Source organism: Flavobacterium aciduliphilum (assembly GCF_003268855.1).
Classification (GTDB): domain Bacteria; phylum Bacteroidota; class Bacteroidia; order Flavobacteriales; family Flavobacteriaceae; genus Flavobacterium; species Flavobacterium aciduliphilum.
Map to the genome: position 1 here is coordinate 57,672 of NZ_QLSZ01000008.1, position 88,622 is coordinate 146,293.

Annotated in this window: 76 protein-coding genes (1 of these 76 only partly in view); 38 read left to right on the plus strand and 38 right to left on the minus strand. The window is 35.0% G+C overall.

Annotated elements, in window-relative coordinates:
• The 8 genes from CLV55_RS09315 to CLV55_RS09350 all read left to right on the plus strand — a co-directional run.
• A protein-coding gene (locus CLV55_RS09315; RefSeq protein WP_112113524.1) for an AAA family ATPase crosses the window boundary here: on the plus strand, positions 1–653 show its 3' portion. The gene continues 352 nt to the left of window position 1, outside the view; 653 of the gene's 1,005 nt are visible here — the last part of the coding sequence; its start codon lies beyond the left edge, outside the window; the stop codon is at positions 651–653.
• Positions 654–731: 78 nt separating this feature from the next.
• Positions 732–1,601, plus strand: coding sequence for a DUF58 domain-containing protein (locus CLV55_RS09320; RefSeq protein ID WP_112113525.1), 870 nt, complete (start codon positions 732–734; stop codon positions 1,599–1,601).
• A 171-nt stretch (positions 1,602–1,772) separates the two neighbouring features.
• Positions 1,773–3,401, plus strand: a complete 1,629-nt coding sequence (locus CLV55_RS09325) for a hypothetical protein (protein WP_112113593.1) — start codon at positions 1,773–1,775, stop codon at positions 3,399–3,401.
• The gene (locus CLV55_RS09330; protein WP_112113526.1) at positions 3,401–4,405 is read left to right on the plus strand and encodes a vWA domain-containing protein; all 1,005 of its coding nucleotides are present in this window, start codon (positions 3,401–3,403) and stop codon (positions 4,403–4,405) included. Before CLV55_RS09325 ends, CLV55_RS09330 begins: the two co-directional genes overlap by 1 nt.
• Positions 4,406–4,459: 54 nt before the next feature.
• Complete coding sequence (locus tag CLV55_RS09335) at positions 4,460–5,509, plus strand: VWA domain-containing protein (protein WP_112113527.1); 1,050 nt, start codon at positions 4,460–4,462, stop codon at positions 5,507–5,509.
• Between the two features lie 33 nt (positions 5,510–5,542).
• Entirely contained in the window at positions 5,543–6,292 is a 750-nt protein-coding gene (locus tag CLV55_RS09340) for a tetratricopeptide repeat protein (RefSeq protein WP_112113528.1), read from the plus strand.
• Positions 6,293–6,322: 30 nt separating this feature from the next.
• On the plus strand, positions 6,323–8,080 hold the full coding sequence (locus tag CLV55_RS09345) for a BatD family protein (RefSeq protein ID WP_112113529.1): 1,758 nt from the start codon (positions 6,323–6,325) through the stop codon (positions 8,078–8,080).
• Between the two features lie 11 nt (positions 8,081–8,091).
• Positions 8,092–8,835, plus strand: a complete 744-nt coding sequence (locus CLV55_RS09350; RefSeq protein ID WP_112113530.1) for a tetratricopeptide repeat protein — start codon at positions 8,092–8,094, stop codon at positions 8,833–8,835.
• A gap of 186 nt (positions 8,836–9,021) precedes the next feature.
• On the opposite strand, the gene CLV55_RS09355 is transcribed toward CLV55_RS09350, so the two are convergent.
• Entirely contained in the window at positions 9,022–9,501 is a 480-nt protein-coding gene (locus CLV55_RS09355; protein WP_112113531.1) for a CvpA family protein, read from the minus strand.
• 147 nt (positions 9,502–9,648) lie between these two features.
• Here CLV55_RS09355 and CLV55_RS09360 point away from each other — a divergent pair, with 147 nt between their 5' ends.
• The 3 genes from CLV55_RS09360 to CLV55_RS09370 all read left to right on the plus strand — a co-directional run bounded on the left by CLV55_RS09360 (position 9,649) and on the right by CLV55_RS09370 (position 11,594).
• Entirely contained in the window at positions 9,649–10,005 is a 357-nt protein-coding gene (locus tag CLV55_RS09360) for a hypothetical protein (RefSeq protein ID WP_112113532.1), read from the plus strand.
• Between the two features lie 80 nt (positions 10,006–10,085).
• Complete coding sequence (gene pheS / locus CLV55_RS09365) at positions 10,086–11,105, plus strand: phenylalanine--tRNA ligase subunit alpha (RefSeq protein ID WP_112113533.1); 1,020 nt, start codon at positions 10,086–10,088, stop codon at positions 11,103–11,105.
• 81 nt (positions 11,106–11,186) lie between these two features.
• Entirely contained in the window at positions 11,187–11,594 is a 408-nt protein-coding gene (locus CLV55_RS09370; protein WP_112113534.1) for a hypothetical protein, read from the plus strand.
• Positions 11,595–11,785: 191 nt separating this feature from the next.
• On the opposite strand, the gene atpG is transcribed toward CLV55_RS09370, so the two are convergent.
• The 13 genes from atpG to CLV55_RS09435 all read right to left on the minus strand — a co-directional run bounded on the left by atpG (position 11,786) and on the right by CLV55_RS09435 (position 25,325).
• A complete protein-coding gene (gene atpG, locus CLV55_RS09375) occupies positions 11,786–12,643 on the minus strand; it encodes an ATP synthase F1 subunit gamma (protein WP_112113535.1) in 858 nt (285 codons plus the stop codon).
• 71 nt (positions 12,644–12,714) lie between these two features.
• A complete protein-coding gene (atpA, locus tag CLV55_RS09380) occupies positions 12,715–14,292 on the minus strand; it encodes a F0F1 ATP synthase subunit alpha (RefSeq protein WP_112113594.1) in 1,578 nt (525 codons plus the stop codon).
• A 75-nt stretch (positions 14,293–14,367) separates the two neighbouring features.
• Positions 14,368–14,895, minus strand: coding sequence for an ATP synthase F1 subunit delta (gene atpH / locus CLV55_RS09385; protein WP_112113536.1), 528 nt, complete (start codon positions 14,893–14,895; stop codon positions 14,368–14,370).
• Between the two features lie 4 nt (positions 14,896–14,899).
• Complete coding sequence (locus CLV55_RS09390; protein WP_112113537.1) at positions 14,900–15,400, minus strand: F0F1 ATP synthase subunit B; 501 nt, start codon at positions 15,398–15,400, stop codon at positions 14,900–14,902.
• Positions 15,401–15,479: 79 nt separating this feature from the next.
• On the minus strand, positions 15,480–15,671 hold the full coding sequence (gene atpE, locus CLV55_RS09395; RefSeq protein WP_112113538.1) for an ATP synthase F0 subunit C: 192 nt from the start codon (positions 15,669–15,671) through the stop codon (positions 15,480–15,482).
• 100 nt (positions 15,672–15,771) lie between these two features.
• A complete protein-coding gene (gene atpB / locus CLV55_RS09400; RefSeq protein ID WP_112113539.1) occupies positions 15,772–16,920 on the minus strand; it encodes a F0F1 ATP synthase subunit A in 1,149 nt (382 codons plus the stop codon).
• A gap of 114 nt (positions 16,921–17,034) precedes the next feature.
• The gene (locus tag CLV55_RS12795; RefSeq protein ID WP_146739557.1) at positions 17,035–17,430 is read right to left on the minus strand and encodes a hypothetical protein; all 396 of its coding nucleotides are present in this window, start codon (positions 17,428–17,430) and stop codon (positions 17,035–17,037) included.
• Positions 17,420–17,662 (minus strand): AtpZ/AtpI family protein, encoded by a 243-nt coding sequence (locus CLV55_RS09410; RefSeq protein WP_112113541.1) that lies wholly within the window; start codon positions 17,660–17,662, stop codon positions 17,420–17,422. Before CLV55_RS09410 ends, CLV55_RS12795 begins: the two co-directional genes overlap by 11 nt.
• Positions 17,646–18,032 carry a bactofilin family protein gene (locus CLV55_RS09415; protein WP_112113542.1) on the minus strand — a complete coding sequence of 129 codons (387 nt, stop codon included), beginning with the start codon at positions 18,030–18,032 and terminating at the stop codon, positions 17,646–17,648. Before CLV55_RS09415 ends, CLV55_RS09410 begins: the two co-directional genes overlap by 17 nt.
• Positions 18,033–18,035: 3 nt before the next feature.
• Entirely contained in the window at positions 18,036–20,810 is a 2,775-nt protein-coding gene (gene porW, locus CLV55_RS09420) for a type IX secretion system periplasmic lipoprotein PorW/SprE (protein ID WP_245902703.1), read from the minus strand.
• A gap of 154 nt (positions 20,811–20,964) precedes the next feature.
• Complete coding sequence (locus CLV55_RS09425) at positions 20,965–21,663, minus strand: ABC transporter ATP-binding protein (protein WP_112113543.1); 699 nt, start codon at positions 21,661–21,663, stop codon at positions 20,965–20,967.
• Positions 21,664–21,683: 20 nt separating this feature from the next.
• Entirely contained in the window at positions 21,684–23,141 is a 1,458-nt protein-coding gene (locus CLV55_RS09430) for a DUF5687 family protein (RefSeq protein WP_112113544.1), read from the minus strand.
• A 126-nt stretch (positions 23,142–23,267) separates the two neighbouring features.
• The gene (locus tag CLV55_RS09435) at positions 23,268–25,325 is read right to left on the minus strand and encodes a M13 family metallopeptidase (protein WP_112113545.1); all 2,058 of its coding nucleotides are present in this window, start codon (positions 25,323–25,325) and stop codon (positions 23,268–23,270) included.
• Between the two features lie 197 nt (positions 25,326–25,522).
• Between CLV55_RS09435 and CLV55_RS09440 the strand changes: the two genes are divergently transcribed.
• The 4 genes from CLV55_RS09440 (at position 25,523) to CLV55_RS09455 (ending at position 33,259) form a co-directional block, all read left to right on the plus strand.
• On the plus strand, positions 25,523–26,218 hold the full coding sequence (locus CLV55_RS09440; RefSeq protein ID WP_112113546.1) for an SCO family protein: 696 nt from the start codon (positions 25,523–25,525) through the stop codon (positions 26,216–26,218).
• A gap of 119 nt (positions 26,219–26,337) precedes the next feature.
• Positions 26,338–26,574, plus strand: coding sequence for a FeoA family protein (locus tag CLV55_RS09445; RefSeq protein WP_112113547.1), 237 nt, complete (start codon positions 26,338–26,340; stop codon positions 26,572–26,574).
• A complete protein-coding gene (feoB, locus tag CLV55_RS09450) occupies positions 26,574–28,679 on the plus strand; it encodes a ferrous iron transport protein B (RefSeq protein WP_112113548.1) in 2,106 nt (701 codons plus the stop codon). Before CLV55_RS09445 ends, feoB begins: the two co-directional genes overlap by 1 nt.
• Positions 28,680–28,996: 317 nt before the next feature.
• Positions 28,997–33,259, plus strand: a complete 4,263-nt coding sequence (locus CLV55_RS09455) for a DUF7619 domain-containing protein (protein ID WP_112113549.1) — start codon at positions 28,997–28,999, stop codon at positions 33,257–33,259.
• Between the two features lie 62 nt (positions 33,260–33,321).
• Here CLV55_RS09455 and CLV55_RS09460 read toward each other — a convergent pair whose 3' ends face one another.
• From CLV55_RS09460 to CLV55_RS09480, 5 genes are all read right to left on the minus strand, one after another.
• Positions 33,322–36,126, minus strand: a complete 2,805-nt coding sequence (locus CLV55_RS09460) for a GH92 family glycosyl hydrolase (protein ID WP_112113550.1) — start codon at positions 36,124–36,126, stop codon at positions 33,322–33,324.
• A gap of 109 nt (positions 36,127–36,235) precedes the next feature.
• Positions 36,236–36,997, minus strand: a complete 762-nt coding sequence (locus CLV55_RS09465) for a succinate dehydrogenase/fumarate reductase iron-sulfur subunit (protein ID WP_112113551.1) — start codon at positions 36,995–36,997, stop codon at positions 36,236–36,238.
• 7 nt (positions 36,998–37,004) lie between these two features.
• Positions 37,005–39,014: a fumarate reductase/succinate dehydrogenase flavoprotein subunit gene (locus tag CLV55_RS09470; RefSeq protein WP_112113552.1), complete on the minus strand. Its 2,010-nt coding sequence runs from the start codon at positions 39,012–39,014 to the stop codon at positions 37,005–37,007.
• Between the two features lie 39 nt (positions 39,015–39,053).
• Complete coding sequence (locus CLV55_RS09475) at positions 39,054–39,890, minus strand: succinate dehydrogenase cytochrome b subunit (protein ID WP_112113553.1); 837 nt, start codon at positions 39,888–39,890, stop codon at positions 39,054–39,056.
• A gap of 218 nt (positions 39,891–40,108) precedes the next feature.
• Positions 40,109–40,966 (minus strand): ChaN family lipoprotein, encoded by an 858-nt coding sequence (locus CLV55_RS09480; RefSeq protein ID WP_112113554.1) that lies wholly within the window; start codon positions 40,964–40,966, stop codon positions 40,109–40,111.
• 79 nt (positions 40,967–41,045) lie between these two features.
• Between CLV55_RS09480 and CLV55_RS09485 the strand changes: the two genes are divergently transcribed.
• Entirely contained in the window at positions 41,046–41,642 is a 597-nt protein-coding gene (locus tag CLV55_RS09485) for a Crp/Fnr family transcriptional regulator (RefSeq protein WP_245902704.1), read from the plus strand.
• A gap of 175 nt (positions 41,643–41,817) precedes the next feature.
• A complete protein-coding gene (locus CLV55_RS09490; RefSeq protein WP_112113555.1) occupies positions 41,818–43,110 on the plus strand; it encodes an aminopeptidase P family protein in 1,293 nt (430 codons plus the stop codon).
• 140 nt (positions 43,111–43,250) lie between these two features.
• Here CLV55_RS09490 and CLV55_RS09495 read toward each other — a convergent pair whose 3' ends face one another.
• Positions 43,251–43,643 (minus strand): DUF1398 domain-containing protein, encoded by a 393-nt coding sequence (locus tag CLV55_RS09495; RefSeq protein ID WP_112113597.1) that lies wholly within the window; start codon positions 43,641–43,643, stop codon positions 43,251–43,253.
• A gap of 138 nt (positions 43,644–43,781) precedes the next feature.
• Here CLV55_RS09495 and bioB point away from each other — a divergent pair, with 138 nt between their 5' ends.
• The 3 genes from bioB to CLV55_RS09510 all read left to right on the plus strand — a co-directional run bounded on the left by bioB (position 43,782) and on the right by CLV55_RS09510 (position 46,779).
• Positions 43,782–44,867, plus strand: coding sequence for a biotin synthase BioB (gene bioB, locus CLV55_RS09500; RefSeq protein ID WP_112113556.1), 1,086 nt, complete (start codon positions 43,782–43,784; stop codon positions 44,865–44,867).
• Positions 44,868–44,941: 74 nt separating this feature from the next.
• On the plus strand, positions 44,942–45,982 hold the full coding sequence (locus CLV55_RS09505) for an aldo/keto reductase (RefSeq protein ID WP_112113557.1): 1,041 nt from the start codon (positions 44,942–44,944) through the stop codon (positions 45,980–45,982).
• 2 nt (positions 45,983–45,984) lie between these two features.
• Complete coding sequence (locus tag CLV55_RS09510) at positions 45,985–46,779, plus strand: alpha/beta fold hydrolase (RefSeq protein ID WP_112113558.1); 795 nt, start codon at positions 45,985–45,987, stop codon at positions 46,777–46,779.
• On the opposite strand, the gene CLV55_RS09515 is transcribed toward CLV55_RS09510, so the two are convergent.
• The 5 genes from CLV55_RS09515 to CLV55_RS09535 form a co-directional block, all read right to left on the minus strand.
• Positions 46,776–49,532, minus strand: coding sequence for a PD-(D/E)XK nuclease family protein (locus tag CLV55_RS09515; RefSeq protein ID WP_112113559.1), 2,757 nt, complete (start codon positions 49,530–49,532; stop codon positions 46,776–46,778). The genes CLV55_RS09510 and CLV55_RS09515 overlap by 4 nt on opposite strands.
• 63 nt (positions 49,533–49,595) lie before the next feature.
• Entirely contained in the window at positions 49,596–51,011 is a 1,416-nt protein-coding gene (locus CLV55_RS09520; RefSeq protein ID WP_112113560.1) for an OmpA family protein, read from the minus strand.
• Positions 51,012–51,100: 89 nt separating this feature from the next.
• On the minus strand, positions 51,101–52,291 hold the full coding sequence (gene kbl / locus CLV55_RS09525; RefSeq protein ID WP_112113561.1) for a glycine C-acetyltransferase: 1,191 nt from the start codon (positions 52,289–52,291) through the stop codon (positions 51,101–51,103).
• A gap of 76 nt (positions 52,292–52,367) precedes the next feature.
• Positions 52,368–55,535 carry a UvrD-helicase domain-containing protein gene (locus CLV55_RS09530; RefSeq protein WP_112113562.1) on the minus strand — a complete coding sequence of 1,056 codons (3,168 nt, stop codon included), beginning with the start codon at positions 55,533–55,535 and terminating at the stop codon, positions 52,368–52,370.
• Positions 55,536–56,057 (minus strand): GNAT family N-acetyltransferase, encoded by a 522-nt coding sequence (locus CLV55_RS09535; protein WP_112113563.1) that lies wholly within the window; start codon positions 56,055–56,057, stop codon positions 55,536–55,538.
• 114 nt (positions 56,058–56,171) lie between these two features.
• Between CLV55_RS09535 and CLV55_RS09540 the strand changes: the two genes are divergently transcribed.
• Positions 56,172–56,777, plus strand: a complete 606-nt coding sequence (locus tag CLV55_RS09540; protein WP_112113564.1) for a superoxide dismutase — start codon at positions 56,172–56,174, stop codon at positions 56,775–56,777.
• 177 nt (positions 56,778–56,954) lie between these two features.
• Here CLV55_RS09540 and CLV55_RS09545 read toward each other — a convergent pair whose 3' ends face one another.
• From CLV55_RS09545 to CLV55_RS13040, 6 genes are all read right to left on the minus strand, one after another.
• Positions 56,955–58,853, minus strand: coding sequence for an amidophosphoribosyltransferase (locus tag CLV55_RS09545; protein ID WP_112113565.1), 1,899 nt, complete (start codon positions 58,851–58,853; stop codon positions 56,955–56,957).
• A gap of 91 nt (positions 58,854–58,944) precedes the next feature.
• The gene (locus tag CLV55_RS09550) at positions 58,945–59,868 is read right to left on the minus strand and encodes a PfkB family carbohydrate kinase (RefSeq protein ID WP_112113566.1); all 924 of its coding nucleotides are present in this window, start codon (positions 59,866–59,868) and stop codon (positions 58,945–58,947) included.
• Positions 59,869–60,045: 177 nt separating this feature from the next.
• A complete protein-coding gene (locus CLV55_RS09555; protein ID WP_112113567.1) occupies positions 60,046–61,815 on the minus strand; it encodes a T9SS type A sorting domain-containing protein in 1,770 nt (589 codons plus the stop codon).
• Positions 61,816–61,820: 5 nt separating this feature from the next.
• On the minus strand, positions 61,821–62,192 hold the full coding sequence (locus tag CLV55_RS09560; RefSeq protein ID WP_112113568.1) for a hypothetical protein: 372 nt from the start codon (positions 62,190–62,192) through the stop codon (positions 61,821–61,823).
• A gap of 5 nt (positions 62,193–62,197) precedes the next feature.
• Complete coding sequence (locus tag CLV55_RS09565) at positions 62,198–62,668, minus strand: DUF1036 domain-containing protein (protein WP_112113569.1); 471 nt, start codon at positions 62,666–62,668, stop codon at positions 62,198–62,200.
• Positions 62,668–63,417, minus strand: a complete 750-nt coding sequence (locus CLV55_RS13040) for a PKD domain-containing protein (protein ID WP_112113570.1) — start codon at positions 63,415–63,417, stop codon at positions 62,668–62,670. Before CLV55_RS13040 ends, CLV55_RS09565 begins: the two co-directional genes overlap by 1 nt.
• Positions 63,418–63,583: 166 nt before the next feature.
• Here CLV55_RS13040 and CLV55_RS09575 point away from each other — a divergent pair, with 166 nt between their 5' ends.
• Positions 63,584–63,907, plus strand: coding sequence for a hypothetical protein (locus CLV55_RS09575; protein WP_112113598.1), 324 nt, complete (start codon positions 63,584–63,586; stop codon positions 63,905–63,907).
• A gap of 139 nt (positions 63,908–64,046) precedes the next feature.
• Here the strand turns inward: CLV55_RS09575 and CLV55_RS09580 are convergent, their stop codons facing one another.
• The 5 genes from CLV55_RS09580 to purN form a co-directional block, all read right to left on the minus strand.
• Positions 64,047–65,204, minus strand: a complete 1,158-nt coding sequence (locus tag CLV55_RS09580; protein ID WP_112113571.1) for an ATP-binding protein — start codon at positions 65,202–65,204, stop codon at positions 64,047–64,049.
• A gap of 118 nt (positions 65,205–65,322) precedes the next feature.
• Positions 65,323–65,640 carry a hypothetical protein gene (locus CLV55_RS09585; RefSeq protein WP_146739558.1) on the minus strand — a complete coding sequence of 106 codons (318 nt, stop codon included), beginning with the start codon at positions 65,638–65,640 and terminating at the stop codon, positions 65,323–65,325.
• Between the two features lie 6 nt (positions 65,641–65,646).
• Complete coding sequence (locus CLV55_RS09590) at positions 65,647–65,865, minus strand: DUF2281 domain-containing protein (protein WP_112113573.1); 219 nt, start codon at positions 65,863–65,865, stop codon at positions 65,647–65,649.
• 47 nt (positions 65,866–65,912) lie between these two features.
• On the minus strand, positions 65,913–66,392 hold the full coding sequence (gene rnhA / locus CLV55_RS09595) for a ribonuclease HI (RefSeq protein ID WP_112113574.1): 480 nt from the start codon (positions 66,390–66,392) through the stop codon (positions 65,913–65,915).
• Positions 66,393–66,401: 9 nt separating this feature from the next.
• Positions 66,402–66,971, minus strand: coding sequence for a phosphoribosylglycinamide formyltransferase (purN, locus tag CLV55_RS09600; protein WP_112113599.1), 570 nt, complete (start codon positions 66,969–66,971; stop codon positions 66,402–66,404).
• A 166-nt stretch (positions 66,972–67,137) separates the two neighbouring features.
• On the opposite strand from purN, the gene CLV55_RS09605 reads away from it, so the two are divergent.
• From CLV55_RS09605 to CLV55_RS09640, 8 genes are all read left to right on the plus strand, one after another.
• A complete protein-coding gene (locus tag CLV55_RS09605; protein WP_007137004.1) occupies positions 67,138–67,374 on the plus strand; it encodes an acyl carrier protein in 237 nt (78 codons plus the stop codon).
• Between the two features lie 170 nt (positions 67,375–67,544).
• Positions 67,545–68,798, plus strand: coding sequence for a beta-ketoacyl-ACP synthase II (gene fabF, locus CLV55_RS09610; protein WP_112113575.1), 1,254 nt, complete (start codon positions 67,545–67,547; stop codon positions 68,796–68,798).
• Between the two features lie 8 nt (positions 68,799–68,806).
• Positions 68,807–69,550 (plus strand): ribonuclease III, encoded by a 744-nt coding sequence (rnc, locus tag CLV55_RS09615; protein ID WP_112113576.1) that lies wholly within the window; start codon positions 68,807–68,809, stop codon positions 69,548–69,550.
• A 113-nt stretch (positions 69,551–69,663) separates the two neighbouring features.
• Positions 69,664–70,152: an IPExxxVDY family protein gene (locus CLV55_RS09620; protein WP_112113577.1), complete on the plus strand. Its 489-nt coding sequence runs from the start codon at positions 69,664–69,666 to the stop codon at positions 70,150–70,152.
• 3 nt (positions 70,153–70,155) lie between these two features.
• Complete coding sequence (gene pyk / locus CLV55_RS09625) at positions 70,156–71,586, plus strand: pyruvate kinase (RefSeq protein ID WP_112113578.1); 1,431 nt, start codon at positions 70,156–70,158, stop codon at positions 71,584–71,586.
• Positions 71,587–71,666: 80 nt separating this feature from the next.
• Complete coding sequence (locus CLV55_RS09630) at positions 71,667–72,419, plus strand: Bax inhibitor-1/YccA family protein (RefSeq protein WP_112113579.1); 753 nt, start codon at positions 71,667–71,669, stop codon at positions 72,417–72,419.
• 241 nt (positions 72,420–72,660) lie between these two features.
• Complete coding sequence (locus CLV55_RS09635) at positions 72,661–73,671, plus strand: serine hydrolase (RefSeq protein WP_112113580.1); 1,011 nt, start codon at positions 72,661–72,663, stop codon at positions 73,669–73,671.
• A gap of 265 nt (positions 73,672–73,936) precedes the next feature.
• Positions 73,937–75,268 carry an ammonium transporter gene (locus tag CLV55_RS09640; protein WP_112113581.1) on the plus strand — a complete coding sequence of 444 codons (1,332 nt, stop codon included), beginning with the start codon at positions 73,937–73,939 and terminating at the stop codon, positions 75,266–75,268.
• Here the strand turns inward: CLV55_RS09640 and CLV55_RS09645 are convergent.
• Positions 75,263–76,282, minus strand: a complete 1,020-nt coding sequence (locus CLV55_RS09645) for a LacI family DNA-binding transcriptional regulator (RefSeq protein ID WP_112113582.1) — start codon at positions 76,280–76,282, stop codon at positions 75,263–75,265. The genes CLV55_RS09640 and CLV55_RS09645 overlap by 6 nt on opposite strands.
• A 159-nt stretch (positions 76,283–76,441) precedes the next feature.
• Between CLV55_RS09645 and CLV55_RS09650 the strand changes: the two genes are divergently transcribed.
• The 6 genes from CLV55_RS09650 to CLV55_RS09675 all read left to right on the plus strand — a co-directional run bounded on the left by CLV55_RS09650 (position 76,442) and on the right by CLV55_RS09675 (position 83,490).
• Positions 76,442–79,066: a TonB-dependent receptor domain-containing protein gene (locus tag CLV55_RS09650; protein ID WP_112113583.1), complete on the plus strand. Its 2,625-nt coding sequence runs from the start codon at positions 76,442–76,444 to the stop codon at positions 79,064–79,066.
• Between the two features lie 109 nt (positions 79,067–79,175).
• Positions 79,176–79,529: a glutaredoxin family protein gene (locus CLV55_RS09655; RefSeq protein ID WP_112113584.1), complete on the plus strand. Its 354-nt coding sequence runs from the start codon at positions 79,176–79,178 to the stop codon at positions 79,527–79,529.
• A 3-nt stretch (positions 79,530–79,532) separates the two neighbouring features.
• The gene (locus CLV55_RS09660; protein ID WP_112113585.1) at positions 79,533–80,840 is read left to right on the plus strand and encodes an MFS transporter; all 1,308 of its coding nucleotides are present in this window, start codon (positions 79,533–79,535) and stop codon (positions 80,838–80,840) included.
• Positions 80,833–82,008, plus strand: coding sequence for a glycoside hydrolase 100 family protein (locus CLV55_RS09665; protein WP_112113586.1), 1,176 nt, complete (start codon positions 80,833–80,835; stop codon positions 82,006–82,008). The genes CLV55_RS09660 and CLV55_RS09665 overlap by 8 nt, the downstream gene beginning before the upstream one ends.
• 1 nt (position 82,009) lies before the next feature.
• Positions 82,010–82,942, plus strand: coding sequence for a carbohydrate kinase family protein (locus tag CLV55_RS09670; RefSeq protein WP_112113587.1), 933 nt, complete (start codon positions 82,010–82,012; stop codon positions 82,940–82,942).
• A 56-nt stretch (positions 82,943–82,998) separates the two neighbouring features.
• Positions 82,999–83,490: a nuclear transport factor 2 family protein gene (locus CLV55_RS09675; protein WP_112113600.1), complete on the plus strand. Its 492-nt coding sequence runs from the start codon at positions 82,999–83,001 to the stop codon at positions 83,488–83,490.
• 17 nt (positions 83,491–83,507) lie between these two features.
• Here CLV55_RS09675 and CLV55_RS09680 read toward each other — a convergent pair whose 3' ends face one another.
• Positions 83,508–84,449 carry an NAD-dependent epimerase/dehydratase family protein gene (locus CLV55_RS09680; RefSeq protein ID WP_112113588.1) on the minus strand — a complete coding sequence of 314 codons (942 nt, stop codon included), beginning with the start codon at positions 84,447–84,449 and terminating at the stop codon, positions 83,508–83,510.
• Positions 84,450–84,607: 158 nt separating this feature from the next.
• Here CLV55_RS09680 and CLV55_RS09685 point away from each other — a divergent pair, with 158 nt between their 5' ends.
• Positions 84,608–85,186 (plus strand): hypothetical protein, encoded by a 579-nt coding sequence (locus tag CLV55_RS09685; RefSeq protein WP_112113589.1) that lies wholly within the window; start codon positions 84,608–84,610, stop codon positions 85,184–85,186.
• Between the two features lie 99 nt (positions 85,187–85,285).
• Positions 85,286–88,555, plus strand: coding sequence for a transcription-repair coupling factor (mfd, locus tag CLV55_RS09690; RefSeq protein WP_394338243.1), 3,270 nt, complete (start codon positions 85,286–85,288; stop codon positions 88,553–88,555).
• The last annotated feature ends 67 nt before the right edge of the window (positions 88,556–88,622 follow it).

Below are 88,622 nucleotides of genomic sequence, written 5' to 3' on the forward strand. Positions count from 1 at the left end.
TCGTTTTGGCAGATGAGATCAATCGTGCGCCTGCCAAAGTACAATCGGCTTTGCTGGAAGCGATGCAGGAAAAACAAGTTACTATTGGCGATACAACTTTTAAGTTAGAAAAACCGTTTTTGGTTTTGGCAACTCAGAATCCGATTGAACAAGAAGGAACCTATCCATTGCCCGAAGCTCAGGTGGATCGTTTTATGCTCAAAACGGTCATTGATTATCCTAAAATGGATGAAGAGCGTTTGGTGATTCGACAAAACTTAAAAGGAGGCTTTGAAAAAGTCAATGCTGTGGTTTCTGTAGATCAGATTTTGAGAGCTCAAGAAGCCGTGAGAAGTGTATACATGGATGAAAAAATTGAAAAATACATTCTCGACATCATCTTTGCGACTCGTTTCCCTGAAAAATATAATTTAGAAAGCCTAAAACCTTTAATCAGTTTTGGATCTTCACCACGTGGAAGCATCAATTTGGCTACCGCTGCCAAATGCTATGCCTTCATCAAACGAAGAGGGTATGTAATTCCTGAAGATGTTAGAGCGGTGGTTCACGATGTGTTGCGTCATAGAATTGGCGTGACGTATGAAGCGGAGGCAGAAAACATCACTTCGGTAGACATCATCAACAAAATTGTAAACGAAATCGAAGTGCCTTAAATCAGTTAGCCGTATTCAGTGTTTAGTATTCAGGAATTAACTGAACACTAAAAACTGAGTTCTGAACACTATCAATAGATGGAAACAAAAGACCTACTTAAAAAAGTTCGTAAAATAGAAATCAAAACCCGAAGATTGAGCGATCATATTTTCTCGGGGGAATATCATACGTCGTTTAAAGGACGCGGAATGACCTTTTCGGAAGTACGTCAATACCAATTTGGAGATGATATTCGTGCCATTGATTGGAATGTTACCGCACGCTATAACGAACCGTATGTAAAAGTTTTTGAAGAAGAACGCGAACTCACTATGATGTTAATGGTTGATGTTTCGGGTTCTGAACGTTTTGGTACCAAAAATCAGCTTAAAAGTGAAATGGTTACTGAAATTGCCGCAACTATGGCGTTTTCGGCTACCCAAAACAATGATAAAATTGGATTGATTTTGTTTTCAGATGAAATCGAATTGTATATTCCACCTAAAAAAGGGAAATCTCACGTGCTTCGAATCATTCGAGAATTAATTGAATTTCAACCGAAAAGTCGAAAAACGGATTTAACACAAGCCTTGAAATTTTTATCGGCTACACAAAAGAAAAAGGCCATTGTTTTTTTGATTTCCGATTTTATGGTTGCTGAGGATTATGAAAAAACATTGAAAATTGCAGGAAAAAAACACGATATCACAGGTATTCGGGTGTATGATATCCGAGAAGAGAAAATGCCAAACATCGGAATGGTCGAAATGGAAGATGCCGAGTCGGGCGAAATTTTAGTGGTGGATACGAGTTCAAAAAGTGTGCGCATGAATTACGAGAAAAACTATCAAGAAAAAGTGACTTATTTTAAGGATATTTTTTCAAAATGTGGTTCAGGTATCGTGAATACGCGTGTAGATGAAAGTTATGTAACCAAATTATTAGGTTATTTTAAATCGAGAGGATGATTTCAGATTTTAATTAAACCCATTACATAGTAGCGTTTTTAACTAAAATTAGTATCTAAATATTAACTTAAGAAAAACAAAAAAATAAAGAACAAAACATTTAAATCTGAAGATTGATAAAATTTCTAAATAAAAGGTATGCCTAATCGTTTATCTTCAATCAACAATCAAATGAATTTTAAATTATACATACTATTTCTATTCACAACAACGCTTTTTGCACAAAAAGTGAGCACGTCTATTGATCACCCTAAGAAAAAAATTGGCGCTGAATTTCAATTGACTCTTAAAACTAGTGTGCGAAAAAACGATAAAGTAATTTTTCCGAAAGCAAAAAATTTTGGTCCCTTGGAAGTTATAGAATCCTATCCTGTAGATTCTATCAAAACGAATGATCGTGTTGACCTTGTAAAAAAATACGGACTCACCCAGTTCGACTCGGGTACGTATGTTATTCCCAGAATGCTTGTGCTTATTAATGGAAAACCGGAGTATTCAGATAGTATAAAAGTAGAAGTCAACGATGTGAAAGTAGACACCTTGCGGCAAAAGATGTATGATATTAAAAACATCATTCCTGTTGCTACAGAAAGCCCTTGGGGATTCTATCTTTTACTTCTACTGGGAGCGCTTGGTCTTGGAGGATTAGGATATTGGTTGTATAAAAAATACATGCCTCAAAAACGTGAAGAGGAAACAATTACCTATAAAACCCCTATTGAAAAAGCGACTTCTTTATTGCAACAATTGGAGCGAAAAGAATTGATTCAACGTGGGGAGGTAAAATCATATTATTCTGAGTTGACCCAAATCGCGCGAAATTATATCGAAGAGGAAATTCAAATTCCTGCTATGGAAAGTACCACTTCCGAGCTTATTGTTGCTTTGCGCACTGTGGCAAGACAAAAGAAATTAAAATTAACGAATGAAACGTTAGAAAATTTAGAAAAAGTCTTGCAAAAAGCCGATTTGGTAAAATTTGCGAAAGAAAAGCCGTTAGATTTTGAAATTGAAGAGGATAAAAAACGCATTACAAGCACTATTGTAACCATACACAAAGCTTTGCCTGAAGAAGTAGAAGATACCGATGCTCTTGAGGCTTGGAATGCACAACAACAAGAAGCATTGAGATTGTTACAATTAAAAAAAGCGAAACAAAAAAAGCGTATAACCCAAATCCGTTTGGTTTTTGCCGTCCTTGTACTTGCTTTGTCCACTTTGGTATATGCTAAAGGCTTTGATTATGTTAAAGATGCTATTTTTGGAAACGAAGCGAAAGCGTTATTAGAAGGAGAATGGATTTTGAGTGATTATGGAAATCCTAGTATCACTATCGAAACTCCTGAAGTTCTACAAAGAATCGATGCCACAAAGAACGTTCCCAAAGAAACTTATGCCATTTTAAAAGAAATGCAGATGTTTGAATTTGGAGATTTAAATCATGCCTTATACATAGCGGTTTCTACTAAAAAATTCAAAGAAACAACCGACATTAATTTTGATACTGTTTTGGAAGGATTTACTAAAAATTGGGAACAAAAAGGGGCACAAAATATTTTATTCAAACAAGAAACGTACAACACGACTAAAGGCGTTAGTGGCGTTAAAGCTTTCGGAACGATGACGGTGCTTAATAAAGAAAACAATTCCAGTCAGAAGATGTATTATGAACTTCTTCTTTTTAAACAAGATGGCGGATTGCAACAAATTATGGTTGCTCATCGAGAAGGAGATGCTTTCGGGAAAAAGATATTGGAACGGGTAATCAATTCGGTAGAACTTAAAATTTCGCAACAATAATGGAGAACATAAGTTTTTTACATCCTGCTTTCTTTTGGTTGTTTGTGTTGATTCCTATAGCCGCTTTTTGGTTGTTTTGGAAAAAAGATACGCAAACTCCAAGTTTGAAAATAAGTAGTGTTGCCGGATTTAAAACCAAAAAAACACTTGCCTCGCAATTAAAACCTTATGTAGGCATTTTGCGTTTGATGGCGTTAAGTGCTTTAATTATTGCTTTGGCACGACCTAGAACGGTAGACATTAGCAATGAAACAAAAACCACAAAGGGCATCGATATTGTTATGGCAATTGACTTGTCAAGTAGTATGTTGGCGCGTGATTTAAAACCAAATCGGATGGAAGCTTTGAAAAAAGTAGCTATGAATTTTGTTGACGACCGACCCAATGATCGTATCGGAGTGGTCGTGTATGCGGGTGAAGCCTACACCAAAGCGCCTGTGACCAGTGATAAAGCTATTGTTAAACAAGCCCTTCAAGATATTCACTATGATGAAGTGCTTCAAGATGGCACAGGAATTGGAATGGGATTGACTACAGCAGTCAACCGATTGAAAGAAAGTAAAGCCAAAAGTAAAGTAATTATATTGCTTACAGACGGAGTGAACAATTCAGGTTTTATTGAGCCCGAAACAGCTTCAGAAATTGCTAAGGAATATGGAATAAAAGTCTATACCATTGGTTTAGGGTCCAACGGGATGGCTGAATTTCCCTATCAATATGCTCCCAATGGACGCGATTTTTTATACAAGTTAATGCCTGTTGAAATTGATGAAAAATTGATGAAAACCATAGCAGCAAATACTGGAGGGAAATACTATCGTGCCACAAGTAATACCAAATTAGAATCAATATATAAAGAAATTAATAAGCTCGAGACTACAGAAATTCAAGAGTTGAAATACTATGATTATGACGAAATGTATCGCCCTTTTGTGTGGCTTGCAGGATTTTTGTTGCTCCTAGAAGTGTTGTTAAAAAATACGATTTTTAAAAGTTTTATTTAAAAGAAAAAGAGACTAGATTTTAGACGTTTCTCTAAAAATCTAAATTCGAAAAATATGTACGAATTAGAAGAAAAAGGATATTTATATCTGCTGCTGATTATTCCAGTGCTGGTCTTGTTGTATGTTTATGTTTTTTATTGGAAACGTAAAAAGCAACAAGAGTTTGGTGATAGTTTATTACTTCAAAGTCTCAGCCCAGAAAAATCTACTTTCAAACCCATACTAAAAATGATTATGGTGTTGCTGGGTATGATTTTTCTTATCATCGGGTTAATTAATCCAAAAATGGGGATTAAGATGGAGAAAGTAAAACGACAAGGTATCGATATTGTGTTTGCTATTGACGTATCCAAAAGTATGTTGGCCGAAGATGTCGCTCCAAACCGTTTGGAGAAAAGTAAACAACTCGTTTCGCAGTTAATCAACCAATTAGGTGGAGATAAAATCGGAATTATTGCCTATTCTGGAAATGCATTTCCGGTATTACCCATGACATCAGATTATGCCGTGGCAAAAATGTTTTTACAAACCATGAATCCTGGAATGATTTCGTCCCAAGGAACGTCTATCGATCAGGCAATAGAATTGGCAGCCAATAACTTCTTTGACAAAAAAGACAAAACAAGCAAATTATTGGTGATCATTTCAGACGGAGAAGATCATTCCGACAATGCAGAAGCCGCCGCAGAAGAAAGTCAGAAAGTAGGATTGAAAATTGTAACCATAGGCGTAGGTACAGAAAAAGGAGGCCCTATTCCGCTTAAAAAGAATGGCGTGGTAGAACGTTATCAAAAAGATAAAGACGATCACGTGGTCATTACGCATAGAAATGCAAAAGTATTGGCTGCAATTGCCAAAACTACCAAGGGGGGATATGTTGATGGTAATTCAACCCGAACAGTCGTAGACTATGTAAAAAAAGTATTGCAATCTACTCAAAAATCAGATTTTGAAGGTACTATGATGGCCGATTTAAAATCGCAGTTTCAGTGGTTTATTGCTTTTGGGTTTATTGTGTTGTTTGTTGACGTATTTCTTTCAGAACGAAAAACAAAATGGGTTAGAAAACTAAATTTATTTAATGAAGAAAAAGAAGCCTCTTAATACGACAGTCGTTGTATTGAAATAAGAAATATTATGAAAAAAAGAATATTCTACTTGTTGATTTTGTGTTCTTGTGTGCTTCAAGCGCAACAAAAAGATAAATTTTTGCCTAAAGGTGACGAAGCATTTGGGGCGAAAAAATATGTAGAAGCGGAGGCAAATTATAGAATATCACAATCCAAATTTAAGAAAAAAGCGATTTCTTCTTACAATTTAGGAACCACAATTTACAAGCAAAACCAACCTTCCGAAGCGAAAGGACAGTTTTTAAAAGCCATTCATGATGCCAAAACCAAAGAAGAAAAACATCATGCCTACCATAATTTTGGAAATACCTTAATGAAGGAAAAAGAATATGCTAGTGCTGTACAAGCCTACAAAAATGCTTTACGCAACAATCCTAATGATGATGAAACACGATACAATTATGCATTAGCCAAAAAAATGTTGAAAGAAAATCCGCCGAAAAACAACGACAAGAACAAGGATAAAAATAAAGATAAGGATAAAAATAAAGACCAAAACAAAGATAAAGACAAGAATAAAGATCAAAATAAACAAGATACTAAAAACCAAAACAACCCAAATAACAAGAATCAAAACAACAAGAGCCAACCCAATTCAGGAAACAATCAGAGTCCACAGCCTAAACCGACGGGGGCATCAAAACAACGAATTGATAACTTGCTCGATGCTGTAAATAATGAAGAGAAAAAGGTTCAGCAAAAAGTGAATGCTCAAAAAGTACAAGCAAAACCACAAAAACCTGAAAAAGATTGGTAAGAATATTTAAGATTAAATTGAACGGATAACATGAAAAGAGTACTTTTATTTATTATTTTTTGTTTTTCAAGCACACTTCTAGCGCAAGTTAAGTTTGAAGCAGAGGTTAGTAAAAATACTTTGGGGCTCAATGAACGGGTTCGTATAGAATTCTCCATGAATGAAGATGGAGATAATTTTGTGCCTCCAAATTTTGAAGCTTGTGGTTTTCGTGTGGTTGGTGGACCAAGTCAATCCATAAGCCAATCATGGATTAATGGACGTAGTTCTTTTCAAAAATCGTATTCCTATATTTTACAGCCATTGCGTAAAGGAAGTTTGGTCATCAAACAAGCGGTTATCGAAATAAATGGGCAATTGTATAAAACTTTACCCATCCGTATCAATGTGACCAGTGCGGTCAATTTGCCGAACGATCCCAACGAACCTCCAACAGTCAGAGCCGACGACAATTTGTATTTAGTAGCCGATATTTCTAAGACAAATCCTTATGTAAACGAACCCATAACGGTGGTTTATAAATTGTATTTTAGTTACAATATTGGCATCAGCAACTGGAGGGAACTCAACAAACCCAAATACAATGATTTTTGGAGTCAGAACATTGATATCAAACAATTGGTTGCCGAGGAAGGGCTTTTTAAAGGAGAACGCTACCGTTATGTTGTGTTAAAAAAGGCGGTGCTATATCCACAGAAAGCAGGTAAATTAGAAATTGAACCCCTTACTATGGACATCGACTGTCAAGTTCCTAGAGGGAGACCAAACTTTTTTGGTCAAGTGCAAGTTGTAGACGACAGTAAGCGTGTTTCTGCGGGAAGTAAAGTGATTCAGGTCAAACCGCTTCCTGAGGCAGGAAAACCTGATAGTTTTACAGGAGCTGTGGGGAAATTTAATTTTAGAGTAACTCCGTCAAAAACTACCTTGAAATTTGGAGAATCATTAGATTTGGATGTGCGTGTTTCAGGTACTGGAAACTTAAAATTATTCAGTTTACCGAAACCCGAAACCCCCTCTAACTTGGAGGTTTACGACCCAGAGCATACGGAGAATGTTACTACTCCATTGACAGGCATGACGGGAATCATCGCTGATAAATACACGATAATTCCTCAAGCAAAAGGCAATTTTCCAATTAAACCTATAAAATTTACCTATTTTGATTTAGACACTCATTCTTATAAAACCTTGGTTTCGACAGAAATTATGCTCAATGTATTGGATGGTCCAGGGCTTTCAAATGTGAGTCCGGCACTAACTGAACATCATGAGCGAACGGTCAACAAAACGTTTGCTTTTATCAAACAAAAAGCAACATTAAAACCTATGGAAACCGAAGATTTCTTGGGTTCGGGTTGGTTTTACACTTTATTTATAACCCCTTTCTTAGCCATTCCAGCGTTAGTGTTCTTACGAAGAAGAAAAGAGGCTTCAGCATCAGATGTAGTGGGGAATAAGATTAAAAAAGCTAATGCTTTGGCAAGAAAACATTTGGCAGAAGCCAAAAAACATACGGCAAATAAAGAACTGTTTTATGTTGCCCTTGAAAAAGCGATGCACAATTTCTTGAAGGCAAAATTGAATATGGAAACCTCAGAAATGAATAAGGAAACCATCACGACCTTACTATTATCCAAAAATGCAGAAACCTTTGTGGTACAAGAATTTATTGAATTGACTGAAAGTTGTGAATTGGCAAGATATGCTCCTACCACCACATTCTTAATTGAAAAAGACTATGAAAAAGCCGTTCAGATATTGTCTAATCTAGAAAAGCAAATTTCTTAATCGTTAAAAAAATGAAAAACTATTTTTATATCCTTTTTTTGATGGTTCAGGTAGCTTTGGCCCAAGACGCCTTTAAAGAAGGAAACCAAAACTACCAAAACGAGCACTACCAAGAAGCGATTACCAATTATGAAAGTATTTTAGCTTCTGGAAAACAAGCGCCCGAAGTTTATTTTAATCTCGGAAATTGTTATTACAAATTACACAAAATAGCCCCTTCTATTTATAATTACGAAAAAGCTTTGGTGCTTCATCCTAATGATGCAGAGATCCAAACCAATCTCGATTTTGCGAGAAAAATGACGATTGATGACATTAAAATTGTTCCTAAAGTTGGGTTTGCCAAACTTTTAGAAGATATTACATCAACCTATCACTATGATGGGTGGGCTTGGATTGCTATCATTTTAGCTTTTGTTTTTCTCGGATTTTTTGCAGGGTATTATTATGCGAATGCAACACAAATCAAAAGAGTATTTTTTTCAGGAATGTTTGTGGTATTGTTTATGATTATTTGGAGTTTGTTTGCCGCACTTTATGAAAAAAATCGAATTGCTGAAGATCGTCCCGCTATTGTTTTTGCTGATGTTGCCCCAGTTCGTGGCGAGCCTAAAATATCAGCCCCCGAATCCATAATCCTTCATGAAGGAACAAAAGTATACGTTTTAGAACAGATTGCTAATTGGAAAAAAGTACAACTTACAGATGAATCTACAGGGTGGATTCAGGAAGATGCGATAAAAGAGTTGAAGTAGTTGTCAGTATTCCATTCTCAGTTATCCATAAAGCTTGTCATTCCGTAGGAATACTTATTTTGAAAGAACGCTTTTTTCTAATTTTAAGCTGTACTATTTTTTGATAAGCTTACATGAGGGTCAAGATAGTTTTTTATTATTCATAAGTTGATAATATCTTATAGGCTGAGTACTAAGAATTGATTACTAAACACTAGATTTCAAATCCTTAAACCAATTGGTTAATACCGGTAACATGACATCGGATGTTTTCATAACAGGTTTGTAGAAGATGGATTTTTCTTGAGTAGCTTTTGAAATCAATAAGTTATTAATATTGATTTTTTGAAATAAACTAAGAATGACTCCTAAGTACAAGGTGGTTTTTAAGACTGCAAAAAAAGCTCCCCCGAGTTTATTCAACCATCCTAGAAATAATTGGTTTGCAAATTTTGATAAGATTTTTGCTAAAAAATGAATCCCAATCATTACTAAAGCAAGGATCACGACAAAAGCAAAAACTTTTGCGGTTTTACTGGTTCCAAAAACAGAAGAACACTTTACTGCAATGAATATTCCAATAAAAAAAGAAACCATAGAAGCCAATTCGATGACAAGTCCATTTCGAAGACCACGAATGAGTCCAAAGACTAAAATAGCGCCTAAAACAATATCAATAAATCCCATAATAGTAAAAATAGTCAGCGGTAAAGATATGAGAAAATAGAAAAGGGAGCAAAGCAAATAGATAGTAAATGTGATATATTTGCAGTAGAATAGAAATTCATAGTAGAATAGGCTCTTTCGCTATGCTTTTTTCATTAAAAAGAAATCATGTCACGAGATATACAATTAAAAGAACGTTGGGAAAAAGTTGTCGAAATGCTATCTAATCAATTTTCTGAAGGAGATACACTCGATTTGGATGCCATTATTTATTTAATAGGAGTGCAAGAATTGGGTCAATTCAAACGTGTTTTTTCAAAAGACGAAAAAGTCAATTTGATGCACATTGCTATTTGCCGATTACTCGAACCTTATGGCTTTTATGAATTTGATTATTTCGATAAAGATGGATGGCCTCATTATCGTGTAAAAGAAGTGTTACCTTCCTTAAAAGCTGGGGAACAAGCTATATTGATGAAAGATGCCATCGTAAATTATTTTATAGAAAAAGAACTTATAGATTAATATAATTTTTATTGTAAGGGTAAGTCGAGACTTGCCCGTACAATAAAAATTCCTAAATTTGCGACTTCAAAGTACGACCGATGATAGACAAGATTAAACAACATATTGAGGAAGCTCAAGCATTCAATGAAAAAAACAAAGAAGCGTTAGAGCAATTTCGAATCAAATATTTAGGCAGTAAAGGCTTACTGAAAGAATTATTTGCTGAATTTAAAAATGTTCCAAACGAACAAAAAAAGGAGTTTGGACAGGTTATCAATACGTTAAAGTCGGTTGCTGAAGAAAAAGTTAAAACGATTCAAGAAGAGCTTGAAAATAAAGAAGAAGCTAAAGGGATTTATGGCGATCTCTCTCGACCAGGAGAACCCATTGTGTTGGGATCAAGACATCCTATTGCCTTGGTAAAAAACCAAATCATCGATATTTTCTCTACAATCGGATTTAATGTTTCCGAAGGCCCAGAAATTGAAGACGATTGGCATAATTTTACCGCATTAAACTTGCCAGAATACCACCCTGCCAGAGACATGCAGGATACATTTTTTATACAAACCAATCCCGATATTTTATTGCGTACACATACCTCTTCGGTGCAAGTGCGATATATGGAAAACAACAAACCTCCTATTCGAACCATTTCTCCTGGAAGAGTATTTAGAAACGAAGCCGTATCGGCACGCTCTCACTGTATTTTTCATCAAGTAGAAGGTTTGTATATTGATAAAGATGTGTCTTTTGCCGATTTAAAGCAGACCTTGTTGTACTTCACTAAGGAAATGTTTGGAAAATCCAAAATAAGATTGCGTCCAAGTTATTTCCCTTTCACAGAGCCAAGTGCCGAGATAGATATCTATTGGGGATTAAAAACCGAAACCGATTATAAAATCACCAAAGGAACTGGTTGGTTGGAAATTGGTGGTTGTGGAATGGTTGATCCCAATGTGTTGAAAAATTGTGGCATCAATCCCGATGAGTTTTCTGGATTTGCATTTGGAATGGGTATTGAGCGTATTGCAATGTTGTTGCACCAAATTGGAGACATCAGAATGTTTTTTGAAAACGATGTTCGATTCCTAGAGCAATTTAAATCAAGTATATAATTATTGTTGAAAGTCAAATATCATAAAGTCTTAAAGAAATTATGAGACTCTTAACTTTTGACTTTTAAACGTTTGACTAATATGAAAGCAGACATTACAATTCCAAAAGTAGAAAACGTTTTCCTAGCCGCCATTAAAGAATGGAACGATGACTTCATGGAAAAGGTTTGGAATGTATATCTAGTCAACGATTCCGATTTTGATTTGGAAAGCGTTATGGTTGTTTCAAAAGCGTTTGGGACTCTAGATGGCGAGATGAAAAAAACCTCCTTATTGCGTCATGCGTTTGTGAAAGTGCCCGCCGTTTCTGTGGTTAAAGTAGAAATGATCGAAAAAAGTGTTTTGGCCTTAAACAACGAATTTATGATTACTTATTTCATAGGAAATACCCTCTATGACAAAAAATTTACTTTTAGAAAAAATACCATCAACGAACGCGCCACAGAAGAAGTGCCAATTCTATTTGTGAATGGAGTGATTGTACGATGATGATTACGATTTTATTCAATTTAAAACCAAAGCACTTGCACTATTGCGAGTGTTTTTTTTGTGTTTGCATGCTTCATCATAACATAAGCTTTAAAAATTTTACTGTATATTTTTCATTCTGCTTGCTAATGGTTATAAAAAAATAGCGACCTCCTTGAGATCGCTACCTTAAATATATTTACGAATACGTATTATCCGTTTAAAGCTTCTGCACCACCAACAATTTCTAGAATTTCTCCAGTAATGGCAGCTTGACGCGCTTTATTATACGTTAATTTCAATTGATTTCTCAATTCTGTGGCGTTGTCCGTTGCTTTATGCATTGCAGTCATACGTGCGCCATGTTCAGAAGCATAAGAATCACGAATGGCTTTGTATAATTGTGTTTTTAAAGATTTTGGAATCAAGGTCAACACAATTTCTTCTTTTGAAGGTTCAAAAATATAATCTCCAGAAGAAGTACTTGAAGTCTGTACAGGAGCTAAAGGTAAAAATTGTTCTCTTTGTACAATTTGAGTTGCAGCATTTTTAAATTGATTGTACACCAATTCAATTTTGTCATAAGAACCAGAAACAAACAACTGAGTAAGCTCATCTGCAATTACTGCAGTATGTTCAAAAGTTAAATGATCAAAAATTTCGTTATGCTGTCCAAATTCGTTATATATTTTTCTTAAAGCATCACCGCCTTTTTTACCGATAGTATACACATCAACTTGTTTTCCTTCGTAACTATCAGCTATGGTTTTCACTTGTTTAATTACGTTCGAATTAAAAGCCCCACATAATCCTCTATTTGAAGTAATTGCAACGATAAGAACTTTCTTAACATCTCGTTGATTCGTATAACTTCCTCCTATCTCACCATCAAGTGTTGCGCTTAATCCTTGTAATAATTCAGTCAATTTTTCGGCATAAGGACGCATAGCTGTTATAGCATCTTGCGCTTTTTTTAACTTTGCTGCAGAAACCATTTTCATCGCCGATGTAATTTGCATCGTAGACTGAACGGATGTAATTCTATTACGGATTTCCTTTAAGTTTGCCATTTTTAATGAATAAAAAGTAATTAGTAAATAGTGAAAAGCTAATTCTATTCACTATTTACTAATTCACTGGTTTAATTGTATTTTGCTGAAATTTCTTTTGCTGCTTTTTCTAATACATCAGTAATTGTATCATCTAATTTACCCGCTTTCAAAGCGTTCAATGTATCTTTATGCTTGTTATTCATGTATTCGATAAAATCTTTCTCGAATTCTTTAATTTTAGAAACAGGAACGTTTCTTAATAAATTTTTAGAACCCACATAAATAATAGCTACTTGTTCTTCTACAGGATAAGGATCATTAACGGCTTGTTTTAATATTTCAACATTACGTTTTCCTTTTTCAATTACATTAAGCGTAACAGCATCTAGATCAGAACCAAATTTAGCAAAGGCTTCCAATTCACGGAATTGAGCTTGATCTAATTTTAAAGTTCCAGAAACTTTTTTCATGGATTTGATTTGAGCATTACCTCCCACACGAGATACAGAAATACCAACGTTAATTGCTGGACGTACTCCTGAATTAAACAAATCTCCATCCAAGAAAATTTGTCCATCTGTAATCGAAATTACGTTGGTAGGAATATAAGCAGAGACGTCACCAGCTTGGGTTTCGATAATAGGTAATGCGGTCAAAGAACCACCTCCTTTAACGATACCTTTCAAGTTTTCAGGCAAGTCGTTCATGTTTTTAGCGATATCATCGTCAGCTATCACTTTACAAGCTCTTTCTAACAAACGAGAGTGTAAGTAAAATACGTCTCCTGGATAAGCCTCACGTCCTGGTGGTCTTCTTAACAACAAAGATACCTCACGATATGCAACCGCTTGTTTAGATAAATCATCATAGATAATCAAAGCAGGACGACCTGAATCGCGGAAATATTCTCCGATTGCAGCCCCGGCCATAGGAGCATAAACTTGCATTGGAGCAGGGTCAGAAGCATTGGCAGCCACAATAACGGTATAAGCCATAGCTCCTTTTTCTTCCAATGTTTTTGCGATGGCAGCAACTGTAGACGCTTTTTGTCCTACTGCTACGTAAATACAAAATACAGGCTGACCAGCATCATAAAATTCTTTTTGATTTAAGATCGTATCAATACAAACAGTTGTTTTACCTGTTTGACGGTCACCAATAACCAACTCACGTTGTCCTCTTCCTACAGGAATCATCGCATCGATTGATTTGATTCCGGTTTGCAAAGGTTCTGTTACAGGTTGACGAAAGATTACACCTGGAGCTTTACGTTCCAAAGGCATGTCATATAATTGACCTCCAATGGGTCCTTTACCGTCAATAGGTTCTCCTAAAGTATTTACTACACGGCCAACGATTTGCTCACCCACTTTCAATGAAGCAATACGTTGAGTGCGTTTTACTGTAGAACCTTCTTTAATCCCTGTTGAAGGGCCTAAAAGTACAACCCCAACATTATCTTCCTCAAGGTTAAGTACAATCGCCTCCAATCCGTTTTCGAATTGAACCAACTCTCCGTATTGAGCATTTGATAATCCATACACACGTGCGATACCATCTCCCACTTGTAATACAGTTCCTACTTCTTCCAAAGATGCACCTGATTCGAAACCAGATAACTGTTTCTTTAATATTGCTGAAATTTCAGCAGGTTTAATTTCTGCCATAATTTTATAATTTTCTTCCTTATTGTTAATATTTATGCCTATGAAAGGCATCTTTTTGTATCTAAACGATACTATTTACTTAGCAAATTCTCTTTTTAATTCTGATAGCTTTGCAGCAACAGAAGCATTATATTGTTGATCCCCAACTCTCAATATAAAACCACCAATAATTGATGGATCTACAACGTTTTGTAGGGTTATCTTTTTATTAGAAAATTGAGCCACTTTAGCTAATACTTTAGATTTTAAATCATCAGTAATTGGAAATGCCGTGGTTACTTTGGCAACCTCAATACCATTACTTTCATCATACAATCTATTATATTCTTTTGCTATAGAATTCAAGATTTCAAATCGTTTGTTAGCAGCTAATAAATCGAATAAATTGACTGTTTCAGATTGAACATCAGAAAATATTTCTCCAATAGCCGATCTTTTTTTATCTAATTTAATAACCGGACTTGCTAAAAAAACACTCAATTCATGACTCCCACGAACAGTCGCCATTATCGACATCATGTCAGCATTCACCGCTTCAGCTTTTCCTGAAGATTGAGCAATATCTAATATTGCCTTAGCATATCTTATTGCAGCTCTAGACATAATTTTAGTTTAATTTTGCATCGTCAACCATCTTCTCAACCAATTTGGTTTGAGAATCTTTATTTGACAATTCGTCTCTTAATACTTTTTCAGCAATTTCTAATGATAATGAAGAAACTTGCATCTTCAAATCAGCCATAGCAGCATTTTTCTCACTTTCTATAGCGGCTTTAGCCTGCTCAATCATTTTTTCTCCAGCAGCAGTAGCCTCTGCTTTGGCATCATTAATCATTTTTTCTTTGATTTCACGCGCTTCTTTTAGCATTGCATCACGTTCCGCTCTTGCATCAGCCAATAACTTTTCATTATCAGACTTTAGGTTCTGCATTTCTTTCTTAGCATTCTCGGCGGATTTCAAGGCGTCTTTAATTCCTTGCTCTCTTTCATTTACCGCATCAAGAATTGGTTTCCAAGCAAATTTTTTCAAAAGAAAAATTAATGCAATGAATAAAATGGTTTGCAAAATAAACAAGCCTAATGAAATATGTCCAAATAATTCTTCCATTTTCTGTGTATCTTTTAATAATTACTTTTAATTAAGTAACAAAAGTTGCAACCAACCGTTACAACTTTTGTCATAAAAATTACGATGCGAAAATTGCAGCGAATCCAATTCCTTCAATAAGAGCAGCTGCAATAAGCATAGCTGTTTGAATTTTTCCAGTAGCTTCAGGTTGACGAGCAATAGCGTCCATTGCTGATCCTCCGATTCTACCAATACCAATTCCAGCTCCGATTACAACTAATCCTGCTCCAACGATTCTAGGGATTTCCATATAATATGTATTAAAAATTAAACATTCAAACTGATTAACGATTGAAGATTAATGATTTTTGATTTCTGAAAACTGAGATCTTAAATCTTAATTCTTAAATCTAGTGAGCTTCTTCGTGATGATGCTCTTCTGAAGCAGCACCAAAATATAATGCTGCCAACATTGTAAAAATATAGGCTTGTAATAATGCAACTAAAACTTCTAATAAAGTTAAAACAAATGATAATAAAAATGCCAAAGGACTTCCTACTACACTATCTGCTTTATACATTAATGCAATCAAACTCATTAATACTACGTGACCTGCTAACATGTTTGCATATAAACGAATCATCAATGAAAAGGGTTTGATTATAGTTCCTAATAATTCAATCGGAGCTAAAACAAATTTCATCAATACGGGAACTCCTGGCATCCAAAAAATATGTTTCCAATAATATTTTTTAGCTGTAAATGTTGTAATAAAATAAGTCATAAGTGCCAAGGCTCCTGTAATTGCTAAATTTCCAGTAATGTTAACCCCTAGCGGAGTCAATCCAAAAATATTAGAAAACCAAATAAAGAAAAAGATAGTTAATAAAAAACTCATGTATTTTCTGTAATGCGCCTCACCTATGTTTGGAATTGCAATTTCATCTCTAATATAAATTATGATGGGTTCAAAAAATCTTCCAACCCCTTTTGCAATCGAACCGTTCTTTTTGTATGATTTTCCTAAGCCAGCGAATAATAAAAACATCAAAACACTCACTATAAAAATCATAAAAAAACTTTTAGTGATAGAAAAATCTAGCGGTTTTTCGTTCTGTATTTTCCCTTTAGTGTTTTCTGTTATTTTTCCATTTGAATCGGTTTTATATATTTTACCATCATGATGGCTGATTTTGTAATAATTACCTCCGTCTTCTGCAACCTTCTCACCATGTTCAAATTTAGATGAAGAAAAAACATGTAATCCATTATCCCACAAAATCACTGGTAAAGGAAAGCCAACATTATGCTCAGCATTTTTCCCATAAGAAAAAATATGAAAATCATGAGAATCTAGTAAGTGATGTTGAATAAATTCTTTTCTTTCTTCGTCCTTTTTTTCATCCTTAGACAATACTTTCATTTCTGAATTGTTTTCAACTGTATTACCTTTTTTAGTTACTTCAATTGTATTAGTAGAATTAGCATTACTAGTTAATGAAAAAAAAGCAACTAACACAACGAATAGATATTCAAATGGTTTTTTCGAAAACACCATAACTTAAAATTTTCTTAATTTTTACTTCTGAAATTTGGTGCAAAAATACAATTTAAATTAATATTAAAAAGTAATACTTTTATTTTTTTAATAAAAAATCAGTTATTCGAGAATTTAATGTTTTTTATTTAAGATTCTTATCGCAATGATGGTTTCTATTGTTAAAAATAAAGCAAAAGTGATAAAAAAATTTATTTTTTCAGGTGATAGTATTTGTTTTTGATCTTGCAGAATAGGATAAAGTAAGCCATAGGCAAGTACCATCTTTATACTTGTTAATAATAGAAATGTCTGTCCTACACTATCTATATTTTTTTCACTCATTCGAGTTAATATAAGAATAATTGTTATGGAACAAGAGAAAAAAAATAAATAAAGAGTACTAACAGCATATCTAAAATTAATTGAAATTGTTTGGTTATTACTACTTAAAAAAAACAACTCATGGAGTACAAATACCAATAATGATAGTACAAAAGTTTCAAGAATTGGACGATATTTAGTGCTCATTTTTATTATCATCCATTGAATTAATTTCTTTTAATTGCCTATTTAAGTTATAAAAAGCTAAAACTACGCCAAAAAGTGTGAGTGTTTTTATGTATACATTCTGTTTGTTAGGGTAATTTTCATCTAACCAATTTCCTGCTTTTGCAAAAAAATAAATAACTGCTCCCATTTGAAACGGCATGGATATCAGAGCCAACCATTTATTACGTTGTCTCTTATGTGGATTGCTCATGTGATATGTTTTTTACAGGTGGTCGCATCACACAAGAAGCACTAAATTCGGCGCCTGGCTCTACGGCCAATTTCCCGCAAATTACCTCACCCAATACAATCGATTTTGATTTTAAATTTAGCATTTCTAATACTTGAATTTTTCCATCAAATTTTCCTTCGATATCACAACTTTTACAAATTATGTCGCCTGTAATACTTCCCGCAGGACCAATAACTAACTTCCCTTTGGTTTCAAAATTACCTATCAAATGACCGTCTAATCGAAAATCGGCGGGTGAAACAATAGTTCCTTTTATCGTTGTCCCCTCAACAATTCTATTGGTTTTTCCTAATAAATCAGTATATGATTTTGCTTTTTTTTCAAACATAATCTACGGTTTTTTTGGCAAATCTGAATCGGAAGGCATCATTCTTTTCGAAGAAGAATCCTCTGTATTCATTTTATCCTTTGCAAAATTTTGTTGCATCTCTACTTCCTTGGCATTCTCATTGTTTGAATCATTTTTGGGAGTTTCCTTTGTTTCCTCCTTTAAATTATCATTCAAATCTTCATTGGGAATGACAATGTTACGCATCACAGGAACGATAGGTTTTTTTATCCATTCTCCAGAAATATATTCGTCTATATTTTTCTTTACTTGTACTACTTTATAGTTTTCATTGGAAATGATAATAGCAGGTTCGTCAATTTTATAATCTTTGTATTCTTTCAAGACTTGCGCTATTCCTATGGCATTGTCTAACTCCTTAATCCCATGTATGACTATAAAATTTTTATCTATGGTATAAATATCGGTAGAAACTTTTAACTTATCGATGGTTCGTTCTTTGGCAAATTGGGTCACTTTTGCCAACAACTCTTTTGTTTTCTTTGCGTTCAAATCGTCTGCTTTATACAAAATATTCCAAGACAACGGAAATTCAGAATTAAAAGACAACGACTCCAAATAAGGAATACGAACAGCTATAAACTTTTCAGTTGATTTACCTTCTTCGGTATTTGGATAGGTCAAAGCGACGTAATTTAATGCTTTCTTATATTCGTCAAGACCTTTAAATTTTCCCACAAGTTGTGCTTTTAACAATTCAAATTTAGGCTGATATTCATCCCCTATATATTGGGTTATGGCTGCCTCAACTTTTGGAAGCATGTCTCGGTAATTTTGATTTTCATATTCTTTGTACAGCATATGATAGGCAACTTCTGGTTCGGAACTTGTGTTTTGGTTTGTATTAGGATTACTAATAATCTGAGCATATCTCGAATCAGGATACTGTGCCAAAATCTTAGACTTCATCGCAGCCGCTTTATTTTTATCTGTAATTTCATAGATCTTATACAAATTATACATTGAAGGCAAAACCAAACGTTCTTGTGGTTTATTATCTAATAATTTTTCGAGTTTATCGGCTGCTCTTGGGTATTCTTTAAATTTTTCTTTATAAATAACACCCAATTGATAATAGGCAAAGTTTCTTTCTGTATGAATACTATCCAATACTTTTGCATCTGAGGGGATTTTCTTTAAGTAGAAATCTGTTGTATATTTTGGGTCTTTTTTATCAGTATCTCCTGAATCATCTTTTGTGGTATCATTAGCATCATCAGCATTCGAATTTTCCTTTACCGCTTCTTTAGAAATTCTCCAGTTTTCAACATGTGGTCGATCGCCCCATTTTTCCTTAAATTCAATTTTACCTAAAGCTACTGTTGAAGCATTGTAAAAATAAAACGTGCTCGCATCACTTGAAGCTATAAAATCTTGATTTGAGGCATCGTCTTTTGGTTTGGTATCAATATTGGCATCAGAAGTAGTTTTAGCAACCAATTCTTGTTGCTTTTTCTCATCTAATTTTAACTTATCGATATACATTTTAAAATAAGTCTCTCTAGCAGCAGGAGAGAACGCAACTAATTTCAAAATACTATCATTGCGTTGTGCAATTCCTTCATATTTAATAACATCGTCTAAATTTTGACGCTTTTTAGTTATTAATTTATATTCACGAGTTCTCGGTTTTAAGTTTACAAGGGTACTATCAAAATATTTACCAGCGGTTACATATTTTGCTTTGTCAAAATAAATGGCTGCAAGATTTCTATAATTTGACGCAATCATATAGGTGTCTTGACTTTTTTTTCTAATAGACTTGTTATAGTATTTTATCGCTTCATCAGGTTTTTTCATTTGATCATAAAACAACCCCATTTGATGGTTTAATACATCTAAAAAAGGTCTGTTTTCTCGGTCTTTCAATAAGTCTTTAAATTTTTTTACAAACACAACGGTATCCCCTTTTTTAAAATCAAATTGCATGGCTTGCCTCATGTGTGCATGGATGACATATTGCCGTGCCGATTTCCTTTTCATATCAATCACTTCTTGATATTTCATAAAGGCACTGTCTTTATGCCCCATTTTTTCATACAATTGCCCTAAAATAAATCGGTAACGCGATTTTTCTTCATTCGATTTTGTAAATTCCGTAGCAATTTTTAGTTTGGCAACTGCTTTTTCATTTTCATCCAAATTTAGATAAGCTTGCGCTAGTGTCGCATTGGCATCGGCAAAAATTTGATCTTTAACCTTTATTTCTGTGAGTAATTTATTAAGATTAGAAACTGCCAAGGCATCGTTTTCAAGACGCATATTTGTTTTCTCTCTCCAAATTTTAACTTCGCTTAATTTGTTACTTCTTGGATATTTATACAAAACATAATTAAATGCTTCTAAAGCAGGTACAAATCTTTGATTGTAATATCGTGCTTTCCCTAAAAGCAAATGCGCTTCATCCATTTGAGGGTTTTTCTCCGAACCTTCTATATACATAGAGTGTTTTTGAACCGCCATAGTGGCTTTTGTTTCTGCCTTTTCGAAGTTTTGATTTTTAGTTTGGTTTGAGGTGGCAGCATCCTGAACTTGCATACGTTCTACCGGAAGCAGTTCCCAAAAATTATCTACATATTGTGCTTTTAACTCCACAATGCCTTTATCTAAGGCAATACCTCCGTTGTATAATATGTTATCTTTGGTAGTAAGTGCGTTATAATTTCTAGAAACAAAGGTGTTTCTCTTGGTTGAACAAGCCACCATTAAAATGAAAGCTGCCGTGAATAAGGTATATTTTAATCTGTTTTTTTTCAAGGTAAAAACGTTTTAGTAACTAACTCTAAAAATTCAATTTTAGTATATCTAACTGGTAAAAGTACGTTTCTTTTTGATATGTGAAAAAAAAATGAAGACTTTTTAAAAAAAATCCGTTACATCAAAAGAAGTAACGGATGAAATAGTGTTTGTTTTACACGGCAAAATATGCCTCGAGTTCTTTTAGTGTTTCGGGATTGGTTTCAATATCTTTAACAATATCGCCTTTGTTGAGTACAACAATTCGATGACACACTTCCACCGTGTGTACTAAGTCATGACTTGAAACTAAAAGTGTAACTTCGGGCTGTTCTGCCAATTCTTTAATTATTTTTTTTAAACGATTTACAGTGGTCGGATCTAAATTCGCAAAAGGCTCATCCAAAATAATCACAGACGGATTACCTATAAGTGCGGCTATAATTCCTACTTTTTTCATATTTCCCTTCGATAAATCACGTAGGTACTTTTTGCTATTCAAGATTTCTCCATTAAAAAATTCTTCATAACGTTGTAATAACGCATCGACATCGGCTTTGTTTTGTCCTCTCAAATCTCCTATAAAATAAAAATACTCTTCGGCAGTTAAATAACCAATCAAAAAGGTCTCATCAATAAAAGCCGAAGTAAAAGGTTTCCATGCCTCACTAGTATTGACTTGAATATCATTATTTTTAATTTGCCCAGAACTCGGCGGAATTAAATCTAAAAGCAAACTAAAAAAAGTCGTTTTACCTGCTCCATTATTTCCTACCAATCCAAAACTTTGTCCTTTAGAGATTTCTAAATGAGGTATATTTAAAACCTTCACGCCATTAGCATAGGTTTTAGATAAATTTGACACGTGTATCATTTTGTTGTTTTTTTATTCGATTAATTCTTTTTATATGCGGCAATAGTGGCATATTTCTCGCTTTTATATATTTTCTCAATCATAGTAAAGACGGCTCCTCGGAATGCAAACCCAAGAATTCCTGCGACCAATACCAGTAACATGCCCATTGTTTCTCCTGAAATACTTTTCCCTAAAACATATAATAAGACAGGGACAAGTAATTTTGGAATAGCAATCAACATTGTTTTAAAATTAATCGCTTGTTTATCTCCAAAAGCTTGTCTGGCTTGAGCTAAATCAATGGGCGTTTTTACAAAAGCACCTCCTAATAATACCATGTGCGAATTGACTCCTATGTTATAAACAGCTCCAACTAATATTAAAAAATAAGCATGCCATCCCAAATATATATAAAATGAGGCAAGCAAAGTAGAAATTAAGGTTACAATAACCACAAGCCACCATTTAGAACTTAAATATTCTTTGTATTGAATGTTTTGACTCATCATGAGTTGGTAATATGCACTGTCCCAACTGGGAACAAATTGCCCGAAAGTAAACAAAAAGCCTCCTGAAACAAAAATACCTGCAAAAATACCCATAAATTCGGGTTGCTTCGGATTGTTAAAAAACAACAACCCATAGAATAAAAAAATAAGACTGGTCACTAGGGTCATTCTAGAACGCTTGTTGCGTTTAATCAATCGGATGTCGTTTTTTAAAAATGTGCCAAGTGTCCCAAATTGGTTTAACCAATTGAAATTTTCTGTTTTGGCCACTTCGCTTTTTTTTGCTAATCCTTCGTCTAAATTTAGATGATTTTTAAAGAATTTAAAAGCAAAATAATAGGATGATAAAGTAGCTACAATTGGAAGTAAAAACAAGTAATTTGTGTGGTACATCGCTTCAAAAAAAGGTGCACAACTATCGGTAATATTAAAAAAACCATAATATTGAGCCACACCACAACCCAATAGTACCAACAAGACTATATAAAAAATACTATCTTTATTATTAATCAACACATTGATAAAATTGGATGTCAATATAATACCAAACATACCCAAATGCCATTGAAGGACTTCCGCAATTGGGGCATTGTTTCTTATAAGCATTACAGAAAATGGAATAAAGAAAAAAGCATTCAACCAATTAAAGAAAGACAAAAGGGTTTTTAATAATGCGTAGTGAACTATATGATTCTTGGCTATAGGTAAAGGCATTAAGGGTCTGATATTCATCACGGGCATTTTTTGCATAAAATAGCGCACAATGAGTTGAATTGTAAAAAAATAAATCAAAAATTTATTGACCGTTTCTATCGGATTGAGTCCGTTTTCTTTTAAAATAGGATAAATGGCAAAGCCTAAAATGGTAAAAGAAGTTATAAAATAGAGCGCTCCCAGAGCCATAAATACTTTAATAACAACATTGGTTCCAAAGGAAGCTGAACGAAAAAACGATTTCCACTCGAGCGTAATAAAATGTGTAAACATACTTAAAAGATTGATTGGCTATTGATGGCTAAATATAGAAAAAAAATGCATCGCTTTTATAAAAATTAGGCTAGCTAATAAAAATAAAAAAGAGACGGGTTTCGTCTCTTTTATAGGGTCGGTTGATTACCAAATTCGAACTCTTTTTTCAGGAGCCACATACATTCCGTCTCCTTCTTTGATATCAAATGCTTTAACAAACGTATCTAAATTAAGCAAGGGTACATAACCACGGTATTGTGCTGGTGAATGTGGATCTGTTTTTACTTGATTTTTCAAAGCTTCATCACGGATTTTTCCTCGCCAGATTGTGGCCCATGAAATGAACAAACGTTGTTCTGGAGTATACCCATCAATTAAGCCCGGATTTCCATTTTCTTTTAAATATAATTGTAAGCCGTCGTATGCCGCGTTAATTCCACCTAAATCTCCAATGTTTTCTCCAAGAGTAAATTTTCCATCAACGTGGATACCCGGTAGAGGTTCTAAAGCAGAATATTGATCAGCTAAAGCGCCACCAAGAGCGGTAAATTTTGCCATATCATCAGCAGTCCACCAATCCACTAAGTTTCCATCTGCGTTATAACTAGCGCCTTCATCATCAAATCCGTGTGAGATTTCGTGACCAATTACAGCTCCTATTCCTCCATAATTTACAGCTTCATCTGCTTTATAATCGTAGAAAGGAGGTTGTAAAATTGCCGCTGGGAAAACAATTTCATTATATGATGGATTGTAATACGCATTTACCGTTTGAGGTGACATGCCCCATTCTGTTTTATCCACGGGTTTACCCAATTTATCCAAATCTTTTTTCCATTGCCATTTTGAAACATTTCTCAAATTCTCAAAATAACTTCCTCCGTCTGCTGGACTTTTTACTACCAATGCCGAATAATCCTCCCATTTGTCGGGATATCCAATCTTGATGGTTAGTTTATTTAGTTTTTCTTTGGCTTTAATTTTAGTCGCTTCCGACATCCATGTCAAATTGTTGATTCGATTTTCATACGCACGAATAATATTTCTTATCATATTGTACGCTTTCGTTTTTGCTTCCGCTGGAAACATTTTTTCAACATACAATTTACCTAAAGCTTCGCCTACAGTACCATTTACAACTTGAAGTGCTTTTTCTTGTCTTGGTCTTTGTTTTAAAGCTCCCGTCAAGGTTTTTCCATAAAATTCCCAATTAGCGGTTTCAATAGCTGTTGTCAATTGACTTGATGCTCCACGCAACAACATCCAACGCATATAGGCTTTCCAGTCGTCAACTTTATTTTCTGTGAAAATCGTTTGTAACGCAGCCATATATCTTGGTTGTGACACGATAACTGTATCTAATTTTGCAATTCCAATTCCTTTGATGTAACTGTTCCAATCAATAATAGGGACCATTTTTTTCAAGTCAGCTATTGAAGTTGGATTGTATTGCTTTTTACTATCACGACGTTCAACACGGTCCAATCTTGGTTTAGACATCTCTATTTCTAAGGCTAAAATTTTATCTGCATCTGCTTTAGCTTGCTCTGGTTTTTCTCCTAAAAACTGAAGCATTTTAGCTACGTGAAGCACATATTTCTCTCTCTTTTCTTTAGAATCTTTGTCTTCTGAAACATAATAATCTCGGTCTGGTAACCCTAGCGAACCTGGCCCTAAACTCACCACATTGCGATTGCTGTCTTTTTCGTCAGCTCCAATTCCAAAACCAAAAAATCCTACGCCTCCCCCTACAGCTTCTTCTTCCATCATTAATTTTTGTAAATCTTTGATGTTTTTTACTGCATTGATTTTAGCTAAATAAGGTTGTATTGGGGCAATCCCTTGTTTATTGCGCGCCACTGTATCCATGGCTGCTTTATACATATTAATCGCTTTACCTTGGTCGGTATTAGATTGATACTTCGGATTGTTAATGGCTTCTTTTAAAATGTTTAACACATCTTTATCTGTATTTTGACGTAATTCATCAAAACTTCCCCAACGGGTTTTGTCTGCTGGAATTTCTGTGTTTTTAAGCCAAGTCCCATTTACAAATTTGAAAAAATCATCATTGGGACGCACCGACTTATCCATTAAATCAAGGTTTATTCCTGGTTTCTTTTGTTGTGCGCTTACTGGATGATAGACCAATAAACTTCCGGCAACAAGCAACCCGAATTTTAAATTGTTTTGAATTTTCATAATTTAATAATTAGTGTAGTTTGATAGTGTTTGTTTTAATAGGTAGTAAATCTGTATAATTTGTTACACCATACTTTTACATTCTATTTTAATCTCACAAAGCTAAAAAAAACCATTGAATTATAGTGAAAAGATTTAAATTCATTCTTGGTTTAGTGAATCATCATATCCTTTTGTATTTTTGTGAAAAATATAATATGAAAGCAAAACTTAAAGAATACAGAATATTTATTAGCTTTTTCGTAGTATTTTCAATCGTAACTATTACAGCGTTTTACACCGTTTTAAAACCTAAAAAAACATTGCCCATCTACAATCCTAGTGATGTGAATCCCGAACTAGTGGATTCTACCGTTCAATATGTCGCTCTTGATCATACTATTGCCGATTTTGCTTTTACCAATCAAAACGGAAAAATAATTACACAAAAAGATTATGCTGGTAAGATTTATGTTGCCGATTTTTTCTTTACAACTTGTCAATCCATCTGTCCCAAAATGACCAATAACATGGTTTGGTTACAAGATCAAATAAAAAATAATCCTAAAGTTATGTTATTGTCTCATTCGGTTACACCAGACATTGATAACGTTTCTGTCTTAAAACAGTATGCCCTAAAAAAAGGAGTTATTGATAGAAAATGGAATTTGGTTACTGGGAATAAAAAAGACATATACTACATTGCTCGGAAATCTTATTTGGCGGTCAAAACAGGAAAACCCTCTGAATTATATGACATGGTTCATACTGAAAATTTTGTTTTAGTCGATGCTAAAAGACGAATTCGTGGATTCTATGACGGCACCAATCTTGATGGCCCAACCGAACCCGGAATTAAAAACGTAAAACAGCTTTTAGAAGATATAAATTTCTTGTGTACAGAGGAAAACTAACAATTTAAACGCTTGAATCTTTAGAACAAAGGTTAAATATTCTCTTAAACTTGATAATTATCATTTATTTTTAATTTCAAATACATACTTTTGTATTTTAATTCAATCTAAATAAAGAAGTGCAACAAACTACAGCCGATCTTAAAATTGGGCAAAGAGGGATTATTCATGACCTCAATATTGATGAAATTCCATTAAAATTATTGGAAATGGGTTGCTTACCTGGTAATGCCATTGAGTTAATTCAGATTGCGCCTCTGGGTTGTCCACTTTATTTCAACGTGAATGATTCTCATGTTGCCATTCGATTAGAAACGGCTAAAGAAATACTTGTTATTCTTGAAAACGAAAATTAATGGCGAAAGAACTCATTAAAGTAGCTTTAATTGGAAATCCGAACACTGGGAAAACGTCTGTATTTAATCAACTTACAGGCTTACACCAACAAGTTGGAAATTATCCTGGTATTACAGTAGAAAAAAAAATAGGTACTTGTAAGTTATCAGAGACAACAAAAGCAACCATTGTTGATCTTCCAGGAACCTATAGTTTGAATGCAAGTTCTATTGATGAAAATGTAGTCATCGAATTGCTTTTAAATAAAAATGACGAAAACTATCCAGATGTGGTGGTCTTGGTTTCTGAGGTGGAAAATCTTAAACGAAATTTACTCCTTTACACTCAGATCAAAGATTTTGAGATTCCTACTATTCTTGTAATCAATATGTGTGATCGAATGAATCTTAAAGGAATAGAACTTGATATACCTTATTTAGAACAAAAACTAAACACCAAAATCGCTTTGGTTAGTTCTAGAAAAAATATTGGGATTGAAAAAATTAAAACGCTCATTCTTGATTATGAGAACCTCCCAACCACACCTTGTTTAAACGCTTCTTCAATCGATCCCGAATATTTCGAAAACTTAAAAAAAGCCTTCCCAAATCAGTTGCTATATAAACTATGGCTTATAATTACTCAAGATGTTAACTTTCTTAATTTAGAGCGAAATCAAATTCAAAGTCCTTTCACAAAATCGCATGCTGATTTAAAACGTTTGCAACAAAAAGAAACCATAAAAAGATACCAATTTATAAATGATACTTTAAAGATTGGTCAGAAAATTGATTTATCAAAAGCAACCGATATTAGAGCAAAATTAGATCGAGTGGTAACACATAAATTTTTTGGGTATCTGATTTTCTTTTTTATTTTGTTTGGTATTTTTCAATCGATCTTTGATTGGAGTAGTGTCCCTATGGATTTTATTGACCATTCGTTTGCTTCTTTAGCTAGTTATAGTAAAACTCATTTACCTGCTGGGGAATTCACCAATTTACTGAGTGAAGGAATTATTCCAGGAATTGGAGGTATTTTAATTTTTATTCCTCAAATTGCCTTTTTATTTTTGTTCATTTCTGTCCTTGAAGAAAGCGGTTATATGAGTCGTGTTGTTTTTTTAATGGATAAAATTATGCGAAACTTCGGACTCTCAGGAAAAAGTGTGGTGCCATTAATTTCGGGAACCGCTTGCGCCATACCTGCCATTATGGGAGCTCGAAATATTGAAAATTGGAAAGAACGACTGATTACCATTTTAGTGACTCCTTTCATTACTTGTTCGGCGCGCCTTCCTGTATATGCAATACTTATTGCACTAATTATTCCCGAAAAAAGAGTGTTGGGCTTTATCAGTTTACAAGGACTAACCCTTATGGTATTGTATTTATTAGGCTTTGGAATGGCTATTTTTTCGGCCTATCTTTTAAATAAAATTTTAAAGATGAACTCGAAATCCTATTTTGTAGTAGAGATGCCGAGTTACAAAATTCCATTATTCAAAAACGTAGCCATAAACATTCTTGAAAAAACCAAATCTTTTGTCTTTGGGGCTGGAAAAATTATTTTAGCCCTTTCTGTTGTTTTATGGTTTTTGGGTTCCCATGGGCCAAAAAGCACTTTTGGTCAAACAGAACGGATCGTTAAGAGCGAAATGGAAAGCGATGCCAAAACCTATGATGAGTCAACTTTAGAAAGAAAAGTAAACGCATACAAACTAGAAAATTCTTACATCGGAATTATAGGAAAATCGATTGAGCCTGCGATTAAACCTTTAGGTTATGACTGGAAAATTGGAATTGCTATTGTTAGTTCATTTGCTGCACGCGAAGTTTTTGTAGGTACGCTAGCTACAATTTATAGTGTACAAAATGACAATGAAAACGAAACATCCATAAAAGCCCAAATGAAACAAGAAAAAAGAGCTGATGGCACTTCACTTTTTAATTTAGCCACAGGAATGTCTCTCCTTTTATTTTATGCCTTTGCGATGCAATGTGTGAGCACTCTTGCCATTGTAAAAAAAGAAACCTATTCTTGGAAATGGCCCCTAATCCAATTGTTTTTTATGAGTGGCTTTGCCTATTTGACGGCGCTTGTAGCCTATCAACTATTTAAATAATGGGTTACAAATTTTTATTTAATAGACCTTTTTCATAACATCATTTAATTTTTCAATAAATCATGCAAAGTATCCTTGTTTATTTTTTCTTAGGAATTTCCTTAGCCTACTTGTATCAAAAGTTTTTTGGCAATAAGAAGTACTCAAAAAAAAAGAATGACAAAGATTGTCATTGCAGATAATTTACATATTTTTTGTTGATGATTTATGTTTTGATATTAAATATAATAATAAATATTTTGAAAGTTTATTTAGAAAAACTTGCAAATCACTAATTATCAACATATTTTTGTTTCAAACAATCAAACCAAATTCCTATGAAAAAACAATTACTTTATGTTTTTTTGGTAGCCATTGCTAGTGTTTTTACTAGTCAAGCACAACAATTATCGTGTGGAACTACCTTTACTGATCCAGGAGGAGCTAATGCAAATTATGCCAACAGCACAACCACAACTTATACTATTTGCCCTGTTAGCAACACAGATTATGTAACCCTATCTTTTTCAAGTTTTAATCTTGAAAACAATTATGATTTTTTAAAAATATATGACGGTATAGGTAGTTCCGCTCCTTTAATTGCATCATTAACAGGAAATACAATTCCAAGTGCCATATCTTCTTCTACTCCAGGTGGATGTCTAACAGTAGTTTTTACCTCAGATAGCTCTGTTAATGCTACAGGTTGGGTTGCGTCTATTTCATGTAGTAGTACTACAATTGCTAATTGCTTGGCCCCTTCGAATTTAACCTTATCTAATACTGGTACAACGACTCCTATTCTATCATGGAATGCAAATGGCGCAAATCAATGGGAAGTTTTAGTACAAGATGCTGGAACTACTCCTGCTACAAACACTAGCGGCACAATTGTTACAACTAATTCTTTCCCAATGACTAATACTAGTACTTCAGCGATGGTTGTATATGTGAGAGCAATTTGTGCAAATGGATTAGTTAGTGCTTGGTCGACTCCATATACTTTTACAAACAACACATCAACTTGTGCAGTTCCTACTCAATTATCTAGTTCAGGAATTACCACAAATTCAGCAACAATCGCTTGGGCTAACACTAGCAATGCCTCCAATTGGCAAGTTGCAATTCAGTTGAGTACGAATACAACTATACCTTCGTCGGGTATAGACTCATCAAGTTCAAGTTATACCGCAACTGGATTAATTTCTGGTACAAGTTATAAATGTTATGTGCGAACAAATTGTGGGAATGGCGTTTATAGTTCATGGTCAACAGCTTTAACTTTTTCAACTTTAGGTTCACCTTTAACAACTCCTGCATGTGGTGGTTTATTTACTGATAATGGTGGTGATGCCTTAAATTATGAAAACAATACAAATTCTACTGTTACCATATATCCAACTAATCCTGGAGATGTAGTAACCTTAACTTTTAATACATTTGATGTTGAAACAAATTGGGATGGTTTGTATGTGTATAATGGTAATTCTGTTAACGCCCCTCAAATATCAAGTGCTAATAGCGCTGGAAGCATACCAGCAGGAGCCTATTGGGGAACAACCCCTCCTGGACCTTTTACTTCCTCAAGCCCAGATGGAGCGTTAACAATTAAATTTATTAGCGATAATAGCGTGAATAAAGCTGGATGGAATGCAACTGTTTCATGTGGAATAGCCCCTTCATGTTATGCTCCCGTTTCACTTAATGCATCTGCTATTACTTCATCAAGTGCAACACTTAATTGGACTGCATTTGGCAATGCAACACAATGGGAAGTAACCGTATTACCTGCTCAAAGTCAAGCGCCAACAAATAATACTACAGGAACAATAGTAAATACTAATTTATATAATGCAAGTGGTTTGTCAAGTGCCACTTCATATATAGCTTATGTACGTTCAGTTTGTTCAAGTACTGACAGAAGCTTATGGGTTCCATTAGCTTTTTCAACTTTAACATGCTCGATGCCAACAGCATTTACAGCAAATTCCATTACTACTTCTAGCGCTTTTATTTCATATACAAATAATGCAACTAATGGAGCAAGCGTACAAATAACTGCTGTACCTGCCGGCACTGTTCCTTCATCAAATACTTTGGGAACATCAATAACATCCTCTGGAATAACTTTAGGGAATTTAAATTGTGGTACAACCTATGTAGTATATGCTTCTGTAAATTGTACAACTGCACCCGCTTGGACTCAAGTAGCAACTTTTACAACAACTAATTGTCCGTTAACTACAGGAAGTCCAATTCCAATGGTTCAATGTTCAGATAATGGTCAAGCATGTTTTACATTAACCGATAATAATTCAAATATTTTAGCTGGGTTAAACCCATCGGACTATACTATTATTTATTATGTGGGTTCGCAAACAACTCCTATTACTACACCTTATTGCATAACAAATGGGACGTATACTGTTACAGCAGTACTTATAAAAAACAGCACTCAACAACAACAAACTTTTTCATTTACCATTACAGCTCAAACAGTTGGAAATACAGTGTTAATGAACAATTTGGAACAATGTGATGATGATCAAAATAACGTTGTAACATTCAATTTAACTAGTCAATTTACTAGTACTAATCCTTTGGCCTATTACCTTTCACAAACAAATGCTATTGCAGAAATAAATGCTGTTGCAAATCCAACATCATATAGTATACCAGCTAATTCTGCTAGTGTGACAATTTATGTTAGAGAATCCATACCAAATGCTTGTGATGCCATGTATAGCTTCGAAATACATGCGTATGCCGATTGTAATCAGGCGCATGTTTGTAATCAAGCTAATGCATTATGTGGCGCTCTTGGAATACCATTCCCTAATACCCATCAAGGTATTCATGCAGAACCAAATAATGCTTATGGCTGTTTAGGAACTACCCCAAATCCAACTTGGTTTTATTTACCAATTAGTAATCCAGGACAAATAAATTTAACTGTAGAACAAAATAGCAGTATTGACTTTTTGGGTAATGTGCTTGATGTAGATTATGTATTGTATGGGCCTTTTTCTGACCCTGTAACACCTTGTTCAACTCATTTTACACAAAGTAATATTGTAAGTTGTAGTTATTCTGCAGCTGGTGTTGAACATCCTTATATCCCGAACGCACAAGTAGGACAATATTATTTATTAATGACGACAAATTTCAGTAATCAAACTGGATTTATAAGAATAACTATGGATCCAACTTCACAGGGAAGTATGGATTGCTCTGGAATTCGTTTAACTGCATTTTTAGATGAAAATGGAAATGGGTCGCAAGAGTCTAATGAACAAAATTTCCCGTTAGGACAATTTCAATATACTCTTAACAATGGTACTCCTCACAATATTTCTTCACCATCAGGGGTTTATACAATTTTTGACAACAACCCGTCAAATACTTACAACACTAGTTATAGTATCAACCCAGACTATACAAACATGTATAGCTTAACTAACAATTCCTTTAACGGACTACATACTACTATTGGTGGTGGAGTAACTACATATACATTCCCGGTGACTAGTACACAAAATTATAATGATTTAGCAATAAATATTGTTCCTTTCAATGCCCCAAGAGCTGGTATGATCTATAAAAATAAAATTGTATTTTCTAATCTAGGAAATCAAACTATTTCTAATGGAACACTTTCATTTACTGCACAAAATGGAATAATAATTACTACAATTTCAGTTTTAGGAACAACAGCTACTGCTAACGGGTTTACATACAATTTTACAAATCTATTACCCTTTGAAACGCGAATAATTACTGTTTCAATGTTAGTTCCTTCGATTCCTACAGTTTCTTTAGGGCAACTACTAACTAGTACTGCAACTATTACTCCAACAACAGATGAAACTTTATTGACAAATAATTCGGTATCAAATACACAAGCTATTATTGGTTCTTATGACCCTAATGATAAAACAGAAGCACATGGTGGAAAAATACTTTATAGTTCTTTCTCTGTAAATGATGAACTTTGGTATACTATTAGATTTGAAAACTCTGGAACAGCAAGTGCTGTAAATGTTCGTGTAGAAGATGAATTAGATCCAAGAATAAATGAGAATTCTATTAAAATGATTAGTGCTAGTCATAATTATATAATGGATAGGGTAACGAATCATCTGATATGGAAGTTTGACAATATTGAACTTCCAGTTTCTGTAGCGGATTCAGAAATTGGGAAAGGGTATATCATTTTTAGTGCAAAACTTAAACCAGGTTTTTCTGTTGGAGATATTATTCCGAATACTGCACAAATATTTTTTGATAGTAATCCTGCAATTGTTACCAATACATTTAACACAGAATTTGTTGCTGCTTTGAATGCTCTTAGTTTCAATACTCAAGATTTCATGATATATCCCAATCCAACTCATCAAACAGTACATCTACAATTATCTAACTCAGATGAGCTTATTGATTCAATTGTAATCTATGATATTTCTGGAAAAGAAATTTGCTGTGAAACAAATTTAGAGACTACATCATGGAATAAAGATACGTCACAATGGCAAAAAGGGGTGTATTTTGTTTTAGTAAAATCAAACAATAAAAGTATGGTTAAAAAACTTGTAGTCGATTAATACGTTTTATATTAAGTTCTTAAAAGAGTGATTCAAAAATGAATCACTCTTTTTGTTTACAGTTACTTTATCGTTATCTCATCAATAAAAATAAACGCATCGCCTCCAAAACCTTGATGCCCTTCTGGAAGTTTTCCATAATTATGAGCAATGACTTTGACATAACGAGCTTGTAATGGCTGTTGACTTTTTAAGAAGAAATCATTGATTTTTGTTTCTGTCTCCATTGCAGGGATTTTATTTTCAACTGAGCCTGCCAATGTAAAATTGATATTATCACTTGAAACATAATAATCCACTTGGGTTGGCATTAAAATCCAGGAACGAGAATCTTGAAGACAATTAGCTGAAAATAATGTAATTATTTGTTCTTTTTGCAAATCAACTACTGCCTCAAAATCTTGTCCTTGATAGCCTTGCCAATCGCCCTTTCGCCAATTTTCAGAGCCATAAATTCCATCTATTAATCCTTCAGGCCCGCCAGCATGGTATTGCGGATTGTAGGTTGATTTGATGTTTATTGTATACTTGTTTGGCTTTTTAATAAATGTTGCAGCAATCTCATTACTATAGGAATTCTCTTTTTTAATACATGCTAAAATTGTTGATGTTTCTTTAATTTCGAAAGGGTTATTATATGAGATAAAGGTTTCTTTAGTTAAATATTCGTTTTTATCATTTATAAAATAATAAATAGAGTCATTAGGATTTTGAGAAACAATTTCTATCTTCAAGCTGTCTTTAAAAGTTTTACTTTCCGACTGAATTACTGGAACTGGAATAATGCTTGAAAATGAAGAATTAATTGACATTAACTCATGTGCAGTTTTATAAACTCCTATTCTTTTTTTATCAATTTGATCAATATTTGAAAGCTCATTACTATCACCGATTTTCATTTTAATGGTTTTATATAGTGGTTTTGTTTCAGTCCATTCTGGTTTACCAGGTATTACATCATAAATTCCCATGGCACTCAACACATACCAAGCGCTCATTTGCCCACAATCTTCATTACCTATCAATCCATCTGGAGCATTTTTATAAAAATTATCTAAAATATAATGAACTTTCTCAGCTGTTTTTTCAGGTTTTCCAACATAATTGTATAAATACGCCATGTGATGACTGGGTTCATTACCATGGGCATATTGCCCTATTAACCCTGTAACATCGACTTGTTCTCGACCTGTTGTTTTGCTTTCTGAGTTGAACATTTCATCCAATTTTGCTTCAAATTTTGCGGCGCCACCATAAGCTGCAATCATTCCAGGAATATCTTGTGGCACAAAAAATGAATACTGCCAACTATTCCCCTCGGTATAATTATTGTTGATTTCCTTGGGATCAAATGGTTTGTACCAACCTCCGTTTTTCTTAGGACGCATAAAGCCCGTATTCCAATCAAAAACATTCTTCCAATTTTGGGAGCGTTTCATAAAATATTCGTAGCCTTCTTTTTTGCCTAAAATCTGTGCCATTTGCGCTATACACCAATCATCATAAGCATATTCCAAGGTTTTAGAAACACTTTCAGGTTCGTCATCCATTGAAATGAAACCGTTTTTTTTGTACGCATCTAAACCGAATCGGTCTGCCATGGCAGCATGTTTAGCAGCTTCAAAAGCTTTTTCGTAATCAAAACCTGTAATACCCTTAACCATTGCATCGGCCATAACCGACACGGAATGATAGCCAATCATACAATCCGTTTCATTGGAAGCCAATTCCCAAACAGGAAGTCGACTCCCTTGCTCATATTGTTTTAAAAAAGTATTGATAAAGTCGGCGGTTCGCTTCTTTTCAATCAAAGTATACAAAGGATGTGCCGCACGAAATGTGTCCCAAAGGGAGAATACTGAATAATATTCAAATCCAATAGCTTGGTGAATTTGATTGTCACGCCCTCTATATTTCCCATCAACATCTTGAGCAATATTGGGTTGCACCATGGTATGGTATAGTGCCGTATAGAAAACTGTTAGTTTGTTTTTATCTGATTCTTTAACCTCGATTTTTGAAAGTTCTTTGTCCCAAAGTTTTTCAGCATTTTTTCTTGCCTTACTAAAATCCCAATTTTTTATTTCGGACATATTTAATTTTGCCCCCTGATAACTTGTTGGAGAAAGAGCTACTTTTACTAAAATTTTTTCTCCTTTTTTAACTTGTTTGGAAAAACTCATTTTTAACTTGGTACCAGAATAAAAGTCAGTTCGATTCTCTTGATTGGCTTCCACCATATTAAGTTGCATTGGAACACTGAATTCAATTCGGGCATAAACATATTGATCTTTGGCCCAAGCTTCACTTCTTCGTAAGACTTCAATTGTATTCGCATTAATGACTCTAACAACACCTTCTATTAATTTATCGCGATGGTTTAAATCAAGGATAATGTTTGCCTGTCCCGCATTATTAAAGGTATATTGATGAAAACCAACACGTGTTGAAGCCGTTAAATTGACATTAATATTATGCTTATCTAACTTAACCGAATAAAATCCTGCAGTTGCTTTTTCATTAACATGAGAAAATGACGAACTATATTCATTGGGATTAAAACTTACTTTTCCCATAGTTGGCATCAACATAATATCGCCAAAATCGGAGCATCCTGTGCCGTTTAAATGGGTATGGGAAAACCCATAAATGATTTTATCGTCATAATGATATCCAGAACAGCCATCCCAACTCCCATCAATTCTTGTGTCGGGAGATAACTGAACCATACCAAATGGAACCGTAGCACCAGGATACGTATGACCATGACCGCTAGTTCCAATTATAGGGTTGACATAATGACTGAAATTTTGACTAAAACTAAATGTAACGATAAAAAAAAACACGAGAGCTACCTTCTGTTTCATAGTATTGGAGGTTTAGAAAATCAAAGATAACAAAAGGAAATAGATATACTAAAAAACCCTGACAGAGTTTGATGTCCATCAGGGTTTATAAAAATTCAATTGTCTAATCTTATTTTAAACTTGCTTTCAAATATTCTCTATTCATTCGAGCAATATTTTCTAATGAAATTCCTTTTGGACATTCAATTTCGCAAGCACCTGTGTTAGTACAGTTTCCAAAACCTTCTTCGTCCATTTGACGTACCATATTTAAAACACGTTGAGTCGCTTCAACTTTTCCTTGGGGTAATAACGCATATTGAGATACTTTAGCACCCACAAACAACATGGCTGATCCGTTTTTACAAGTGGCTACACAAGCGCCACATCCAATACAGGCTGCTGCTTCGAATGCCTTATCGGCATCGTCTTTAGGAATTGGAATCGCATTAGCATCGATGGTATTCCCTGAAGTATTGACTGAAACGAATCCTCCTGCTTGTTGAATTCTGTCAAAGGCACTTCTATCTACCACTAAGTCTTTAATCACTGGGAATGCACGACTTCTCCATGGTTCTACATAAATTGTATCGCCATCATTGAACATACGCATGTGTAATTGACATGTCGTTATCCCGGTGTCGGGTCCATGCGCACGACCATTGATATATAACGAACACATACCGCAGATTCCCTCACGACAATCGTGATCAAAAGCAATAGGCTCTTTTCTCTCGTTAACAAGTTGCTCATTCAATTGGTCTAACATTTCCAAGAACGAGCTGGCAGTAGAAACATTATTGAGTGTATATGTTTCTAAATTTCCTTTAGCTTTGGAGTCTTTTTGACGCCAAATTTTAAGGGTAATGTTGATATTTTTTGCTGCGCTCATAATGCTCTTATTTATAATTTCTAGCCGCTATTTTAATAAACTCATATTTCAATTCTTCTTTGTGTAGAACTTCCTGACTGATGTCTTCACCTTTGTATTCCCATGCTCCCACAAAAGAAAAATTCACATCATCACGAAGTGTTTCTCCTTCTGCATCTTGATACTCTTCACGGAAATGCCCTCCACAAGATTCTTTTCTTTGTAACGCATCCATTGCCATCAGTTGGCCTAAATCTATAAAATCGGCTACACGTAGTGCTTTTTCTAACTCAGGATTCAACTCTTCCGATTTTCCTGGAACGTATACTTCTTTGTAAAATTCGTCTTTTAAGGCGGCTATTTCTGCAATAGCTTGCTTTAAACCTTCTTCGTTTCGAGCCATTCCAACCTTATTCCACATGATATTTCCTAATCTTTTATGGAAATGATCAACCGATTTCGAACCGTTATTATTCAAAAATTTATCTATTGAAGCCTTAACTTGGTTTTCGGCATCAACAAACTCTTGAGTATCGGTTGAAATTTTGCCAGTTCTAATTTCATCCGCCAAATAATTTGATACCGTATAAGGTAAAACAAAATAACCATCGGCCAACCCTTGCATCAAGGCAGAAGCTCCAAGACGATTAGCCCCGTGATCCGAGAAATTAGCCTCACCAGCAACAAAACAACCTGGAATTGTTGATTGTAAGTTGTAATCAACCCAAACGCCCCCCATAGTGTAATGTACTGCTGGATAGATTTTCATTGGCGTCTCATAGGGATTTTCGTCTGTTATTTTTTGGTACATGGTAAACAAATTACCATATTTTTCTTCTAACCAAGCTTTTCCTAATCGAGTAATCTCTTCTGGGGAAGGATGATGATTCCCTTGAGCATACGCTGCTTGTCTTCCTTTATTTTGAATTTCAGTTGAGAAATCAAGATATACCCCTTCATTAGTATCATTGGCTTCAATTCCATGACCTGCATCACAACGCTCTTTAGCCGCTCTTGAAGCTACATCACGAGGAACAAGATTTCCAAAAGCAGGGTATCTTCGTTCTAAGTAGTAATCTCTATCTTCTTCCGCAATTTGAGTTGGTTTTAATTTACCTGCACGAATCGCTTCAGCATCTTCTTTTTTCTTAGGCACCCAAATACGTCCTGAATTTCGTAGTGATTCTGACATTAATGTCAATTTAGACTGATTGGTTCCATGAACAGGAATACACGTTGGGTGAATTTGTACATAACATGTATTCGCAAACAAAGCGCCTTGTTTATGTACTTTCCAACCTGCCGTCACATTACTTCCCATAGCGTTGGTAGAAAGGAAATAAACATTTCCATACCCTCCCGATGCTATAATAACTGCGTGTGCAGAATGTCTCTCTAGTTCTCCTGTAACTAAATTACGCGCTATGATGCCTCGTGCTTTCCCATCAACTTTCACCAATTCTAACATCTCATGACGGTTGTACATGTGCACACGACCCAGTCCGATTTGTCTTGATAAAGCAGAGTAAGCCCCTAATAACAATTGTTGTCCTGTTTGTCCCGCAGCATAAAAAGTACGTTGTACCTGAGTTCCACCAAATGAACGGTTGTCTAACAATCCCCCATACTCACGAGCAAAAGGGACACCTTGTGCCACACATTGGTCAATGATATTTCCTGAAACTTCTGCTAAACGATGTACGTTTGCTTCACGAGCTCTATAATCGCCTCCTTTAATAGTATCATAAAATAATCGGTAGATACTATCGCCGTCATTTTGATAATTTTTAGCCGCGTTGATTCCGCCTTGAGCTGCAATCGAGTGGGCTCTTCTTGGAGAATCTTGATAGCAAAAAGCTTTTACATTGTATCCCATTTCGCCTAGAGAAGCTGCAGCCGAAGCTCCCGCTAATCCAGTACCTACAACAATGATGTCAATTTTCGGTCTGTTATTTGGAGCGACCAATTTAAGATGGTCTTTATAATCGGTCCATTTCTGTGAAATGTGACCTTCTGGTATTTTGGAATCTAACTTCATAATATTTCGAATTTGTACTGAATAACTTTCAGTATAAAATTATTTTAATAAAAAGTGAATGTAAATTGGAATTATTGCAAACAACAAGGGAACGATAATCGCAAATGCAGTTCCAAACTTCTTAATTGCAGGCGTAAACTTGTTATTTATTCCTAGTGATTGGAAAGCACTTTGAAACCCATGAAGCAAGTGAAAAGACAAAGCAAACATAGCTAAAACATATAAAATAGTTGCAATTAATCCCATTTTAGGGTCTTTAAAGAACGCAATGGTAATTTTGTACAAATCTTTATACCCTTCTCCCATTTTTAAATTCGCTTGCTTGTTGTAAAACTCTGTTCGGTTTCTTATTTCCAATCCATTTTGCATCATCTGAATGCTGTCTTTAGGAAAAAATTTACCTGTATCCGTTGTTACATACAACTCCATTTTTTGTCCCATATTCTCTATGGTTACCGATTGAAGAGGCATCTTCTTGTCAAAGTGCATTACTGCCCAAAAATTTGCCATGTGGGTGACAATGAAAACTAAAATGATAGTTCCTAAAACTGCCATGTTTCTCGAAGCCATACTGCTCGAAGAACCATCTGTTTTAGCATAACCTACTGGTCTAGCTTTCTTGTTTTGAATAGTCAACAATATTCCATCAATCGCATGAAATAAAATTGAAATGTAGGTTAAATAAGATAATATTTTTACTGCTGGATTTGTTGTCATGAACAATGCATACTGATTAAAATGCAATGCGTTATCGGGAATTAACAATTGTAAATTTCCCAATAAGTGACCTGTCAAAAACAAGCATAAAAATAAACCCGTAAGAGCCATCCAATATTTCTTTGCAATGGAAGACTTCAAAAATGCAGATTTTGCCATAATTTTTATTTGATTGAAATAGTTTAATAAAAAATCAAACAAAAATAAGGGTTCTCTAGTATAACTACAACCTTTTCGATGTAATTTATAATAAATTTAAGTTATGTTCACACGCTTGAATATCAAAGAATTAAATGACAAAATTTTTTATATAATAAATTTTTATGCTAATTAATTATACATCAATCATAAAAAAAGCGCTATTTTTATTTTTAAAGTCAATCGGGATATGTTTTCGTCATATCTTCGTCTACAACTAGAATAAAATCTGCTTTATAAAGGTTTTCAGGATACAACTTAGTAAGTTCCTTTTGCTCAACTGTTGAAATTGTAACAATTTTAATATCAGGATTATATTTTTTTAAATACCAATAAATTCCTTCAAATTTATCAGAATGATAACTGCCATTGTAGTGAATGTAAACGCTGCCTTCTTTTAAATTTTTATTGATAAAATGTGCCATAGTAGCATCTTTACTAGCTTGGGACTTAGGCATATTCGGGCTCGCATGTTTGCCCATCATTTTCATCATGCCCATATAACCAGGAAGATTCGCGTCATACGGAATGGGTTGTGGTGCCATCCAAGATTTTTCTTCATCGGTCAGCGTTTCTAGGGCTTCAAACCCTTTTTTAGAAACCATAGCCGCATAGCGTCGTGGGATATTAGTGGCTATGAATGGGTTTTTATGTTCTTTGGCAAAATCAACCAATGGCTTGTAATCCGTAGGATAGTTTTTCCAAAGTCTTGCGATGGAATCTAATTTTTTCTGATCAACTTCTCCATTCAAATATTGATTCAGTTGCTTTTGATTATCCGCTTCCAGCATTTCGGCACCTTGAACGATGGATTTTGTTGTAGCAATATCTTTTGTCAATTCCAATTCCAGCCAATGCGAAATGGCATTGTTGTGAAACTCCCCAAACAAAACCACTTGCGATTCTGAAGCTGATTTCAGGAGTTTTTTATATGATACTTTCTTTCCATTGGCATCAAATAATTGATAGGCTTTTTTATCTTGGGCCATCATTCCAACCCAAAAAAGCAAAACAATCATAACACATAGCTTTTTCATTACCGATTTTTTTTATAAAAGTATAGATTTTAAACGTACATGAAAAACGAATTGGATATTTTTGTTGAAATTTTTCGAAATGTCCACCTCTAAAAACACCGATGCTTTTCTTGACTATTTAGCCCAATTCATCAATTGGAGTGACCCTACTATGCAAGAAATGCTCCTAAAAGCGAGAGCCCATTTTGAATTGCTAACACTTAAGAAGAACCAGTTTCTAGTTAAAGAACACGAGGTGTGTAGGCATTTTTGTTTTGTAGAAAGCGGCATTCTGCAACATACCATTGCTGTTTTAGGTGAACAAAAAACCACCTATTTAGCATTGCGAAACTCGGTTACATCTTCCTTGAGTAGTTTCTTATCGGGGAAACCCTCTCGAAAAAGCATCAAAGCCATTGTCGATTGTACCTTATGGATTGTGGATTTAAAAACATTTCAAAATTTAATTGAACACAACCAAGCCTTTCGTCTGTTTTATTACAATGTCATCGAAAAACAAATTTGCTTAATCGATGATTACCGCATTGATTTATTAACGCTTACCCCTGAAGAACGTTACAAAAAACTATTAGCTACCGAACCTAAATTGCTTCAAGAAGTTCCGTTACACTATTTGGCTTCATTTCTCGGAATTTCGACGCGTCACATGAGTCGTATTCGTAAAAATATCTTTTAGAATCGCCACTGATTCACAGATTTTTTCTATTTCTATCAATTAAAATATTTTTTTATCTGTGAATCAGTGGCTAATATAAAATAACGCCATTTGGCTACAACTTGAACTCAATTATTCCTTAATTTTGTGTAGAATAAAGCTATTCACTAATTACTATTCACTAATTACTAAAAAAATGAAATACCATCAAATAGACCGTAATTTGTTTGTTAAAAACAGAGCAAAATTCACGGCACAAATGAAACCCAATAGTGTTGCCGTCTTCAATTCGAACGATATTTATCCGGTTTCAGCCGATTCAACCTTGCCTTTTGCACAACATCGCGACATCTTTTATTTATCGGGTGTTGATCAAGAAGAAAGCATTTTGTTGCTTTTTCCAGACGCGCCGTATGACAACTTGAAAGAAATTTTATTCTTGAAAGAAACCAACGAGCACATTGCGATTTGGGAAGGTGAAAAACTAACTAAAGAACGTGCCTTTGAAGTGTCGGGAGTGAAAACTGTGATTTGGTTACAAGATTTTCATAAAACCTTGAAAGAAGTGATGACTTATGCCGACACCATTTACATCAATACAAACGAGCATTATCGTGCGGTAATTGAAACAGAAACTCGTGAAGCACGTTTCATCAAATGGTGGAAAGAAAATTATCCGGCACACAAAGTTGAGAAATCAAATCCTATTTTGCAACGTTTGCGTTCAGTAAAGGAAAGTGAAGAAATCGATTTGATTCAGAAAGCCTGTGATATTACCGAAAAAGGATTCCGTAGAGTTCTGAATTTCGTAAAACCAAACGTAATGGAATATGAAATCGAAGCCGAATTTGCGCATGAATTTCTAAGAAATCGTTCGAAAGGTTTTGCTTACACACCGATTATTGCTTCGGGTAATAATGCCAATGTGTTACACTATATCGAAAACAATCAACAATGTAAAGCGGGTGATTTAATTTTATTAGATGTAGGTGCCGAATATGCGAATTATTCGAGTGATATGACCCGAATGGTTCCAGTATCGGGACGTTTTTCGGATAGACAAAAAGAAGTGTACAATGCGGTGTTACGTGTAAAAAATGAAGCGACCAAAATGTTGGTTCTAGGAACGTTGTGGAAACAATATCATGTAGAAGTGGGCAAAATCATGACTTCAGAATTGTTAGGTTTGGGATTACTTGACAAAGCCGATGTACAAAATGAAAATCCAGATTGGCCAGCGTATAAAAAATATTTCATGCACGGCACCTCCCACCACATGGGATTGGATACGCACGATTATGGATTATTACACGAACCCATGCAAGCCAATATGGTATTCACTGTAGAACCAGGAATCTACATCCCAGCAGAAGGTTTCGGAATTCGTATTGAAGACGATATGGTGATTCAGGAAAAAGGACCTGCTTTTAACCTAATGCGTAACATTCCGATTGAAGTGGAGGAGATTGAATCAATTATGAATTCTTAATTTTAGAAGAAAGAGAAAAGACGGTTTAGCTTCGCTCTGTTTGCCTTTCAGGCTCGAGTGCGAAAGTGAGCCGTTTTTTTGTTCCTAGTTGTCAAGTTGAACTTGTTTCAATTTCTTATTTTTGAGTTTGCAATTTGAAACTAAACCGACGGAATCACTTCCACCACCATTTCATTACCTGTTTTATCGTAATAACTGCACGTCATGGTATCCATCACCACAATCCATTTTTCTACACCCGATTTGGCACAATCGTTTAAGAACGTCATATAAACGGTTTTACCTTGTTGGTGCGCTTTTAAATCACGTTTGAATTGCTCAATATTACTTTCGTTGGCAATAATTAATGTTTCTGAAAAACCCTCGGAAGTTATTTTAAAATTGTCTTTTCCGTAATAATTGGTGTGATTGTCGAACACAAATGTTTCGAATGATGTAACGCCAAGCGCAATACTATCTTGCATGTATTGTGGGAAATCGGCACCGCTTTTTACTTTAGCATGGGCGTCGTGGATTTGTTGGAGGGTGAACATGTTAGACATTTAAAAGTAGCATGCTAAGGTATTGCTTTTTATTTAAAAACAAGCCTTAAACAAAAAAACCCATTCCTTTAAATATTGTATGTTCCAAAGGAAATGTCTACTTTTGGGGATTGATAATTTTTCAAGACTATGAGCATCACAAAACACGATTGGACAAAAGAAGAAATACTAGAAATTTACAACAAGCCTTTAATGGATTTGCTTTATGAAGCAGCAACGGTTCATAGAGCGTTTCACGACCCTAATGTGGTTCAAGTTTCTACATTACTGTCCATAAAAACGGGTGGTTGTCCTGAAGATTGTGGCTATTGTCCGCAAGCAGCACGTTATCATACCGAAATTGAAGGAAATGACTTGATGAGTGTGAGTCACGTTAAAGCCCAAGCATTACGTGCTAAATCGAATGGTTCTTCACGAGTATGTATGGGCGCGGCTTGGAGAAATGTAAAAGATGGTGCCGAATTTGATGAAGTTTTAGAAATGGTTCGAACCATCAATAAATTGGACATGGAAGTTTGTTGTACTTTAGGAATGCTTACAGAAAATCAGGCGCAACGCCTTGCAGAAGCTGGACTTTATGCATACAACCACAATTTAGACACATCCGAAGATTACTATAAAGAAGTGATTTCGACAAGAAGTTTTGACGACAGATTGCAAACGATTGAAAATGTCAGAAAAACCAATGTAACGGTTTGTAGTGGCGGAATTATAGGAATGGGAGAAAGTATCGATGATAGAGCAGGCATGTTAGTAGCACTGGCGACTTTAAATCCGCAACCCGAATCGGTGCCAATTAATGCTCTTGTTGCGGTAGAAGGAACGCCAATGGAAAACGAAAAACCTGTTGAAATTTGGGAAATGATTCGAATGGTGGCAACAACGCGAATAGTAATGCCAAAAACTCAGGTTCGCTTATCCGCAGGAAGAACAGAAATGTCACGCGAAGGACAAGCTATGTGCTTTCTAGCAGGAGCAAACTCGATTTTTGCGGGAGATAAATTACTTACAACTCCAAATCCTGATGTAAACGAGGATATGAAAATGTTTGAATTATTGGGATTAAAACCTCAAAAACCATTTGCTAAAAAAATGCAGCCTAAAACTACTGAGGCGATAGATTCAAAATTTAAATCATTAGGAGAAAAACCAAGATGGTCACGCCCCGAACATAAAATTGAAAAAAATATTGAAGCCTCTATAAAAGGTAAATAGTTTTCTAAAATATTTTAATACACATTGGGTTTATCTAATTTTATAATTATATAGACCCTTTTTAAATCCTACACATGAAGTATACTACCCTCCCCAATTCGAATATTAAAATAAGTTCCATTTGCCTTGGAACCATGACATTTGGCAACCAAAATACAGAATCTGAAGCACATGTTCAATTAGATTATGCCGTAGAACGAGGAATTAATTTTATCGACACGGCCGAAATGTACCCCATTGGAGGAAATAGTGCTATTTTTGGAAGTACAGAACGATATATCGGAACTTGGTTGCGTAAAATTGGCGCCACAGAAAGAGAAAAACTGGTAATTGCTACTAAAATTGCAGGGCCAAATCGTGGGATGGAATATATTAGACAACCGCTTGATTTTTCCAAAAAAAGTATTCATGAAGCGGTAGAACTGAGTTTGAAAAATCTTCAAACGGATTACATCGACTTATACCAACTGCATTGGCCTGAACGCATCATGAATATGTTTGGACAAAGAGGATTAAATACGCTAGATGCAAATTGGAAAGATAACATCTTTGAGGTACTTACAATTTTTGATGGTCTTATCAAAAAAGGGAAAATTAAACATATTGGCGTTTCAAACGAAAATCCTTTTGGGGTGATGCGTTTTTTAAGTGAAAGTGAAAAACATGGATTGCCGAGAATTGCCACCATTCAAAATCCTTTTTCCCTATTGAATCGTCTGTTTGAAGTAGGTCTTTCAGAGTTGTGTATGCGAGAAAATGTTGGACTACTCGCGTATTCTCCTTTAGGGTTTGGGGTACTTTCAGGAAAATATCTTGAAGCTCAAAAACCCGAATATAGAATGGTACGCTTTCCACATTTTACAAGATACACCAATGAAAATGCTACAAAAGCTTCTCGTTTATATAAAGAATTGGCACATTCTCATGGATTAACATTAGTTCAAATGGCCGAAGCCTTTGTTGCACAACAATCTTTTGTAACCGCCACAATAATTGGTGCTACATCGTTAGCTCAATTACAGGAAAATATCAATGCCTTTGACGTTATATTATCTAAAGAGCTTATAACTGAAATCAATAAAATTCAAGAATTACACCCTAATCCTGCGCCTTAATTTTGAATGATTTTCCAAAAAATAGCATCTACAAAAACACCCAAATCTCTTACACCGATTCAGGAAAGGGAACTGCGGTTGTGCTGTTGCATGGTTTTTTGGAAAATAAAAAAATGTGGCACCCATTTGTTGAAGCTTGGCAAACCAAATTTCGTATTATAACTATTGATTTATTAGGACATGGTCTGTCTGATTGTTTAGGTTACATCCATACGATGGAAGATCAGGCTGATGTAGTGCATGCCATTTTACAAGAATTAAAAATTAGGAAAGCTATCCTAGTAGGACATTCCATGGGAGGTTATGTTGCATTGGCTTTTGCTGAGTTGTATCCAGAGTATATGAAAGGGTTGGTGTTGCTCAATTCTACCTCTAGAGCCGATAGCGAAGAACGAAAAATAAATCGGGATCGAGCCATAATAGCTGTTAAACAAAATTATGCTCTTTTTATTCGAGTGAGTATTGACAACTTGTTTAGTGTAGAAAATCATGAACGGTTTGCTGAAGAAATCGAATACGTAAAAACTGAAGCACTAAACACGCCTTTGCAAGGCATTATTGCCGCATTAGAAGGAATGAAAATCAGAAAAGACAGAGAAGTAATTTTGCACTTTGCCACCTATCCCATCATACTAGTTTTAGGTAGAAAAGATGGTGTATTGCTATTTGAAGATACCCTTGATCAAATCGAAGGAACGGCTGTTAGGTTACTCGAATTTCCTGATGGTCACATGAGTCATATTGAAAATCAAAATGAATTGTTAAAGTCTATTTCTGTCTTTTTAAAAACCTGTTAAGCTATTTTTTCTTCGAAAGGGATTGTTTCGTCAAAAAGCTCTTGAAACAAGGTCGCTAAAGCGTCTTTAAATTGCTCGAGGATTTCTGGCGAAATGACAATCGAATTATTGTTTTCTTTTAGTGAAAATGGTAAGAATCCAGATTTTAAATTTTTGAACGAAATGATGCCTGCTTCAATTTCTAAGCCATCACAAAACGGTTCATAAAGAAACGCATAGGCCAACAATTGAATCATTTTATCATTTTTACTGTCTTTAACAAATCCGTCCCAGCTTTTTAGAGTGACCGCCTTCTTTTCTACTTTTCCGGTCTTGTAATCTATAATTCTTAAGCGTCCATTTCGTCGTTCAATGCGATCTACATTTCCGCCAAGTTCCACTGCAAAGGGAAGATTAGGATGAGAAAATGTTCTTTTTAATTGTTTCTCTAAGGCAATGATTTGAATTTCATCCCCTCTCATAATGGCTTCTTTTTCTAAATTTAAAAAATTCACTACGCTTTGTTTGGCAACTTCAAACGATAATAGATTTCTCCCTTTGTGTATTTCACCTTCTTTATAGACTTTTTTAAACTGACGTACTACTTCCTCATTCACTTTTTGTAAACACTGTTGAATGTCTTCAAGTATCAAGATTTTGTCACAAAGGGGTTTATACAACTCTTCCAATACGGCATGAATAATCGTGCCTAATGTATTCACTGCAATGGTTTCTTCAACATCTTCTTTTTCTTTTATCCGTAAAATTTTCTCAAAATAAAATTGGATTGGATTTCGAATATAGGTCGTCAAAGTTGACGGAGAAAAACCCTGTAAAGCCATTTCATGTAAACGATCGAGTACTGCTTGAGATTTTGGAATTATCATAAGTTGGTGAGCAATCTCAGGCACCTCAGGATTATACCATTTAAATTCTAGTGTGTGTTTGGGTTGTTTTTCTATCTCAAGTTGAGTAATAAATCGGCTTTTTTCTCCTGCATCTAAACCCTCACTATCGGTGTTGTAAAGGAGGTATACCTTTTTTGCCCGATGCAATAAATGATAAAAATGATACGTAAATATAGCATCTTTTTCTTTATACGTGGGCAGTCCTTTTTCTTTTTTTACATCATAGGGAATGAATGAGGTGCTGTTTTTCCCACCAGGAAATTTACCTTCGTTTACAGAAGTAATGATAACGGTTTCAAAATCGAGTACCCTACTTTCTAAAACTCCCATAATTTGTAATCCTTCCAAGGGTTCCCCTTCAAAAGATACTTCAGCCAAATCTATGATTTGTTTGTATATCGCTGATAGTGTTTCGATGTTTTGAAACGTGTCATAATTTTCAACATACGACTGCAATTGATTGATTGCTTTATAAACCGAAAAAATAAAAGCCCCCATTATTCGGTCTTCATTAGTGTCGGTATGGAGACTCGATTTTATAAATACTAAAATAGCCGCTATCTTTTCTAGTATTGAAGCAGGTGTTCCGTCCCACTTTTCAAATAACAGTAGAAATAAATCATTCGGGTTTTCTTGAAATTCTAATACTTTTCGTTGAATGATAAACGTATAATTATTTTGTTTGATACGTGTTATCATGTTTTGAGCATGAATTTTTGATTCTATAAGGGGATGGGATGCAACATCTAAAATGTCTTTATAATAAAAAACATATTCTGTAGTGCTCCGAGCCAAAGCAGCGGTATGCATTTTAAACAACTTCGCAAGTAATAATTGAACGGGATTATTTTTACTGGAAAATCCCATGGTTATGTTTATAGCATCGATAGAGTTGGGTAGAGAAAACAAAAGGGGTAATAATAAGGTTTCTTCGCCAAGTACTACGGCTACCTTTTTTAGACCATCACTTCTTTGAGAAGCTAAGTCTTCTAAAATCTTACCAACTATTTTGGCTTGACCTACTGATTTTGGCGTACCAATTACTTCAATATTCTTTTCTTGCTGGAAGTGATTTGTAATCCACTGATACGGATTATTTTTATAAAACCCCCATTCCGATTTAAATCGTCGTTGAAACAATCCCGCATCATGAAAAGGGTCATTTAAAAATACCTCATCAATATCCCAATAAATTCTTGCTTGTTGGGAGGCTAATAGATGTTGCACGATTCGTTCCTCCGCTTGATTAAGTGCATTGAATCCTGCAAATAGAACTGTTTTTTCTTTACAGGTTTCTGAGAAAAAATTCAAATTAGCCACTGCTTCTCTATAAATAAGTCCTTGATATCCGATTCCTTTTTGAACCAATTTTTGATACAAGGATTCGTAATATAGGGGTAATTTTTTCCAAAAAGCTAAATAGTTATCTATTAAATCTGTTCTTTTTTCAATACTAACAGACCAATGTTCAATTTCTTTAATATTTTCTAAATAGCGGAGAATTTGATGAGGCTCTAATAAATAACGGTCAATTTCATTAAAATCTTGAAGTAAGGTTTTGGCCCAATTGGCAAAAGTTTCAAACGACTCTGGATGATTCGGTGTAAGATCAAGATATACTGTATAAAATTCAAACAAAAGTTCGATTGCATCAATGCTTCGTATTCCAGCAATAGATTGAATAAACTCTTCAATACTCAATATCTCAGGAGAGAATATGGTTTTAGTAGTTTGAGTTTTCAACGCTTCCTGCAAAAAAACTTTGGCTCTTTTGTTGGGAAGAATAATACTTGTATTGGTAAGTTTCTCAGAGAAATCCTGTAAAACAACCGCTGCAATTTGCTGTAAAAAAGTAGTATCTGACATTGTATAAAAATAAAAAAAACGTCCTAATTTAGGACGTTTTTCATAAAAATATTTTTTGTAAAATTATTTGATTAATTTCACTTCAACTCTTCTATTGTTTGCTTTACCTGCTTTAGTTTTGTTAGAGTCGATTGGTTTCGTTTGACCAAAACCAGCAGAAGTTAAACGATCTGCAGCAATTCCGTTCTCTACTAAATAATTTTTAACTGCTCCTGCTCTTTCCTCAGATAATTTTTGGTTTGTTGCAGGTTTTCCTGTATTATCAGTGTGTCCTTCAATGCTAAATTTAGCTGTAGGATACTCTTTCAATATAGCAGTAATCGATTGTAATACTGGGAATGTTTGTTTTTGGAAAGAAGCTCTTCCTGTTTCAAACAATATAGTTTTAGCATAATCATTTAATTTTTTGATCGCATCCTCAGTTACTTCTGGACATCCTTGATTTGCTGCAGTTCCTTTTGTATCTGGACATTTATCATCTTTATCTAATACACCATCTCCATCTCTATCTGGCCAAGGACAACCTCCATTTTCTTTTGGTCCTTTAACATCTGGACATTTGTCATTTTTATCAGCAATTCCGTCACCATCAGCATCTGGGCATCCGTTTAATGCTTTTAAACCTGCTACATCTGGACAAGCATCATCTTTATCTTTAATACCATCACCATCTGTATCTGGGCATCCTTGGAATTGTGCCAAACCAGCTTCAGTAGGACAAGCGTCATCTTTATCAGCGATTTTATCACCGTCTGTGTCTGGACATCCATTAAATTCTTTTAACCCTGCTTCTTTTGGACAAGCATCTAAACGATCTACAAGACCATCTCCGTCTGTATCGGTAGCACCAAATTTGAATGTTAATCCAGCAAAATGTTGTAAATGTGAAGGAACATCTGAATTTGGAATTCTAGAATCATTAAATGAATGTTTGTAAGTTGAGGTGATTGTGAAACCCACTTGTTTTGTCATCCATAATGTCAACCCATAACCTGCATTGATTGTACCTGCTGAGGCATCACCAATCCATGTGTAACCTCCACCTACGTGAAGTGATGGGTCTATGATTTTAGACTTAATCATGTCCATGAAGCTATATTTTACAACTCCATCAACTGCATAATACGATAAATCACCAGGGTTAGTTACTGGATAAGTACTTGTATACGTTGTTTCATCGTAAATTCGGTCTCCAACAAATTTAGAAATTTTATTTACAGAACCTGTTACGCCAAAAGAGAAATTGTCTCCAACGTATTTTGATACATTAATTGTAGAAACTGAAGGAAGTACATTCCAATACATTTTTGCATCGAAATATTGTGAAAATTGATATTTCACATTATCCACAGCACTAACTCTTCCACCATCTACGGCGTTTGCACCAAACGAAATAGACCATTTGTTGTCGATATCTTGCGCTTGCGAACTAAGTCCAACTAAAAGCAAAAGACCAAATAATTTGTTAAGATGTTTCATTTTTTTATTTGTGTTTAATTATAATGATTTATAACGCAACAAAAATAATACCAATATATGAATAATCAAAATATTACATCGTATTTGTGTTATATAATATTAAGCGTTTTTCCCACTTCTGTAAATGCATGTATGGCTTTGTCTAAGTGTGTTTTGGTATGTGCCGCAGACAATTGCACTCGAATTCTTGCTTTGTCTTTGGGAACTACAGGATAAAAGAAGCCTATCACATAAATTCCTTTTTTCAACAATTCGTCGGCCATGATTTGGGATAATTTTGCATCATACAACATAACAGGAACAATGGCCGAATCCCCATCGATAACATCAAACCCTGCCGCTTTCATTCCTTTTTTGAAATAATTGGTATTCCACTCTAAAGTATCTCTCAATGTCGTGTCTTTTTCTAAAAGCTCAAAAACTTTTATAGATGCCCCAACAATGGCAGGCGCTAACGAATTGGAAAACAAATAAGGACGCGACCGTTGACGTAAAAGTTCAATAATTTCTTTTTTAGCCGTAGTATATCCTCCCATGGCTCCTCCAAGAGCTTTACCTAAAGTTCCCGTAATGATATCTACACGACCAAGAACTTTTTTAGCTTCAAGGGTTCCTTTTCCTGTAGCACCAATGAAACCTGCAGCATGACATTCATCCACCATGACCATAGCATCATATTTTTCAGCCAAATCGCAAATTTTATCCAAAGGAGCAACAAGTCCATCCATTGAAAACACTCCATCTGTAACGATAAGTTTGAAACGATGTCTTGCTTCTTTAGCTTTTATTAATTGTTGTTCCAAGTCCTCCATATTAGAATTTTCATAACGGTACCGAGTCGCTTTGCACAACCGAACCCCATCAATAATAGACGCGTGATTTAGGGAATCAGAAATAATACAATCTTCCTCTCCTAACAAAGGTTCGAAGACACCTCCATTAGCATCAAAAGCGGCAGCATAAAGAATGGTGTCTTCTGTTCCATAAAAATCGGCTATCTTTTGTTCTAATGTTTTATGAATGTCTTGTGTCCCACAAATGAATCGCACAGAAGACATCCCAAAACCATGTGAATCTAGGGTGTCTTTGGCTGCCTGAATTACTTCGGGATGTGATGATAATCCTAAATAATTGTTGGCACAAAAATTCAAAACCGTTTCACCATTTACCGTAATTTCCGCACCTTGTGGTGAGGTAATAATGCGCTCTTTTTTAAAAATACCATTTTGTTCGATGATGTTCAATTCGTTTTGTAAGTGTTGTTGGATTTTTCCGTACATATCGTTTGTTTGTTTTGTTTGTTCTTATTTTCCTTTACATCCTCATGTAAATTTTCATTGTTTTTGGGCTATTTTTCTACAAATTTACAACTTCAATGTTTTCTCCTATGTAAACCAATACTTTTTTTATTACCGCATAGCCCATACTTTCGATAACTTGTTGATAATTTTCCAATTGTAACTTATGCTTTGGCACATGTGACCCTGTTTTATAATCTAACAGAAATACTTCGTTTTTAGAATTGAATTCCATCCTATCGGGTTTTACCATAGTTTGTTCTTTTTGGATTATGGTTTGCTCATTTAAAATGAGATGGGATTCTGAAAAGAAATCGGCTAATGCCTCATGTTGTACAATTTCTAATAGCGTTTGGGTCATGGGTTCTTTTTGTGATGCCACAAGAATTCCATTTTCAATAGCTTTGGTAATGGCCAAATCGATTTCGTTTTTCGTTTTTACAAATGCCAAAATTTCATGTGTGAGGGTTCCAAATTCAATTGCTTTTTGCTGTTTGGTATTCCACATCAAGCTTTCTCTTTGTGCAATTTTAATTTTACGAGAATCCAACACTTTGGATACAGGCGTAATACATACCGTTTGTAACTCTTTCGTATGCCTTTTTGTTATCCGTTGTGGGGTTCCAAAAGAATAGAAAAAGATGTTACTTTCAAAACCTTTGTCGTACAAAAATTCAATAAAGAACGAAGAAAGATTGTTTGGAAGTTCGCCATCATTTTTGAAATTCATACCAGAAATAATATGCAGTTGTTCTTCAGCACGCGTAAGTGCCACATACAATACATTAATCACATCCAGTAAATCTTCTTGTTTTTTAGCTTGATAAACAGCCGCCATATCCTCTCCAAAAGTAGCCACTTTTCCACTTTTATCAACCAAAACTTTCGATAATCCTAACTCCGATTCATTGGCATCCAACCACATTTTCTCTCTTGGAGTCTTACTTAAATCTTCTTCAGCAAAAGGAAAAATCACTACTGGAAATTCTAAGCCTTTCGATTTATGAATGGTCATAATTCGTACCGCATTTTTACCTTCAGGAGCAGGAATACTAAATTTTGAATGATGTTGTTCCCAATAATTTAAGAAATCTGAAAGGCCTAATTGTTTTCTTAAATCGCACTCTAAAACAACATCTAGAAAATATTGAATATAGGCATTTCTGTTTTCTTTCGGAATAAAGCGTGCAATAATGATTTCTGTAGCTTCATACAGTGATTTTTTCCTACAAGCATTAAACGTAAATGGACTATCTAAAGGGTCTTCGATATCTTGTAACCATAGTTCAAAATCTATTTCTTTTTGAAAACCAATTCCTGTTGCAATAAAATCATGTGGGGGTTGATTGCTTTGAAATTGGGAAAGGTAATACAAGAAATTTGCCTTTGATTCACTGTCATTCGAATGAGCTAAAAACCGCAATATATTGACAACACATTGTACTTCACTCGAACTGCTAATAAGCAAACTTTCTGATGATAAAATAGGAATTCCTTGCGCAGTCAGATAATTTGCCACTGCAATTCCTTGTGCCTTTTTTCGAGTTAAAATAACGATATCTTCATACGAAAATCCATTATTCAGTACCGATTCTATTCGTTCTTGGGTCGCATTTAAATAGTAAGTTGTTTTTTCAGGCTGTTCTTCTTCTTGAAAATTGAGGTCCTCTGCGTTTTCAATTGTTGGAATAAACGTAATCGAAACATAACCACCCTGCTTATTCGTTGTTTTTTGCGCACTTTGATTCTGATATAACTTTTTATAATCTTCCTTTTGAAATTCTTTCGAAACAAACTTAAAAAAAGCATTATTAAACGTTATAATTTCGGAAAAACTTCTCCAATTGGTATCCAAATGTTCCAACCGCATATCGGGATTGTGAAAAGGATTTTTGCCCTGACTCAGTTCGATAAATTGTTCTGCTTTTCCTCCACGCCAGCGGTATATAGATTGTTTGGGGTCGCCAACAAGCAACAAAGAACCTCTTTCTCCTTGCAAATCTTCGCTCACCAAGGCATTGTCAATTAAGGGAATTAAATTGTGCCATTGCATTTCAGAAGTATCCTGAAACTCATCAATAAAAAAATGTTTGTATCGCTCACCCAAGCGTTCGTAGATAAAGGGGGCTGGCTGATTTTGAATTTGTTCGTTGATAAGCTTATTAAATTCGGCAATTGAAAGAATATTTTGCTCTTTTTGAATTTTATCCAACTCATTACTTATCGTGTTCAACAAAGATAACGGCGTGATGTTTTTTAAAAACGCTTGATATAGATTTATTTTTTCAAACTTTGCATAAATTTCTTGTAATTCGGTAATAATCCCAGGCAAAACATGTTCAATATCGGGATTATCTTGAGCAGCTTTATTAATTTTTACATCGGCTACCTCATGATAGGTTTTATTATTTGGGTTGAATCGGCCTTCTTGAATACTCTGTAAATGTTTCGGGAAATACCCTCCCGAAAAAGATTTGCTATCGATCCCTTTTTTTTCCAATTGTTGAACTAAATCGGAAGCCATAGCCTTTGTTTCGTTTAAAATAGTTTTGGAAAGTCGTTCTAATTTTTCTTTTATCGAAACAAATTCTGGAATCGTTTTAGTACTCAAATGCGCGATTTCTGTCCGATTATTTTCATTGAGGATGAGCTTTCCTATTTGAAAAATTTCGTTTGAAACATCCCAACTCTTATCATCGTTTGCTTTTTCAAGGGTATAATCTACAAGCAACTGCGTGAGTGCAGCATCTTCACCTGCTCTGGCAATAATAGCATCGATGGTTTCTGTTAATAAATTTTCCGTGTCTAGGGAAACTTCAAACGTAATGGGTAAATTTAAATCGTGGGCAAATGCGCGAATGACTCGATGCGTAAATTTATCAATGGTAGAAATATCAAAAGCTGCATAATTATGAATCAAGTTCTTGATAATACTTTTAGCTTTTGTTTTTATATCTATTAGAGTTAAGCCCGTTTCCGAATGTATAACGCGCATCAAATCTAAAGCTTTTTCAGTAGGATCTTCTTTGGCAAATTCAGACAAACTTTCTACCACTCGCGTTTTCATTTCATGAACCGCCTTATTGGTAAATGTAATCGCTAAAATGGTGCGATAGGCATCTTGTTTTTTGGATAACAGAATGATTTTGAGGTATTCTTTTACCAAAGTATAGGTTTTTCCCGAGCCCGCAGAGGCATCGTATATAGAGAACGCTGGTTTTTGCATTTAATTTTTATTTATCCGATAAATATAATTTAATTTAGCCTCTTCTCCATAATAGGGTACTTCAATTTCATCTACTTTAATCGCACCAGTTTTTTTGATGGCTTTTTGAGAGCGAATATTACAAGCTCCTACATGAAAATAAATAGTCCTTACATATTGAAACGCATAATCCATCATTAGTTTTTTCAATGCTTTATTATATCCTTTTCCCAAATATTTTCTTCCAATAAAAGTATACCCAATGAGTATTGAATTATCGTTTTTATTGTAATCATAAAAACGACTACTACCAATGGTTTCATTCGTGAGAACATTTCGAATTAAGAAAGCCCCATTAGATTCCATAGCGCCTTGAAAAAAATTATAAAAAACATCCCTTTGATATCGCAATTTGTTCGGATGTTGTTCCCAGAGCAACTCATCATTAGCTACTTCATACAAAGCTTCAAAATCATTTTCTTGAAGAGGAATCAACTGTATGAATTCATTTTGCAAATGGTTGGGCTGAAGCTCAAATTTCATAGCGTTCTACAATAAGTTTTGTCAATAGAGTTATGTAAAAAAAGTATTTTCTTTTACGAAGTTAAATGTATAAATTTGAAATCAATTTTAATAGTAACTTTAAATAAAAATATTATGGCTTTTGAATTACCACAATTACCCTATGCTTATGACGCATTAGAGCCACATATTGATGCTAGAACCATGGAAATCCATCATTCAAAACATCATAATGCGTATACAACAAACTTAAACGCTGCTCTTGCAGGAACCGATTTAGAAGGAAAATCTATAGAAGAAATTTTGAAAAATTTAGATATGAGTCAAGCAGCTATTAGAAATAATGGGGGCGGATTTTTCAATCACAATTTATTTTGGACCGTGATGTCTCCCAATGGGGGCGGATTACCTACAGGTGATTTAGCGAGTGCTATTGACACGGCTTTTGGATCATTTGATGCTTTTAAAGCTGCCTTTTCAAAAGCGGGAGCCACTCAATTTGGATCAGGTTGGGCTTGGCTTTGTGTAAAAGACGGAAAATTGGAAGTTTGTGGCACTCCCAATCAAGACAATACATTGATGCCAGGTGTTGGTTGTGGAGGAACTCCAATTTTAGGAATGGATGTATGGGAACACGCCTACTATTTACATTATCAAAATCGTCGTCCAGATTATATTGAAGCATTCTTCAATGTCATTAACTGGGATGAAGTTTCTAGAAGATTTCATGAAGCTATTTAAAAAGTAATTTTGGTGCATAAAAAAAGGGTGACTTTAACATCACCCTTTTTGCCCCAAATCTACCATAAACTTAACCTACTTATGTTAATGGTAGGTCAAAGATAGCCTTGCAAGAGTTCGGCTACAAAATATTATAGATTAATAGCTGTTTTTGTCGACAAACTACACGTTTTTTAGTTAATAGGCTCGTAAATTATTTCCTTCATAGAAATTAATAAATGCCTTATTTACAACTCTATTGCCTCCAGGCGTTGGATAATTTCCAGTAAAATACCAATCCCCTAAGTTTTTTGGACAAGATTTATGAAGGTTTTCAACCGATTGGAAAATTATTTTTACTTCGGCGCAAAGCTCTTCTGACGTGAGAAGTTGTGCAATTTTATTGGATATCTCGACATCACTAAAGGGTTGGTAAATTTCGGAAACATAATTTACTATTTCTTGGTCTTGCTTTTCCTCTTGTGCTTTACATTTTTGATACACTTCATCAATCAATTGCTGTTTGTTTTGTTCTTCCAAAAGTGCAATAGCTGCCTGAAAAGCGATAAATCCGTCCAATTTGGCCATATCAATTCCATAACAATCGGGATATCGGATTTGAGGAGCCGAAGAGATAACTACAATGCGCTTGGGATGCAGGCGGTCCATCATTTTGAGAATACTTTTCTTTAATGTGGTCCCTCGAACAATACTATCGTCAATAATAACTAAGTTGTCTGTGGGTTGTATAACGCCATACGTCACATCATACACATGCGCGACCAAATCGTCTCGATTTTCATCATCTGTGATAAAGGTTCTTAACTTGGCATCTTTGATAGCAATTTTCTCGGTTCTAATTTTTACAGAAAGGATTTCTTCTAACTTTTCTTTGGTAAGTGTTTTTCTATGATCAAGAATGTACTGATTTTTTCGTTGGTTCAGAAAATCATTAGCCGCTTCAATCATGCCATAAAAAGAAGTTTCAGCAGTATTGGGAATGTAGGAGAAAACCGTATTGTCTGTATCATAATCTATAGCTTCCAAGACTGAAGGCAAAATAAGTCTGCCTAGCATTTTCCGCTCCTGATAAATTTCAGCATCACTTCCTCGTGAGAAATAAATACGTTCAAAAGAGCAAGCCTTTTTTAAAGTAGGGACACTAATTTCTTCTTCTGATACTGTCCCATTTTTCTTTATCAATAAAGCATTTCCTGGTTGCAATTCATGCACATTTTCAAAGGGTACATTAAACACCGTTTGAATTACGGGGCGTTCTGAAGCAACAACAACAATTTCGTCATCTTCATAAAAATAAGCAGGTCGAATACCAGCAGGGTCTCTAAAAACAAAGGCGTCTCCATGACCCAAAAGTCCAGCCATGGCATAGCCTCCATCCCAACCTCGCGAAGCTTTTTTAAGAATTTTGGCTAAATCTAATTTTTCAGCAATAACTGGTGAGGCTTCTCTTTTAGACAAACCATTACTTTTACATTCTTGATACAAATCAGTAACTTCATCGTCTAAAAAATGTCCTATTTTCTCCATTACCGTAACCGTATCGGCCATTTCTTTGGGATGTTGTCCTAGTTCGACTAAACTATTAAAGAGTTCGGTAACATTGGTCATGTTAAAATTTCCCGCGACGATAAGATTTCGGTGCATCCAATTGTTTTGACGCAAAAAAGGATGCACACTTTCAATATTGTTTTTTCCAAAAGTTCCATAACGTACATGTCCCAAAAACAATTCTCCAATATAAGGAATGTTCTCCTTTTGAGCGTTCACATCATTAGCATATTCTGGATGAGCAGCCAATTCTTCATTAATACGTTGATTAATTTGAGAAAAAACATCCTGAATCGCTTGGGGTTGATTGGAACGAACCCTACTGATATATCGTTGTCCTGGTGCAACATCTAATTTTATCGAGGCAAAACCAGCTCCGTCTTGTCCGCGGTTGTGTTGCTTTTCCATTAGTAAATACATTTTCTGGACTCCGTAGAAAGCCGAACCGTATTTTTCTTTGTAAAATTCCAAAGGTTTCTTTAATCGTAAAAGGGCAATGCCACATTCGTGTTTAATTGCGTCACTCATTGTGTTATAGTTGTTTTAGGGACAAGTCGCGACTTGTCCGTGCTGTTGTTTCAAATAAAAAATGCCCCGAACATTTCGAGGCATAAGATTATTATAATTCTATTTCAAATTGTGTTAACGACTTAAATTGTTTCAAGCGTTTTTTCACTTCTTCTTCTTTTAATTCGAGCATTCTCTCGGTTCCAAATTTTTCTACACAAAACGAAGCCAAATTGGACCCTTGAATAATAGCTGTCTTCATCGTTTCAAAAGAAACATCTCCTTGTTGTGTAATGAATCCTGCAAATCCTCCTGCAAAAGTGTCTCCAGCTCCTGTTGGATCAAAAACATCAGCCAAGGGTAATGCTGGCGCGAAGAAAATATGTTCGTTGTGGAAAATTAAAGCCCCATGTTCTCCTTTTTTAATGACCACATATTTTGGTCCCATAGTGTGAATTTTAGCTGCCGCCTTTACTAAAGAATATTCTCCAGATAATTGACGAGCTTCTTCATCATTGATGGTGATGACATCCACACGTTTGATTACATCTAATAATTCTGGTAACGCACAATCCATCCAGAAATTCATGGTATCTAAAACCACTAATTTTGGTTTGGCTGTCATTTGATTTAAAACTCCTGTTTGCACTAATGGGTGCAAGTTTCCTAACATCACCACATCGGCGTTCTTGAAGTTTTCGGGTACGATTGGATTGAAATCTGCTAATACATTTAATTCTGTAGCCAAGGTATCTCTCGAATTCATATCGTTGTGGTAACGACCACTCCAAAAGAAGGTTTTTCCGCCTTTAACCACTTCAAGACCAGAAATATCAATATTTCGAGCCGTTAATAAGTCTAAATATTCTTGTGGAAAATCGTCTCCAACAACTGAAACAATTGCCGATTGAAGATTAAAATGAGACGCTGAAAGTCCAATAAACGTTCCTGCGCCACCTAATATTTTGTCTGTTTTTCCAAAAGGGGTTTCTATCGCATCGAAAGCAACCGTTCCTACTATTAAAAGTTTGTTCATTATCTGAATATCAAATTAAAGGCGCAAAGATAAGTTTTAGTTTAGAAGTTTAAAAGTTTAGGGGTTTAAAAGTTTTTATTACCCGCGCTCCGTGGTTTTTTTGAGCATATAAAACAAGTGCTGCCTACAGAGACAGCACTTGATAAAAGATTTTTTTTTATTAACAGCAAAGTTGGTTTATTGCTTTACTACCTTAACCGATTTACTAGTTGACCCATCACTGAATTTTAAAACATAAACTCCTACAGCTAGAGTGCTCATGTCTATTTCTTGGTTGCTACTTGTTGCGGTAAAATTGGTTTTAGCCACTTCTTGACCTAAATAATTGTAGATGCTAACTTCTTTGAAGTTGGAATTGGAGTTGTCGAAAAATACTTTTGATGTTGTTGGGTTAGGGAATAAGTTTAAAGAATTATTGGATTCGAAATTATCTGTTGATAGTGTATAGGTCATATTAAAAGTATATGGATATAGATAGCTTGTTGTCGTTGGAGTTGCATATGTTTCTAGATAATATTGACCCGCAGATAATGGAATAGTGATTAACCAATTTCCGTTTGGAACAGAATAACTCGATCCTTGTAACTGCATATTCATATTATATACTGATACTATTATGTTATCTGAGAAAGTATTGCTAATTGTTAAATTTAAATTACCACTTCCTGAAGTAACAAATTTATAATCATCATAATCATATGTATAGCCACCATCTGGCTGTTGCGTTATAAAACCTTTATATGTCTTATTGAAATCTATACCATAGGATAACGAATATTCATTTGGTTCATCGAGTCCTTGCATGTTTTCGTAAGTTTGTTTAGGTAAATCAGAATGAATTTCAGTAATAGCACTAGCGGTATATATAAATTCATTTTTTGGACTTGGTAGATTATAAAAATTACTAAGATTTGCATTTACAAGCCGAACAACACCATCCCCTAATATAGAACCTTGTGTAATTACACAATTTGTACAATTTCCCATTATGTATGCGTAATCAACATTATTTAATAAATTTTTTTGATTTAAACCTTGAATGTTACTACCATCATTATTAATTCCATTACAATTAATATCATTATTAAAATAACTTGTTCCAATATTATTAGTACTTTCTACTCCTCCTGATAAAAATACTCCAGGATTAGAATTAGAGTAATCAGTTCTTAAATCTCTATAAGCTTCAGATGAAGAATTTATACCTGTAGCTATAAAATTTGCACCTGTATAACCTCCATGAGGTGTGCCAGTTGTTATCAATTTTGCAACATGATGATTAATATTTGGTTCAGTCCAATTTTGTGGATTTTGAAGATACTCTCTTGCGCAAAGCCCTCCCATACTATGCCCCATTAGAATAACTTTATCTCTACCAGTTATATCCATTACTTGCTGAATTGCTCTAGCTAAGGCAACACCTTGTTTGGCTATAGCAGCTTCATTACTTAATACATTTAAAGATGATAAGTTAGACGGTGCAAAGCTTCCATCACTACCAACTGCAAAATTTAAAAAATAATAATCCCCATTAACCAATGTTGTATACCATTGAGCTATATCAGCTCCTTGAGGACCTGTTGAAGACCAAAACAATTTATTAGAAGTATAATTGGAGTTATCATTATTCAAATTAAAATCCAATCTTCCTCCATATGTAAAATTAAAATGCGTATCCATGAAATCAGTAGTTGCATACCAAGTAGTTGCATCAGAATCTAAACCATGAATAAAAATTACTGGATAAGGTATTTTTATTGAGCCAGTTAAAATACTTTTATTAGTTACAATAGGCATCTTTAAAGAATGTCTAACCCCTAAAGAATCTGGAGCAGATAAATATTCATAATCTGCTGGACGAGTTTTCATTGCTGGTAAAACATTTTGTGCATTGGATTGGTACAATGCACCTAATAATAGTATTGAAAATAGTAGTTTTGTTTTCATAAGTTTTAAAAAGTTAGTTTTAAATCAATGTCAATATCGGAATCCGTTTCAATAGAAACAAACTGAATGTTAGTATCAGAATATTGTTGGAAATTTTCACTTTTTTCAATTATCTCTCTTAAATTTAAAAAGCGATTTGTTTTATTTTTATTAAATTTTAAATTAGTCAAGAAGAAATTTTTGGGTCTTAATTCGCTAGACAATTGAATTTTTAAATTAATTATAGAATTTATATTGCTTAAAATTTCAATATTGAAACTAACATCTAAAATATTAACAGGTTCTATAAACTCAACATAAGAATTGTTATCTGTTAAGTATATTAAATCAGATTTATCAAATTTTTTAGATTTTATTTTTAATGTTTTACTTTCCATATTTCCTAATTAAAAGTCCATTTATTTACTCCTGACCTAACAATATATTTACTAAACTTCTTTTTACTCCAACAATCTTTAGTATCAGCAAATTTTATAGTAAATGCCTGGGTTGCGTCAACACAAAACTGACCATCACCAGAACCCCATTCAGTTAATAACCCTTGACGACCTCTTATATAAATATTCCCAGTATAATTTCCAATGTTTATAGTTTTAGGACTATAAGGCGGAATAGTGTACCAACCTACTGAAGTCCAACATCTATCTTCGTTATTATAGTATGCATAGCATGCACTAATTTCAGCACCCGTATTGTTGTAAAATTCAATTAAAGTTGGCTCTTGTTTTACTATATTATTTGATGTTTGTTCATCTGTTTTTCCAGACAATGCTTTCAAGACTTCTAAAACTGTTTGAGCATTAGAATTGAGGGAGAAAAACAAGATAAGTAGTAGAAATAGTTTTTTCATCATTAATACCAGATTAAATCTAATTTTACAGTTATTCCATAAGTAGTATTAGTCTGAGTTACAGTTGTAGGATATGCGTTGGAACCTGTTGTATAGTTTGACATTAAAAACCCTACATATCCCATATCCTCATCAGAAGTTCCAAAATCATAGTCAAAAAGTTCAATATATCTCGATTGTGTTAAATCAGTAATTACAAAAGGATTTGAGATATTCCAAGCAAAGGGTAACATTGAAGGTGTTACATCACTAAATCGATTACTAGAGGTAGCATCAAATAAAACAGCACTATTTTGGTCTTGTATTTGAAAATAAATATCGGGTCCACTTCCATCTAAATCCCAGCCACTTGTTCCACCAGGTTTTGTAAATGGAATATTAACAATAGTAACTTTGCTAATCTTAACATGTGTTAGTGCTGCACCAATATTTACTGTTTTTATTGTTGATGTAGTACCTCCAGCTCCTGAAACTGTAAGTTTAACAGTATAAACTCCTCCTGCTGTATAAAGATGTTGTGGATTTGCTGATGTTGAACTACTATTGTCACCAAAGTCCCATAAATAATTTGTAGCATTTGTAGTAGTGCTAGTAAATGATACAGTTGACGGCGCTGGATTATTTGCGCCTGAATAAATGAAATCAACTGTTGGCGCTGGTGTTGATGTTGAAGCTGCTGGTGAATCTTTCGAACATCCAAAAAATAAACTAATCATTAGCAACATTGCTAAACTTTTAAAAATGGTTTTCATAAATATAAATATTAAATTCCCCTACTCTATTGGCTTTTCGGCACCGCCTTATTCATCTGTATTTAAAACATATTACACACTTTTGAAAACAAAATTACAAATAATTACACAATATTGTGTATTTTATGTAAATTTAATTTCTTATAAAAGTGCAAATATTTGCACTATGCAACATCGAGGTGAAATAATTAAAGCAGCTATCTATAAAAGTGGCATCTCCATTACTGAAATTGCCAAACGTTTAGGCAAAAGCAGACGATGGATGTACTTGATGTTTGAGAATAACAGTGTTTCGCTAGATCTTGTTTTGCAAATTGGCTACATCATTCACCATGATTTTAGTGAGGATATTAAGGAATTTAATCCACCAAAAAAAGTACTACATGAGCCGCCTACGATATATGAAAAAGAGGAGGAAGCGGCAGCGTATTGGAAAGACAAATACTTAAAATTATTAGAGGAATACAACGTGTTGTTGAAGCAGAAGTAGGCTTACTGTTTTATATTTTTTATTGGCCTACTTTGAAATTACACTACAGTCAACTTTGAAAATGCACGATTTTTAAAACAACGTTTCGTCGTGTTTTTTTATAAAATTACCTTTAAGAAAGACTTGAAATTTCTTTGATTTAGAATTCGATATTTTTCCAACTCATTACTTTTCCTAAAGTGCGCTGTTGATTAAATAATCCTGTATGCACGATGCTCTTACTTTGAATGGATTGGGGTTTTAATTTTTCAAAGTAAGTTAATCCTTTAAACATTTCTGGCATTATAGTTTCTGAGGCTTTGATTTCAACGAGATTCAATAATTCAGAATTTTGCCAAATTAAATCTACTTCGTGTCCAACGGTGTCTCGCCAAAACCATACATCTAAAAGTAAATTGTTATGATAATTTTTTTTGACGTATTCGTTAATGACATAGTTTTCAAATAAACTTCCTTTCAACGCGCTTAATTTCACACTATCGGCGTCATTTAGTTTTAATAAAAAACACAACAATCCTGTGTCATAAAAATACAATTTGGAACTTTTGGTAACCCGTTTATTAAAATTCGAAAAATAGGGTTGCAATTGGTACACAATATAACTGCTTTCTAAAACCGAAATCCATGATTTAGCGGTAGGTTGTGAAATACCACATTCATTGGCCAACGAATTAAGGTTTACTAATTGTCCTACTCTCGCAGCGCAAAGTGTAATAAAATTACGAAATTGTTTCAAATCTTTTACATGTATGAGTTCCGATAAATCTCGCTCTACATAGGTTTGAATATAATTAGAGTAAAAAACTTTGGAAGGAATCGTTCTATCATAAATGGCGGGATAAAACCCTTTTTGAAGATTTATAGTATAGTCATCACTTAACCAATTGGCGTCTTGCATTTCTGAAACGTCAAAGGGTAAAAGTTTAAACAAAGCAACTCTACCCGCTAAGCTTTGAGTAATGTTGTGCATTAAATGAAAATTCTGTGAACCCGACAAAATATATTGCCCCATCACTTTATCTTCGTCAACTTTAGTTTGCAAATAGGAAAATAATTGCGGAACCCGTTGTACTTCATCAAAAATGACATAGTTGTTGTATTGTGCTAAAAACCCATTTGGATCTTCTATAGCAAAGGTTCTTACGTCTAAATTTTCTAAATTCACATATTCATAGTCTGAAAAATGTGTTTTTAAAAAAGTAGTCTTACCAGATTGTCTGGGTCCTGTTAAAGCTAAAATAGGATACTTTTTTTTATAAATATCCATTTCTGTTTTAATTCTCCTATTTGCACTCATAATAAAGGTTTTACAACTGCAAATATACTATTAATTTTGAAATTACACTATAATATACTTTGAAATTACACTATAGTCAACTTTGAAAATGCACGGTTTTAAAAACAGCCTTTTATCTTTATTTTCTTAAAACATCTCCTCTTTTAATCCAATTTTTATCAGGATTTAAGTAGGTTGAAAGTACTGCATAAATGTGGATGGTTTTATTTATTTCATTCACCTTAAAATGAATCATATATTTGAATGTTTTCATTGGTAAACAATGAATATCATCATATCTAATTTGAAAAATTGGTGATTTTTGTATATGTTTTAAGGTAGCTTTGTATTCTGATAAGAATTTTTTACCAAATCCATTTCTTCTTGAATTTAAAAAATCTCTTGCTTCTTTTAAATCCTCTTTTACTTTTGGATCTGCTATTATTGTATAAATCACCACTGATTATTCCTCCAAATTATCAATCATTTCAAATGCATCAACTGGCTTTTTATTTAGTTTTATTCGCTTGGAAACCTCCTCTTTGTGCCATTGAGGAATTGAATTAGTTTCTTGTAAATGTTTGTAAGCCAAAAAATCTATAAAGCTTTCTACTTCGTCTATTAAGCTGTCTGGTAAATTTTTTAATTTATCATTTACGTGTTTTAATGCTGTTGTTGTCATAATTAAGTAGAATAAATAATTAAAGTAAAAGTATAAAAAATATCATATCAAAACAACGTATCGCTATCGCTTTCATAAAATGCGTCTATCGATAAATTAGGCAAACTCGATGCCATCACAGCCAATTCATCACACCGTTCGTTTTGAGGATGATTGTTATGTCCTTTGATCCATTTAAAATCCACCTGATGTTGGCGGTAAATTTTTAAAAATCGTTTCCATAAATCAGGGTTTTTTTTGCCCTTGAAACCTATTTTTTCCCAACCAAAAACCCACTTTTTTTCTACAGCATCCACAACATATTTGGAGTCGGAAATCACCAACACGTTCCTATTGGGCTTTTTAAGTTTTTCTAAACCCACAATTACTGCCAGAAGTTCCATGCGATTGTTGGTGGTTAATCGAAATCCTTCGTAGAATTCTTTTTTGTGTGGAGTTCCTACCAATTCCATCACCACGCCATACCCTCCGTTTCCTGGGTTTCCTTTAGCAGCGCCGTCTGTGTAGATGTGGACTTCGTGACTCATTGTTGCGGGTTACGTGTTACGAGTTAAAAGTTGTTCAATTATCTCAGGAAAATAGTGGTGCTCTAAAACGTGTATTTTATCTGCTATTTCATCAGCAGTTTTACAATCTTCAATATTTACGGATTGCTGAAAAATAATCCCACCTTCGTCATAATGTTCGTTTACATAATGAATGGTTATTCCGGTTGCTTTTTCTTTATTATCTAAAACCGCTTGATGCACATGCATGCCATACATTCCTTTTCCGCCATATTTTGGAAGGAGTGCAGGATGTATATTAATTACTTTATTGGGATAGGCGTGTATTATGTGCTCAGGAAATTTCAACAAAAATCCAGCTAATACAATCCAATCGGGTTGAAACGCTTGTAAGGAATCCAAAACAAAAGATGCTTGAAGTTCACTTTTAGTAAATGTATAGGTGTCAACGGCTAACTTTTTGGCTCTTTCAAAAACAAACGCATGAGGATTGTTTCCATATATTTTAAACGCCACTGAAACATTCTTGGTTCTAAAATAATGGATGATATTCTCCACGTTGGAGCCCGATCCAGAGGCAAAAAGCGCTATTTTTTTCATCTTCCCATTTCCTTTTATGCTACAAAAAAAAGAATAATAAATTAGATAAAAAGAATCTTTTTGAAATATTTTTTTTAATTTCGTTGACATATTTATGAACTAAAACGTGGTTTTAAAATAAAGTTTTTTATTTTTGCCAACAATTTAAATTTAAAAATTAAATATTATGTCAGACATTGCATCAAGAGTTAAAGCGATTATCGTAGACAAATTAGGTGTTGACGAGAATGAAGTTGTAACAGAAGCAAGCTTCACAAACGATTTAGGAGCTGATTCATTAGACACTGTTGAGCTTATTATGGAGTTCGAAAAAGAATTTGATATTCAAATTCCAGACGATCAAGCTGAAAACATTGCTACTGTAGGTCAAGCGATTTCTTATATCGAAGAAGCAAAAAAATAATAAAATAAACAACCCGTATATCATGATGTACGGGTTTTTATTCTTATTACATTAATTAGATTATTTTTGATTGAATTTCAATCACACAATATAAATACCTTGTCTCTTTACATTAAATACTAAAGAAAACAGGGTATTACTTGTTTAAAAACTATTTTAAATAAAAAAATATGCAATTAAAGCGCGTTGTTGTAACTGGCCTTGGAGCTTTAACTCCTATAGGTAATTCCATTCAAGAATATTGGGAGGGTTTAGTCAATGGTAAAAGTGGGGCCGCTCCAATAACATATTATGATACTGAAAAGCATAAAACTAAATTTGCTTGTGAAGTGAAAAACTTCAGTATTGAGGCATACATGGATCGTAAAGAAGCCCGTCGTTTAGATAAATTCTCTCATTATGCTATTGCCTCAAGTGACGAAGCCATTAAAGATGCTGGCTTGAATGACGAGAATGTTAAAAAAAATCGCGTAGGTGTTATTTGGGGTGCAGGAATTGGTGGATTAGAGACTTTTCAAGAAGAAGTAATGTATTATGCTAAAGGCGACGGAACTCCAAAATTCAACCCTTTTTTTATCCCAAAAATGATTGCTGATATTGCCCCAGCGCATATTTCTATGAGAAATGGCTTTATGGGTCCTAATTATACTACCGTTTCAGCGTGTGCTTCTTCTGCAAATGCAATGATTGATGCATTCAACTACATCCGTCTAGGAATGTGTGATGTGATTATTACAGGTGGTTCTGAAGCGGCAGTTACAATCGCAGGAATGGGAGGATTCAACTCTATGCATGCTCTTTCAACGAGAAATGAAAGTCCAGAAACGGCTTCACGTCCATTTGACGCTACTCGTGACGGATTTGTTTTAGGGGAAGGTTCGGGAGCTATTGTTTTAGAAGAATATGAACATGCTAAAGCACGTGGCGCAAAAATTTATTGCGAAATAGGTGGTGGCGGAATGTCTTCTGATGCCTATCATTTAACCGCTCCTCATCCTGAAGGAATTGGTGTTATCGCTGTAATGGAAAACACACTTCGTGATGCAGGAATGGATCCAAATAAAGTAGACCATATCAACACACACGGAACCTCTACGCCATTGGGTGATGTAGCTGAACTAAAAGCTATAAGCCATGTGTTTGGAGATCATGCTAAAAACATTAATATCAATTCTACCAAATCCATGACAGGACACCTTTTAGGTGCTGCTGGAGCCATAGAAGCTATTGCTGTTATTCTAGCAATGAAAAACGGAATAGTCCCACCAACAATCAATCATACCGTTGTGGATGAAAACATAGACCCATCCTTGAATCTGACTTTAAATAAAGCACAAAAAAGAGACATTAAAGTAGCCATGAGCAATACTTTTGGGTTTGGTGGTCATAATGCTTGTGTGTTATTTAAAAAACTAGAAGAATAAGGGGTTTCATGCGAATTCTTAAAAAAATATTTACTAAAAATTCCCGTCCAGATACTGGCGGGAATTTTTTTATGGCAATCGAAAAAATTATCGGTTTTAAACCTCAAAACATTGAATATTACGAAAAAGCTTTTACCCACAGTTCCTTCAATAGAACCGATGCTGCTGGAAATCCTTTTAATTATGAAAGGTTAGAATTCTTGGGTGACTCCATGTTAAGCTCTGTCATAGCCGCTCATCTTTATAAAGAAGCCCCTTTTGGTGATGAAGGGTATCTTACAAAAATGAGATCCAAAATTGTGAGTCGTGAACACCTTAACGAACTCGGAAAAGAATTAAATCTAGTGTCTCTTGTAAACAGTAAAGTACCTCCCTCTCTTTATGGAGACAACATTCATGGGAATATTTTTGAAGCTTTAATTGGAGCCATTTTTCTCGATAAAGGATATGTTGGTTGTGAGGATTTTATTCAAAAAAAAGTGATTCTCCCTTATGTCAATATCTCAAAACTGGAAGGTAAAATAATCAGTTACAAAAGCTTAGTTATTGAATGGTGTCAAAAAGAAAAGAAAACCTTTGCTTATGATGTTTTCGATGACAATGGAAATGAGGGACAGCGTTTTTTTGGGGTAAAATTAAGTATCGATAATAAAATTGTAGCCAAATCAAGAGCTACTTCAAAAAAGAAAGCAGAAGAAATTGCCTCAAAAAGAGCTTATTTTGCATTTCAGAAAAAAATAGACCTCAAATAATTTGAATTCCAAAAAACTATATCGTTTTCGTTTATAAATAAATGTTAATCTACATCTTCTAACGTAATTTACGTAATAAGAAACACTATATTTACATCGAATTTTTGTGTTAAATGGCTGTTCATAAACTACATATTGAAGATTTTGAAGAAGATGACTACCATATTATCGCCATCCATACTTCATTGGAAGAGTATCGCTTAGCCTATTTTCTTAATCGTGATATTGAAATTAAATTGTCAAAAAATCATCTTGATATTCTCTTAGAGGTTAAAGAAGGAACTTGTGCTTTCGAACGGTTTACTTTCAAGGATATTAAAAAGGATATCACTTGGAATCTAATTCAAAATAAAAACAATGTAAAAGAGACCTTAACAGAAAATACTATGGGTTTATTTTCAAATTCTGGAGCTGTTTTTTCTATTCACGCCTATTTAATACCAGAATTTAAAAAAGTAGACTTTTTTTTGAAAATTGCAAATGTCGAAGAGGAATTAAACATCCCCGAAATTGTAGCAAAAATCAATGCTATAAAAAATGTAACTCTTGTATATTCAATTAATAAAGAAAAAATAAAATCAAAAAATAATTTAATTTTTTAAAAAATGCCAACAAGAAAAAAGACCAAAATTGTAGCTACTTTAGGCCCTGCATGTAGTTCAAAAGCAGTCATTAAAGACATGATAGACGCTGGTGTAAACGTATTTCGAATCAATTTTTCTCATGCCGACTATACCGATGTTAAAGAACGTATTGATAGTATTCGCGAATTAAATGACGAATTTGGATATACCACCGGCATTCTTGCTGATTTACAAGGTCCAAAGCTACGCGTTGGCGTGATGAAAGAGGATGTAGTGGTCAACCCTGGAGACGAAATCATTTTTCAAACCGCTGAGGATGTTCCTGGAACAAAAGACCGCGTATACATGAACTATAAAGAGTTTCCAAGCGATGTAAACCCTGGAGAACGAATCCTTCTTGATGATGGGAAACTAATTTTTGAGGCCATTGAAACCAACAAAAAAACAGAAGTAAAATGTAAAGTGATTCAAGGAGGTCCTTTGAAATCTAAAAAAGGAGTGAACCTACCCAATACTAAAGTTTCGTTACCGGCATTAACAAAAAAAGACGTTAAAGATGCGCTTTTTGCTATCGAAAATCAAGTGGATTGGATCGCGTTATCTTTTGTGAGAACCCCAGCCGATTTGGAAGAATTACAAGACCTTATCGCTAAAAATTCAGACCATAAAATTCCAATTGTAGCAAAAATTGAAAAACCGGAAGCCGTAGAAAATATTGACAAAATCGTAGCGTTCTGCGATGGTTTGATGGTTGCACGCGGGGATCTAGGTGTTGAAATTCCAGCTCATGAAGTACCTTTAATCCAGAAAAAATTAATAAACCGTGCTAAAACAGCACGAATCCCTGTTATTGTGGCTACTCAAATGATGGAAACCATGATTACAAGCTTAACCCCTACACGTGCTGAAGTAAATGATGTGGCCAACTCTGTAATGGATGGTGCCGATGCGGTCATGCTTTCTGGAGAAACCTCTGTTGGAAACTATCCGGTACAAGTAATTGAAAAAATGACTCAAATTATTGAAGCTGTAGAAGATTCACCATTAATTCAGGTTCCTCTAACTCCTCCTCAAGTAAGAACCAAACGATTCATTACGAAATCCATTTGTTATCATGCAGCGACAATGGCCAACGATATCAAAGCTAAAGCCATTTCAACACTAACAAATAGTGGCTATACCGCTTTTCAAATCTCAGCCTGGAGACCATCAGCTCATGTTTTAGTATATACCTCAAACAAACGCATTTTAACACAATTAAGTCTATTATGGGGTGTAAACGCATTTTACTACGATAAATTTGTGAGTACTGACGATACCGTTGAAGACATCAATCAAATTGCTAAAGAAAAAGGGTATGTAAAAAAAGGGGATATGTTAGTCAACTTAGCCGCTATGCCTGTAGTTGCCAAGGGTATGGTAAACACATTACGTATCTCAGAAATAGAATAATTTAACGAATATTTATAGTATAACCCTTTTCTATTTCAAAAGAAAAAATTACATTTGATTCATTAAATAAATTAAAAACTATGAATTCAAAAAATCCATTTTTTAAAACCGATTCATTTAAGAATGCAACGACAACTCATGAAGCAGTTGTAATTGATTATCAAGATACCATGACTGTTTCTGGAACAATTAATAAAAGTGTACTCTTGTTGTTTTTGTTAGTCGCAAGTGCTTTTGCAACTTGGAATATGGCTATTAATGGTCAAAACCCAACAATCCTAATGATTGGAGGGGCTATTGCTGGACTCGTTTTTGTATTAATTACAACGTTTAAACCTCAACTTTCTAGCTATTTATCGCCTGCGTATGCGGTAGCTGAAGGCTTGTTTATTGGCGGATTATCAGCTATTTTTGAAGTGCGTTATCCAGGCATTGTAATGCAAGCGGTAGGCGGTACTTTTGCTACTTTTTTTGCTTGTTTTATGTTGTACAAATATAAAGTAGTTACCGTAAACGATAAATTTCGTTCTATAGTAATTGCAGTAACAGCAGCTATTGCTATATATTACTTATGCTCTTGGATTTTAACATTCTTCATCAGCTACCAACCTGTACATTACGGAAATTCATTAATCAGTATAGGAATCAGCTTGTTTGTCATTGTAATTGCTGCTTTAAACTTGTTTTTAGATTTCGATCAAATTGAACGAGGAGCCGCACAACGCGCACCAAAATACATGGAATGGTATGGAGCCATGGGACTAATGATTACTTTAGTTTGGCTTTATGTTGAATTTTTGAGATTACTATCCAAATTATCAAGTAGAAAATAAAATTTTCATATCTTTTTTATTAAGAGCCGTCAAAAAATTGACGGCTTTTTTTGTTAACCTCTAAAAATGAAGGATTCACCTAATAATAATACCTAAATCATTTATCCTTATACTATTTTTAGTTTATCCCCGTTACTAATTTCTATCGACAACAAAGTTTTTCAAAATAAGAAATATTGAATGCCTTTGTGAAAATATTATAAATCTATTATTAAATTTGCATTAAATATCATTAGGAAAAATGAACAATCTATTGTCTAAAAAATTACCCGTTTCTTATATTGGAATATTGTTAATCATATCTTGTGTATTGACGTATATTATTACCAATAAAATCAATAAAGGTGAAACCAATAACTACTCTGACGAATCAACTATCAATGCCTGTAATTATAACGTAAAAAGACTTGGTGGGTTTAACTTTATAAAACCCTTAATGTTTGTAGATGATGAATGTGAAGGTGATAATCTGGCAGCTACAAAACAAGAAGTCACAAATATTATTAACAACTATAAAAGCATGCAAGGTGTTCTTGACGCATCAGTATACATTAGAGATTATAACAAAAGCTCATGGACAAGTATCAATGAGGATATACAATATGAACCAGGTTCATTATTTAAAGTTCCTATTTTAATAGCCTACCTTAAAATGGATGAACTAAAACCAGGAACTCTTGATAACGAACTAGATTTTAATACGCCTTTTGCTATTGATAAAAATGTAGCCTATAAATCAAAATCTATTCAATTAGGTCATAAATACAAAATTCGGGAATTATTAAGGTATATGATTCAATACTCAGATAATAATGCTACCGCTTTATTAAACAATAATCTTAAACCTGAAGTATTACAACGTTTGTTCTCTGATTTAAATTTAGAAGTTCCTAATATTAAAGCAAAACATTATTATTTTACTGTTAGACAGTACTCATTGTTCATGAGAGCATTATACAACGCATCCTATTTATCTATTGAAAAATCTGAATTTGCTGCCGAATTATTAAGCAAATGCGAATTTAACGAAGGGGTTGTAAATGGAATTCCTAAAGATACAAAACTGATCCATAAATTTGGAGAATCAGGAACACCCGCCGAAAAACAGTTGCATGAATCTGCAATAATCTACTTAAACAACAACCCATTTCTAATTACTATAATGACGAAAGGGAAAGATAATAAAACGTTGTCTAAACTTATTGGTGAAATAACAGTCGTTACCTACAGAAATTTAGCGGCACAACAATAAGTATATACAGCCCTAACCATAATTATAAACTGCTAAATTTAAAATTTGGCAGTTTTTTTATTATTTAAACCAGATACATTTTAAACCTTACACCTAAAAATTTATTAAATCGATAATTATGATACGATATATTTTTAATTTTGTTTTTTAAGGGGGTTTTTTTTATTTAAATGATAAAAATTAAAATTGAAACCATTTTTCAATGGGTTTTATTAATAATAATTATGGTTTTTTATATTTTTACCCTAATAAAAATAGGGTTGTTATGAAAATAGAAAAAAGATGGGTGTTTTCCTTTATAATTATCTCTTTAATTTCGATAATAGGGTTGTTTTGGAATCACCAAAAACCAAATTCAGATTTTAACTCAATCACTTCCATTGATAATGCCGACATTGCTTGGTTATTAACAGCGTCTTGCCTAGTGCTTCTAATGACTCCCGGACTTTCCTTTTTTTACGGAGGAATGGTGGGTAGAAAAAATGTAATTTCCACCATGCTCAAAAGTTTTATTTGTCTTGGGGTGGTCAGTCTCTTGTGGGTCACAATCGGTTTTAGTATGTCCTTCGGAAACCCAATAGGAATGACTTTAAACCATCAAATTTATGGTGTTGTTGGAAATCCTTTTCAATTTGCTTTTTTCGATCAAGTTGAAATGGCTCCTCATAAAATTATGGCTCCTACCATTCCTTTTATTTTATTCGCTTTGTTTCAAATGAAATTTGCAGTAATAACCCCAGCAATCATTACTGGGGCGCTTGCCGAACGCATACGTTTTATCTCCTTTTTATTATTTATTTGCTTGTTTACCTTACTAATATATACACCGTTATGCCACATGATATGGCATCCTCACGGCCTTTTGTGTGGCTATTTCGGTGTAAAAGATTTTGCTGGCGGAACTGTTGTGCACATGAGCGCAGGCTTTGCCGCACTAGCAGGTGTTATAGTACTAGGGAAGCGAAAAAACAGTGAAAACATCCCCACAAACATTCCTTTTGTTTTACTTGGAACAGGATTACTTTGGTTTGGTTGGTTTGGTTTTAACGCGGGTTCTGCCTTAGCCGCCAATGCAACGGCAGCAATGGCTTTTGCAACAACCACCATTGCGTCTGCTTCAGCGATGATGACTTGGGTGTTTTTTGACAGGTTAAAAGGAAGAAAGGTATCTGCGCTGGGGGCTTGTATTGGTGCCGTCGTAGGCTTAGTCGTAATCACACCTGCAGCAGGTTATATCACCATTCCGCAAAGCATCTTTTTCGGTTTCACAGGAGCTATAATCTCTAACAATCTAGTTCATTGGAAAAAATTAAAACAATTTGACGACACTTTAGATGTCTTTGCGTGTCATGGTGTAGGAGGAATTACAGGAATGATTTTAACGGCTCTTTTTGCTCAAGGCGAACAAGCAAGCCTTTTGCATGGGGGATGGAATGTCTTTGCACATCACATGATGGCCCTATTGCTGGTTGCCGTATTTACTTTTGGAGGGGCTTTTGTGTTGTTTAAAATTACCAACTTCATAATTCCATTACGAGTGACGGAAGAATCAGAAGCCATAGGTTTGGACATGTCACAACATGGTGAAAAACTATAAAGTAGATTCTCTTTCTATTATTTTGGTATTCAATTCGATAACCTGAGGCTCGAAGCTTTGGGAATCCTTTTTGGATTGTATTTCTTGTAAGAGTAGATTAAACGCAGTAACCCCCATTTCATAACTGGGTTGGTCAACAGTGCTTAATTTTGGGGTAATGACTTGCGACATAAACCAATTGCTAAATCCAATTACTTTGATTTGTTGTGGAACTTGAATTTGAACTTCATTGAAATACGCCAAAACACCTACTGCAACCAAATCTGTAATTACAAATACCCCATCTACATCGGGATGTTGTGAAACCATTTCTTTAGCAAACATTTTACCCTCTTCAAAGGTCACATTTTTACAAGTGTAGACCAATCTAGAATCAAAAGGAATATTGTATTGCTCTAAGGCTTTCTTATACCCTATAAAACGGTCAATGGCATTTTGAGGATTTACTGGCCCTCTTATATGAGCAATCTTTTTACACCCTTTTAAAATTAAATGTTCCACGGCTTCAAAAGCTGCTTTTTGATCGTTAATAAGAACTTTAGAGCTGGGTATGAGTTTAGAAATTTTATCAAATTGTACAAAAGGAATTTCACGCTGTAAAATCTCTTTTAGATGTGCATCATGATTTGATTCGTTCGATAAAGAAATAATAATACCATCAACGCGTTTATTCAACAACAAAGCAACTTGTTTTTTTTCTAGTTCTAACGACTCATTGGATTGAAGAATAATGACTAAATAACCATGTTGTTCTGCCTCTGCTATAATTCCATTAATCACACTCGAAAAAAAATGATGCACTACCTCTGGAATTATGAGTCCAATGGTTTTCGATTCTTTCGTACGTAAATTTACCGCAAAAGAATTGGGGGTATACTGCAAACTATGAGCCAAGTCTAAAACCGCTTGCTTGGTTTTCGGACTCACATCGGAATAATTCTTTAGTGCTTTCGATACGGTTGTGATCGAAATCCCCAAAGTCTCAGCGATTTGCTTCAGCGTCGTTTCTTTCATGTAACAAATATGGTATAAAAAAAATGAACTGCCAAATCGAAAACGTTTTCGGTAAAATCGAAAACGTTTTCGATGAAAAAATACTAAAATAAAGGGACTAAAATTTTAATTTCGACAACCAAAATCAAACAGATTTATTAACTAATTAAAAATCTAAAAATGAAAAAAATTACTAATTTTTTGAAGAAAATGATGTTTTTAATGGCTTTAATGCTCATCAATCAATCATTTGCTCAAAACGGTGTACTAACCGGAAAGGTGACCAACAGCAAAGGTGAGGCTGTAATTGGCGCCAACGTTATTGCAGGTAAAAAAACTACAATAACAAACAATGAAGGAGTATATTCTATTTCTGGAATTCCTAATGGCTCCCTAACCATCACCGTTACCTATGTGGGTTACAAAACCACAAAAAAAGAGGCTCAAATCAATGGAGATACTACCGTTGATATCCAAATGCAAGAGGATGCCGCAAATTTAGAAGAAGTGGTTATCACTGGGGTAACTAGCCCAAAAGCGAAGTTAAAATCTAGTGTGTCTATTACCACAATGGATGTAAAACAAATTGAACAATCTGCTCCTCGCTCTACAGCCGAGATTTTCAGAACCATTCCTGGTATTCGTTCTGAGTCTTCTGGTGGGGAAGGAAATGCAAACATTGCCGTTCGTGGGGTGCCTATTTCTTCTGGAGGATCTAAATACTTACAAATCCAAGAAGATGGTCTTCCTGTATTATTGTTTGGTGATATCGCTTTCGCAACATCAGATATTTTTACAAGATTTGACGGAAATGTTGCAAAAATTGAAGCCATTCGTGGAGGTTCTGCCTCAATATTAGCAACCAACTCTCCTGGAGGGATCATCAACTTTATCAGTAAAACAGGTAAAACTGAAGGAGGAAGAGTAACTACTGGTTTTGGTATGGATTACAATAATTTCAGAACTGACTTTGATTATGGAACCAAAATTGGTGATGGATTATACTTTCACACTGGTGGATTCTACCGCGTGGGAGAAGGCGTAAGAAAAGCAGGATTTACAGCCAATAATGGAGGTCAATTCAAATTCAACATCACAAAAGAATTTGAAAATGGTTCTGTTACAGTATATGCAAAATTCCTAAACGACCGTGCGGCTGCCTACATGCCAATGCCATTACAAGTTTCAGGAACTAATGCCAACCCAACTTGGGGAAGCATCAGCGGATTTGACGCAACTCACGGTGCATTACAAACGCCTTATTTAGACCACAACATCGGATTTGGTGCCGATGGCGAATTGAGAAGAACCCCTGTGGCCGACGGTATGCACCCTATCACTAAAGCTATTGGTGCAAGTGCCAACTTTAACTTAGACAACAACTGGAAAATCTCTGAAAACGGAAGATTCGCTTCTAATAGTGGCGGATTTATAGCACCGTTTCCAGCAGAAGTTGGAACAGCAGCAGCTATCGCTAACTCTTTTGGTGCTGGCTCTACTTTAACCTATGCCGATAACGGAGCGCCATTCAGCAATCCTAATGGATTAGTGTCAAGAATTCACATGTTTGATACGCAATTAAACAATTTGAGTAACTTCATGAATGATTTAAAAGTAACTAAAAAATTCAATAATGTAGCGCTTACAGCTGGATATTTCAAATCATTCCAAAACATCTCTATGTCTTGGACTTGGAATTCATACTTACAAGAAGTATCAGACAACAATGCTAGATTATTGAATGTAACCAATGGAGCTGGGGGATTACTTTCTGACAACGGATTGTATGCGTATGGAGTACCTGCATGGGGGAACTGTTGTACAAGAAACTACGACACACAATACAATGTATCGGCTCCTTATGCTAGCGTATCTGTAGACATCACTGACAAATTAGTAGTTGATGGTGGCGTACGTTATGATATGGGTAAAGTTACAGGGTCTTTTGCTGGAAGTTCGCAAATTCAATTTGACGTAAACCATAGTGGAGGTACACTTTCTGCCCCAGAACAAAGTGTTTCTGTCATAAACAATGCTGCTAGAACAGCGGTACACTATGATTACCACTATACATCATACTCTTTTGGAGCCAACTATTCTTTATCGGCTTCACAAGCAATTTTTGCTAGAACCAGTAGAGGAGCTTCTGCAAAAGCAGATAGAATTTTATTCTCTGGTTTAAACTACATGGACGGAAAATATGTGAACTCATTAGATTTCTTGACACAAACAGAGGTAGGTTTCAAACAAAAATTCACTAAAGGATATTTGTATGCTACAGCATTTACAGCTCAAACAGATGAACAAACAGGATTTGAAGCTACCAATCCTACAGCTTTAGTAAAAAACAACTATAAATCGTATGGTTTAGAATTAGAATCAGCTTACAATGTAAGTGACTTTTCTCTTAGAGGGGGATTAACCTATACAAAAGCTGAAATCTCTTCGGGAACATACCAAGGAAACCAACCTAGAAGACAACCAAAAGTAATGTACAACTTTGTTCCTTCATACAAATTTGGAAAAGGAAAACATGCGTTTGGATTAAGCTTCATCGGACAATCAAAAGCTTACACACAAGACGAAAACAAATTGGTTATGAAAGGATTCATGATTACCAATGGATTTGTGGATTTCACATTAACAAAAGGATTATCCTTGAATGTGTCTGGAAACAACCTATTCAATACATTAGCCATTACAGAAACTGAAGAAGGTAGTATTACAGAAAATACTACAAATTACGTAAGAGCGAGACCTTTACCAGGTAGATCGATCTCTATGTCTTTATCTTACAGATTCTAAAAAAAGAATTTATTTTGTTTAGTTAATAATAATTCCTGTATTTTCGTGATACAGGAATTATTTTTAATAAATAGAAATCAACCAAAATCTTGCTAACTTTTTCATTCTCATGAAAAATTTCATTTACATAGTCTTTTTTGTTTTGCTTCCCTTTATAGGAAAGACACAAACAAACCATGAAACACCTCCAAATCTCGAAAAGCAAAAAACCATAATTATATACGGTAGTCCCGATTGTCATTTTTGTGTGGCTACTAAAAAACTTTTTTTAGAACACAACATTCCTTTTGTGTTTTATGATATCGATACCAACAAAGAAGCGCTTAATGAAATGTTAGACAAATTGAAAAAAAACAAGATTAGCCTAAACAATCTTGGCATTCCTGTTGTAGATAAATACGGTGAAATTTTCACAAACAATGAGGCTGATTTTGAAGCTTTTTTAAAAAAACTAATTCCCTAAAAAATGCTAAAAAAACCTCACTTAAGCTTTTGGCAAATCATCAATATGAATGTCGGTTTTTTGGGCATTCAATACAGTTTTGGACTTCAACAAAGTGCCGTCAATCCAATTTATGATTTCTTAGGTGCCAGTCCAGACCAATTGCCTTTATTAAATCTAGCTGGACCATTGACAGGGTTACTCATTCAACCCATCATTGGGGCGTTGAGCGATAAAACTTGGATGCCAAAATTTGGAGGACGAAGAAAACCCTATTTTTTTATAGGAGCACTCCTTTGCAGTTTGGCGTTGTTTCTATTTCCTTTCAGCAGTTCGTTATGGATGGCTGCGGGACTATTGTGGATTTTAGACGCAGGAAACAATACCGCTATGGAACCCTATCGCGCCTTCATCGCCGACAAATTAGATGAATCTCAACAACCTTTAGGATTTCAAGCGCAAAGCTTTTTTACAGGGTTCGGACAAACCTTAGCCAATGTATCGCTTTTTATTTTTCCTTTACTTTTTATAGGAACCACAGGCAAATTACCTACATGGGTTTATGCCTCGTTCTTCTTGGGTGCTATTTGTTCCATCGCTTCGGTTTGGTGGAGCAGCTATACCACAAAAGAAATTCCGCCAACACCAGAAGAATTAACAAAAATGGAATCCGAATCCATCCAATTACGCACGCCTTTTGTAGATATTTTCAAAGCGCTAAAAAACATGCCTAAAGTAATGTGGCAATTGGCCTTAGTCTATTTATTTCAGTGGTATGCGCTCTTTTGTTATTGGCAAAATTCCTCCAAAAGTATCGCACTTTCTGTATGGAATACCACTCCAGAAAAAGACATGACACGCTACGGAGAAGCCGTGAGTTGGACGGGATTAGTCAACGGTTGGTATAATGTAGTAACCTTCTTAGTAGCTTTTGCCTTAGTTGGATTTGCAAAGAAATACTCCGCAAAATATGTACACTTTACGTGTCTTTTTGTAGCCGCCCTAGGATTCTTATGCTTTCCTCATATCCAAAATAAATACTTGCTTTTTCCAGCCATTACCGGGTTTGGAATTGGTTGGGCCAGTATGATGGGAATCCCCTATCTGATGATTGTAAACAACATTCCAAAAGAACGATACGGAGTCTACATGGGAATTATTAATATGATGATTGTGATTCCAATGTTTATTCAAACCTTATCTTTCGGATACATTATGAAGCATTTTCTAAATAACGACCCAAGAGCAGCCATTACATTTGCTGGGGTTTTATTAGTATTAAGTGCTATTTTTACCCTATTTATGAATCCAAAAAAGGAAATACGTGACTAATACGGCATATCAAAAAGCGTTAGAATTACTGCACCGTGTAGCAACGCCAAACGGATTTCTTGCCAGTGCAGAAAATACAACAAACTATCAACGAGTGTGGGCACGCGACGGAGTAATCTGTGGCTTGGCTGCAATGGCGTCTGGAGATAACTTCTTGATAGAAACGTTTAAAAATACCCTTACCACACTAGCCCAACACCAACACGCACTAGGAACCATTCCTTCTAACGTGGCACTATCAAATACGGCCAACGAAGTGAGCTACGGCGGCTTGGCTGGACGTGTTGATGCAGTAACCTGGTTCATCATTGGAATATGTCAGTATGGACTGCAAAAAGAGGATGCCGATTTTGTTGCAAAATATTCCTCCCATATTGAAAAAGGGCTTACACTTTTAGAATCTTGGGAGTTCAACAACAAACACCTTATTTACGTACCTCTTTCTGGAAATTGGGCAGACGAGTATATTACCGATGGCTATGTTTTATACGACCAATTGTTACGCATTTGGGCTTTAAAAAGTTATAACCACTTTGCAAAAAGTGAGAAAATCACGGAAAAAATCAAATCAATAACAACCCAAATTGAAACAAACTTTTTTCCAAATACAGCAGGTGAAAAATACCACGAAAGAGCTTACAACGACATGATTTTCCAATCTTTTGCTCCATGTTCCTTCTCGCCCGCTGGATATAAAACCCAATTTGATGCTTTTGCAAATGCCCTACTTGTGTTGCTTAACATAGGTTCCTCTAAACAACATGAGGATATCTTAAACTATTCAAAATCAATAGCAGAGAACACAACACTCGGACTTTTGCCTGCTTTTTGGCCTCCCATTTTTCAAGACGACGACGATTGGAATTTACTAAAAAACAATTGTAAATATCATTTTAGAAATTATCCCTACGAATTTCACAATGGGGGAAGTTGGCCTATGGTAAATGGCTTTTGGGGGCTCGCAATGCTGGCCAAGGAGAAATCCGAACAAACCGCCCATCTATTAGAAAAAATCAATCAAGCCAATGCCATCAATGGGTTTTCTTTTTATGAAAATTTCAATACCAAAACCCAAGAACCTAATGGCGTTGCTTATTGCGCATGGAGTGCCGCTGCAACCATTTTAGTTCACCAATCTTTACAAACTAATTTTAAACTATTTTTTTAAGTTGAAACCTATTGACATTATCTGTATTGGAGAAGTTTTGATCGATTTTATTGGTCACGAAATCAATACGTCTATAAATAAAACCAAAGATTACCATCGCTTTTTAGGGGGGTCACCCACTAATGTAGCGGTAAACGCCTCTCGCCTTGGCATGAATGCTGTATTGGTAGCCGCATGCGGAAAGGATGGTTTGGGGGATTATATTTTACGAAAACTTAAAGCGAGACAGGTAAATACTTCTCTAATAAATGTAACTGCCCTGGCTCCTACTTCGGTAATATTTGTTTCTAAATCAACCGAAACCCCCGATTTTATTGCCTACAGACAAGCCGATGGCGAAATTTATGAAACTCAACTTCCTGATGAAATTCTCAATCAAGCGAAAATCTTTCATACTACATGCTTTGCATTGAGCAAAAATCCCGCACGAAATACCATTCTAAACCGAGCGAGAAAAGCTAAAGAACTGGGCTTACAATTGAGCATTGACCTTAATTTTTCAGAACGCATCTGGCCCGATAGAACCGAAGCAAAAGCAGTAATCAAAGAATTTCTTGCCAACGATCCTTTGGTTAAAGTGAGCGAAGACGATTGCTTCCGTCTCTTTGGAGAAACCAAAACGGAAAGTTATATTTTTGAGTACTTCCATCAATTGGGCGCCTCAACGGTATGCCTAACGAAAGGAAAAGAAGGCGTTGCGGTTTCAGATAAAGAAGAAGGGGTTATGTTTCAAGAAGCAAAAAAAATACAAGAAGTCAAAGATGCTACTGGAGCTGGAGATGCTTTTTGGACCGGATTTTTATATGCTAAAATCGCTCAAAAAAGTTTGGAAGAATGTATTACAGTAGCTCAAAATCTCGCAGCAATTAAACTGCAAACTTTAGGAACTTTACCCGAAAATCTTGACATCCTTAAAATTATTCAAGCCTCATAAAAAATAGATTTTTTGTGGAATACATTCAATTGACTACTTTTATGAAAATTTTTTCCATGAAAAATCTGTTTTTATTCTTACTCCTCTGTGGCAACCTAAGTTGGGCTCAAAATACTACCGAAAAAGCAGCCATCGAAAAAGTATTAAATGAATGGCACAAAGCGGCTGCCGATGCCAACTATAAAGCCTATTTTGAAGAGCTAACAGAAGATGCCATTTTTATTGGAACCGATGCTACAGAAAATTGGACCAAACCTCAATTTGAAGCTTTTGCCAAACCTTATTTTGACAAAGGAAAAGCTTGGAATTTCAAAGCGCTAGAACGCCATATTTATGTATCACCCGATGGAAAAATGGCTTGGTTTGACGAATCGCTTGACACCCAAATGAAAATTTGTAGAGGTAGTGGTGTCCTCATAAAAAGCAACAACGCTTGGAAAATAAAACACTATGTCCTTTCCATGACCATTCCCAACGACAACACGAAGGATGTTGTAAAAATTAAAGCGCCTATAGAAGACGCTTTGATTGATACTTTTAAAAAGTAAACAGCTGTTACTGAAGACTATTTTTTAAGATTTTCCAACATCACCTCTGTCATAGAATCCATTTCAAAGCGATGCGCCCAACCCCAATCAGCTCTCGCAGCACTATCATCAATTGATGCAGGCCAACTGTCAGCTATTTTTTGACGAAAATCAGGTTTGTACGTAATCGTAAAATCAGGAAGGTGCTTTTTTATTTCTTCGGCAATTTCTTTGGGTGTAAAACTAATCCCTGCCAAATTATAAGACGAACGAATGGTTACCGCATCAGCATCGGCCTGCATGATTTCTATAGTCGCTCTAATGGCATCATCCATATACATCATTGGGAGTTTTGTGTCTTCCGAAAGAAAGCACTCATAGCTGCCATTTTCAAGGGCTTTATGATAAATATCCACAGCATAATCGGTGGTTCCTCCTCCTGGTTCGGTCGTCCAACTGATTAAACCCGGATAACGAATACTCCGCACATCTACTCCATATTGTTGATGGTAATAGTCACACCAACGCTCCCCTGTTTGTTTGCTAATTCCATAAACCGTGGTGGGTTCCATGATGGTATATTGTGCCGTGTTTTCTCGAGGGGTAGTAGGTCCAAAAACAGCAATACTCGAAGGCCAAAAGATTTTCTTGATTTTTTTAGCTTTCGCCAAATTCAACACGTGAAACAACGAATTCATATTTAAATCCCAAGCAAAAGCAGGGTTTTTTTCAGCAGTAGCCGACAATAACGCAGCCATTAAATAGACATCGGTAATCTGATACTGCTCTATTAAGTGCTCAATCTGATTATAATCAAGAGCATTCACCACTTCAAAAATACCGTTGTTCACAATATCATTGTTGAGCTTTCTAATATCAGAAGCAATGACGTTTTCATTACCATAAAGGCTTCTAAGCTTGGTGGTAAGCTCGGTGCCTATTTGTCCACAAGCCCCAATAATTAATATTTTGGTAGTCATAGTTTGTTTGTTTGCAAGGCAAAGATAACGTTTTCGTACCAATGCTATAGAAGATTCCCTTCGAAAAACAAAAAGGCAACTTTTATAAAACCTTTCACACATTCCTAAAACAAATCGGCTACTTTTGTATTTTTGTAACCAAAATCAAAATCCTACCGATGAAGGTAAAATTAACATCCCTCGTTCTGTTTTGTGTAATTCTCGTTGCTTGTCAAAACGACAACAAACAATTCCTGCTGGAACAACAAAAAGAAGCTCAAAAAAGAGAGACGATTTTTAGCAACATTAACCGAGGTTGGAATTTTTCCATCACACCACTAGAACCTTCCACCCAACAAGTTGTCAACCATTGGATGGAATGGCGCGCTTTTCTTACCGAAATTGAACAAAAACCCAAAAGCAGTATTGGAGCTTTTCAAAAAAAAGCAGCAGCTTTGTCTCTTAAAGCCACAGAATTAAACAACAACATTCCCGCCGAATTTAACAAACCTTCCATCAAAGCTCGAATTGCCGTATTGATTACCAAAATTAAAACCCTCGATTTATACATCCATATCAACCAAATTCCCGATGCAAAAGTGGTAAAGTTAGTCGGCGAAATCAATACTGAAATCGACTTCTTTCAACTGCAAATGGAAGAAATCATCACCAGAGGGAAAATTCCTATGGAAGAAGGAGAATCTGACATCATTAAAATGAAAGACTCCACCAGAGCCATCCCCGACGAATTGCAATAAAATCTAAAAAAATTGAGCAAAAGCACCATTACTTCCGTCTATCAACAAGCGGCAAAAGTCCAACTTTTAGCACAAGCCCTAGAACAACGCGATACGAAAATAAACGCCAAAGGACTACTGGGTTCAGCCTTATCTTTTGTAATACAAGCCGTTTTTGAAAAAACTCAAATGCCTTTTTTACTGTTGTGCAACGATAAAGAAGAAGCAGCCTATTACCTCAACGATTTAGAACAACTCATCAACGACCAAGATGTCTTGTTTTACCCAGGTTCCTACCGTCGTCCCTATCAAATAGAAGAAACCGATAATGCAAACATTCTCTTGCGTGCCGAAGTGCTCAACCGCATCAATTCCCGCAAAAAACCTGCACTTATCGTTTCCTATACCGACGCTATTTTTGAAAAAGTAGTCACCAAAAAAGAATTAGAAAAAAACACCTTCAAAATTTCGATCAACGATAAATTGGCCATTGACTTTGTCAACGAAGTTTTATTTGAATACAACTTTAAGCGAGTTGATTTTGTAACTGAACCCGGCGAATTCTCTGTGCGTGGAGGACTTGTAGACGTCTTCTCCTTCTCCAACGACCATCCGTATCGAATTGAGTTTTTTGGAAACGAAGTGGACTCCATTCGTAGTTTTGACGTAGAAACGCAATTGTCTATCGAAAAACTCAAAAAAATAGCCATTATCCCCAACGTCGAAAACAAATTCTTTGAAGAAAATCGCGAAAGCTTTTTAGATTATATCGACCCGAAAACGGTAGTATTCATTCAAAACACCGAAGCCCTCGGGCAACAACTCGACAAACTTTTTACAAAAGCTTCTGAAGCCTTCGACAAACTTAATACAACGATAAAACACGCGACTCCGCATGAATTGTTTGTAGACCAAAAACAATTTCTAAAGAAAGTCCTGACTTTTTCGGTTGTCGAACTCAGCAATACCCCCACGTTGGCTATTGATAAAACATTCGAATTTCATATCCAGCCCCAACCTTCGTTCAACAAACAATTCGATTTGTTATTGAACAATTTAGGCGAAAATCACTTTCATGGCATCAAGAATTTTTTATGTTGTGCCAATGAAAATCAAGCCCATCGGTTTCATGATATCTTTGAAGAAATCGACGAAGAACAACACGAAAGCCTTCGCAAACAATATAAAACAGTAGTATTTCCTTTATACCAAGGATTTACAGACGAAGAAAACCAAATAGCGTGCTATACCGACCATCAAATCTTTGAACGCTACCACAAGTTTAACATCAAAAACGGCTATTCCAAAAAGCAAACCATTACGCTCAAAGAACTCACCGCGCTTACCGTAGGAAACTATGTCACGCACATCGACCACGGGATCGGAAAATTTGGAGGATTACAGAAAATACAAGTCGAAGGCAAAACTCAAGAAGCGATTAAATTGGTCTATGCCGATAACGACATTGTATATGTAAGCATTCATTCGCTACACAAAATTTCAAAATATAATGGCAAAGACGGGGCTCCTCCTAAAATTTACAAATTGGGTTCAGGCGCTTGGAAAGCCCTAAAACAAAAAACAAAAGCCCGTGTCAAGCACATTGCCTTCAACTTAATTCAGTTGTATGCCAAACGCCGATTGGAAAAAGGCTTTGCTTGTGCGCCCGACAGTTATTTACAAAAAGAACTCGAAAGTTCCTTTATTTATGAAGATACACCCGACCAAATTACGGCCACACAAGACGTAAAAACCGATATGGAAGCCGACCGCCCTATGGACCGATTGGTATGTGGCGACGTAGGTTTTGGTAAAACAGAGGTAGCCATTCGTGCCGCCTTCAAGGCCGTAGATAATGGCAAGCAAGTCGCCGTTTTGGTACCCACTACTATATTGGCATACCAACATTACCGCACCTTTTCCGAACGATTGAAAGACATGCCGGTTACTATAAATTACCTCAACCGCTTTCGAACCGCCAAACAAAAATCGGAAACACTAAAAAATCTTGCCGAAGGGAAAGTAGACATCATCATTGGAACACACCAATTGGTCAACAAAGACGTGAAATTTAAAGACCTGGGCTTGCTGATTATCGACGAAGAACAAAAATTTGGTGTAAACGTCAAAGACAAACTCAAAACCATTTCCGCTAATGTCGATACGCTAACCTTAACCGCAACACCCATTCCAAGAACCTTGCAGTTTTCATTGATGGCAGCGCGCGATTTATCGGTCATAACCACACCACCCCCCAACCGTTACCCCATAGAAACCCAAGTGGTGCGGTTTCACGAGGAGCTTATTCGCGATGCCGTTTCCTATGAAATTCAACGCAACGGACAAGTATTCTTCATCAACAACCGCATTGAAAACATCAAAGAAGTCGCTGGGATGATTCAACGCCTGGTGCCCAATGCCCGCGTGGGAGTAGGTCACGGACAAATGGATGGGAAAAAACTAGAAGAACTCATGTTGGCCTTTATGAATGGCGAATTCGACGTATTGGTCGCAACAACAATCATCGAAAGCGGATTGGATGTCCCCAATGCCAATACCATTTTCATCAATAATGCCAATAATTTTGGCTTATCCGATTTACACCAAATGCGTGGTCGTGTAGGTCGAAGCAACAAAAAAGCCTTTTGTTATTTCATCACACCGCCCTATTCTGCCATGACCGACGATGCCCGAAAACGCATACAGGCCTTAGAACAATTTAGCGAATTAGGAAGCGGCTTTAACATCGCCATGAAAGACTTAGAAATTCGTGGTGCAGGCGATTTATTAGGCGGTGAGCAAAGCGGATTCATCAACGAGATTGGTTTTGAAACCTACCAAAAAATCATGAACGAAGCCATAGAAGAGCTCAAAGAAAACGAATTTAAAGAACTCTACCCCGAAGACAACGATATTGAAACCAAAGAATACGTCAAAGAGTTACAAATCGACACCGATTTCGAACTGTTGTTCCCCGACGAGTACATCAACAACATTACAGAACGCCTAACGTTGTACAACGAGTTGAGTGTAATTAAAACCGAAGAAGCCCTACAACACTATGAACAAAAACTCATCGACCGATTTGGACCACTACCAAAAGAAGCTGTCGCACTCTTAAACAGCATCCGCATCAAGTGGAAAGCCACCAGCATAGGCATCGAAAAACTCGTCATGAAACAAGGCAAAATGGTAGGCTACTTTGTGGGCGACCAGCAAAGCGATTTCTACCAATCAAACCGCTTTATGAAAATGGTGCAGTTTGTACAACTCAACAGCACCCTCTGCAAACTCAAAGAAAAGGAAACCAAAAACGGCCTCCGTTTGTTACTCACTTTTGAAAACGTCAAGAGCATCAATAAAGCCCTAAAACTTATAAATAATATATAATAAACCACTTAAAAATATTTTCTATCTTTATTTACTTATGATAAATAATAATAAAAAAGGGCGCAAA

Coding starts and splice junctions, on each gene's coding strand:
- CLV55_RS09320 (WP_112113525.1), top strand. CDS start 732: ATGGAAACAAAAGACCTACTTAAAAAAGTTCGTAAAATAGAAATCAAA.
- CLV55_RS09325 (WP_112113593.1), top strand. CDS start 1,773: ATGAATTTTAAATTATACATACTATTTCTATTCACAACAACGCTTTTT.
- CLV55_RS09330 (WP_112113526.1), top strand. CDS start 3,401: ATGGAGAACATAAGTTTTTTACATCCTGCTTTCTTTTGGTTGTTTGTG.
- CLV55_RS09335 (WP_112113527.1), top strand. CDS start 4,460: ATGTACGAATTAGAAGAAAAAGGATATTTATATCTGCTGCTGATTATT.
- CLV55_RS09340 (WP_112113528.1), top strand. CDS start 5,543: ATGAAAAAAAGAATATTCTACTTGTTGATTTTGTGTTCTTGTGTGCTT.
- CLV55_RS09345 (WP_112113529.1), top strand. CDS start 6,323: ATGAAAAGAGTACTTTTATTTATTATTTTTTGTTTTTCAAGCACACTT.
- CLV55_RS09350 (WP_112113530.1), top strand. CDS start 8,092: ATGAAAAACTATTTTTATATCCTTTTTTTGATGGTTCAGGTAGCTTTG.
- CLV55_RS09355 (WP_112113531.1), bottom strand. CDS start 9,501: ATGGGATTTATTGATATTGTTTTAGGCGCTATTTTAGTCTTTGGACTC.
- CLV55_RS09360 (WP_112113532.1), top strand. CDS start 9,649: ATGTCACGAGATATACAATTAAAAGAACGTTGGGAAAAAGTTGTCGAA.
- pheS (WP_112113533.1), top strand. CDS start 10,086: ATGATAGACAAGATTAAACAACATATTGAGGAAGCTCAAGCATTCAAT.
- CLV55_RS09370 (WP_112113534.1), top strand. CDS start 11,187: ATGAAAGCAGACATTACAATTCCAAAAGTAGAAAACGTTTTCCTAGCC.
- atpG (WP_112113535.1), bottom strand. CDS start 12,643: ATGGCAAACTTAAAGGAAATCCGTAATAGAATTACATCCGTTCAGTCT.
- atpA (WP_112113594.1), bottom strand. CDS start 14,292: ATGGCAGAAATTAAACCTGCTGAAATTTCAGCAATATTAAAGAAACAG.
- atpH (WP_112113536.1), bottom strand. CDS start 14,895: ATGTCTAGAGCTGCAATAAGATATGCTAAGGCAATATTAGATATTGCT.
- CLV55_RS09390 (WP_112113537.1), bottom strand. CDS start 15,400: ATGGAAGAATTATTTGGACATATTTCATTAGGCTTGTTTATTTTGCAA.
- atpE (WP_112113538.1), bottom strand. CDS start 15,671: ATGGAAATCCCTAGAATCGTTGGAGCAGGATTAGTTGTAATCGGAGCT.
- atpB (WP_112113539.1), bottom strand. CDS start 16,920: ATGGTGTTTTCGAAAAAACCATTTGAATATCTATTCGTTGTGTTAGTT.
- CLV55_RS12795 (WP_146739557.1), bottom strand. CDS start 17,430: ATGAGCACTAAATATCGTCCAATTCTTGAAACTTTTGTACTATCATTA.
- CLV55_RS09410 (WP_112113541.1), bottom strand. CDS start 17,662: ATGAGCAATCCACATAAGAGACAACGTAATAAATGGTTGGCTCTGATA.
- CLV55_RS09415 (WP_112113542.1), bottom strand. CDS start 18,032: ATGTTTGAAAAAAAAGCAAAATCATATACTGATTTATTAGGAAAAACC.
- CLV55_RS09425 (WP_112113543.1), bottom strand. CDS start 21,663: ATGATACACGTGTCAAATTTATCTAAAACCTATGCTAATGGCGTGAAG.
- CLV55_RS09430 (WP_112113544.1), bottom strand. CDS start 23,141: ATGTTTACACATTTTATTACGCTCGAGTGGAAATCGTTTTTTCGTTCA.
- CLV55_RS09435 (WP_112113545.1), bottom strand. CDS start 25,325: ATGAAAATTCAAAACAATTTAAAATTCGGGTTGCTTGTTGCCGGAAGT.
- CLV55_RS09440 (WP_112113546.1), top strand. CDS start 25,523: ATGAAAGCAAAACTTAAAGAATACAGAATATTTATTAGCTTTTTCGTA.
- feoB (WP_112113548.1), top strand. CDS start 26,574: ATGGCGAAAGAACTCATTAAAGTAGCTTTAATTGGAAATCCGAACACT.
- CLV55_RS09455 (WP_112113549.1), top strand. CDS start 28,997: ATGAAAAAACAATTACTTTATGTTTTTTTGGTAGCCATTGCTAGTGTT.
- CLV55_RS09460 (WP_112113550.1), bottom strand. CDS start 36,126: ATGAAACAGAAGGTAGCTCTCGTGTTTTTTTTTATCGTTACATTTAGT.
- CLV55_RS09465 (WP_112113551.1), bottom strand. CDS start 36,997: ATGAGCGCAGCAAAAAATATCAACATTACCCTTAAAATTTGGCGTCAA.
- CLV55_RS09470 (WP_112113552.1), bottom strand. CDS start 39,014: ATGAAGTTAGATTCCAAAATACCAGAAGGTCACATTTCACAGAAATGG.
- CLV55_RS09475 (WP_112113553.1), bottom strand. CDS start 39,890: ATGGCAAAATCTGCATTTTTGAAGTCTTCCATTGCAAAGAAATATTGG.
- CLV55_RS09480 (WP_112113554.1), bottom strand. CDS start 40,966: ATGAAAAAGCTATGTGTTATGATTGTTTTGCTTTTTTGGGTTGGAATG.
- CLV55_RS09485 (WP_245902704.1), top strand. CDS start 41,046: ATGTCCACCTCTAAAAACACCGATGCTTTTCTTGACTATTTAGCCCAA.
- CLV55_RS09490 (WP_112113555.1), top strand. CDS start 41,818: ATGAAATACCATCAAATAGACCGTAATTTGTTTGTTAAAAACAGAGCA.
- CLV55_RS09495 (WP_112113597.1), bottom strand. CDS start 43,643: ATGTTCACCCTCCAACAAATCCACGACGCCCATGCTAAAGTAAAAAGC.
- bioB (WP_112113556.1), top strand. CDS start 43,782: ATGAGCATCACAAAACACGATTGGACAAAAGAAGAAATACTAGAAATT.
- CLV55_RS09505 (WP_112113557.1), top strand. CDS start 44,942: ATGAAGTATACTACCCTCCCCAATTCGAATATTAAAATAAGTTCCATT.
- CLV55_RS09515 (WP_112113559.1), bottom strand. CDS start 49,532: ATGTCAGATACTACTTTTTTACAGCAAATTGCAGCGGTTGTTTTACAG.
- CLV55_RS09520 (WP_112113560.1), bottom strand. CDS start 51,011: ATGAAACATCTTAACAAATTATTTGGTCTTTTGCTTTTAGTTGGACTT.
- kbl (WP_112113561.1), bottom strand. CDS start 52,291: ATGTACGGAAAAATCCAACAACACTTACAAAACGAATTGAACATCATC.
- CLV55_RS09530 (WP_112113562.1), bottom strand. CDS start 55,535: ATGCAAAAACCAGCGTTCTCTATATACGATGCCTCTGCGGGCTCGGGA.
- CLV55_RS09535 (WP_112113563.1), bottom strand. CDS start 56,057: ATGAAATTTGAGCTTCAGCCCAACCATTTGCAAAATGAATTCATACAG.
- CLV55_RS09540 (WP_112113564.1), top strand. CDS start 56,172: ATGGCTTTTGAATTACCACAATTACCCTATGCTTATGACGCATTAGAG.
- CLV55_RS09545 (WP_112113565.1), bottom strand. CDS start 58,853: ATGAGTGACGCAATTAAACACGAATGTGGCATTGCCCTTTTACGATTA.
- CLV55_RS09550 (WP_112113566.1), bottom strand. CDS start 59,868: ATGAACAAACTTTTAATAGTAGGAACGGTTGCTTTCGATGCGATAGAA.
- CLV55_RS09555 (WP_112113567.1), bottom strand. CDS start 61,815: ATGAAAACAAAACTACTATTTTCAATACTATTATTAGGTGCATTGTAC.
- CLV55_RS09560 (WP_112113568.1), bottom strand. CDS start 62,192: ATGGAAAGTAAAACATTAAAAATAAAATCTAAAAAATTTGATAAATCT.
- CLV55_RS09565 (WP_112113569.1), bottom strand. CDS start 62,668: ATGATGAAAAAACTATTTCTACTACTTATCTTGTTTTTCTCCCTCAAT.
- CLV55_RS13040 (WP_112113570.1), bottom strand. CDS start 63,417: ATGAAAACCATTTTTAAAAGTTTAGCAATGTTGCTAATGATTAGTTTA.
- CLV55_RS09575 (WP_112113598.1), top strand. CDS start 63,584: ATGCAACATCGAGGTGAAATAATTAAAGCAGCTATCTATAAAAGTGGC.
- CLV55_RS09580 (WP_112113571.1), bottom strand. CDS start 65,204: ATGAGTGCAAATAGGAGAATTAAAACAGAAATGGATATTTATAAAAAA.
- CLV55_RS09590 (WP_112113573.1), bottom strand. CDS start 65,865: ATGACAACAACAGCATTAAAACACGTAAATGATAAATTAAAAAATTTA.
- rnhA (WP_112113574.1), bottom strand. CDS start 66,392: ATGAGTCACGAAGTCCACATCTACACAGACGGCGCTGCTAAAGGAAAC.
- purN (WP_112113599.1), bottom strand. CDS start 66,971: ATGAAAAAAATAGCGCTTTTTGCCTCTGGATCGGGCTCCAACGTGGAG.
- CLV55_RS09605 (WP_007137004.1), top strand. CDS start 67,138: ATGTCAGACATTGCATCAAGAGTTAAAGCGATTATCGTAGACAAATTA.
- fabF (WP_112113575.1), top strand. CDS start 67,545: ATGCAATTAAAGCGCGTTGTTGTAACTGGCCTTGGAGCTTTAACTCCT.
- rnc (WP_112113576.1), top strand. CDS start 68,807: ATGCGAATTCTTAAAAAAATATTTACTAAAAATTCCCGTCCAGATACT.
- CLV55_RS09620 (WP_112113577.1), top strand. CDS start 69,664: ATGGCTGTTCATAAACTACATATTGAAGATTTTGAAGAAGATGACTAC.
- pyk (WP_112113578.1), top strand. CDS start 70,156: ATGCCAACAAGAAAAAAGACCAAAATTGTAGCTACTTTAGGCCCTGCA.
- CLV55_RS09630 (WP_112113579.1), top strand. CDS start 71,667: ATGAATTCAAAAAATCCATTTTTTAAAACCGATTCATTTAAGAATGCA.
- CLV55_RS09635 (WP_112113580.1), top strand. CDS start 72,661: ATGAACAATCTATTGTCTAAAAAATTACCCGTTTCTTATATTGGAATA.
- CLV55_RS09640 (WP_112113581.1), top strand. CDS start 73,937: ATGAAAATAGAAAAAAGATGGGTGTTTTCCTTTATAATTATCTCTTTA.
- CLV55_RS09645 (WP_112113582.1), bottom strand. CDS start 76,282: ATGAAAGAAACGACGCTGAAGCAAATCGCTGAGACTTTGGGGATTTCG.
- CLV55_RS09650 (WP_112113583.1), top strand. CDS start 76,442: ATGAAAAAAATTACTAATTTTTTGAAGAAAATGATGTTTTTAATGGCT.
- CLV55_RS09655 (WP_112113584.1), top strand. CDS start 79,176: ATGAAAAATTTCATTTACATAGTCTTTTTTGTTTTGCTTCCCTTTATA.
- CLV55_RS09660 (WP_112113585.1), top strand. CDS start 79,533: ATGCTAAAAAAACCTCACTTAAGCTTTTGGCAAATCATCAATATGAAT.
- CLV55_RS09675 (WP_112113600.1), top strand. CDS start 82,999: ATGAAAAATCTGTTTTTATTCTTACTCCTCTGTGGCAACCTAAGTTGG.
- CLV55_RS09680 (WP_112113588.1), bottom strand. CDS start 84,449: ATGACTACCAAAATATTAATTATTGGGGCTTGTGGACAAATAGGCACC.
- CLV55_RS09685 (WP_112113589.1), top strand. CDS start 84,608: ATGAAGGTAAAATTAACATCCCTCGTTCTGTTTTGTGTAATTCTCGTT.